This is a genomic window from Allosphingosinicella deserti (assembly GCF_003012735.1).
Classification (GTDB): Bacteria; Pseudomonadota; Alphaproteobacteria; order Sphingomonadales; family Sphingomonadaceae; genus Allosphingosinicella; species Allosphingosinicella deserti.
The window spans coordinates 114,401-228,297 of sequence record NZ_PXYI01000006.1; the positions used below are offsets into that span (position 1 = coordinate 114,401).

The following is a 113,897-nucleotide window of genomic DNA, read 5'->3' on the forward strand; positions in this document are numbered from 1 at the left end:
ACCAACGGAGACGGTGCGGGCGACCTGTCGATCTTGGTGGTGACGTCACCGGAATATCAGATCAGCGCCGCCGACTTCTGGTTTTGAGTGGAACCGGCGTGTTGCTGTTGCAGTCGCCGCTGCCCGAAGGGGAGCCGTCTCCGTCGATCGGCGGCGATTGCGAACGCAACGTCGCGTGGAATGCGGTGCCGTAGGCGACCGATGGCGAGGCAGCGTTTTGCCACTCGCATACGCCGGGGCCTCGCGGTCGCGACGCCAGATCATCAGCTCAACGCTGCGGATTTCGGCTTCCGATCGGACAGCGCTCGGCCGCGAAGGCGATCGTCTTCGGGCAAAAAGAAGGGGGCGGGCCGCATCGCGGCCCGCCCCCTCTTGCACCGCCTGAGACTCCTCAGGGAGAAATTTCGTGTTCTGCCCAATGGCCGAGGCGCATCTTGGCCTTCCTCGGCCCCTTCGATCGTCAGCGCGGCGGAAGGGCGGCGCCGAAGACGCCGTCCGAAGCATTTCCGCTGAGGGCATTGTCGGTGTAGGTGTTCACGACCGCGCTTGCCGAGGTGACGACGCCGATCGCGTTTCCGGTGATCGTCGAATCGGTGACCGCGACGACCGCTCGACTCCCCGATGCGGCAATTCCGTTGCCGCTATTGTTGGAGACGTTCACCCGAGTAAGGGTTCCACGCACATCGGCTGCCGTGGGAGGGCCATTGAACTGCACGCCGTTCGCATTCTGTTGCAGGTCGGTGTCTTCCAAGGTGAACCGAACGCCGGTCGAACCACTCCCGGACGTGTCTGCGCGGAAGCCGGCGCCGCTGTTATTGTGGATCCGCAGATGCCGTGCCGAAACCCGCGCAGAGCCGAGCCCGGTCGGCTGCACGAGGACGCCGTTATTGCCGTTGGTGATCGTCACGTTCTCGAGGTGCAGAACCGCTGCAGCCTGGGGCTGAAACGAAATCCCGTTGCCGCTCTTCTGATTCTGAATCATCACGTTCTCGACGACGAGCGATCGGCCCGAGATGAAGCGGATGCCGTTAAGGCCCGGTGTGGTGCCGGCGCCGTTGATCGACACACCACGAAGGATGACATCGACGGTCCCGGGCGTCGCCGTCGCCGAATCGTTGATGACGAAGCCGTTGATTCCTCCTGAATTGAGCACGCTGCCATAGGTGCCGGAGCAATCGATGGTGATAGATTTGGTGATGGTCAGCGTTCCAAACCCGCCCGGGCTGAGGCAGTCTATCTCTCCGCCGGCGGCCGTCTTCGAAATCGCGCCTGCGAAAGTCTTGCACGGTGCGGTTCGGCTGCACGGATTGACGTCGTCGCCGTCGATTCCCCCAGAAACCCAGGTTCGGGTCGCCTGGGCGGAAACCGGCGCCGCGAAGCCGAACGCGGCCACACCAGTTGCAGCAAGCAATGCAATTCGATTTCCCATTTTCATGCGATCATCCCCTTTTGTCCCCCTCTTAGGGAGAAAAGGACAATACTTCGATTCGGAGTAAAAGAATAGAGGAAGTGTATCCGCTGCCTTTGAGGCGCGCTAACTGTTAGCAGGGCACCCCTGCAGCGCTTTTTCACGAATTCTGGTCAGGCGCTCGCTGACCCGCTAAGACAGGTCGATGTCCGTCACCCACTCCCTCGACACCTCGACGAGCCGCGCCAATCCGGTGCCCAGCCCGATGAAGCGCCTCACCGTTCCCAAGCTCCAGGCGATGAAGGGCGGCGACCCGATCGTCATGCTCACCGCCTACACGGCACGGATGGCGCAGCTGCTCGATCCGCACAGCGACATCCTGCTCGTCGGCGACAGCCTCGGCCAGGTGATCTATGGCCTTCCGTCGACCGTACCGGTGACGATGGAAATGATGTGCGCGCACGGTGCGGCCGTGGTCCGCGGGTCGTGGCACGCGGTGGTTGCGGTCGACATGCCGTTCGGCTCCTATGAAGCCGGCCCGGAGCGCGCCTTCGACAGCGCCGCGCGGATCCTCAAGGAGACCGGCGCCGCCGCGGTGAAGCTCGAAGGCGGCGAAGCGATGGCGGAGACCGTCGCATTCCTGGTCGGCCGCGGCATCCCGGTGGTCGGCCATGTCGGCTTGACGCCGCAGGCGGTGAACGCGCTCGGCGGCTATGGTGCGCGCGGCCGCAGCGACGCGGAGGCGGCGAAGATCCTGGCCGATGCGCGCGCCATTGCCGACGCCGGCGCCTTTCTGCTCGTCGTCGAAGGGGTGATGGAATCGCTGGGCGCCGACATCACCCGCGCGGTGTCCTGCCCCACGATCGGCATCGGCGCATCGGCCGCGTGCGACGGACAGGTGCTGGTCACGGAGGACATGCTGGGCATGTTCGAGCGAACCCCGCGCTTCGTCAAACGCTACGAGGATCTCGCCGCGCGCATCGAGGGCGCCGCCGCCGGCTTCGCCGCGGAGGTGCGCGGTCGCGCCTTTCCCACCGAAGAGCAGCTGTACCGGCCCAAAACCTGAGAGGGCTTGCCGTTTCCGCCCCTCGCCCGGTAGAGGTGCGCCGGGGCAAAGTGCCGGCAGACATGTTCGTTCATCCTGAGTTTCGCTTCGCTGGACGATGAGGGCGCCGGCCCATTCGGAGAATTTAGTTGGCGATCAAGCCCACTGACAATGAAACCTTCTATCGTGAAGTCGACGAGGAACTGCGCCGCGACCAGATGCGCACCATCTGGGAACGCTACGGCAAGCTTGCGATCCTCGGGGTCGTGCTCATCCTTGCTGCGATTGCGGGCGTGATCTGGTGGAAGAACCAGCAGGAGGTGAAGGCCGGCAAGCAGGGCGAGGAGCTCGTCGCCGCTTTCGACGACATCGGCAAGCGCGACAAGAAAGCGGCGCTGCCGCGGCTCGACGCCTTGGCGAAGTCGGACAAGCCCGGCTACAAGGTCGCCGGCCTGCTGACCAAGGCCGATCTCGCGATCGAGGACAACAATCTCGATGGTGCGGCGCAGCTGCTGCAGCAGATCTCGAACGACCAGAGCCTGGACCCGGTCTATCGCGATCTCGCCCTCGTTCGGCTCACCCACGTCCAGTTCGACAAGCTTCAGCCCCAGGCGGTGGTCGATCGGCTGAAGGGCCACGCCGTCACCGGCAATCCGTGGTTCGGCAGCGCCGGCGAGATGGTCGCCATCTCCTATCTGAAACTCGGCAAGCAGAAAGAGGCGGGGCAGATCTTCGCCGCCATGGCCAAGGACAAGAAGGTGCCGGAATCGATCCGCTCCCGTGCCACGCAGATGGCCGGGTCGCTGGGCTTCGATGCCGTCGTCGAGCCGGCCGCCAAGCAGGAAGGTAATCAATGAAGCGCGTCATCCTCGCAATCGCCGCAGTGAGCCTCCTGAGCGGCTGCGGAGTCTTCGGCGGCAATGGCAAGAAGAAGACCACGCCGACGGTCGGCGAGCGAATCTCGGTCCTCTCGTCCGAAGCGGCGATCGAGGTCGATCCGAGCCTTGCCGGCGTCGGTGTCGTGCTGCCGCCGGCCGCGGCGAACGCCGACTGGGCGCAGCCCGGGGGCAACGCCGCCAAGTCGATGGCCCATGTCGCCCTCGCCGGCGCGCCGTCGCAGATCTGGCGCACCAGCATCGGCGAGGGCAGCGGCACCAAGGTCCAGCTCGCCGCCTCTCCGGTGGTCGCCGACGGCAAGGTGTTCACGATCGACACCCAGGCCGTAGTTCGCGCCATCGACGCCAATAGCGGCGGCGTTCTCTGGCAGTCCCAGGTTCGCGGTGAGGGCGCTCCGCAGAGCGCCTTGTTCGGCGGCGGCGTCAGCTTCGACAATGGCCGGCTCTACGCCACCAATGGCGCCGGCTATGCCGCCGCGCTCGATCCGGCCAACGGCGCCATCGCCTGGATGGTCCGACCCGGCGGCCCGCTCCGCGGCGCCCCGACCATCGCCAACGACAATGTCTATGTCGTGAGCCAGGACAACCAGCTTTACGCGCTCAACCCCGCCGACGGCGCCACCCGCTGGACCGGTTCCGCGGCGGCGGAAATCGCCGGCGTGTTCGGGGTCGGCGCGCCTGCCGCCGCGCAGGGCACGGTGGTTGCCGGCTTCTCGTCCGGCGAGCTCAACGCCTATCGTTACGAGAATGGCCGGACCTTGTGGCAGGACGCGCTGTCGCGAACCAGCATTTCGACCGCGGTGACCACCCTGTCCGACATCGACGCCGAGCCGGTGATCGATCAGGGCCGGGTCTATGCGATCGGCCAGGGCGGCCGCATGGTCGCGCTCGAGCTCGTCACCGGCCAGCGTATCTGGGAGATCAACGTCGCCGGCATCGCCACGCCGTGGGTCGCCGGCGAATGGGTCTATGTCGTCAACGATCAGGGGCAATTGCTCTGCATCGCCCGCGCGACCGGCCGAATCCGCTGGATCAGCCAGCTTCGCCAGTATCGCGACGTCAAGGACAAGAAGGGCCGGATCTCGTGGGCCGGTCCGGTGCTCGCCGGCGATCGCCTGATCCTCGCAAATTCGCAGGGCGAGATCGCCAACGTCTCGCCTTATGACGGAACGGTCCAGTCGACGGTGCCGACCGGAATGCCGGTGTCGTTGAGCCCGATCGTCGCCAACAGCACGCTCTACATCCTCCACGACAACGGCCAGCTCACCGCCTGGCGCTGAGCATGTCGCCCTTCCCCGCCGCGCCTCGGCGGGGAAGGGCTGTCGTCTGTTGACCCTGTCGCCGCGACGGGGCAGGGCAGGCCACTATGGCCAAATTGCCCACCATCGCGATCGTCGGCCGTCCCAACGTCGGCAAATCCACCTTGTTCAATCGTCTCGTCGGCAAGCGCCTGGCGCTCGTCGATGATCGTCCCGGCGTCACCCGCGATCGCCGCGAAGGCGATGCGAGCCTCCTCGGACTCGAATTCCGGGTCATCGACACGGCCGGCTACGAGGATGAGGATCCGGACACGCTGCCGGGCCGGATGCGGGCCCAGACCACGGCCGCCGTGCGCGAGGCCGACGCCGCCCTGTTCCTGATCGATGCAAGGGCGGGCGTCACGCCGCTCGACGAGGAAATCGGCCGCTGGCTTCGCTCCGAGACCACGCCGGTGATCCTCGCGGCCAACAAGGCCGAAGGACGGGCCGGCGAATCCGGCCTGCTTGAGGCCTGGTCGCTCGGTCTTGGCGAGCCGATTCCGATGAGCGCCGAGCATGGCGAGGGCGTCGTCGACCTGTTCGAGCATATCCGCCCCCATGTCGAGCGCGAGGAGGCGCGGGAGGAAGAGGAATATGCGGAGGACGAGAATGATCGCCCGCTCAAGCTCGCGATCGTCGGCCGCCCCAATGCCGGCAAATCGACCCTGATCAACCGGATCCTCGAGGAGGAGCGGCTGATCACTGGACCGGAGGCCGGGATCACCCGCGACTCGATTTCGATCGACTGGGAATGGCAGGCACCGGACGGTCGCTTGCGGCCGGTTCGGCTCATCGACACCGCCGGCATGCGCAAGCGCGCCAAGGTCCAAGACAAGCTCGAGAAACTGTCGGTCGCCGACGGCCGCCGCGCGGTCGAGTTCGCCGAAGTCATCGTGTTGCTGCTCGATGCGACCCTGGGTCTGGAGGCACAGGATCTCAGGATCGCCGATTACGTCCTCCAGGAAGGCCGCGCGCTGCTGATCGCGATCAACAAATGGGACGTCGCGGAGAATCACAGCCAGCTGTTCCAGGGCATCAGCGCGGCACTGCAGGACGGGCTTTCGCAGGCCCCCGGCGTGCCCTTGCTCTCGGTCTCGGCAATGACCGGCAAGGGCCTCGACCAGTTGCTCGAGGCGGCGTTCAAGGTCCGCGAAGTCTGGTCGCGGCGTGTCTCGACCGGGCAGCTCAACCGCTGGTTCGAAGCGGCGATCGAGCGCAACCCGCCGCCGGCGCCCGGTGGCAAGCGGATTAAGCTGCGCTACATCACGCAGGTCAACACCCGCCCGCCATCCTTCGTCATCTTCGGCAACCGGCTGGAGATGCTGCCGGACAGCTATTTGCGTTATCTGACCAACGGCATGCGCAAGGAGCTCGATTTCGGCGCGGTGCCGGTGCGGCTGCAGACCCGCACCTCCAAGAACCCGTTCAACAAGGACGGCTGACGGGCCGTCTGCGGGGCGACAACAGGCGGGAGCAGGGATCATGCATAGGCTTGTGCGCCTCTTCACCTGCGCTGCCCTGACCATCGCACCGGCCCCGGTCGATGCGCAGCCGCTCGAAACCCCGGATTCAGGTACGCCTGCGGCGTTCCAGGCGATGGTCGATCAGGTGCGGCGCGGGATGATGGCGCCCGGCCCGGTCGTCGAGCGATGGAAGGTCGGTGGTGCCGATCCGACAGCGGCGCTGGTCGCCAGGGGCGCCGACCGACACGTCATGCTGGTCGAGGACGAGAACGGCACGACCGTATCGTTCAGCACCGATGGCCGGATCGCCGATCTCGCCGCCCCCGCGTGGCGAGTCGTCGACACCTATGGCTCCCCAATCGCCTTTGCGGAGAATCCTACGGTCGGATTCAGTCCGGTCGGCACCCGGTTCGTGGTTGGGGCGCGCACCGCTGGGTGGCGCGAGAACGGCCTCGATTGCGGCAAGCAGCCGACCCATGCCATTCTCTACGAGCGGCGCGACGCGCCGGCGGACCAGACCGCCGATCAGGCGATGACCTTCTTCCGGATCACCATGCTGGCGATGGAAGGGCAGACGATCTGCAGCCGCGCCGTCGGTGACTCGCGGCGCGGCTGGCGGTTGACCTATCTGCTGCCCGACGGCCGCGAACTTCCGGCGTTCAACAAAAGCGAGACCCGCATGCGGATCGCGCCGGCGGGTCCGATCGATCGGCTGGTGGTCGGAACATCGCTTGCCGACATCGCCGTCGCCCCACCGGAAGGGTGAAGCGGGTCAGGCCGGCGCTTCGACGTGGCGGCGCATCGGCTGCAGCGCGCCGCGGGCGAGCGACCGCCAGGCCCATTCGAGCGGCCCGTAGCGGAAACGGTCGAGCCACGGCCTCGACCAGAGCAGCATCAGCGCCCAGGCGGGAATGATGACCAGCCACAATGCGGCCCGCCCGAAATGGCCGAACAGGCCGAAGCCGTAGCCGAAGAACAGGGTGGTCATCAGGATGCTGGTGCCGAGATAGTTGGTGAAGGCGGTCCGTCCCGCCGCCGCGATCCGCGCGACGAGAGCGCCGCGATGGCGCGTGGCGAGGATGATCAGGGCGGCGGTGGCGAGGATCATCGCGGGGCGCATCGGCACCGTCGCTGCGCCCCACAAGGCGAACAGGGTCGCGGCGTGGAAATCGGCGCGGATCATCAGCCAGGCGAGCAGGGCATAGACGGGGATGCCGAGGCCGAAGCCGATCGCCACGGTTCGTGCATAAGCATTCCGGGCCCAAGTGCCGCGCAGGAATCCGGTCTTGAGCGCCGCCATGCCGAACAGCATGTAGCCGATCGTTTCCCAGCTGAACAGGAACAGCCCCTTGGCCGGGGCGAAGAGCTGGACGGTCACGCGGTGCTCCAGGATCCCGGCATAGGAGCCGCGAAACAGCGCCAGCTCCTTGGCGATCTCGGCGCCGCCGGGCCGTCCGAAGTCGCGCTCGATATCCTGCCAGGCGGCCAGCGCTTCGGCCGAGCTGCCCGGCTTTGCGGCCTCGGCCTCGGCGATGAAGAAGCTTGCGCTGATCGCCGCGAAGAGCGCGAACTGGACGACGGCGAAGCCGACGCCCCACACGATCAGCGCCTGCGGGCTCTTCTGGTAGAAGAAGGCGGCGACCATACCGGCGACGGCGTAGCCGAACAGGATGTCGCCGTGCCAGATCAGGTAATAATGGAGGAGGCCGATCGCGCCGAGCCACAGCATCCGACGGTAATGGATGGCGGTTGCATTCTCGCCTTTTGCCTCCGCGCCCTCGATCACCAGCAGCATGCTGGCACCGAACAGCAGGGAGAACAGGCCGCGCATCTTCCCGTCGACGAAGATGAAGGCGAAGATCCACGCGGCGAGATCGGCGGTGGAGTTCGTTCCGTAGGCCGCCGGGTTCATATAGGCCTGGGTCGGCATCGCGAAATCGACGATGTTCATCGCCAGGATGCCCATCACGGCAATGCCGCGGACGATGTCCAGCGTCGCGATGCGCGCCGTGCCGGTGACAGTCATTCCGCATCCCCTGGTTCGCCCCGGGGAAGGTGTTAGCCCAGCCGCAGCCGCGCTGTCACCGCACGATCACTCCTGCGACGGCGCCGACTGGAGCTGGATGTAATTGGCGAGACCCATTTGCCGGATCATGTCGAACTGCCGCTCGAGATAATCGATATGCTCTTCCTCGTTGCCGAGAATCTCGGCGAACAAATCGCGGCTCACATAATCGCGGACCGACTCGCAATGCGCCACGGCTCCGCGCAGCTGCTCGACCGCTTCGATCTCGACCTCGAGATCGGCGCGCAGCGCCTCCTCGACATTCTCGCCGATCCGCAGGCGGCCCATCAGCTGAAAATTGGGCAGGCCGTCGAGGAACAGGATGCGTTCGGCGAGCCGGTCCGCATGCTTCATCTCGTCGATCGATTCGTGGCGTTCGAAGGCGGCGAGATGGGCGATGCCCCAATGGTCGAACAGCCGGTAGTGAAGCCAATATTGGTTCACCGCCGTGAGTTCGTTCTTGAGCGCCTCGTTGAGCAGCTCGATGACCCGTGCGTCGCCCTTCATGTCCGGCTCCCTTCGATCCTGAGGAGCCTTTCGGACGATGGGCGTGCAGCGTCAAGCCTTCGCGCGCATGCCACGCGACGGCCGGGGATCAGGCTGCGCTCTGCTCCGCGGCGATCACTTCGCGCGCGAATGTGAAGCATTGGCCGCAGCGAGGCTTGCGGCCGAAGCTCCGATACGCGCTGGTGGGGCACGATGCGCCTTCCCGCGCAGCCTTGCGCAGGTCGCATTCTCGAATCGCATTGCAGACACAGACGATCATGGAGATCGTCTTAGCCGATAATGCGACTAAGTCGCAATAGCTTAGATGTCCATTTTCCAGGGAAACGGACGGGCGGTCACGCGACCGTGAGTTCGCCGCCCATCAACGCCGGGAAAAAGGCTTCGTTGGTCTCACGCAGGCTCGCCAGCGACACATCGAGGCCGCCGTCCTCCGCAGTCAGCGAGTCGCCGCCGGTGGTGCCGACGAAGCTGATCGCAACTCCGGCCTCATGGGCGGCGTGCTGCAGCGCTTCGCCGTCGCGCGTGGTGACAAGGTAGCGGCCCTGGTCTTCGCCGAACAGAAAAGCATGCGGAGCGTCGTCGAACAATTCGGCGGTCAGCATCGCACCGATGCCGCCGGCCAGCGCCATCTCGGCAAGCGCGATCAGCAGCCCGCCGTCGGCAAGGTCGTGGACGGCACTCACCGCATCGACCCGGATCGCGCCTCGGACGAAGTCGCCATTCTTTCTCTCCACCGCCAGGTCGACCGGCGGCGGCGGGCCTTCCTCGCGGCCGGCAATTTCGCGCAGCCACAGCGATTGGCCGAGATGGCCCCTGGTCTCGCCGATCAGGTAGACGGCCTCGCCTTCGGCCTTGAACGCGATCGTCGCGGATTTGCGCCAGTCGGGAAGCAGACCGATGCCGCCGATCGCGGGGGTCGGCAGGATTGCCGAGCCGCTGCCGTCCTCGTTCTTGGTCTCGTTGTAGAGCGAGACGTTGCCCGAAACGATCGGGAAGTCGAGCGCCTCGCACGCTTCGGCCATGCCGTGGATGCAGCCGACGAACTGGCCCATGATCTCGGGCCGCTGCGGATTGCCGAAATTCATGCAGTCGGTGGTCGCCAGCGGAGTCGCGCCGACCGCGGTGAGGTTGCGCCAGCATTCGGCGATCGCCTGCTTGCCGCCTTCATAAGGGTCGGCATAGCAATAACGCGGAGTGACGTCGGTGGCGATCGCAAGCCCCTTGTCGGTGCCGTGGACCCGGACGACGGCGGCATCGCCGCCCGGCCGCTGGACGGTGTCGGCGCCGACCATGTGATCATATTGCTCCCAGATCCAGCGGCGGCTGGCGAGATCGGGCGATCCGATCAGGGTCAGCAGATCGGCGGCGAGACCCTTGCCGCTCGGCACGTCGCCGAGCGGTGCGGGCTTCGGCGTCTCGATCCAGGGGCGATCGTAGCAGGGGGCATCGTCAGCGAGCGGTGCCAGCGGGATGTCGGCGACGACCGCGCCGTTCCAGCGCAGGACGAGATGCCCCCCGTCCGGTCCAGCCTCGGTCACCCGGCCGATCACCGCAAAATCGAGCTCCCACTTGTGGAAGATCGCCTCGGCCTCGGCCTCGCGGCCGGGCTTCAGCACCATCAGCATGCGCTCCTGACTCTCGGAGAGCATCATCTCGTACGGGGTCATGCCCTCCTCGCGGCAGGGCACGCTGTTCATGTCGAGCTCGAGCCCGACGCCGCCCTTGGACGCCATCTCGACGGAGGAGGAGGTGAGGCCGGCCGCGCCCATGTCCTGGATTGCGACGATCGCGTCGGAGGACATCAGTTCGAGGCACGCCTCGATCAGCAGTTTCTCGGTGAAGGGATCGCCGACCTGTACGGTCGGGCGCTTCTCCTCGCTGTCTTCCGAGAAGTCGGCCGAGGCCATGGTTGCGCCATGGATGCCGTCGCGGCCGGTCTTGGAGCCGACATAGACGACCGGATTGCCGATGCCGGCCGCCGCCGAATAGAAGATCTTGTCGGTATCGGCGACCCCGACGGTCATCGCGTTGACCAGGATGTTGCCGTCATAAGCGCGGTGGAAGTTCACTTCGCCGCCGACCGTCGGGACGCCGACGCAATTGCCGTAGCCGCCGATGCCGGAGACGACGCCGGAGATCAGGTGCCGCATCTTGGGATGATCGGGCCGGCCGAAGCGCAGCGCATTCAGGTTGGCGACCGGCCGCGCACCCATCGTGAAGACGTCGCGCAGAATCCCGCCGACCCCGGTTGCAGCGCCCTGATAGGGTTCGATGTACGAGGGGTGGTTGTGGCTCTCCATCTTGAAGATCGCCGCCTGGCCGTCACCGATGTCGACCACGCCGGCATTCTCGCCCGGCCCCTGGATCACCCACGGCGCCGAGGTCGGCAGCTTTTTCAGGTGAAGCCGCGAGGATTTGTAGGAGCAATGTTCGGACCACATCACCGAAAAGATGCCGAGTTCGGTGATGTTCGGAGTCCGTCCCATCGCGTGCAGCACGCGCTCATATTCATCTGGGGACAGGCCGTGCTCGGCGACGATCTCGGGGGTGATGGATTCGCTCATGCACGGCCTCCTAAAGGTTCGTGCCCGATTTGTCGAAACCCTGCGTCGATGGTACAATGATCATGTTTTGTTCTCATCATGGAGGCAAGAATGCGCGTCGATCCCGTTCCCGCCGGCTATCACAGCCTCACGCCTCACCTCGTCGTTGCGGGAGCCGAGGCGGCTATCGCCTTCTATGCACAGGCTTTCGGGGCCGAGGAGGTGCTTCGGATGCCGATGGGCGATCGGATTGGCCATGCCGAGATGCGGATTGCCGACTCGATCTTCATGCTCGCCGACGAATTCCCGGAGATGGACATTGTCGGGCCGAAGACGCGCGGCGGCGCAACGTCGAGCCTGCTCATCTACACCGACGACGTGGATGCGCTGTTCGCCCGGGCGCTGGCCGCCGGCGCAACCGAGGAACGCGCACCCGTTGATGAATTTTGGGGCGACCGGCGCGGAACGATCGTCGATCCGTTCGGCCACCGCTGGTCGCTCGCGACCCATATCGAAGACGTGAGCGAGGCGGAAATGCAGCGCCGCATGGCGATGATGATGGGGCAGGCGGACTCGTAGGCCTGAACGGGCGACGCCGTGATCGGCAGCGTGGAGGATTTGCGGCTCGCACCAACCTGGGCAAAGAAAAAGGTGGAAGCGCGGTGCGCTTCCACCTTGTGGGCTGAGGTTCCGGCCGTTGAACGGCCGCCGCGACGCCCCGTTCGGAGCGGCCGCAAACCGTCGGTTAGGCCTTGCAGCTCTGGCTGCCCTTGCCGGGGGCGGTGAGCGTGACTTCCTTGGCGTTGTCGGACACCGACCAGCCTTCGCCGGTATAAGGGGGCTTGCCGCCTTCGGTGTTGAGCACGGTCGGAGCGCCGTCCTTCTCGGTGCGCGCGCGGGCGGTGTTGTTGGTGTAGAAGTCGACGTAGACGAGGCTGTTGTCCTTGCAGCGGAACGTGCGGCTGGCCTGGATCATCGGCGGCGCTTCGACCGGCGGCGCATTCTTCAGCGCTTCGGCCTGCGGATCGGCCGGCCCCGAGACGATCGTCTCCGGCTCGCTGTTGCACGCACCAAGCGTCAGGAATGCCGCGCAGGACACGGCGGCGAGGAAGGGGGTCTTGTTCATAGGTTTTTCTTCGCCACCTTATTCGGGTGCGTCAAGGTGAATTTGCAACGGCTTCGAGGCAGTATGAAAGCGAAGCGTCCAAGGTTCGGACAATTACGAGCCCGTACCGATACGACTTGCGATTGGTGTCGTTTTCCCTACCCTAAAAGGTCGCGAAGGTGAAGAACGGAGCCCAAATGCAGCGTGTCCGGATCGGACTGACGGGACTGGCCTTCGTGTTCGTCCTCGTGCTGCTCGGCGCGGTGTTCACCCGGCCAACCGCCGAAGAGCCGATCACGGCCAACAATCTCGAGCTGAACGCCGCCGCAGCTGCGCAGGGCGGCACCGGCAACGAAGCGGAGCCGACCGAGCCTCTGGCTGAACTCGGCGTCGCGCCCGGCAATGCGGATTCGAACAAGGCGGGAGCGGTTGCGCCGGCCGACAAGCGCTGACGCGGCCCGCTTGTGCGTCGTCTTCGGCCTTGCGGCCGGGCTGGCGCTGGTCGAGCTGCTCTTCGGAATCCTCCAACATTATCCGCAGGCGGCGCCGAGGGCCGAAGCGCTCGACGTCCTTGCCGTCCGGCCCTGGCTGCTCGTGCCGCTTGCGCTTGCCGCAGCCCGCCTGTCGCTGCCGTGGCGGATCGGCGGCTATTCCGCCTTCCTGCTGATCGCCGGACTGACGGAGAGTCTCTACGTCGTCCGAATGGGCAATCCGGATCCGTGGCCCGAAATGGTGCGCGGCTGGACCGCCGCGATCCTGCTCCTGGCGGCCGTCGACCTCGCCCTGCACCTCGCCCGCCGCACTCGCACCGGATGGGCCCCGATCGCACTCGGCGCGGCGATTCTGCTGCTGTTCGCGTTTCCGCCCGCGCTGGCGCCGTATCGTGCCATCGTCCTGGGCGGGGCGGCCGACCGGCCGGCGCAGACCCAACCTGATCTGCTCCTGATGACGGCGCTGCCGATCGTCTGGGGGGAGGGGGGCGCGTTCGATCCGCGATCGCAGCCTGCGCTCGCCTATCGTGCCTTGCAGGAGGAGTTCGCGATCCGGCCGATCGACTCGCTCGATGCTCGAACCCTGCGCGGAGCCGGGCTTCTGCTCCTCGCGCAGCCACGCTGGCTCGCGCCGGCGGAGCTGGTCGCGGTCGACGACTGGGTGCGGGCCGGCGGACGCATCCTGATCCTCACCGATCCGCAGCTGATATGGCCCACCGGTCTCCCGCTCGGCGACATCCGCCGTCCGCCGCCGGTAGGGCTGCTCAAGCCGCTGCTTGATCATTGGGGCGTGGCGCTCGACGGGCCCCAGGCGGGGGAGGTCGTCGTCGTCGACTCCGGTCGCCGCCTGGTTCTCGATCGCCCCGGCCGCTTCGCTGCGACTGGGGAGTCGTGCCGGGTGCTCGGTTCCTGGCGGGCGGAATGCCGATTGGGTGCAGGCCGGGCGACGCTGATCGCCGACGCCGATCTGCTCCGCGACGATCTCTGGGCCGCGGCCGGGGCCGATGGCGGTGCCATGCACCGGCGGCTGGCCGACAATCCCCTCGCCGTCGCCGATCTGCTGGACAGGCTTTCCGGCATCGATCGAGGCCGGGTTCGCGCGCCGGTCCACTGGGCAAACCCGACGATGTCGCCGCGCCGCGCACTTATCCTCGCAATTCTGCCTCTCCTCGCCGTGCTTGCGGTCGCTCTCGCCGCGTCCGGCTTGCTCCACCGCGGCCGCAGCGCCTAGCCACAGACTTATCCACAGCTTTACCAAATGAGGGACATGACGTAATCGAGCCGGAACAAACCACGAATCTCTACTGGTTTCCCTCTGTAGGGCATGAAATCCCCAAAAAAGGCATGAAATCCCCTTCCCTCGGGGGGGCGGGAATGTTATCCACTGTGCTCTAAAGTTTCGGGGCACTTCTCTGGTCGGCCGGCGGGCACGCGGAGCGCATGTATGCGCTTCCGCGGACAGGGGAGGTCCGCGTTTGTGGAGCGGGGCGCAAAAAAGGCGTGGAGATCGACGACTTCTTCCAGGGAAGCGCGCTCAACGCGGTGGATGCCAAGGGGCGTCTCTCCGTTCCCGCCTTTGTCCGCTCCGTCATCGAGCGCGGCTCCGACGCCCGTGCCGTCGTCATCGGTGCTCATGAAATCTCGCCGTGCCTGACGGCCTATGGCCGAAACTACGCCCGCAACCTGTACCGCGAGATGGAACGCCGCCGCCTGGCCGAAGAGGAGCGCGGCGGAACCCTCCAGGATCATTATGCCCGTGCCCGCCGCACGTTCGGCATGACCGAAGACGTTCCCTACGACACCAGCGGCCGCATCATCCTGCCCCCGATGATGCGGCGCAAAGGCGGGATCGAGGATCTTGCTTTGTTCGTCGGCGTCGGTGGAACGGTCGAGATCTGGAACCCGCGCGTCGCACTCGAGCAGGGCGATGCCGACCTGCGCGACATCGCCGCCTGGCGCCTCGAGGAAAAGGGGATCACGCCGTGAGCCCGGACACTGCCGCCCCGCATGTCCCGGTCCTGCTCGCGGAGGTGATCGCCGGTCTCGCCGTGCAAGAGGGCGAGACCCATGTCGACGGTACCTTCGGGGCCGGCGGCTATACGCGTGCCATCCTGGATAAAGGGGCCGCCCATGTCTTCGCCTTCGATCGCGATCCCGATGCGATCCGTGAAGGCGAAGGTCTGGCGGCTGCTTGCGGGGGGCGCCTGACGCTGGTGCCGGAGCGTTTTTCCCGGATGCGTCAGGCGCTTGCCGCCCGCGATGTCGAGGCGGTCGACGGCGTGACGCTGGATATCGGCGTGTCCTCGATGCAGCTCGATCGCGCCGAGCGCGGCTTCTCCTTTCAGTCCGACGGTCCGCTCGACATGCGCATGGAGCAGGATGGGGAAAGCGCCGCCGATTTTCTCAACAGCGCGCCCGAAGAGGCGATCGCCGATGTCCTCTACCGCTACGGCGAAGAACCCAAGTCGCGGCGGATCGCCCGCGCGATCGTCGCTGCGCGTCCGCTTGGGAGGACTACGGAGCTGGCTGAAATCGTGCGGAAATCTTGCGGGTGGCATCAGGGCATGAAGAAAGACCCTGCGACCCGCACCTTTCAGGCGGTTCGCATCCATCTGAACGAAGAGTTGAAGGAGTTGGAGGATGGCCTCGAGGCGGCCGAGCAAATGCTGAAACCCGGCGGACGCCTCGCTGTCGTGACCTTCCACAGTCTTGAGGATCGCGTGGTGAAGCGCTTCTTCAAGGAACGCAGCGGTGCAACGCCTGCCGGCTCACGGCATCTCCCCGAGCAGGTTTCGGGGCGGAAGGCGCCGAGTTTCGAGGCTGTGGCCAAGCCGGCGCGCGCCGGCGAGGCCGAACTGGCCGTCAATCCCCGCGCGCGTTCGGCCACCCTCCGGGTCGCGCGCCGCACCGCCGCTCCCGCCTGGAGCGGCCCGCATGAATCGCCGAGAACCGGCCAAGAAGGTATGCCCGCATGATCGTCAGGGGTTTCAAATCGGTGATCTGGGTCGCCACCGTCGGCGGCGCGGCCCTGTCCTGCTACATGGTGTCCCTGCAGGTCGCGACCGAGCGGGCCGATCTGGCCAAGGTGGAGCGGCAGATCGTCGCCGCCAAGCGGGATATCCGGTCGCTGCAGACGGAGCTCGGCACACGCGGACGCCTGTCGCAGCTCGAGCAGTGGAATGCCGAGGTGCTCGCGCTGTCCGCGCCGTCCTCGGCCCAGTTCCTGCAGGACGAAGTGAAGCTCGCCCGCTTCGAGAAGAAGGATCCCTCCTTCGAGGAGCGTAGCGCCGAGGTGCGGATGGCCGCCCTCAGCACCGGAGACGAAATCCCCGCGGTGGCCGCGCAGCCCCGCGTCGTCCGCGCGGTCGCGCCGAACGCGGCGCCGGGCATGCCCGCCGTGCACCAGGCCAGCTACACGCCGCGGACGGCAAGCCTGCAGACGCTTGCCGCCACGCCCAAGGCGGACGCGAAGCCGCAGCCCCATTCGAAACCGGCCGTCACGGCGAAGGCGGAAGCCGACGCGCCGAAGCCTGCTGACGTCAAGGCGCCGGCGAGGGCCGAGGCGAAGTCCGTCGTCAAGGCCGCCGATGCCAAGCCTGCACCGAAGGCGCCCGCCAAGGCGGCGCCGGCGCCCGCCAAGCTTGCCGCCGTCAAGGCCGATGCGAAACCGGGCGCCAAGCCGGCGGCGAAGGTGCCCGTCCTTGCCAAAGCCGACACCAAGGCGCCGGTGAAGCCCGCGGCGGAGAAGCCGCGCCCGTCGCGTCTCGACGGCAAGCTGACCGCCGAGATCCGTTCCGGCACCCACAAGGGCCAGGGGAGCGGCGGCAACTGATGGCGACGCTCGCAGCCGAAGTCGCGAAGTTCGGAGGGGCACCCGGTCGCCCCCAGGGCCTTGCGATCACCTATCAGAGGCTGATGCTGGTGATGCTGGTCTTTGCCGGCGTCACCTTGATGATCGTCGGGCGCCTGCTGTTCCTGCAGGTCTTCACCGATCGTGCAGGTTCGGCCCAGGCGATCAACCCGCTAGTGCCGCCGCGCGCCGATATCGTCGACCGCAACGGCGTGCCGCTGGCACGGACGATCGACGCCTGGTCGATCGCGATTCATCCCAACCGACTGATCAGCAATCCGTCCGAGCTTGCGCAGAAGCTCGCCGAGCTGATGCCCGAGAAGAGCGCCGCCGAGTACAAGGCGCTGCTGTCGTCGGGCAAGACCTTCGTCTACCTCAGCCGCCGGGCCGTGCCCGAGCTCGTCGCTGCGGTGAATGCCCTCGGAGAGCCGGCGATCGCGTTCGATCGGGAGCCGGAGCGTCTCTATCCGCAGACCGCGATGGCCGGGCACATCCTCGGCTGGACCGATCTCGAGGGCCACGGCGTGACCGGCATGGAAAAGGTGCTCGAAGGGCGCCTGACCGATCCGGCGACGCGCGCCGATCCGGTCTCGCTGTCGATCGACAGCCGCGTCCAGGCCGCGATGGAGAGCGAGCTTGGCGCGGCAGTGCTCAAGCACAGCGCGGAAGGCGGCACCGGGATCGTCCTCGACGTTCGTACCGGCGAAATCGTTGCGATGGCGTCGATGCCGACCTTCAATCCCAACGCCGCCGGCAAGTCCGATCCGAATGCGCTTTTCAATCGCGCGACGATGGGCGTCTACGAGCTCGGCTCCACCTTCAAGCCGATCACCGTCGCCGCGGCGATCGAGGCCGGCGTGATCAAGTCGGTGACGCAGCGTTATCCGTCGGGTGCGCCGGTCCAGATCGGCCGCTTCCGGATCAAGGACGATCACCCGATCGCCGGAAGCGCCAATATCGTCGAGACGCTCGTTCATTCGTCGAACATCGTCACCGCACAGATCGCCGATCAGATGGGCGTCCAGCGGATGCAGGCGGCGTTCCGTGCGCTCAGCTTCCACGAGCCGGCTTATGTCGAAATCGACAAGGGGCGGCCGCTCTTCCCGCGCGACTGGAGCCGCGCGACGGTGCTCACCAGCGGCTTCGGGCACGGCGTTGCAGTGTCGCCGCTGCATCTCGCCAGCGCGTATGCGGCGCTGGTCAATGGCGGTGTGTGGCGCCCGGCGACCCTGATGAAGGTGTCGAAGCCGAGCGCAGGCCGCCGCGTCTATTCGGAACAGACCAGCCTGACGATGCGCAAGCTGCTGCGCATGATCGTCCTCGCCGGCACCGGCCGCAAGGGCGAAGCGCCCGGCTACCGGGTCGGCGGCAAGACCGGCACGGCCGAAAAGACCGCGTCCGGCGGATACTCGCGAAAAGTGAACATCTCGACGTTCGCCGCCGTCTTCCCCATGGACAGCCCGCGCTACGTGGTGATTGCGATGCTCGATGCTCCCAAAGCCACCGCCGACACATTCGGATTCACCACGGCCGCCTGGACCGCCGCGCCGGTGGTGTCGAAGGTGATCTCGCGCACCGCTCCGCTGCTCGGGATCACTCCCGACGATACGCGTGATCTCGACGTCTCCGACATGATGGCCATGGTCGCAAAGAAGGAAAAATGATGCTGTTGGGTGCGCTGACCGGAACCGGTGACGAGACACGCGTCACCGGCTTCGCGATCGATCACCGCAAGATCGCCCCCGGCACCGTCTTCGGCGCCTTCCGCGGCTCGACCTTCAACGGCGAAGACTTCATTCCCCAGGCGATTGCCTCCGGTGCGGTCGCGGTGGTGGCACGGCCGGAGGTGGAGATCGAAGGCGCAGTGCATGTCGCCGCGGAGGATCCGCGACGCGCCTTCGCGCAGCTTGCGGCCAGATTCTTCGCGCCGTTTCCGGAAACGGTGGTCGCGGTCACCGGCACCAACGGCAAGACGTCCAACGTCGAACTGACTCGCCAGCTCTGGCGGATGCGCGGGCACCATGCCGCCTCGATCGGCACGCTCGGCGTCACCACCGCAGACGATCAGGTCACGACGGGCCTCACCACGCCCGACATCGTCACCTTTCTTTCGAACATGGCCGGGCTCGCCCGCGAAGGGGTTACCCACGCCGCGTTCGAAGCCTCCAGCCACGGGCTCTCCCAATATCGCACCGAGGGGCTGCCGGTCCGCGCGGCCGCCTTCACCAACTTCACCCGCGACCATCTCGATTATCACGGGACGATGGAGGCCTATTTCGAGGCCAAGATGCGGCTGTTCACCGAGGTCGTCGAGCCCGACGGCACCGCGATCGTGTGGATGGACGATCCCAAATCGGCCGAGGTGGTTCGCCGCTGCCGCGAGCGTGGCATCCGCCTGATCACCGTCGGCGCGACCGGCGAGACGCTGCGTCTCATCGAACGCACGCCGTCGCAGCTCGGCCAGATCCTGATCCTCGAAGCGGAGGGGCAGCGCCACACGGTCAATCTGCCGCTGATCGGTGCCTATCAGGCGGCCAACGCGCTGACCGCGGCCGGCCTGGTGCTCGCCACCGGCGGCGATCTTGCCCAGACCCTGGCCAATCTCGCGCGGGTCCAGCCGGTTCGCGGCCGCCTCGAGCGGGCCGTGATCAGCCGCGCCGGCGCCCCCGTCTATGTCGATTACGCCCATACGCCCGACGCGATCGAAGCCGCGATCGCTGCGCTTCGCCCCCATGCCAAGGGCCGCCTGATCATCGTCTTCGGCGCCGGCGGCGACCGCGACGTCGGCAAGCGTTCGCAAATGGGTGCGACGGCAGCGCGCCTCGCCGATCTCGTCATCGTCACCGACGACAATCCGCGCAGCGAGGATCCGGCCGCGATCCGCCGCAACGTGCTCGAAGGGGCGCCGCATGCGCGCGAGATCGGCGGCCGCCGCGCCGCCATCGCCGCCGCCATCGCCGAAGCGGGCGCCGGCGACATCGTGCTGCTCGCCGGCAAGGGGCACGAACAGGGGCAGATCGTCGGCGATCAGGTGCTTCCGTTCGACGACGTTCAGGTCGCACGGGAGTGCGCGGCATGACGGAAGCGCTATGGACCGCCGACGAGATTGCTGCCGCGACATCCGGCACCGCCACGGGTGATTTCGCCGCATCCGGAGTTGCCTTCGATTCGCGCGAAGTCGCGCCCGGCCACCTCTTCCTGGCGCTCAAGGGCGAGGCGACCGACGGACATCTGTTTCTCGACAGGGCGTTTGCCGCGGGGGCGGCCGGCGCGGTCGTGTCGCAGCCGATCGAGCAACCGCACGTGCTCGTCGCCGACACGACCGCCGCCCTGAACGATCTCGGCCGGGCCAGCCGCGCCCGCAGCGCTGCCCGAATCTGCGGCGTCACTGGCTCGGTCGGGAAAACGGGGACCAAGGAGGCGCTGTTCGCGGCGCTCGACCGGTCGGCGCCGGGAGAGGCGCACCGTTCGGTGAAAAGCTACAACAATCACACCGGCGTGCCGCTGTCGCTGGCCCGGATGCCGCGCGAGGCGCGCTTCGGCGTGTTCGAGATGGGCATGAACCATGCCGGCGAGCTCGCCGCCCTGACCCGGCTCGTCCGTCCCCACGTCGCGATCGTCACGGCGATCGCGCCCGCGCACCGAGAATTCTTCGCTTCGGACGAAGAGATCGCCGACGCGAAGGGCGAGATCTTCCAGGGATTGGAAGAGGGCGGCGTCGCCCTCGTCCCGTTCGACAGCGCGCATCGCGACCGGCTGATCGCCGCCGCGCGCCCGCATGCGGCGCGAATCCTGACCTTCGGCTTCGGTGACGGCGCCGACATCCGCGCCAAGGATGTGGTCGGCGCCCCCGGCGGCGGTTCGCTCGTCACCGCGATGCTGCCCGATGCGTCGCTGACCTTCACCATCGCCCAGCATGGCGAACATTGGGTGTCGAACGCCCTCGCCGTGCTCGGCGCCGTCGAGGCCCTCGGCGGCGACCTCGCCGCCGCCGGCCTTGCCTTTGCCGACATGCCGGGCTTGAAGGGCCGGGGCGAGCGCCACCGGGTCGCCGCGATCGGCGGCGAGGCGCTGCTGATCGATGAAAGCTACAATGCCAATCCGGTGTCGATGGCCGCAACGCTGAAGACGTTCGGTGCCGAAAAGGTCTCGGGCCGGCGGATCGCCGTCCTCGGCGCGATGCGGGAGCTCGGCGCCTCGAGCGAGGACTTCCACGTCGCTTTGGCCGAGCCGATCGTGGCGGCCAAGGTCGATCTCGCGATCCTCGTAGGTCCTGAAATGGCGCCGCTGGCAAAAGCACTTGGCCGGCAGATCAAAATGGCGCATGTGCCCGACGCCGCGTCGGCCATCGAGCTCGTTCAGGACGAGTTCGGGCCGGGTGACGCGATACTCGTCAAGGGCTCCAACTCGATCGGACTCGCCACGCTCGTCGAAGCGCTGGCGAGCGGGAAACGCTAATGCTCTACTGGATCGCCGAACAGCTTGGCTTTCCCGGGGTTCTGAACCTCATCCGCTATATCAGCTTCCGCGCGGGCGCCGCCACGGCGACCGCCTTGCTGATCGGCCTGATCATAGGGCCGAAATTCATCGGCTGGCTGCGCGTGCGCCAGGGCAAGGGGCAGCCGATCCGCACCGACGGACCGGAATCGCATCTCGCCAAGCGCGGCACGCCCACCATGGGCGGGCTGATGATCCTGACCTCGCTGACCTCGACGATGCTGCTGTGGATGGATTTTTCCAACCGCTATCTGTGGGCCTGCCTGTTCATCACCGTCGGCTTCGGGCTGATCGGCTTCCTCGACGATTACGACAAGGTCACCAAGCGCAGCCACAAGGGCGTGTCCGCAAAGGTGCGCCTGCTCGCCGAATTCGTCGTTGCGGGCATCGGCTGCGGGATCATCACCTGGGGCGTCGGCACCGAGCTCTACATTCCCTTTTACAACGGCCCGGTGATCGATCTCGGGCCCTTCTACGTCGTCTTCGCGGCGTTCGTGGTGGTTGCCTTCGGCAATGCGGTGAATCTCACCGACGGGCTTGATGGCCTTGCGACGATGCCGGTCATCATCGCCAGCCTCGCCTTCCTGCTCATCTCCTATCTGGTCGGCCACGCAATCTATTCGGCCTATCTCGGCATTCCGTTCGTGCAGGGCGCCGGCCATCTCACCATCCTCTGCTCGGCGATGGTCGGGGCGGGCCTCGCCTTCCTGTGGTTCAACGCGCCGCCGGCCGCCGTCTTCATGGGCGACACCGGCAGCCTCGCGCTCGGCGGCGCGCTCGGTGCGATCGCCGTCTGCACCCAGCATGAAATCGTGCTCGGCATCATTGGCGGCCTGTTCGTGGTCGAGGCGATGAGCGTGATCATCCAGGTCTTCTTCTACAAGCGCACCGGCAAGCGGGTGTTCAAGATGGCGCCGATCCACCACCATTTCGAACAGATGGGCTGGTCCGAGCCGACCGTCGTCATCCGATTTTGGATCATCAGCTTCGTCCTCGCCCTTGCCGGCCTGTCGACCCTGAAGCTCCGATGATCACCAGCGAGGCCTTTGCGGGCAAATCCTATGCCGTCTACGGCCTCGCCCGCTCGGGACGTGCGACCGTCGATGCCCTGCTCGCCAGCGGCGCCCAGGTCATGGCGTGGGACGAGAAGCCGGAGGCGCGGGAGATCGCGGCGGGCGCGCGGATCGCGGATCCGCTGGTCACCGCGCTTTACGGCTATTCCGGGATCGTCGTCTCGCCGGGCGTTCCGATCAACCGTCATCCGATCGCCGAGCGCTCCCGGCGCGCCGCAGTGCCGCTGGTCGGCGACATCGAATTGTTCGCGAAGGCGCGGGCAGGGCTCCCGCCGCACAAGGTGGTCGGCATCACCGGCACCAACGGCAAGTCGACCACGACCGCCCTGATCCATCACATCGTCGTCAGCGCCGGGCTTCCGGCGATGCTCGGCGGCAATATCGGGCTGCCGATCCTCGGTCAGGATCCGCTTCCCGGAGGTGGGGTCTATGTCCTCGAGCTCTCCTCCTATCAGATCGATCTGACCCACAGCCTCGACTGCGACGTCGCGATCCTGCTGAACATCACGCCGGACCATCTCGATCGCTACGACGGCATGGACGATTATGCCGCGTCGAAGGCGCGGCTGTTCGCCATGCAGACTCCCGAACACGCCGCGATCCTCGCCACGGAAGACGATTATACGCGGGCGATTGCCGGGCAGCTCGAGGGCCGCAAGATCCTCGTGTCGTCGGCCGACGTGAAGGACCAGTCGCTCTGGCCGGCACTGCAGGGGCCCCACAATGCCCAGAACGTGGCGGTCGCGGTGGCGGCGGCGCGGGAGCTCGGCATCGCCGACGACGTCATTGCGCGTGCGCTCGAAACCTATCCGGGCCTTCCCCACCGGATGGAGCGTGTCGCGGAAAAAGGGGGCATCCTGTTCGTCAACGATTCCAAGGCGACCAACCCGACATCCACCGCGCCGGCGCTCGGCGCCTATCCGGCAATCCACTGGATCCTCGGCGGCCTGCCCAAGTCCGACGATCTCGACGCCTGCCTGCCCTATCTCGATCATGTCCGCGCCGCCTACGCAATTGGCGACGCCGCGGACCAATTCGTTAAAATATTGTCTACAAAGGGTAAAAAGGTCGAGAACAGTGGCACGCTGGAACGTGCCGTTGCCAGCGCCGCGCAGCAGGCGGAGCCTGGAGAGGTCGTTCTCCTCTCTCCGGCCTGCGCGTCGTTCGATCAGTTCAAGGATTATGAGGCGCGGGGGGCAGCGTTCCGCGCGGCCGTGGAGGCACTGGCATGAGCGTGATGGGGCAAATCAAGGACAGGACGGCCAACCGGCTCGGCCGCTCCGACCGCAGTGCCGTCGGCCGCTGGTTCTGGGAGATCGACCGCATCCTGCTGTTCTTCGTGACCGTGCTGATCGCGATCGGCCTGATCGCCGTCGCCGCCGCGTCGCCGGCCGCCGGCCAGCGTTATTCGGGCGGCAGCGTCAGCTTCACCCCACTCCATTATTTCTATCGTCAGCTGGTCTGGATCGTGCTCGCGCTGCCGGTGATGATCGGAGTCTCGATGCTGCCCCGCGCCAAGGCGCGGCGCCTGTGCCTGATCGGCGCCGCCTTCTTCACCTTCCTGCTCTTCCTGGTCCCGATCATCGGCGCCGAGGTGAACGGCGCCCGCCGCTGGATCGGCATGGGATTCACCCAGTTCCAGCCGTCCGAATTCCTGAAGCCGCTCTATATCGTCTCGATCGCATGGCTGCTGTCGCTCAAGAACCAGGATGCCAGCCTGCCGATCGTCCCGCTCACCGGGATCATCACTGCGCTGATCGCCCTTTTGCTGATGCAGCAACCCAATTTCGGCGAGACGATCATCTTCGTCGCGGCCTGGGTGATGCTGCTCACCCTGTCCGGCGCGCCGCTGCGCTTCCTCGTCTTTCTCGGTGTCGCCGGCCTCGTCGGGATCGTGCTCGCTTACTTCTTCTACCCGGTGGCGACGATCCGCATCGACGCCTTCCTGTTCTCGGGCGCCGAGCACGACACCTATCAGACCGACAGCGCGCTCCGCACCCTCACCGCAGGCGGCCTGTTCGGCGCCGGGCCGGGCGCGGGCATGCGCAAGTTCCAGCTGCCCGAGCCGCATACCGACTACATCTTCTCGGTGATCGGCGAGGAATTCGGGATCATCGCCTGCCTGGCGATCGCGGTCATCTATCTGGTCATCGTCGCCCGCGTGCTGATCCGCCTGCTGCACGAGGAGGACCAGTTCGTCGTCCTTGCTGCCGCCGGCCTCGTCACCCAGTTCGGCCTGCAGGCGCTGATCAACATGGCGGTCAACGTTCAGCTCGCACCGTCGAAGGGCATGACCCTGCCGTTCATTTCCTACGGCGGTTCCTCGATGGTCGCGCTGTCGATCGGGATGGGGCTATTGCTCGCCTTCACGCGACGAAATCCCTATCTCCACCGCTCGCCCTATGTGGTGCGATGGAGCGGACGATGACCTTCTCACGCCATTACGTTCTGGCCGCCGGCGGTACCGGCGGCCACATGATTCCGGCGCACGCGCTGGCCGAGGAGCTGATCCGCCGCGGCCACCGGGTCGCGCTGGTCACCGACGATCGCGGTGCCCGCATTCCCGGCCTGTTCGACGGCGTCCAGGTCCACATCCTTCCCGCCGGGCGCCTCAGCGGCGGCCCGATCGGCTGGCTCAAGGCCGTGCGCAAGATCTTCCTCGGCCGCGCAATGGCGTTGCGCCTGTACGAGACCTTCCGGCCGTCGGCGGTGATCGGCTTCGGCGGCTATCCGGCCCTCCCGGCGTTGATGGCTGCCCAGCGAGATCGGATCCCGACCCTGGTCCACGAGCAGAATGCGGTGCTCGGACGGGTCAACCGGCTCGTCGCCGGCAAGGTCGACGCGATCGCCACGGCGTATCCGAATGTCGATCGGCTGGCCAAGGGCCATCAGGACAAGGTCCACCTGGTCGGCAATCCGGTCCGCGACGAAGTGCTGGCGCTGCGCGAGCAGCCTTATCCGGAGCTTGCCGAGGACGGCATCTTCCGGGTTCTCGTCACCGGGGGCAGCCAGGGCGCGTCGATCCTAAGCCGGGTCGTGCCCGAAGGGCTCGGCATGCTGCCCGAGCATTTCCGCCGCCGCCTGCAGGTGACGCAGCAATGCCGCGCCGAGGATATCGAGCAGGTGCGCGCCCGCTATGCCAGCCTCGGTATTCCCGCGGATCTCGCCACCTACATCACCGACATGCCGGACAAGCTGGCCTGGTCGCACCTGATCATCGCCCGCGCCGGCGCGTCGACCATTGCCGAGCTCACCGCCGCTGGTCGCCCGGCAATCCTGGTGCCGCTGCCCAGCGCCACCGACGATCACCAGACCGCCAATGCCCGCGAAATGGCGAAGGCCGGCGGCGCACGGATGATCGCTCAGAAGAGCTTCACTCCAATCGAACTCGCCAAGCAGATGCAGAAACTCGGCCTCGAGCCGGATGCGCTCGCCAACGCGGCCGCGCGCGCCCGCTCGGTCGGCCGACCCAATGCCGCGGGCGATCTCGCGGATTTGGTCGAGCGCACCGGTCGCGATCTCGGCACCGATCCTCTCCTTGCCAACGAGGCTGTCCTGACTCCCATCCCCAACGGTGCCTACGCATGAGAGGCGTCGGGACCGACATCGGCACCATCCACTTCGTCGGGATCGGCGGCATCGGCATGTCCGGCATCGCCGAGGTGATGCACATTCTCGGCTACAAGGTGCAGGGATCGGACGTCGCCGAAGGCTATGTCGTCGAAGGGCTGCGCAAGGCCGGAATTCCGGTAACGATCGGTCAGCATGCCGACAATCTCGGCGACGCCGCGGTGGTCGTCGTTTCGACCGCGATCCGCAAGGACAATCCCGAGCTCGTCTGCGCCTACGAACGGCGCATCCCGGTCGTCCGCCGCGCCGAGATGCTCGCCGAGCTGATGCGCCTCAAGCTCACCGTTGCCGTCGCCGGCACCCACGGCAAGACGACCACCACGTCGATGGTGGCGAGCCTGCTCGACGCGGGCGGAATCGATCCGACGGTGATCAACGGCGGCATCATAAATGCCTACGGCTCGAATGCGCGGCTCGGCAGCTCGGACTGGATGGTGGTCGAGGCCGATGAGAGCGACGGCAGCTTTTTGCGGCTCGACGGCACCATCGCGGTGGTCACCAACATCGATCCCGAGCATCTCGATCATTATGGCAGCTTCGACAAGGTCAAGGACGCCTTCGTCGAGTTCGTCGAGAACGTGCCTTTCTATGGCGCCGCTCTGCTCTGCGTCGATCATCCGGAAGTGCAGACGATCATGCCGCGCCTCCGCGACCGGCGGGTCGTGCCATACGGCTTCGCGGCCCAGGCGGACGTGCGCGGCGAGAATGTCCGGCCGGTCGCCGGCGGCAACGTCTTCGACGTTTCCATCCGCGATCGCGGCGGCGAGGTTCGCACCATCCGCGACATCGAACTGCCGATGCCCGGCCGCCACAATGTCCAGAATGCGCTTGCGGCGATCGGCGTCGCGGCCGAGCTCGGCATTCCCGACGAAACGATTGCCCGCGGTTTCGCCAAGTTTCACGGCGTCAAGCGCCGCTTCACCAAGGTCGGAGAGATCGAAGGCGCGACGATCATCGACGATTACGGCCATCATCCGGTGGAGATCCGGGCGGTGCTCGCCGCCGCTCGCGAAGGCGCGCAGGGGCGGGTGATCGCGGTCGTCCAGCCGCACCGCTTCACCCGGCTGCAGAATCTGATGGAGGAGTTCCGCACCGCGTTCAACGATGCGGACGTCGTCTATGTGACCCCGGTCTACGCCGCCGGCGAGGAGCCGATCGAGGGCGTCGACGCGGAAGCGCTGGTCGAGGGTCTGAAAGAGCGCGGCCACCGTTCGGTGAAGGCAGTCGCCGATCTCCAGGATCTCTGCCTGCAGCTTCGCGACATCGCCGCCGCCGGCGACATGGTGATCTGCCTGGGGGCCGGCGACATCACCAAATGGGCCGCCGCACTTGCCGACGGCATCGCCTGCGCGAGGCGCGACAAATGAGCGCCGAGACCCTCGACATGCCGGCGCTTGCCGGTGCGATCGAACCCGGCGGCTCGCTCGCCGATTTCATCTGGTTCCGCACGGGCGGGCCGGCCGAATGGCTGGTACGCCCGAAAGACGTCGACGATCTCGCCGCCTTCCTGCGGGCACTCGATCCGGCGGTGCCGGTGCTTCCCGTCGGCGTCGGCTCCAACCTGATCGTCCGCGACGGCGGCGTTCCCGGAGTCGTCGTGCGCCTGCCCAAGACCTTCGCCAAGGTCACGGTGGAGCCCGGCAACAGGGTCCGCGCCGGCGGCGGCGCGATGGGCATCACCGTCGCCTCCAAGGCGCGCGACGCCGGAATCGGCGGCCTCGAATTCCTCCGCGGTATCCCCGGAACCACCGGCGGCGCGGTGCGGATGAACGCCGGCGCTTATGGCCGCGACACCTCCGACATCCTGATCGAGGCGACGCTCGTCCTGCGTGACGGGCGGGTCGAGACCTGGGCGGCCGAGCGCCTCGGCTACACCTACCGCCACAGCGACGTGCCGGCCGGCGCGATCGTCGTCGAAGCCTTGTTCGAAGGCGTTCCAGGGGATTCGGCGGCGATCGGCGCGGAGATGGATCGGATCGCCGAGGAACGGGAAGCGAGTCAGCCGCTGCGCTCCCGCACCGGCGGCTCGACCTTCAAGAACCCGCCCGGCCGCAGGGCGTGGCAGCTGGTCGACGAGGCCGGCTGCCGCGGGCTCCGCATCGGCGATGCTCAAGTCTCTGAGAAGCACTGTAACTTTCTGCTCAATCTGGGAAGTGCGAGTGCCGCCGAGATCGAGGCGCTGGGCGAGGAGGTGCGCCGCCGCGTGCTCGCGCAGACCGGGGTGACCCTCGAATGGGAAATTCAACGCGTGGGAGTCGAAGCGTGACCGAGAAGCTGCACGTCGCAGTCCTGATGGGCGGCTGGTCCGCCGAGCGGCCGGTCTCGCTGATGAGCGGCGCCGGCGTCGCCGATGCGCTCGAAAGCCTCGGTCACCGCGTTACCCGTATCGACATGGGCAAGGATGTCGCGGCGAGGCTCGCCGAGGCGAAGCCGGACGTCGTCTTCAACGCCCTTCACGGCACGCCCGGGGAAGACGGGACCGTCCAGGGCATGATGGACCTGATGGGTCTGAGATACACCCATTCGGGGCTCGTCACCTCGGTGATCGCGATCGACAAGGAGCTTACCAAGCAGCAACTGGTGCCGAACGGCATCCGCATGCCCGGCGGCCATATCGTCGAGAGCGAAAGCCTGTTCGAGGGCGATCCGATGCCGCGGCCCTACGTCGTCAAGCCGGTCAACGAGGGCTCGTCGGTCGGCGTCGCGATCGTCACCGACAGCGGCAATTACGGCCAGCCGATCGCGCGCACCACGCCGGGCCCCTGGGCCGATTTCGACCGGCTGCTCGCCGAGCCGTTCATCAAGGGCCGGGAACTCACCGTTGCCGTGCTCGGCGAGGAGGCGCTCGCCGTTACCGAGCTGCTTCCGAAAACCGGATTCTACGATTTCGACGCAAAATATACCGACGGCCTCACCCAGCATGTCTGCCCGGCCGAAATCCCGGACGGTGTCCGTGACGCCGCGCTGGCGATGGCGCTCGAGGCGCATCGCCTGCTCGGCTGCAAGGGCTGCTCCCGTTCCGATTTCCGCTGGGACGAGGAACAGGGCGAAGCGGGCCTCTATCTGCTGGAGGTCAACACCCAGCCCGGAATGACCCCGCTCAGCCTCGTGCCCGAGCAGGCGAAATATCGCGGCATGTCCTATCCAACGCTGGTTCAGCGGATCGTCGACGAAGCCCTGGGCGCAGGAGGAATCGAGTGACGGCCAAGATCGCCCGCGGCGGCGCCGCACCCCGTCCTCGCGCCAAGGCCAAGCCCGCGCCGCGCGGCAAGAACGGCCGCAAGGCCGCCGCGCCGACGCCGCTTTCGGAGGCGGTGCGCCGGGTCAGCTGGTACATCCTGATCGGCATGGTGGTCGCGATCGTCATCGCCTTGCTGATGGTGTTCCGCATTCCCCACGTGATCGGGACCAGCGTCGGCGAGGCGGTCGGCGAAGCCGGGTTCGCGATGAAGCGGGTGGAGATCAAGGGCGCCCAGAAGGTGCCGCAACTCCAGATCTACAATATCGCCTTCGATCAGCCGACCACCGCGATGCCGCTGATCGACGTCGAGGCGACCCGCCAGCGCCTGCTCGGCTTCGGCTGGGTGCGCGACGCGCGCGTCTCGCGCCGCTTCCCCGACACGCTGGTCGTCGACATCGTCGAGCGCAAGCCCGCCGCGATCTGGCAGCACAATCAGCGTCTCGCCCTGATCGACATGGAAGGCGTCGTGCTGGAGCCGGTGCGGATGGACGCGATGCCCGATCTGCCGCTGGTGATCGGCCCCGCTGCCAATCTCCACGCCTCCGAACTCGGCCGGCTCGTCGATGCCGCGCCGCGGCTCCAGCCGATGATGGCCGGCGCCTCGTGGATCGGCGGCCGCCGCTGGGATATCCGCTTCCAGTCCGGCGAAATCCTGGCGCTCCCGGAAGGGGAGGAGGCCGGCAAGCGGGCGCTCGCCAATTTCGCGCGCATGGATCAGGCGACGCAGCTGCTCGGCCGCGGCTTCGTCCGGTTCGACATGCGTGTGCCCGGCAAGTTCATCGTTCGCGTGTCCAACGAGCCGGGCAGCAGCGTGCCCTCGATCGCGCCCGAAACCCCGCCCAAGGATGCGCCTGCCGAAACGCCGGGGACACCCGGCATCGATCCGGCGCAGACCATCTGATGAAACGCCCCACGCCCACCCCCGGCCGCAGGCTGGTCACCGCCCTCGACGTCGGCTCGTCCAAGGTCTCCGCGCTCATCGCCGAGCCCGGCGAGGCCGGCGAGCTGCGCATCCTCGGCACCGGCCAGCGGCAGAGCCAGGGCGTGCGCCGCGGCTTCATCGCCGACATGGAGCGCACCGAGGTTGCGATCCGGGAAGCGGTCGAGCAGGCCGAGCGGATCGCCGCCACCAATATCGAGGACGTGTTCGTCGGCTTCTCCGCCGGAGGCCTCGTCAGCTCGGTGGCCTCCGTGGAGCTGCAGATCGGCGGCCGCCGCGTCGAGCCGCAGGACATCGATCAGTTGCTCGGCGTCGGCCGCCAGTCGATCGATGCCGAGGGGCGGATGATCCTCCATGCGCTGCCCGCGCTCTACACGCTGGATGGTCTGCAGGGGGTCAAGAAGCCGCTCGGCCTCCATGCCGATCGCCTCGCGGTCGACATCCACGTCATCGCCGCCGAACCATCGCCGGTCCGCAACCTCGATCTCTGCGTCCGCTCCGCCCATCTCGGCGTGCAGGCGATCGTCGCCTCGCCCGTCGCGGCCGGAAAGGCCTGCCTCAGCGAGGAGGAGCGCGAGCTCGGCGTCGCCCTGGTCGAGCTCGGTGCCGGTGTCACCAACGTCTCCGTCTTTGCCGGCGGAATGCTGGTTGGTTTGAAGTCGCTCGGCGTCGGGGGCATGGACATCACCGACGATATCGCCGCCGCGTTCGGCACCCGCCGGGTCGAGGCCGAGCGGATGAAATGCTTCTACGGCTCGGCAACGACCAGCCCACGCGACAATCACGACATGATCGAGCTGAAGCCGATCGCCGGATCGGAGGAGGGCACCGAAGCCTCGCGCATCACCCGTGCCCAGCTCAACTCGGTGATCCGGGCGCGGCTCGAGCATCTCACCAACGAGATTGCGGCGGCGCTTAAGGAACTCGGATTCGGCGGGCCGTTCGGCCGTCAGGTGGTGCTGACCGGCGGCGGCTCGGAGCTCAAGGGTATCGCCGATTACGCCCAAGGGGTACTCGGGCGCGCGGTCCGGATCGGCCGCCCGAACCTGCGCGGTCTGCCCGAAGCGCATTCCGGACCGGCCTTCACGACCCTCGTCGGGCTCGCCCAGTTCGCCGCCTCCGACGAACTCGATCTGCGTGCTGCGGTCTCGCCGGAGATGAATGTCCAGAAACAGAACAGCGGCGGTATCGTTCAGCGCTTGATTACTGCCTTCAGGAGCGGCTTTTGAGACTTGACGGCGCATTTCCACGACAAAAAGCGACTCGCAGCCGCTTTTTTGCTCGCACGCGAGAATCGCTTCGTGCAAAAGGAGTTAACAGTGTTTGCCCAGCTGAATTGTGCATAGGGGGAGAGAGCAAATGAGCATCGACTTCATTCGTCCCGAAGTGGATGAATTGCGGCCCCGGATCAGTGTGATCGGTGTCGGAGGCGCCGGCGGAAACGCCGTTGCCAACATGATCGCGAACGACGTCCAGGGCGTCGATTTCATCGTCGCGAACACGGACGCGCAGGCGCTCAACGCGTCGCCTGCCGATCACCGCATCCAGCTTGGTCTGCGCATCACGCAGGGCCTCGGCGCCGGTTCGCGGCCCGAGATCGGCAAGGCTGCCGCCGAAGAGGCGATCCAGGAGATCGAGGAAGCGCTCGAAGGCGCGCATATGTGCTTCATCGCGGCCGGCATGGGCGGCGGCACCGGCACCGGCGCTGCGCCGGTGATCGCCAAGGTCGCGCGCGACAAGGGCGTGCTGACCGTGGGCGTGGTCACCAAGCCGTTCAGCTTCGAAGGCAATCGCCGCGGCCGCTCGGCCGAGGCCGGGATCAACGAGCTCCAGCAGCATGTCGACACGCTGATCGTCATCCCCAACCAGAATCTGTTCCGCATCGCCAATCCGAACACGACCTTCAAGGAAGCGTTCGCGATGGCCGACGAAGTGCTCCAGCAGGGCGTCCGCGGGATCACCGACCTGATGGTCATGCCGGGCCTGATCAATCTCGACTTCGCCGACGTTCGCTCCGTGATGGGCGAGATGGGCAAGGCGATGATGGGCACCGGCGAGGCGTCGGGCGACAACCGTGCGATCGAGGCCGCGGAAAAGGCGATCGCCAATCCGCTGCTCGACGGCGTGTCGATGCGCGGCGCGCGCGGCGTGATCATCTCGATCACCGGCGGCGAGGACATGCGCCTGATGGAAGTCGACGAAGCGGCCAGCCACATCAAGGAACTGGTCGATCCGGACGCCAACATCATCTGGGGATCGGCGTTCAACACCGAGCTCGACGGCAAGATCCGTGTCTCGGTGGTCGCCACCGGAATAGAGGCAGAAGCCGTGACTCAGGCCCCGCCCCAGCCGGCCAAGGTCTTCGCCTTCCCGGGCGCGAGCCGCGCATCGGAAGCCAAGGCCGGCCAGGCCCCGGCGCCCGAGGCCCAGGCTGCGCCGGCCGCCGAAGCTGCCGCCGAGACCCAGGCCCAGGCGTCGTCGGTACCCGAGCTCGATCTCGGTGCCGCGCAGGCTGACGAGCTCAGTCTCGACACGCCGGCGCCCGATGGCGGCGACGAACTGCTGCTCGACAGCGGCGCGATGATCGACGGCGAAGATGGCGGCCAGAGCTTCATCGACGAGAATGTCGCGAGCGGCCCGGAAAGCCGCGCGCCGAGCGGTTCACGCAGCTGGATCACGGGCGAGGAGCCGCAGAATGCGACGCCGCGTCCGGCCCGCGGGAACACCGGCGGCGGAACCTTGTTCGAGCGGATGTCGAACATCGCGCGCGGTGCCGACAAGGCCCAGGTCGAGGAAGAGCCCGCGCCGCGCCTGCGCCGCGACCCGCTCGATATTCCCCGCTTCCTTGGGCGGCAGAATAACCAGTAAGCCGGCGCCCCGTCTGGGAAAAGGCAGGGAATCGGAACGACTTATCGGCGCCGCAGGCTTCGGCTTGCGGCGCCTTTTCCTGTAAGTCGAAAAAGTTCCACCGCTTCGTCGTTTTCGTCACCCGGCTCGACGCAGCGCGATTGCGCCGACGCGGGCAGTCGGTTTTAACCGCGGCATGACGAAATCGAAGACGATCCGCGCCCGGTTCGGCCTTGCCTTCCTGGGAGCGGGCGCGATGTTCGCCGCCGCCCCGGGATGGGCTCAGATCGGCGCCGGCATGCAGGAAAGCCCTGCCGTCGCGTTGTCGCGCAACCTGAACAGTCTCGCCGCCAATCCGCGCAGCCTCGCGCCGCTGATGGGCGCCGGCCGCGCCGCGCTCGAGCTCGGCGATGCCCAGGCTGCGCTGACCTTCTTCGGACGCGCCGAGGAGATTGCGCCGCAGGACGGCCGGATCAAGATGTGGATCGGCGCTGCGCTGACTCATTTGCAGCAGCCTCAGGGCGCCCACAAATTCTTCGCCCAGGCACAGGCCCTTGGCGTGCCGGAAGCCGATCTTGCCGGGGAGCGCGGTCTTGCCTTCGACATCGGCGGCGATCCCCGCAGCGCCCAGCGCGATTACCGCCTCGCCCTCCAGGGCAAGCGCGATCCTGAGATCACACGCCGCCTTGCTCTGTCGCTCGCGATCAGCGGCGAGCGTGATCCCGCGCTGCGCCTGCTCGACGAACAGCTCCGCCTGCGCGATCACGATGCCGAACGCACCCGCATCTTCATTCTCGCGCTGACCGGGGATGCCAACAACGCGGTCAGCGCCATTCAGGCTTCGATGCCCGGCGGCCGCGGCAGCGCGATGGCGCCCTTCCTCCAGCGCCTCGCCATCCTCAACCCCGCCGAGCGCGCCGCCGCCGTGCATCTCGGCATTTTCCCGCAATCGGGACGCAGCGCCGGACCCGTTCCCAACGTGTATGCGGCCCGTAATCCGACCCCGGCGCCGAACAATTATGCGGCCGCCAATCCGGTCCAGGCCGGCGCGCCGGATACGCGCCAGCCCAGCCTTGGTCCGGTCGTCACCACACGGCGCGAAGACAAGGTCCAGACGGCCAGCGTCGCACCGCCACGGCTGAGCGCGCCGGCGCCGACCACCGCGGCGCGGCCGCGCCAGGAGCGGCCGAGCTGGTCGTTTACTGCCCGCAACCTCGCGCAGATGCCGGCACCGAAGCCGGCGAGCAGCGTGCCGCAACGCAGCGCCCCGCTTTCCGGCGACCTCGCCCCAGCCGTTCGCATCGCGTCCAATGCGCCCCAATCGGCTGCGCCCCAATCGGCTGCGCCCCAGTCGGCTGCGCCTCAGGCTGTTGCGCCGGCCGCCGCACCGCCTTCGACGTTCGCGGCGACCACGCCGCAGCCGCGCGGGCCCATGCCCAGTCAATTTGCCGCCGCGCTGCCCCCGAGCCCTCAGATTGGGGTTGCGGCCCAGCCCGTACCGACCCCGTTTGCGTCCGCGCTCCCCTCCAGCGTACCGTCCGCAACGCAGCCTGTTCCGTCGAATCCGGTCGCGGTGCAGCCGATGCTCTCGACGGGCGCACCGTCTCCGCACGGCGCGCAGCGGCCCGTCCAGGCGCCGGCTTCGCAGCCCGGATCAACGCAGATCGCCTCGTCTAGCGTTCAGCCGCCGCTTTCGTCGAGCACCGTGACGGCCCCGGCATCACAGCCCCCGATCCAGACAGCCGCGCGCGACGCGGCGCCGACGCCCGGCTTCTCGATCCTTCAGCCGGCCGCGTCGAGGCCGATGGAACTCGCTTCGGTCGCGATTCCGCAGACATCTCCCCAGCCATCTTCAATGTCTGCGCAGCAGGCTGCGCCGGATCCCGCGCCCTCGGAGGAGGCGATTTCCCGCTCCTCCCGCCTTGCCGACGTTGCCGCGACGATCGCCTCTTTGCCCAATCTGCCGTCGCCGGTCACCGAAGCGCCGAAGGCGTCTGCGCCGAAGCCTTCGCCCAAGGCGGCCGCGCCTGCCCCAAAGGCCGAGAAGCTCGCCTCGCTCACCAAGCCTGCCGCATTGAAGGACGACAAGGCCGGCAAGGCTCCGGCTGACAAGGCTCCGGCCGGAAAGGCTCCGGCAGCCAAGAGCGCCGCGGCCAAGAAGGGCGCTGAGCCGGCCGTCAAAAAGCCTGCGGCCGAGCCGGCGCGGGTCTGGGTGCAGGTCGCCGGCGGCGCCAACAAGACCACGCTGCCCAAGGAATATGATCGGCTGAAGGCCAAGGCGCCGAAGCTGCTCGCCACCCGCAGCGCATGGACGGCGCCGCTCAAAGCCACTAACCGCCTCCTCGTCGGACCCTTCAAGACCGAAAAGGAAGCGCAGGCATTCGTGAACGAGCTCTCCAAATCGAAGCTGAGCGGCTTCGCGTGGAGCAGCGCAGTGGGCGAGAAGGTCGAGAAGCTCTCGGCCAAGTGACCCCGCTTGCAGCTTGCGCCGCCGACCCCGCGGGGACGCGGGGCCGGCTCTACGGCGATTCCAGGGGCGGCACGCGCGGACCGCGCGACGCTTTCCAGCGCGATCGCGATCGGATCATCCACTCGGTCCCGTTCCGCCGGCTTCGTCACAAGACCCAGGTCTTCATCGCGCCCGACGGCGATCATTTCCGGGTCCGGCTGACCCACAGCCTCGAAGTCGCGCAGATCGGCCGCGTCATCGCACGTTCGCTGGGGCTCAATGAGGATCTTACCGAGGCCTTGTGCCTCGCCCATGATATCGGGCACCCCCCGTTCGGCCATTCGGGGGAGGACGCGCTGGAGGAGGCGCTTGCGGACGCCGGCGGCTTCGATCACAATGCCAACACCATCCGGGTGCTGACCACGCTCGAGACTCCTTACCCGCTCCACCCGGGACTCAATCTCACCTGGGAAACGCTGGAAGGGCTCGCCAAGCATAATGGCCCGGTCGCGCGCGCGAGCTGGGCCCTGGCGGACGCCAATGCCCGTTTCCCGCTCGATCTCACGACCTGGCCAAGCCTCGAGGCACAGATCGCGGCGATCGCCGACGACATCGCCTACGACAATCACGACATTGACGACGGCCTGCGCTCCGGCCTGTTCAGCCTCGAACAATTGCTGACGGTGCCGTTCGTCGCCCGCGCCTGGGATGCGGTGCGCGCCCGCTATCCGGGCATGCCCGAAGCACGGCTGCACGCCGAACTGGTGCGCGATCAGATCGGGCTGATGGTCAACGACGTGCTCGCCGAAACCCAGCGCCGCGTCGCCGCGGCGGGGGTGGAGAGCGTCGACGATGTTCGGGCCGCCGGCATCGCCCTGGCCGGTTTCTCCGCGGAGCTCGCCGCCGAAGAGCGGCAGCTCAAGACTTTCCTCTACGCCCACATGTACAATGCCCCGCAGGTCGCCGCGGTGCGCGTCGAGGCGCAGAAGATCGTTGCCGGATTGGCGGGCGCCTATGCCGCCGATCCCTCGCTGCTCCCGCCAGACTGGCGCCCAGCCGACGGCGATCCCGTCGCCACCCTGCGCGCCGTCGGCGATTTCATCGCCGGCATGACCGATCGCTACGCCATCCGCCAATATCGCGAATTGATCGGCCCGATCGCCCTTCCGGAGGGCTTTTAGGTGGGCTTGTGGTCAGACTGCGCCGCCTGACGCATCGAAGATCGCAGCAACTGGTTGATCGACTTGCGATGTGATAACATCTCCTGAGTCGCAGCGCCTGCGACGATGGGAGACATGCCATGACCGTCTCGTTTCGACTGCTTTCGCTGACTGCCGGCTTTCTCGGCGTCGCTCTGCCGATCGTGCTGCTGGGAAAGGTGACCGCGCCGCCCGAGGAGAAGGCGCCGGCAGCGGTCGTGTTGCCGAGTCTGGCATATGCGCCGGCCGTATCCGTGCCAGCAATGAGCGTGCGTCAGGGTGGTGCTCAGGACGTCCGCCACTTCCGCATGATCGCTGCCGAGATCGGCCTGCCCCGCCCGGACTCGCTGACCGCAGAGGGGCTCTTCGGAGAACATGATCTGACGATACCCGCCACCCGTCCGTGCGGGCAGCTCTTCTGCCTCGTCGCCGAGGCGATGCCGGCCGATTTTCCGAGCCGTTCCGGCGATCTCCTTTTCGCCGGTCTGGGTTTCGCCTCCAACGTCCCTGCAGAAACCTGGCGCCGGGAGCCGCTCAACCTCGTCGCTGTCGTGGACAAATCCGGTTCGATGGAGGGCGAACCGCTGGAACTCGTCCGCAAGAGCCTGCGCCAGATCGTCGGGCAGATGAGGACCGGGGACCGGCTCTCGATCGTGCTCTACGGCGATCGATCGCATGTATATCTCCCGTCCGCCGACGTCGGCAGCCGTCGCGAGGCGATTCTCACAGCGATCGATCGGATCGAGAGCTCGGGGTCGACCAACATGGAGGAGGGGCTGCGCGTCGGCTACGACACTGCGTTCGCGACGCGCGGAGACTTTGCTGGCGACACCCGGCTGATGCTCTTCACCGACGAGCAGCCGAACGTCGGCGCGACGGATGCGGACAGCTTCATCGGCATGGCGGAGGCGGCGTCGAGGCGTGGCGTCGGGCTCACCACGATCGGCGTCGGAGTTCAGTTCGACGCAGCGCTCGCGACCAAGGTGTCGAGCGTCCGCGGCGGCAATCTGTTCTTCGTCTCGAATGCCGAAGAGGTACGTTCGGTGTTTGTCGAGCAGCTCGATACGATGGTGAGCGAGCTCGCCCACGACGTCCGCATCACCGTGGTCCCGCGCACGGGCTATCGACTCACCGGCGGGTTCGGCGTGCCCGGCGGGCTGATGAACGAGGCACAAGATGGTGCGGTGACGATCACCGTCCCGACGGCCTTCTTCAGCACCAAAGGCGGCGGGATCTTCGTCACGCTGGGCCGATCCGCCGACCGCGCCCATCTGCCCGCCGCACGCCTCACGCCCGGCCTGTCTCTGGCCGATGTCGATTTACGCTACGTCTCCGCACGCACCGGCAGGTCAGGCGGCGACCGCATCTCGGTCGCAAACCCCCAAGTGCGGCCGAGCGCGCCGCTTCGCCTCGCGCACCTGCTCGTCGACGAATATTCGGTGCTGCACGACGCCTCCGTCGCCTTTCACATCTCCGGCAAGCCGAGGCAGGCCCATCTCCTCCTTGCCGCCCTGGCCGATCGGATCGACGCAAGCCGGCTTCCGGGCCTCGCTCCGGAACGAAAGCTGGTTGGCGAGATGCTTGCGCACGCGGCGTTCGCCTCCGGCTACGGCGGCGAGCAGCCGTCCCGGCGCAAACGCGCGCAACAGACGGCCGCACGCTAAGCTTCTTGCTCCGGCTGGCGTGCAGGCGTGTTCGGACGTACCCTGTCGACACGGCGGCAAGGCATGCCGGAGCCATGGAGGCGTTACGATTCCGACCCACATCCCAGGATCATTGCGATGCGCGTCGCGCTGATCGGTGCCACGGGGCTGGTTGGTGCGGCGCTGGGCGAATGTCTCGCCGCGACAGGCGATGACCTCCACCGACTGCAGCGGCGCGAGGGTGGCGGGGCAGGTCAGGTGCATGTCGCCGATCCCGGCGCATGGCCCGAGATCGTCTCGCGATTGCGTCCGGACGCGGCGATCTCCACTCTCGGCACGACGTTGAAGGTCGCCGGCTCCCGGGCCGCGTTTCACGCTGTCGACTTCGACATGGTCGTCGATTTCGCGCGCGCCGCGCGCGCGGCCGGTGCCACGCGGATGATCGCGGTCTCCTCGGTCGGCGCCGACGCGGGCGCATGCGCTTTCTACCTGCGCACCAAAGGCGAGATGGAGGCGGCGCTCACCGCGCTCGGCTTCGAGCGGCTCGACATTCTCCGGCCCGGCCTGCTGCGTGGGGACCGAAGGGGCGACCATCGGACCGGCGAGCGGATCGGCGCGATGCTGAGCCCGCTCCTGAACCTCCTCCTCCAGGGGTCGCTCGATCGCTTCCGCGCCATTGACGCGGAGGTGGTCGCCCAGGCGATCGCGAAGCTGCTGGCGCTTCAGGGCTCGGGCGCCCATATCCACCACAATCGCAAGATCCGGCGTCTCGCTGCCGCCTGAGCCCGCGCCTTCAAATCCGCACCCGCATCGTCTACAGCCGCGCACTCTTTGCCGTTGGAACTTGCCAGTGACCCTCTACGCCCGCTTTGCCGCGCATCTCGACGCGATCCTCGATGCTCTCGAAGCCGAAGGGCAGCTGCCCGGCGGCCTCGATCGCAAGGCCGTCGCGGTGGAGCCGCCGCGGGATGCGTCCCATGGCGATCTCGCCACCAACGCGGCGATGGTTCTCGCCAAGCGCGCCGGCACCAATCCGCGCGCGCTCGCCGGACTGATCGCGCCCAAGCTCGAGGCGCTCGACGAGGTCTCCGGCGTCGAAGTGGCAGGGCCCGGCTTCATCAACATCCGCCTCGTGCCCGAGATCTGGCAGGAAGAATTGCGCACAATCCTTTCCGAGGGCGAGGATTACGGCCGCTCGCAGCTCGGCGCCGGCACCCGGGTCAATGTCGAATATGTTTCGGCCAACCCGACCGGGCCGATGCACATGGGCCATTGCCGCGGCGCCGTCGTCGGCGACGCGCTCGCCAGCCTGCTCGAACATGCCGGCTATGCCGTCACCCGCGAATATTATGTCAACGATGCCGGCGGGCAGGTCGACGTGCTCGCCCGCTCGGCATGGCTGCGCTACCGCGAGGCACTCGGCGAGACGATCGAGATTCCGGAAGGCCTCTATCCCGGCGATTATTTGGTTCCGGTCGGACAGGCGTTCGCGGCCGAGTTCGGCGATCGCTACGTTGCGGCGCCGGAAGAGGAATGGCTGGCGCTGTTCCGCACGCGGACGGTGGCGGCGATGCTCGACATGATCCGCGCCGATCTCGCCCTGCTCGGAATCCATCACGACGTCTTCGCCTCCGAAGCCGAAGTGCAGGGATCGGGGGCGGCCGACCGCGTGCTCGAGACGCTGCGCGAGAAGGGCCTCATCTATCAGGGCGTGCTCGAAGCGCCGAAGGGCGAGACTTCCGAGGATTGGGAGCCGGTCGAGCTCACCCTGTTCCGCTCGACCCGGTTCGGCGACGATCAGGATCGGCCGATGAAGAAGTCGAGCGGCAGCTGGACCTATTTCGGGGCCGATGCCGCTTATCACCTGCAGAAGGCCGATGCCGCCGATCAGCTGATCAACATCTGGGGCGCCGACCATGCCGGCACGGTCAAGCGCGTCCAGGCGGCGGTGACCGCGCTCACCGACGGCCGCGTCGATCTCGACGTGAAGCTGGTCCAGATGGTGCGGCTGTTCCGCGCCGGCGAGCCGATCAAGATGTCGAAGCGGGCGGGCAATTTCGTGACCCTCGCCGACGTCGTGCGCGAAGTCGGCAAGGACGTGGTGCGCTTCATGATGCTCACCCGCCGCGCCGATGCGCCGCTCGATTTCGATTTCGCCAAGGTGGTCGAGGCGTCGAAGGACAATCCGGTCTTCTACGTCCAATATGCCCATGCGCGGGTGCGCTCGCTGCATCGCCGCGCGGCCGAAGCCGGCGTCGATCTCACCGGCACGCCCGATCTGTCGTTGCTGGACGACGAGGAACTGGCGCTGGTCAAGCTCGCCGCGCAATTCCCGCGGGTGGTCGAAAGCGCGGCGCAGGCGCACGAGCCGCACCGCATCGCTTTCTACCTTTCGGATCTCGCCGCCGCGCTGCACGCCCAGTGGAACAAGGGTAACGACGATCCGGCAAAGCGTTTCCTCTTGGTACAGAACGAAAAGCTCACCCGCGCCCGTCTGGAACTCGCCTCGGCGATCGGGCAGATTGTGCGCAACGGCCTTGCGATCATGGGTGTCGCCGCGGCCGAGGAGATGCAGTGATGACCGATGTCCGGGCCGGTGATGCGACGCCTTTCGAGGAAGACCGGCTTCCCTGGCTGGAAGCGGTCGAGGATGACGATCGCGGCGACGGTCCGTCGGCGCTCAAGATGATTGTCGGCGTGCTGATCGCCCTCGTTGGTATCGGCGCGATCGTCGGCGGGATCTTCTGGATGAATGGCCGCAATGCTCCGGCGAGCGGCGAGATCGAGCTGATCAAGGCACCGGAGGGGGCCTACAAGGTTCGCCCGGACGATCCCGGCGGGATGGCGGTCGAAGGGGAGGGGGACACCGCCTTCGCCGCGAGCGCCGGCCAGGATCCCAAGAGCAACATCAACACCGATGCCGTGCCGGAAAGCCCGGTCGGTTCGGGCGCACAGCCGCAGCCGAAAGCGTCGGGCGATGCCGGCCTGATCTCCGCACCGCCGCCGACCAACGTCCCGTCGACGAATGCGCCGGCCACGACCGGTACCCCGCCCGCTGCCGCCCCGGCGGGCCCCGGCGGCACGATCCAGCTCGGCGCCTTTTCGTCGCAAGCCAATGCGACCAGCGCGTGGAAGGCGCTGTCGGGCCGCTTCACCTATCTGGCGCCGCTCAGCCACAACGTGGTTCCGGTCTCGGCCGGCGGCAAGACCCTCTACCGTCTCCGCGCCAGCGGGCCCGGCGCGGCGAACATCTGCGGCCGGCTGCGCGTGGCCGGCGAGACCTGCGTGAATCTCTGACGTGCAGGCGGCGATCTACGGCCTTTCCGGCGAGCAGCTGACCGGCGACGAGCGGAGCTTCTTCCGCGACTGCGATCCGGTCGGCTACATATTGTTCAAGCGCAACATCGCGGATCGTGCGCAGCTGCTGGCGCTCACCGACGATCTGCGGTCGCTGCACGGCCGCGACGATCTGCCGATCCTGATCGATCAGGAAGGCGGCCGGGTCGCCCGCATGCGGCCGCCGGAATGGCCCGCTTTTCCGCCCGGGCAAGTGTTCGCCGAACTCTATGCGAAGGCGCCGATGACCGCGATCGAAGCGGTGCGCGCCAACTCCCAAGCGATCGCCGCCTTGCTGCGCGAGGTCGGGATCAACGTCGACGCTCTGCCGCTCCTCGATGTCCGGCGCGAGGGCGCGCACGACATCATCGGCGATCGCGCGCTCGGCAGCGAACCGATGCAGGTCGCGGCGCTCGGCCGCGCGGTGATCGACGGACTTCGCGCCGGCGGCGTCGTCGGCATCGTCAAGCACATCCCCGGCCACGGCCGCTCGATGTGCGACAGCCATGTCGAGCTGCCGGTCGTCGATGCCGCCGACGATGAGCTCGAGGTCGACATCGAGCCGTTCCGGACGCTCAGCGGCGCGCCGATGGGGATGACCGCCCATGTCGTCTACACGGCGTGGGACAGGGAACGGCCCGGCAGCCTGTCGCCGGTGGTGATCGGCGACATCATCCGCCGGCGGATCGGCTTCGACGGCCTGCTCATGTCCGACGATCTCGGCATGCATGCCTTGTCCGGCGATTTCGGCGCCCGTGCCGCCGGAGCGCTCGCCGCCGGCTGCGATCTTGCGCTCCATTGCTCCGGGGACATGGCCGAGATGGTCGCGATCGCCGGCGCGATCGGCGACATGCCGGAATTGTCGCGGCAGCGGCTGGACCGGGCAATGGCGACCATCGCCGGATTCACGGGCGGCGCCGATTATGCGAGCCTGGCGGAACGGCGGGACCAGCTGCTCGCTTCCGCCTGATCGAAAGGAACGTGGCATGCGAACGGCAGGGTGGCCGGGAAGGCAGATCCTCGCCGCCTTTCTGATCGCGTGCTTGCTGGGAATGCCCGCCTCCGCCCAGGAGCCGGCACCCGCCGATTGCGCCGCCGTCGCGGCCGAGCGCGACACGCTTCGCATCGAGCATGACTCGGTGAAGCAGGACATCGCCGACATCGCCACCGGCCGCTACGGCAAGCGCAAGAAGAAGCGGGTTTCGGGCGGGCAAGTTGCAAGCCGGACCGCCGGCACCGCCGCGAGCCTCCTCCTGCCGTTCCCATTCGGCCTCGCCGTGGGCGCCGCCGGTGCCGCCGCCACCGGCAAGAAGAAGGGCAAGGCGCCGGCAGAGCCGGAACCCGACGTCGACGCGATGATCGCGCGGCAGCAGGCGCTGGAGACGCGCCTTGCCGAACTCGCCGCCCTGGACTGTCCCTGACTCGACCCGCGGACTCGGGTCGTCCGCGCCCGGAAACGTATCGTCGCGGACCCCGCAACAGGCACGCGAGTGCAACGTTCATGGGCCAGGACTGAGAGAGACGGGTCCTGCAAACGGCGTCCCGGCGCGGGTCTTTCCTCCCCCCGCCGGGACGCCACTTCCGTTCAGCCGCCGACGCTCCTCACAACGCGCTCGACATATCCTTGAGCAGGGTTCGACCGACTTTCCGCGGTGCGCTAATCGCGGCCTCGATGAGAGCAATGCCCACCGCGCAATGCTCCGCAGCGGTTCCGCGCCGTTCGAGCGCGGCATCGAACCTTGGCGCGCCGAGCTTCGAGAGTGCCCGTGCGTCGGCAACGACACTGCCGGGGATGCGGTAGGTTCCGGTACGCCTCGGCGGAGCATTGCTGAGAGGACGAAGGAGAACCTCACGCACCAGTGCACGGCGCTCCTCCTCGATCTCGGGCGGAAAAACCTGGCCGGGCAAAGTGCCTTCCAGGAAGGCGTCACATTTGGCCGCATCCTCCTGCTGGAAGGTGCGCGCCCGATCCACTCGGAATTGCCAGAAACGGCGATGGATATCGTACTCACCTCCGCGAAGGCCGGCGCCCAAAGCATCGTTCAGCGTCTCGCGTACCGATCGTTCGAGATCCCAGGTGCGACGGTCACCGGCCCGCAGCGCGGTCCAACGCTGGACCAGAAGATCATGAAGCGGCTTGTTCCTCGTCTTCATCGCGCCGAGGGTGAGCTCGGGGCCCGCATAGTCGCTGAGCAGCGGAGGAAGGTCGTGCTCGGACGAGACGAGTCTGGTTCGTTCAAGGTCGAGAGCGGGCGCTTCCTTCAACTCGGACGGCTTGTCGGGATTAGTCAGCATCGCAGCTACGACCAGGATCATCCAGCCGAAGCCAACGAACCGGGCCACGCGGCTGTAGCCCGGGCGAAGCAGCGCCCAGGCGAACAAGTAGGGCATCAGGAAAATGCACAGGGCGATCAGCCAATCGCCCCGTCGCTCGACCGGCCAGAGACCGCGCTTCCAGATCCGGTCCTTCTCCCACTCCCGGAGTTTGCGGGCGAAGCCGTTCCCGGCGCCCTCCGCAACGAAGCGATCGCTCCAGAACTGGATGCTTTGCTGGTCCAGGGTCGCCAGCATGGTCGGATGCAGCGTCTGAAAGTAGGACAGGAGATATTCTACGCGGACGCTTTGGCGCCGGACCTGTCGTTCGCCGAGCTGCGTCGGCGGGGGAGCGCGCAATGCGTGCAGAATGGTCGCATATTCCGGAGATCCGGCGATCAGCCCCGCTTCGAAAATCGAATCCTCGCGCCGCTGGAGGATCCAGTCGATGATCGGCGGCCGCGAGATCTGGTTGCCGTCCTGTCCCCACCCGAAATGCGCGGCTGCGGGGTCGATCATCGGGTCGGAGAGTGGCGTTCCCCGCACGATCGTGTCGGCGAGGAAACCTTCCACCCATTGGGCGATGTCGATCCGTTCGAGCGCGGGATCGGCGAGGATTTCCGTCACGATCTGCTGAAGCTCGATCGGATCCGGACGAACATCGGGATCGAACAGCAGGCTTTCGATGCGCTGGAACGGTGCGGCCAGCAGCACCGGCTCGGGTGGAGCCTCCTCCGAAGTGTCAGGTGCGGCAGCAGGCTGCACCTCGGCGTCGGCGGCGGGTTCCAGATTCGGGTCCGCGTCCGGGGCCTCCCCATTGCCGACGCCCATGGCGGCCTCGGCGTCGGTGCGCGCGCCTGTCACGGCGAATTGCCGGTCGGGGTCTTGGGAAAGCGCCCGATCCCGCGCCGTGCGCAGGCGGATGAACGCGTCGGGATCCGCTTCGGGATCGATCGTCTTCAGCCGGCGTGCATAGGCCTTGCGGATCTCGCGATGGTCCGCGGTCGGCGCCAGACCGAGTTCGGTCCAATCCTCGCCGGTCACAGGAAGCGTTCCCCCTCGAGCGCATCCAGCTGCCGCTCGATCTCGTCCCGCGCCTCCTTGATCTGCTTGGGATCCTGCTTCTGGAGCACGCCTTCGAAGCCGATGATCATCTGGCCGATATGGTCGCGGCGTTCGCCGAGAAAGGCCTCGTAGCAACGCTCGGCCCGCGCGAGCGTCGCAGCGTTGGCCGCATCTTCCCGGGGATGGACTTTGAGTGCCGCGAGCACTTCGCGCCGCGCTGCAATCGCGGCGTCGTCCGGCGCGTCCGCATCGTCGCAGATGACGAGCTGCTTGCTCGCGCCCGTCTCGGGAATGGTAAGGTCGACCTCCAGCAGTCCGCTCACATCGTAGGAGAAGCGGCAGTCGATCCGCACGGTGCCCGCCGGGCGGGGCGGCACCGGGATGCTGAGCTGGCCGAGCTTCACATTCGCGTCGACCTGACGCGCCTCGCCCTGATAGACACCGAATTCCACGACCGGCTGGTTGTCCCGAACCGTCGAGAAGACGTGGACGCGGCTCGCCGGGATCACCGTGTTGCGCTCGATGATCGGGCAGAAGACACCGCTGTGCATCCGCCCGAGGCGATCGAACTCGACCGTATCGACGCCCAGGGTGAAGGGGCAGACGTCGGTGAGCCGGATCTCTTCGAGCGCGGAATCCCGGGCCTTGAGGCCTGCCTGGACGGCAGCGCCCATCGCCACCGCATGATCCGGATCGATCGACGCATTCGGGAAGCGCCCGAACATCCGCGTCACCGCCCGCCGGACGATCGGCATCCGGGTTGCGCCGCCGACGAGGATGACCTCGCTCAACTGCTCGGTGCGGATGCCGCTGTCGCGCATCGATCGAAGCACTGGTTCGCGCAGTCGCGCGATCAGTCCGGCGGCGGCCTCCGCGAACGCGTCGGCACGCACGTCTCGTCTGATCTCCCGACCTTTCCAGACCAGCGAGAAGGGCGCCGTGTCGGCCTCGGTCAGCCCGCGACGGGTGCGCTCGGCCGCCGCCCGCATGATCTCGCGCAATTCGCTGTTGCTGAGCGGAAGTGCATCCACACCCTTGAGCTGGCCGCGGACCAGCTCAACCATCACGTCGTTGAAATCCTCGCCGCCGAGCCGGTTGTCGCCCGCGGAGGCGCGCACCTCGATGATTCCGTCGAAGATCTCGACGATCGACACGTCGAACGTGCCGCCGCCGAGATCGAAGACCAGGAACGGCTCCTTGTCCTCGCGCTGGTGGATGCCGTGAGCGAGGGCGGCCGCCGTCGGCTCGTTGAGCAGCCGCTCGACCCTGAGGCCGGCAAGCTCGCCCGCGCGCCGGGTCGCCTTGCGCTGGCGATCGTTGAAATAAGCGGGGACGGTGATCACCGCGCTCTCGACCGGCTCTCCCAGATAGGCTTCGGCATCCGCCTTGAGGCTGCGCAGCACCAGCGCCGAAAGCTCCTCGGCCGAGAAGCGGGTCCGGCCGAGCATCACCGGCTTTTGCGCGCCCATCAGCCGCTTGAACGCCGTCGCGGTGAGCGCAGGATGAGTCGACTGGCGATCGCGCGCGGCGACGCCGACCAGGATCGTCCCGTCCTCCGTCATGCTGACCGCGGACGGCGTCAGCACGTCCCCCAGGCTATTGGGAATCAACGATGCGGCGCCGTCGCGCCAAATGGCCACGGCCGAATTGGTCGTGCCAAGATCGATACCGACAATCACGATCTTCTCCCCCAGGTCCGGGGAGCTTAGCCGCGACTCCTTCGCCGCGAAAAGAGGGGACGCAGCGTTCGTCCGCGATGTCCCGATTCGGGCATCGCGGCCGGCGTTGCTCCTCCCGCGTCGGCTGGAGCGGTGAACTTTTCACGACTTCGCGGCAAAGCGTGATGAAGGCCGATTAACCGCCCCGGCGCGATCGTCCCGAAAGCTGACAACGGACCTTCGGCGTGCGCTGCAACATTTGCGGAAAATGCCTCGAGAGCCATTGACCGGCCTCGCCCGACTGTCGCGTGATAACAGGTATTTAACCGTCTAAACACCTGTTTTCCCTGCATCTGGTCGCGGTCGCGCGGCTCGGGACAGGGGCTGGGGAGGGAGCATGGTTAACGATACCTTGCTGCAACAGTCGGGGAACTAACGTGTCGGGAGCCCTGTCACGCAATTGTCCAACGCTGTCGGATAGGGTTACAAGCGTGTAAACCAATTCCCTGGGGGCAAACGATGAATCAGTATTTCAGCCTGAAGCCGGCCGGCGATGCCGTCCCGCTGCCGGGCGGCCCCAACGAAGGGCTTGAGCAGCCCAAGCTTACGCCCAAGAGTCTCTCGCCCGGCTCGCGCCTGTTCGACCTCGGCCAGCTCGATGTTCGTTGGGACGGGGAGTCGGAAACGCTCTGGACGTGGATGACACCGGTCGACCGGCCCAATTTCAATCCGGCGATGCTTCGCGACTTCCAGCGTTGGCAGACCGAGATTCAGCGAGAGTTCGCCGGAGCCAATCCGGGGATCAAATATCTTGTGCTCGGCTCGCGTTTTCCGGGCGTGTTCAATCTCGGTGGCGATCTCGATCTCTTCGGTGGCTTCATTAGCCGCGGCGATCGTGCCGGACTTGTCAAATATGGCCGCGATTGCGTTGCGATTCTGCACAACAACATGCGGGCGCTCGATCTGCCGCTGGTTTCGATTGCGCTGGTCCAGGGCGATGCTCTCGGCGGCGGCTTTGAGGCGATGTTGTCGTTCAACGTCATCGTGGCCGAAAAGGGCGCCAAGTTCGGCCTGCCGGAGATCGCCTTCGGACTGTTCCCGGGCATGGGCGCGCATTGCCTGCTGGCCCGAAAGCTCGGCCTCGCAAGGGCGGAGCAGATGATGCTCTCCAACCGGCTCTACACCGCCGAGGAGATGTACGAGCTCGGCCTCGTCCACGTGCTCGCCGATCCCGGTTGCGGCGAGGAGGCCGTCCGGGCCTATATCGCCAGGAACGGCCGCAAGCAGAGCGGTCACCGCGGCATCTATCAGGCATCTGCCCTGGTCGACCCGATCACCCTCGACGAATTGCAGTCGGTGGTCGATGTCTGGGCCGACGCCGCTTTGTGCCTCACCCCGACCGACCTCAAGATGATGAAGCGCCTCGTCGGCGCCCAATCCCGCCTCGCCACCGTGTGATCGGGTTGGGACGTGGGAATTGCTCCCCGTCCCAACCCGCACCAGCCCCCGTTCGGGCTGAGGCTCTCCGAGCGAAGTCGTGGGGCCTGTCGAAGCCCTCGCATTCTTCTCCACGCCCCACCGTCATACCGGCGCAGGCCGGTATCCCGTCGAAGGCTCGCGCCGGTGCGTATGGCATGCACCGGTACGCTTCCGTCCTGAGATACCAGCCTGCGCCGGTATGACGGGAAGCGAGAGTGAAGGCCGGGGCGGCCGGGACGGCAAAGATCGCATAAATCCACGCACCCGTTCGGTCTGAGCCCGTCGAAACCTGCTCTTTGCTTCTCTGCCGCAGGTCAGGGGAGCTTCGACGCCCGCCCTTCAGGCGATCCGAAGCAACGCCTCGTTCGGCGACGACAGATCCTCGCGCAGCCAGGTCTGGCCCTGCGCCTGGGCGGTCAGCCGGCGCAGGATCGCGTCGCCGGGGGCCGGGCGGCCGATATAGAAGCCCTGGGCGGCGGTGCAGCGCGCACCCATCACATAGCCCAATTGAGTCTCGGTCTCGATTCCTTCGGCGACGATCTCCATGTCGAGCTCGTCGGCAAGGCCGACCAGCGCGTTGATGATCGCCCGCGCCTCCTTCGATCGGGTGACGTCGGCGATGAAGCTGGTGTCGATCTTGATCTTGTCGAAACGATAGCGCTTCAGATAGGCAAGCGACGAATAGCCGGTCCCGAAATCGTCGATCGACAGCTTGAGGCCGATCTTCTGGAATTCGCGGATCACCGAATTCGCCTGGACATTGTCCTCCAGCAGCACGCTCTCGGTGACTTCCAGCTCCAGTCGCTCCGCGGGAAGTCCGGTCGTGTACAGCGCCGACAGGATCATGTGCGACAGGTGGATGTCCTTGAGCAAGGCCGGGGACATGTTGACGGCGACGCTGACGTCGCCGGGCCATTGCGCGGCGGCCTCGCAGGCCTGGGCGAGCACCCAGTGGCTGATCGGCGTGATCAGGCCGGTGCTCTCGGCGATCGGGATGAACTTGGCCGGGCTGATCGGGCCGAGCTCCGGATGAGTCCAGCGCAGCAACGCTTCGCAGCAGGTGACCTTGCCGGATTTGAGGTTGATGATCGGCTGATAATGGACTTCCAGCTCCTCACGCTCGATCGCGCCGCGCAACGCCGCCTCGAGGTTGCGCAGCTCCATGAACTGGTGCTCCATCGATTCCTCGAACAGGTAGAAATCGTTCCGGCCGTTCTCCTTGGCATGATAGAGCGCCATGTCGGCATGCTGGAGCAGGACGTCGGCGTCGGTGCCGTGGTCCGGGCCGATCGCGCCGCCGACGGATCCGGTCACCTGCAGCGAAACGCCGTCGATGCTCATCGGCACCGACAGGCTGCGCATCACTTCCTTGGCCAGATCCTGCACGAACCGGGTCGATCGACCGCGGGCGAGCATGACGAATTCGTCGCCGCCGAAGCGGGCGACGGCGCCGCGCCCTTCCGCGATGGACGAAAGGTGCCGCGCCATCGTGCACAGCACCCGGTCGCCGGTCGGATGCCCGAGCGAATCGTTGATGTCCTTGAACTTGTCGAGGTCGACCCACAGAACTGCGAGCTTGTCGCCCGTGGCGATCGCGTCCGCGAGCTCGATCTCGAGCCGCTCCTGGAAGGCACCGCGATTCTCGAGGCCGGTCATGGTGTCGAACCGCGCCAGCCGCTCGAACCGCGCGGTCAGGCGCTTCTGCTCCTGGGTCGCGGTCATCGCCTTCAGCACCGCGGAATAGGTTTGCAGGGTGATGTCGATCATGCCGATCATGAACACGACGATGACGATGCCAAGCACGATCCGCAGCGGGTCGCCGCATGCGAACAGGCCGATGGCGAGGGGCCCGGAAGCGAGGGTGAGCTGACCGATGGCGATCGCCGGCCGGCCGGCATTGCGCCCGCAGATACCCGCCGCATAGCCGCTGGTGGTCACCGCCGCGAGCAGGTGGTGGAGTGCGTCGTCCGATCGCATCAGGGTGGTGAACGCCATGATGCCGAGCAGCAGCGCATAGGCGAAGGCGCCGAACTCGTAGACGACCTCGGATCGGGCGCTCTGCGCCGCACCGTCGGTCTGCTTCGGGTGCAGGAACACGGTGTGGATCATGCGCAGCGCGCCGGTCAGCGGCACGGCCACGGCGATGGCGCGAAGCCACGGGTCGCCCGTGTCGAACGCGATCGCCGCCGCAACCGCGGCCCCGCCGACGGCGCCGGTGCCGAGCGATGTCGACGAGGTGTACAGAGTGTCCACCAGCGCGCGACGAACCTCGTTTGCGACCGTCCGATCGATCTTCCCGATCTCGCGCAGCTTGCCGATCATTCCCGTCAAAAAAGCCTCCCGGTAAGGCGCTTCTGCCAAAAAGGTGTTTAATCCTTATTAAGGCTGCACCCCGCGTGGGAACGGAAAGCATTTGTGAAGCTTTGGCTGGCATGCGTAACGCCATGTCCCAGTTCACCCATCGCCTGATCGCCCGCGAATCCGCCCGCGTCGAGCTCGTCCTCACCTCCTGCACCGGTGCCCCCTGGCATCTCAGCGTCTCGCGCGGCGTCGAGCGCTTCATCGGCCGCTACCCGCGCATCGACGGCCTCGTCGCCGAAGGCGCCCTCCTCCAATTCCGTACCGCCGTCCCCCAGGGCTGACCTTCCGCGCGATCCCGGAGGGGCGCGGCGCCCGGGAGCTGCACGGAAAAGCCGGTGATTGCCGGCGTGGCTATTGTAAATGATCGAACGGACACGGAAACCCGAGCGCCGCCCGGCGTTGGGCGGCCATGATCCTTACCCCCACGCCCCCGATCCGCGCCGCCCTTTTCGATGTCGACGGCACGCTCGTCGACACCAACGATCTCCACGCCGCCGCCTGGCAGGAAGCCTTTCGCCACTTCGGCCAGGAAATCAGCCTCGAGGTCATCCGCGAGCAGATCGGCAAGGGCGGCGACAATCTGATCCCGACGCTGCTCGGCGACGTCTCCGACGATCGGCGGGAGTCGATCGAGGAATTCCGCGGCACCCTGTTCATGCAGCGCTATCTTGCCCGGGCGGTGCCGTTCCCGGGCGTGCGCGATCTGTTCGAACGCCTCGTCGCCGACGACGTGAAGATCGTCCTCGCCTCGTCGGCGGGTGGTGAGGAAGTCGCCCATCACCTCAGCCTGATCGGCTGCGAAGACCTGGTCTTCGCCACGACGAGCCGCGACGATGCGGAAAGCTCCAAGCCCTGTCCCGACATCTTTGCCGCCGCGCTCGGCAAGATCGCGCCGCTCGGCGCCGATCAGGCGGTGGTGATCGGCGACACGCCCTGGGACGCGATCGCGGCAGCCGGCGCCGGGGTGCGGATGATCGGCGTTCGCTCCGGCGGCTTCTCCGACGAATCGCTGACCGAGGCGGGCGCGTTCGCCCTGTTCGACGGCCCACGCGATCTGCTCGCCCGCTACGCCGACGGCCCGTTCGCCGCCTCTGCGTCCTCCTCTGTCCGTGCAGGTGCCGATGTCGACGCTTGAGGCCGCCGCCGAGCAGATCCTCGAGGCCGATGCACGTACCGTCGCGGCGGTCGAGCCGGTCAAGGATCATCCCCTATTCGAGCGGCTCGCCGATCTCGGCGATCAGCCGCAGCTGCGCATCCTCTGCGGCGGCGTGATCGCGCTCGGCGTCTTCCAGCGCGATCGCCGCCTCGTTCTCGCCGGAACCCGCATGCTCGCCGCGCATACGCTCGCCACCTGGGCCAAGGATTTCGTCAAGCACCGCATCGACCGCACCCGCCCGCGCTCGCTCGGCGATCCCGAAACCGATCACCGCCTCGCTCCCGGCCGCAGCCACGAGAAAGAGGAATCCAGCTTCCCTTCCGGCCACGCCGCCGGTGCCAGTGCCGTCGCCCGCGCGTTCGCGAGAGACTATCCCGAACACAAGGGCGCCGCCGCCGTCGCCGGCACGATCCTGTCGCTCGCCCAGATCCCCCGCTGCGCCCATTATCCGAGCGACGTCGGGGCCGGGGTGGCCATCGGCCTGGCGGCGGAAGCGCTGGTGGAAGGCGCGGTCAAGTTCGGCGGGCATGTACTCTCCTCCGACGCCCTCAAGAAAACGCCCCATCCCGGCTAGGAAGGGCAGGGGTTGGCCGCACCGCTGCCCTGCTGACATGCGGCCGCCAAACAGGCCGCCCTCTGGGCGAAACGCACCTCGTCCCACTGGCGCACGCCGCGGCGCTGTCCTACGTCCGGCCAGCTTCCAGCGCCCCAGGAGTCCCGTCTTGCGCCCATCCATCCTCGCTCTCCCGATCCTCGCGTACGCCGCCGCCTGCACGCCCGCCGCCGAACAGGCGCAGCCCCAAACCGCCGCCGCAACGCCGGCGCCGACGGTCGCGCCGATCCTCACCGGCGAGGACGCCCGGGATGCGTCCAGCTACGCCCGCCCCGCCGAGGCGCGGGTCACCCATGTCGCGCTCGATCTTGCCGCCGATTTCGCCGCCAGGCGCCTCTCGGGCACCGCCACCCTCGATGTCGCGGCGACCCGGGACGCGAAGCAGATCGTCCTTGATACGAAGGGCCTCGAGATCCGGACGGTCACCGACGATCGCGGCCGGGCGCTCCCGCACGCGCTCGGCGCCGCCGATGCCGACCGCGGCGCCCCGCTCACCGTCCAGCTCCAGGGTGCCCGCCAAATTCGGATCGCTTATGCGAGCGCGCCCGGCGCCGAGGCGCTGCAATGGCTGTCGCCCGCCCAGACCGCCGGCAAGGTCCATCCCTTCCTGTTCAGCCAGGGCCAGGCGATCCTCAACCGCACCTGGATCCCGACCCAGGACAGCCCCGGAATCCGCCAGACGTGGGAGGCGCGGATCGTCGTGCCGGAGCCCTTGAGCGCGGTGATGAGCGGCGAGCGGCTGACTCCCGAGGGCGAGCCGGCGGCGACAGGCACCCGCGCCTTCCGGTTCCGCATGGACAAGCCGGTCGCGCCCTATCTGATCGCGATCGCGGTCGGCGATTTGACCTTCCAGCCGCTCGGCCCGCGCACCGGAGTCTATGCCGAGCCGGCGACCCTGCCCGCCGCCGCGGCGGAGCTGGTCGATACCGAGAAGATGGTCGAGACCGCGGAAGGCCTGTACGGCCCCTATCGCTGGGGACGCTACGACATGATCGTGCTGCCGCCCGCTTTTCCCTACGGCGGGATGGAGAATCCGACCCTCACATTCCTCACGCCGACCTTCATCGCCGGTGACCGCAGCTTGAACGGCCTCGTCGCGCACGAACTCGCGCACAGCTGGTCCGGCAACCTCGTCACCAACGCCGTGTGGGCGGACAGCTGGCTGAACGAGGGCTTCACCTCCTATTTCGAGAACCGGATCATGGAGGCGCTCTACGGCCCCCGCCGCGCCGCGCAGGAGGCGTGGCTGTCGTGGGCCGACATGGAGAAGGCGCTGAAGGAGCTCGGTCCCGACGCGGCGGGAACGCGTCTGCACGACGACAGCGGCGCCGATTCGGGCGGCATCGTCTACGACAAGGGCGCGACCTTCCTGCGCACGCTCGAACGCAGCGTCGGCCGCGCCCGCTTCGACGCCTATCTCACCTCCTATTTCGATCGCCACGCCTTCCAGCCGATGACCTCGGCCCGCTTCCTCGCCGATCTGCGCGCCAATCTCGTCCGCGGCGATCAGGCGCTGGAGCGCAGCCTGCTGCTCGACCAATGGGTCTATCAGCCCGGCCTCCCCGCCAACGCCGCCCGGCCCGATGCGACCGCGTTCGCGCCGGTCGATTCCGCGGTCGCCGCGTTCAACGCCGGCGGCGCCGCAGCGCGTGTGCCCTATGGCGGCTGGACCACCGCCGAGCGCCTCCGCTTCCTGAACGCGCTGCCCCGAACGCTGCCGCAGCCCCGCCTCGCCGAGCTCGATCGCAATTTCAAGCTGTCGGACAGCGGCAATGCCGAAACCCTGTTCGCCTGGCTCCAGCTCGCCCTCGCCAACCGCTACGAACCGGCGGTGCCCGCCGCCGAGCGCTTCCTGCTCGCCATGGGCCGCCGCAAATTCGTCGCCCCGCTGTTCGAAACGCTGATGGGGCAGGGCGACTGGGGCCAGCCGATCGCCCGCCGGCTCTATGCCAGGGCACGCCCGATGTACCATGCGGTCACCACCAGCGCGGTCGACAAGGTGGTAAAATAGGGGGGCGTCCGGCTCTATCTCTCCCCCACTGCAACCCGTCATCCCAGCGAAAGCTGGGATCCCATGGCGAGTTCGCGCCCATGTGGATGAAGAGCCCTGTGTCTTTCCGCGCCGAGATCCCAGCTTCCGCTGGGATGACGAACGAAGGGAGAGCGGGCCGTGCGCCGCATGCCGGGGAGCGGGATACCGGCTTCCGCCGGGATGACCGGGGGAGGGGCAGTAGGATGGGCACGCAAGGCACAAGGCGGAGAAACCCCCGCCACGGTCCGCTCCCACGCCCGTAATCCACCCCGCCCCCCAACCACAATCCCTAGTTTCCATCCCCCCATCCGCACGCCCCACCGCCGCCCAACCGTTCGTCGCAAAAAAGCGACTCCCGGACCTTCGCCGCGCCCTTGATTTGCAAGCGAAAACCGCCTCCTTTCATCGCATCCGGGCACACGAAATCCGTGGATAACTCATTAAGGCTCTTGGCGGCGGATTCGAGATGCTTCACTAATGGTAGTGGCGCTGCCACGGGGGCGACGCTACAACTTGTATCACCGTGCGACGGTCACCATCTTGGTCCGGACACGGAAGAGCCTTGTCCTGTGGATATCGGGGACAAGATCGAACAAGCGCCGCGCCCCCTTCGCAAACGCGCTTTGTTTGGGCTATGGCCCGTAGAACGAATTGAGAACAAGGGGTTTGAGCGATGGATCTTAGCGGCAGCAGCGACGTCGGATCGGGCGACCTCAATCTGACCCTGGACGCGACCGAGACCAGGCCGGCCGCCAAGCCGGCTCTGTACGCGCTCGACGTGGATCGCAGCCGCGATGCCTTGCTCACCGAATTCGGCAAGGACACGTTGCGCGACCGCTATCTGCTGCCCGGCGAATCCTACCAGGATCTGTTCGTCCGGGTGTCCTCGGCTTATTCGGACGATCAGGCCCACGCCCAGCGCATGTACGATTACATGTCGCAGCTCTGGTTCATGCCGGCGACGCCCGTATTGTCCAACGGCGGCACCGGACGCGGCCTGCCGATCTCCTGCTATCTGAACAGCGTCGACGACAGCCTGGAAGGCATCGTCGGCACCTGGAACGAGAATGTCTGGCTGGCCAGCCGCGGCGGGGGCATCGGCACCTACTGGGGCAATGTCCGCGGCATCGGCGAGCCGGTCGGCCTCAACGGCAAGACGTCGGGCATCATTCCGTTCGTCCGGGTGATGGATTCGCTGACCCTCGCGATCAGCCAGGGCTCGCTGCGCCGCGGCTCGGCCGCCTGCTATCTCGACATCTCGCACCCGGAGATCGAGGAATTCCTCGAGATCCGCAAACCCTCGGGCGATTTCAACCGCAAGGCGCTCAATCTCCACCACGGCGTGCTGGTCACCGATGCGTTCATGGAAGCGGTCCGTGACGGCGCCGAATGGACTCTCCGCAGCCCCAAGGACGGTTCGGAGCGCGCCAAGGTCGACGCCCGTGCCCTGTTCCAGAAGCTGGTCGAGACCCGGCTGCAGACCGGCGAGCCCTACATCATCTTCATCGACAAGGTGAATTCGACGATGCCGCGCCATCAGCGCGATCTCGGACTCAAGGTGTCGACGTCGAACCTCTGTTCGGAAATCACCCTGCCGACCGGCATCGACCATCTCGGCAACGCCCGCACCGCGGTCTGCTGCCTGTCGTCGCTGAACCTCGAGACCTGGGACCAGTGGAACGGCGACAAGCGCTTCATCGAAGACGTGATGCGCTTCCTCGACAACGTGCTCAGCGACTATATCGAGCGTGCGCCGGACGAGATGGCGCGCGCCAAATATTCGGCGGCGCGGGAGCGTTCGGTCGGTCTCGGCGTGATGGGCTTCCACTCCTTCCTCCAGGCGCGCGGCATCCCGTTCGAAGGCGCGATGGCGAAATCGTGGAACATGCGCATCTTCCGCCACATCAGCGCGCAGGTGAACGAAGCCTCGATGATGCTGGCGCACGAGCGCGGGCCGTGCCCGGACGCCGCCGACATGGGCGTGATGGAGCGGTTCAGCTCGAAAATGGCGATCGCGCCGACCGCGTCGATCTCGATCATCGCCGGCGGCACCTCCGCCTGCATCGAGCCGATCCCGGCCAACATCTACACCCACAAGACGCTGTCCGGCTCCTTCTCGATCCGCAATCCGTATCTGGAAGAGCTCTTGAAGCAGAAATCCAAGAATTCGGAAGGCATCTGGTCGTCGATCCTTGAGCGCGGCGGCTCGGTCCAGCACCTCGATTTCCTCACGCCTGAGGAAAAGGACGTGTTCAAGACCAGCTTCGAGATCGACCAGCGCTGGCTGATCGAGCTCGCGGCCGATCGCACGCCCTATATCGACCAGGCGACCTCGCTGAACCTGTTCATCCCGGCCGACGTCGACAAATGGGATCTGCTGATGCTCCACTACCGTGCCTGGGAGCTCGGCGTGAAGTCGCTTTACTATCTCCGCTCCAAGTCGGTCCAGCGCGCCGGCTTCGCCGGCGGCGTCGAAGCCGACAACACGCCCGACCTCAAGCAGATCGAGCTGGCGGCGACGACGGACTATGACGAATGTTTGGCGTGCCAGTGATCTACTCCTCTCCCCTTCAGGGGAGAGGTTGGGAGAGGGGGAGTCGGTCGACCCTCCTTCGCCTCCCGACATGCGCCCCCAGTCTGCCCCTCTCCCTCACCCTCTCCCCTGAAGGGGAGAGGGGATCCACGCGCCCCACCGGCCGCGCCACCTTTTTCTGATCGGGAGTAAACCGATGTCCCTTCTCGAAGCCCGCAAGCAGTACAAGCCGTTCGAATACCCTTGGGCGTTCGAATTCTGGAAGCGCCAGCAGCAGCTGCACTGGCTGCCCGAGGAGGTGCCGCTCGGCGAGGATTGCCGTGACTGGGCGCAGAAGCTGACCGAGCATGAGCGCAACCTGCTCACCCAGATCTTCCGCTTCTTCACCCAGGCGGACATCGAGGTGCAGGATTGCTACCACGAGAAATACGGCCGGATCTTCAAGCCGGTCGAGGTCAAGATGATGCTCGCCGCTTTCTCCAACATGGAGACGGTGCACATCGCCGCCTACTCGCATCTGCTCGACACGATCGGCATGCCGGAGAGCGAATACGGCATGTTCCTTCAGTATAAGGAAATGAAGGACAAGCACGATTATCTCGCCACCTTCGGAGTCGACAGCGACGAGGATATCGCCAAGACGCTGGCCATGTTCGGCGGCTTCACCGAGGGGCTGCAGCTCTTCGCCAGCTTCGCGATGCTGATGAACTTCCCGCGCTTCAACAAGATGAAGGGCATGGGCCAGATCGTCTCCTGGTCGGTACGCGACGAGAGCCTGCACTGCGAAGGCATCATCAACCTGTTCCACGCCTTCACTAAGGAGCGCGATTGCCTGACCGCCGCGGTGAAGAAGGACATCCGCGACGTCTGCCACACCACCGTCGACCTGGAGGACGCGTTCATCGATCTCGCCTTCGAGCAGGGCCCGGTCCCCGGCATGACTCCGAAGGAGATCAAGCGCTACATCCGCTACATCGCCGACTGGCGCCTCAGCCAGTTGGGCCTGCGCCCGATCTTCATGATCGAGGAGCACCCGCTCCCCTGGCTCGCGCCTCTGCTGAACGGCGTCGAGCACGCCAATTTCTTCGAAACCCGCGCCACCGAATATTCCAAGGCCGCGACCCGCGGCAATTGGGGCGAAGTCTGGGACAATTTCGACCGAAGGAAGAGCGCCAAGGCGGCCAACGACGCGGTCATCGCCGCGGCCGAGCCGGTGGCGCAACCGGAGGGGGATATGTTCTCGCGGGCGGGGGTTGCGGCGGAGTAACGAGCCGTCAGCCCACACTTCTTGCATCAGCGGAAGGCCACGCACGAGCCTCACGAGAACAGCTTCAGGGGTTGACCGCTGAGCGAGAGTTCAGCGGTCCTTCGGAGTTGTGGCCTTAGACTCAGGTTTCCAGTCCGAACACCTGCGGGAGACGCAAACTTCAACTCGTGCCGTGGTCACGGTTTGCGAACGCAATGCTCCCGCGTGGCCAGCACCGCCTTCACGTCGGCATAGGCGACGCCCCACATCGGGTCCGCCTTGAACAGGATCAGACCGGCCGCAGAGCCAATCTCGGCTTCGGTAAGATCGCTGCACTCCCGCTCCTCCTCGCACCAGCGCAGCCGCTCGAGCCGTGCCAGCAAGGCGCCGGTCGGCATCTCCTCGAGAGTCCGCCGCGCGATCGGGGGGAGCACCCGATCCAATCCATGTCCTCGTTTCATCAATCACGATTATCAGGTCATACCAAGCATCGGGGTTCCGGTGGGTTCCGGTGACAGTGCATCGATTTCCCACTACAGGATACCGGTGAAACCCCGCTCGATATAATGGAACCTCAACGCGCCGCTTGAAAAAGCCGGCGTTGCGCAGCGTTGATCGAGCGCTCGTCCCAATCGACCTCCCTCCTGGTGACCGGCAGAATCTCTCTGCGATCGTCCCAATCGTAGAAGAACGTGCCGTGAATCCCTTGTGCGTCCCTCTTCAGGATCGGGCGTTCCCAGATCCGGGAGAGGATGTTCCCCGCTTCGCTCTCTCCCAGCCGCGTCACCACATCCTCGATCAGTGCCATGTCCTGATCGTCGGGAAAGATCGCGGCGAATTCCTCGTCGGTCGCCTGGAACAGGCTGAAGGTCGCATTGCGCGCGCCATTGATGATCTGGATGTTCCGCATGCATCCAGTCTGGCGTGTGCAGACTGAGTCCGCAACGGAAGTCGCGGGTTCCGGTGCTGGCAGGTTCCAGTGGGCGGGTTCCGGTGACGGGTTCCGGTGACAGGGTTCCGGTGACAGTGCACCGATTTCGAGCGATTCCACCTTGATCGGGGTTCCGGTGACAGTGCACCGATTCCGAGCGATTCCACCTTGATAGAGTTCCGGTGACAGTGCATCCATTCCTCGGCGAATTCCAGCTCCTCTCGTCAGGCCGGTGACCTACCTGAACCCGCGGGACAACAGGGATTCGGCTTTCGGCCGTGTCTCGGCGCGGAGTCTCCGCACCCGCTCACGCTTGTCTTGAATCGTGCGCATCAGCTATTTCCTGCATCAAGGAGGCCGCCGTGGCGCAATTCTCCGTACGCGATGCCAGGACCAATTTGTCGCGACTCATCTCCGCTGCGCTGAATGACGACGAGGTGGTCATCGCCCGCCGCGGCGTGCCGCTGGTGCGCCTGGTGCCGGTGACGCCGCGTGGCCGACGGCAGTTCGGCGCGCTTCGGGGAAAGATCGCGATCGATGCCCGTTTCGACGAACCGATAGGGGACCAACCCCTGTGATGCTCGTGATACTTCTATTGGCACAAGCCGCCCCGGCCGGGAGCGGACCTTGGGACCGGTACAAGCAAGAGACGCCCGCGCCTGAGCGGTTAGGGGCGGGGCCACACACTCTTGTCATTTCCGATGGTAAGGGGATGACTCGAATTGAGTACCGCACAGGCGCCGGATGTCAGCGCGCCCGCGATGTGCTGCGGCGGCAAGTCGAACCTCCTCGGGACAGCCCATACACGGCCCATGGACGGCCTACGGTGCAGGCGTTTTGCGTTCCTCGGGGCTAACCGCCTGCGCATTGCAGTGACAGAGTTTCGGCATTCGGCCGTCGCGCCGCGCTGGGACGAAGCCGAATTGCCACACGATGCCACGAAGAGACACGAAACACAAAGAAGAGGAAAGGGCTTCGCTGCGGCCCCGCTGCGTTATCGCGTTCTGCGCGCCTTCGCGCCTACCGGACTGCCCCTAAGCCATCCGCCGCCGTCGGAGGAGCGCGCGGGGCCATCGCGCCAGATTGCCGAACCATCCCGGGCTCGGGAGGCGCTCGCTAAGGCCGCGTCGCCCGCAGCCCCGCCGCGCGGATACCCGCTTCGGCACAGGCGATGTCGCTTTCGGTTGGCGAGCCGGACACGCCGATCGCGCCGAGCGGGCGGCCGTCCGCGGTGAAGACGGGGAGGCCGCCGCCGGCGGTGGCGATGCCGGGGGCGGTGGGGACGTTCCAGCGGGCGGTGTCGGCGCTGGGATAGCCGTAGGTCGCGGCCGAGCGGCTCTTCCACGAGGCGATGTCCGACACCGCCGTCGACGCCTCGTCCATCCGCGCGAAGGTGAGCAGGCGGCCCGCCTCGTCGTGCACGGCGATCGCGACCGACAGCTTGTTCTCCCTGGCGAACGCCAGGCAGCCGTCGCGCATCCTGGCGGCGCTGTCATAGGTCAGCACCGGCCGCGGAGCCTGCGCCGGCGCCGAGGTACCGAGCGCGGCAAGGCAGGCTGCAGCAACGAACGTCTTCATCTCTTCCCCTCCCAAGTCGGAGCGGCGAGTAAATGCCCTGCGGGCGCTTCGGGCAAGCGCTTGTGCGTCGCGCAGCCAGATCGCTGCTGCATTCGGACTGCTTTGGCATCACCAGATCTCGGGCAAGCAGTTGGGCGGTCGCGCCGGGATACTCATGCGATTGCGTTGCGCGACGCTTGTGCCAGAATGGTGGGAGGGGGCACATAATGGCGACGGCAGGCAGAGAAGCGACAGGACCAGCGCCGGCGCGTGCTGACGCAGCCTTGGCTCCGACGAGACGGTTCGCGACCCGCGACCTTCCCGAACATCGGCGAGACGAACTGATCCGGGAATTTTACGGACGGATCGGCATCGGCGTCGATATCGCGCCGATCGACGTGCCGCTCGATCTCGACATTTCGACACTGATCCTGCCGCAGGTCATGATGATCGCGGCAACCACGACGCCGCTGAGGTGGGATCGCCGCCCGGACCTGACCGCCGACGGCAATGACGACATCTGCATCACCTGGGCTGCGGGTGGCTATGCCTTCCGCCAGCGCGGTCGCAGCGATGTGGAAATCGCGCCCGGCGCCGCGTGCATCATCCCGGTCGACCGTCCCTGGAGCGCCGCAACGCTGGACGGATCCTGGAAAACGAACATCCAGATCGAACGGCGCCTGCTCCTGGAGCGGGTGCCAGGCCTCGAAGACGTCGCGCCGGATTGCATCGAGCGCCGCAGCCCCGAAGCCGCTTTGCTGTTCGATTATCAATGGTGCATCGCACGCCGGCCGATCACGGAAGCGATGGCGCCCAGGATCGCCGAGCACATCGCGGATCTCGTCGCACTCGCGCTGGGGGCCTCGCCGGATGCACGGCAGGCAGCCAGGGAAGGTGGCGTACGGGCGGCGCGGCTGCTCGCCCTTCAGCGCCATATCGCGGCCAATCTTCACCGCCCGATGCTTTGCGCGCGAAGTGCCGCACAGGCCCTGGGGATCAGCGAACGCTATGTTCGAAGCCTCCTCGCGGATGAGGAGACCACCTTTTCCGATTATGTATCCGATCGCCGGCTCGATGCGATCCGAAGCCGACTTCTGCAGCCGTCCCAAGCCGTCCTGCCGATCGCCGACATCGCGGCGGAGTTCGGCTTCTTCGAGCCATCCACCTTCTACCGCCGGTTCAAGGGGCGCTTCGGGGTGAGCCCTTCGGAGTTTCGCCGGGGATAATCGTCTGCCCTGTTCCGCCCGTGCACCATCCAGTGCCGCTGGTGCCACATCGCTAGGGCTGGAACGGCCCTATGCGGTCTCCGGATTGCGCAGGTGATCAGCGCCGCGCGACGAAGGGGATCCAATCATGACCAAGACCACGCGCGTGGCGCTCACCGCCGCTGCCTCGATCACCGCGCTTTCCTGGGCGGTTGCCGCGGCTGCGGACCCGACACCGCCGTGCAACGCGGGTGCCGGTGCCGGGAGCACGGAATGCGGCGCCAATTCGACGACCGGCGCCGCCGTCGAGGCAACCGCAGTGGGGGCGGGAAGCCAGGCGACCGGCGATGGCAGCACCGCCACCGGCAACGGCGCGGTCGCCTCTGCGCCCTCGGCGTTCGCCGGCGGCCAGGGCGCAATCGCCAATGGCCCGAGCGCCACGGCCATCGGCCTGGACAGCGCTGCGTCGGGTGGCCAGGCCACTGCTCTGGGCGCATTCAGCGAAGCAAGCGGCGACACTGCTACCGCGTTGGGCACCGGCAGTCAGGCTGCGGGTGACGGCAGCAGCGCCGTCGGCAACGACGCGGTGGGATCGGGCGTGTTCTCGAGTGCCTTCGGCAGCAACGCTGCCGCAACCGGTCTCGACAGCGTCGCCGTGGCGATGCTCTCCACGGCAAGCGGCGAGGGGGCGATCGCCATCGGTCGATCCACCGAAGCCGCCGCCGATTACGCGATCGGCATCGGGCGCAGCGCCGCGGCCAACGACACCGGCGCGATTGCAGTCGGCTATCTGGCGACCTCGTCCGGCGTGCGCTCGATGGCCGTCGGCTTCGAGGCCGGCGCCGCCGGCGACCAGTCCTCCGCTTTCGGAGCCTTCTCCGCGGCTTCGCAGCCCGACGCGACGGCTCTCGGCGCCGGGGCGCAGGCGACGGGCGTCGGCGGCACTGCCACGGGTCGTGCCGCGTCGGCGTCTGGAGGTTCGTCGAGCGCCTTCGGTATCAACGCGGCCGCATCGGGATCGAGCAGCCTCGCCATGGGCGTACAGGCAAGCGCGACCGGCGCGGGCGCGATCGCGAGCGGGGCCGATGCGCAAGCTTCGGGCGCGAACAGCATCGCTACGGGCCAGTCGAGCCGGGCGTTGAACAGCAGCGCCGTTGCCTACGGCAATTCTGCTTTTTCCGTGGGAGAAGGAAGCGTCGCCATATCCACATTTGCGCAAGCGACGGCCGATCTCAGCATCGCCATAGGCACGCAGAGCGGCGGGTACGGTTTATCGAGCATCGGGATCGGAGTCCTGGCTCAGGGATTGGGCGAAGAATCGGTTGCTCTCGGGGCCCTGGCGAGTGCAGGCGCCGACGGCAGCAGTGCGTTCGGCGCCAGAGCGCGCGCCGACGGCGTCAACGCGCTTGCCATCGGCATGGAGAGCCGATCGGAGGGGACTGCTGCGGTCGCGCTGGGCCGCGAGGCTCTGGCGACCGGCGAGCAGTCGACGGCGCTCGGAACCCAGTCCGTCGCCGTCGCGTCCGGCAGCGTCGGGATCGGCTACAATGCGGGCGCCAGCGGGAACTTCTCGGTGGCGATGGGCCAACAGAGCGCAGCAACAGGCGCCTCCTCGCTCGCGCTCGGCGCCGGTTCGACCGGAGGCGCCGCGGAAGCCACGGCCTTGGGCTGGTTTGCTAAGGCCAATGGGGTGCAGGCCGTCGCTTTGGGCGCCCAGAGCGAGGCGGCAGGTGCGCTCGGCACCGCGCTCGGCGCCAACAGCAGTGCGGCGGGCGAGCAGGCGACCGCTCTCGGCAGCGGCAGCGGCGCGCTCGGCGTGGGGAGCACCGCGATCGGCCGGCTGGCCGCGGCGTCCGCGGACGGCGCGGTTGCGCTGGGTCTCGACAGCCGAGCAGAGGGCGTGAACGCGGTTGCGCTCGGCACGAACGCGATCGCGGCACAAGATGGCTCCGTGGCGCTTGGCGCCGGCGCCACCACCACCGCCGTTCGACAGGTGGCGCTCGGCGGCACCGGCAGTTCGGTTCGCGTCGGCGACATCGCGGCGAGCAGCGCGGCGCAGGCCGGTACCCTCGGGGTGGCAACGGTGGATGCGTCGGGCACGCTGGGGCGCGATACCACGCTCTTCCCGGCGGTCGGTGCCTTGCAGGCGGGGCAGGCGACGCAGGCAAGTCAGATTGCGGCGATCCAGACCGTCAACACCAGCCAGAGCGGGCAGATCGCAGCCGTCGAGGCGGTCAACACCAGCCAGGCAACCCAGATCACCGCCCTGCAGCTCGGCTCGGCAAGCCAGGCCATGGCGATCAATGCGCTCCAGGCCGGGCAGGCTGCACTCAGCGGGCGCGTCGATACTCTGTTCGATCTGCGGGCGCTCGATCGCCGCGACATGCAGGAAGGGATCGCAGCCGCGGTGGCCATGGGGCAGGCACCCATGCCCTCTGCGGCGGGGCGGACGAGCTACGTGCTGAACGTATCGACCTTCCGCGGCGAGCAGGCGCTGGGCGGCTCGATCATGCACCGCCTCGATGGTGACTCTCCGGTCGGCATCGGAATTGGATTCTCGTTCGCCGGGCACAAGAACAACGCGTTCCGCGCCGGCATCGCGGGAGAGTTCTGAAGGCAGGCGATACGAAGCTCACCGTGCGGGGGGCTGCTCGCCTCGCACGGTGACCCGGATAACGTACCAGCGAGCGGCCTCGGCGGTATGTCGCGCCGACCGGCTCCTCCATGAGGGGAGGCGGACACCGCGGTCGACCCGTCGTCCATGCGCGCGAAGGTCAGCCGCCGTCCCGCCTCGCCGTGAACGGCGATCGCAACCGCGAGCTTGTGCTCCCGCGCGAACGCCAGGCGGTCGTCACGCATCCTGAGGGCGCTGTCATAGGTCGGCACCGGCCGCGAAACCTGCGCCGCCGCCACGGTCCGGAGGCTGCAGCAACGAACGTCTTCATCTCTTCCCTTCGGCTCTCCTCAGCCGAGTGAACCGTCGCCGCACCAAATGTGCGGCAATCCATTACGGAACCGTAACAACTTCGTTGGTCCCGAGGGCGCGCGCACGTTACGCCTCCGCCGGAGCTGCTCGGACCATTATTTGACCAGTATTAACTGGTGGCCCCGGCCCGGCAGGAGAGAGGACGTATCGGACGGTGGCGCTTCCCCGCTCCCCCGGTGTACGCTGGTCCGCCGCGAACCAGGAGACGATCGACATGGCCACCGGAGGATGCCTGTGCGGCGCCGTGCGCTACCGGATTACCGGTCCGCTGCGCGCAACCTCGCTCTGCCATTGCGAGTCCTGCCGCCGCGCCACCGGCGGCCCGTCGCTGGCCTGGGCGATCTTCGGCGAAGACGATGTCGAGATCACCTCCGGCACGCTCGCCGTCTACGAGAGCTCGCCCGGCGTCGAGCGCGGTTTCTGCGCGCGCTGCGGTACGTCGCTCAGCTATCGCCGCGCCAATCGCCCGGGCCTGTTCGACGTCACCACCGCCTCGCTCGACGATCCGGAAGCCTTCCCGCCCGACAAGGAAATCTGGATCGAGGAGCGTCTCTCCTTCGTCGCGCCCAACCCCGATCTGCCGCAACATGCCCAATTCAGCACGCCGTCCGCGCCGCCCGGCGCCGGCGTCCTGTGATCTGCCCGCGGTCGCAGGACCGGCCGCGTTAGTTCCTTGAAGGCTGAGAGTTGAGAGGGAGACCCGCTCCGCGCCGTCCACGAAGAATGGGGCGGCAGTGGAACGTTGCGGCAGCCGGCTGCCGCGGCCATGATCGAGAGCATGACCATCCGTTCTCTCGCTGACGCGGACGCGCGCCTTCGCGGCGCGGTGGACGCGGTGTACCGCGTGTTCGCACGACGTGCCCCCGCGCGCATCGATGGATGTCCATGCTGCATCGCAGGGCGCGACGTGGATGTCTTGCTCAGCAAGCCGTTGCCGTCGCTAAGCGGTCAGTAACTGTGGCCCTACGTCTCGGGCGTCTTCTTCACGGTGGGGAGCGAGGAGGACTTTCGATACCTGCTGCCGCGCATTCTCGAGATATCGGTCGACGATCCCGGAAACGCTAACGATCCCGAGATCGTGCTGGCCAAGATCGGCATGGCCAATTGGCATTCATGGTCCACCGGCGAGCGGGGGGTGATCGAGGCGTTCGTGGATGCCTGGTCTCATGCGGCGCTCGCGCAGGACCTGGAAGCCGCCGCCGAGGGCTGGATCGGTCAGGATGCCGAAAGCGTGCTCTGCGGCGCAGCGCGGGCAGGCTTCGATCTTGCGCCCTGGCTCGAGCAATTGCAGCGGCCCGAGGCGTCTGCAGTCCTTGCCGATCTAAAATCGCGCTACCCAAAACAGCTGTCGCCCTTCTGGGAAGACGCGCCCGAAGCGTCCGCGCGACTGGCAACGATCCTCGGAGCAACACAATAGTCCCGAGCAACTGCTGCCCGGCCTTGCTCGGAAAAGCGTGTTTCGCTTTCCGCCATCGCCGCTTACGCTCGCACCAAAGGAGCGCATTGGACGCTATGGCCCGCGGACGACCCCACACGAACCTGCCTCCGCCCTACCTCAAGCGGGTGTGGCTCGACGACGATGCGGTGCCCGATCGCGCTGTCTACCCATTCTGCCTGCCGCTGTTCCGCGACCGCGGCTTTGAACTCGCCTTCGATCGGCCGGTGACGATCATCGTCGGTGAGAACGGCACCGGCAAATCGACCCTGCTCGAAGGCATCGCCGTGGTCGCCGGCTTCGACGAGGGCGGCGGCGGGCCGGGCTACCGCACCATCGACAATGAGGGTGCGGTCGCGCGAGGCGGCGGCGATCTTGCCGCCGCGCTGAAGGCGAGCTGGCTGCCCAAGGTGGGGCAGGGCTGGTTCTTCAAGGCGGAGAGCTTCTTCTCGGTCGCCCGCTACCTCGACGATGCGGCGAGGGACGCCCTCAGCGCACCACCCGATTATCTCTCCCATTCCCACGGCGAAGGCTTCATGCGCTTCTTCGAGGAACGGTGCGAGCGCCCCGGCATCTTCCTGTTCGACGAGCCCGAGTCGGCGCTGTCGCTGACCCGGCAGTTCGAGTTCCTGAAGCTGCTCCGGCGCATCGATCGCAACGGCAAGACCCAGGTGATCATGGCCACCCACGCGCCGATCCTGATGGCGCTGCCCGATGCGCGCCTGCTCCGTCTCGGCAAATACGGGCTCGAGCCGGTCGCGTTCGAGGAGACCGATCATTACCGGCTGATGCGGGAATTCATCCTCGATTGGCGAAGCACGGTCGAGACAATGCTCGACGCGTGATCCGGATTCTGGGGATCGATTGCGTCGAGCATGCCCGGAGCGAACGCCGTAGCGCAAAGGATCCGGGGTGTTGGCGGCCGACATCCCAGCTCTCCTTTGCGTTTCGACAACGCGCCTTTTCGATCGATCTTGCGGCCTCGAAGGATCACCCCTCCTGCGCGTGCTCCGCGATCAGCCGGTTCACCTGGTCGAGCTGGTCGCGAACGGTCTCGGGCGTCTCGGTGAGCGGCCCGTCGCCGCGGTCGGACTCTTCTTCCGCCTCGAGCAAACGAAGCCGCTCCTCAAGCCGCGATCTCTCGTCCTGCAGCTTGGTGAGCGTGTCGTCCTGAAGGTCGTCGTGCATCGTGCATCCCTTGTACGCCGCGCGCCGTTCGACGCGCCTTGGTGGAAACATTGGGTTCGCAGGAGGTGCGGTGCGCAAGGAGCGACCTGCACCGAGCGAGCCCGATGCGGTCCGACATCGCGATCCGAAGGATCGCCAGAGGGGCCCGGCCCGCACATCCTGAACGGCATCGGCCTCGGGAAGGTTCCGGCGCTTCGGGTGCTGCCAGCCGATGATCCCGGCCGTCCGCCACGCCGCGGACGGGCATTCGGCCCCAGCAAGCTGCTTCGCCATCACCGGGAACGACCCGATCGTGCCGCATCTCCGATGGACTTTCCTGTGTGTTCATGCTACGTTCCGCCGCTCTTTCCTGGCCGCCACCTAGAAGCTTGTGCCGTGTCGTTGCGTCGCTTTGCTCTTTGACATGTGAAGCTCTGGATCGCGCGCCCGGCAGCCGTGACGCACGTGCAGGGCGCCGGGCGCTCAGATGCTGCGCTGCGTCACCTGTTTAACAGGCCCGATACAGGTGTCTTCGCTGCACGGCAGCACTCCAAACCCCCGGCTGTACTACCGTGCAGACGAACGCATAGCGGGAGACGCCCGCCCGGGTCCTCTCCAGACACAGCGTTCAAGCGCAACCGGTGACGCAGCGTCGGATGGGGTAGCCGTCGAACTCCAGGAGTCGCGCAACAGCCCGCCGCGCCCGCATGCCCGATGCAACGTCCGGCGCGGTCGGGTCGTTTCGCCTGCGGCAGCACGTCCGCCGATCAAGGAGAAGGAAGATGCGCAAGGTCTTGCTCGGGTCCGCAATCCTGTGTCTCGCGCTCGCGACCGTCGAGCAGGTGGAGGCGCAGGCCCGAGGGTTGCGCGGCGTCAGCGGCGGGGTTGGCGCTGCTGTGGGGCGGGGACCTGCCCCCGGGATCGGCCATGGACCCGGCCCCGGACGAACGGGGCTGGTGGACCGAGTGCAAGGCAGATGGCGCGGCGGCAGCCCGCATGGCGGCTGGAGCGGGACCGACTGGCGCCCCGGTCCACGCGGGAACGGCCTTCCGCTCGGCGGCAACGGACTCCCGGTCGGCGGCAACGGCATTCCGGTCGGCGGCGACTGGGCCGATCGCACGGGCCGCTGGGGCGGCTCCCCCGGCGGTGCCCGCTATGGGAACGCCGACCGCGGAGGATGGAATGGCGGATCGCATCGCGATTGGCAGGGCAGCGACCGCGGCGACCGCCCTCGTGGGGCGGAACATGGCCGCGGCCGGGAGGGTCGCGGGCGCTGGGATATTGGTGGCGGAGCCTATGCCGATGGGATCGGCATCGGCGACGGCTGGGCGTCGGCGGAGGCGAGCACGCGCACCGAAGCGCCGCCACAGGCCGGGACCGGCGCGACCTGGCGCAATCCCTGCCGCAGCTTCTGGTGGGACGGCTGGTCCTGGCGCTGCTGATGCGCGGGCGGCGGGCTAAGCGAGCCCGTCGCAGGCCGCGGCGGCTGGCGGACGCGAAGCGAGTAACCCCGCAGCCGTTGATCCGTCCCGCATCTTCCGGCGTCTCCCTTGCCGGCAAGCGTGCCTGCGGGAATTGCCGCAGTGCCCGGAAGGCTGTTACCGTGCCCGAAACGAGGCCGCTCCGGGGGAAGAATGCGCCGATCGCGCGATGATGTGTTCGAATGGCTGGACTCCGGCCGCGTCGTTGCGGGGCGTGAAGGCGAGGTGCTCCGCGTCGCCGGCATGCTTCCGACGCCGGCCGAATGGCGGGGCTTTCTCGGTCAGCTGACGCTGTGGCTCGGAACGATCGCACTCGCAGCGGCGGTCATCTTCTTCTTCGCCTTCAACTGGGACGATCTCGGGCGTTTCGCCAAGTTCGGCTTGGTCGAGGGGGCGATCGTCGCGGCTCTGATCGCAGCCTGGCGCGTCGACCTGGACGGCAGCGTCGGCAAGGCCGTGCTGCTGCTTCTCGCATTGCTCACCGGGGCGCTGCTGGCCCTCACCGGCCAGATCTATCAGACGGGCGCCGACACCTACGAATTGTTCGCCTGGTGGGCCGTGCTGATTTTGCCCTGGGTGCTGGCCGGCCGCTTCAGCCCGTTGTGGCTGTTCTGGCTCGCTCTGCTGAACCTCGCCACCTTCTTTTACTGCACTTTGTCCTGGGACGAGGAGCAGGTTTTGTGGGGGCTGTTCGCGCTCAACAGCGTCGCGCTCGTCGCCTGGGAAGCGGCGCACCGCGCGGGGATCTCCTGGTTGCAGGACGATTGGCCGCCGCGGCTGGCAGCGGTCGCCGGTGGGGTCATGGCGACGGCGCTGGCGATCTGGGCGATCGTCGACTCCGATCCCGCACGGGGAGTGGGGGCGATCGGCTACGCGGTCTGGCTCGCGTCGCTCTACGGGTGGTACCGCTATGTCCGGCCCGATCTGTTCATGCTCGCGGGCGGCGTGCTCAGCCTGGTGGTGGCGATCACGGTTTTCCTCGGCGAGCATCTGCTCGACAATGACAGTGCCGGCGGGTTCCTGTTCGTCGGCCTGGTCGTGATCGGCATGTCGGCCGGCGGAGCGATCTGGCTTAAATCGGTCGCGCGGGAGCAACGGGCATGAACGCTGCGGACCTCTGGGGCCGGCTGCGTGCCGAAGGCCTCGTCGAAGGGGAGATTCCGGTCGCGGACCGCCCGGCCTCGCCCTGGTTCGTGCGGGTGATGCTCGGCATCGCCGGCTGGATCGGCGCCTTCTTCCTGATCCTGTTCGTCGGCGCCGCCTTCGAATTCATCATGAAGAGCCCGGCCTTTGCGGTCGGCGCGGGCGCCGCCTGCTGCGCCGGCGCCTTCGCGCTGTTCCGCGGCTTCGACGGCAACGATTTCGCCGAGCAATTCGGCCTTGCCGTCAGCCTTGCCGGCCAGATCCTGATGATCATCGGCCTCGCCGATTATCTGGAGCCGGAGCAAGGCCCGTTCTACTTCCTGGTCGCCGCGCTGCAGGTGGTGCTCGCCGTGGCGGTGCCCAACTTCATCCACCGGGTGCTGGCCGCCAGCGGAGCCGCGATCGCGCTTGCGCTCGGGATCAACCAGCTCGGCCTGCCGGGTCTCTCCGCGCCTCTGCTCGCCGCGGGGCTCGCCTGGATCTGGCTGGAGCCCCGGCGCTGGGCCGCGAAGGGTCGCCTCTGGCGGCCGATCGGCTACGGGCTGGTGCTCGGCCTGCTGCTGATCGAGACCTTCCGCCTGGTGGGCGCAGCGCGCTGGTTTGGCCTCGCCGACCATGCGCCGGGCTGGATCCGGCTGCACGGCCCGCTGATCGGACGCTGCGCGATCGCCGCCTTGCTCGTCTGGGTCGCGATCGCCGAGACGAAGCGGGAAGGGTTCGCGCCGACCAGCCGGGTGGCGCTCGTCGCCGGCGGAGCCGCCTTGCTCTTCGGACTGCTCGCGCTTGGCGCACCCGGACTTGGCTCCGCGCTGCTGATCCTGCTGCTTGGCTTCGCCGCCGGCAACCGAATCCTGCTGGCGGTCGGCATCCTCAGCCTGCTCGGCTTCGTCGCCCATTTCTACTACAGCCTGCACCTCACCCTGCTCGAGAAATCGGGGCTGCTTGCGATCACCGGCCTGTGCCTGCTCGCCGCGCATGTCCTCCTGCGGCGCGGCGTCGCCGCATCCGGCACCGGGGAGACGGTCCATGTCTGAGTCGATGCGGCTGAGCCCTGCGGTGCGCAAGGCGATCGTCTTGCTCGCCGGCCTCCTCATGCTCGCGTTCGTCAATTTCGGCATCTTCCAGCGCGAGCAATTGGTCACCCACGGGCGCATCATCCTGCTGAAGCTCAGCCCCGTCGATCCGCGCTCGCTGCTGCAGGGCGATTATATGCGGCTGAACTTCGAGGCCGCGGACCAGGCCTTTCCCGCGCGCCGGCGCTTCGCAAACGACCAGCGTCGCGGCGACGGCCATATCGTCGTTGCGGTGGATGGGCACGGCGTCGGCCGCTTCCGCCGCATCGGCGACGGAGCGCCGCTCGCCCCGGGCGAAGTCGCGCTTCGCTACCGGATGCGGGGCGGACAGCCCCATTTCGGCACCAACGCCTATTTCTTCGAGGAAGGGCAGGCCGCGGCTTATGAGAAAGCGGCCTATGGCGAGTTCCGGGTCGGCGACGACGGTGAGGCGATCCTCACCGGCCTGCGGGACGCACGGGGCGTGCGGCTGGGCAGATCCCGTTGAGTCGAAGGGCACTTCAAAGAAGCACACCGAATGTTCTTCGGTGTCTGGTTGAGTGCATTCACACCATGGAAGGCCAGTGTCTCTGATGCGGATGGTCGTTGCATTCCTTGTTGCGCCGTTCCCGGCCGCGCTCGTGCAGGCGCTTGTCGTCGGCTTCTGGCCCAAGCCTGGCCAGGGTGTTTTCGAGAACCCAGCATCCATGTTCGTGGCCATCAGTCTGTTGTTCTATGCGTTCGAGATCGTGCTGGGCCTTCCATTGGCGCTGTTGCTGCGCAGACGCTTCTCGCCCAGCCTGCGTCTCTATGCCGTCGTGGGTTCGGCCGCAGCGGCTGCGCCTGTCGCCATCATGCTCGGCTTGACCGCCGTTCGGGGCGAGCTTGCATTGTATGGAGCCGTGTACCTCTTGGCGCTGTTCGGCCTCGGGGGGCTTACAGCTGGTGCCGTGTTCTGGCAGATCGCGCGCCCGGACCGGCGCCGGGGTGAGCGGGATCGTGCGTCCGAACTCGCCGGACGTTTCAGCTGATCGCGCAGTCCTCGCTGTCGTCGGGGCAACGAACAGCATAAGGTGTTTTCGACTGCATGCCCGGATCAGGCTGGAGCAGCTTGATCACAGATCATGCTGGTTCTTAGCGCCGGTAGCCTCTGGTCCGCAGATCATCCCCACCGCCGCGTCGGCGACCGCCTGCAGCTCCGCTTCGCTTGCGCCGCCGCGGGCACGGACCGCGAGGGTGTGGAGCATGCCGGTGGCGAGCTTGGCGTGCACGACGGGGTCGGTGCCGGGCGGGAGCTCGCGCGTTGCCGTCCTGAACTTGGCTTCGAACGCGCCGTCCAGCTGCTCAAAGGAGAGCGTCAGCACCGCCCGCACCTCGTTCTCCACCGCCGCCTCGGTCACAGCGGTGCCGACCAGGAAGCAGCCGCGGCCGACCGGATCGCCCCGCAGATAGAGCTGCACGGTGGCCGCATAGAGCCGCGCCAACAGCGGGCGGAGCGGGCCGGGCGCCGCGAGGGCGCGCTCCAGCGCACCGATCATATCGGCCCGGGTCCGCTCCAGCGTCGCGAGGTAGAGCGTGCGCTTGTCCCCGAATGCGCCGTAGAGGCTGGGACGGTTGAGCCCTGTCGCTGCGGCGAGATCGTCGAGCGACGTCGCAGCATAGCCGCTGCGCCAGAATGCGTCGCGCGCTTTCAGGAGCACCTCGTCACGATCGAAGGCCGGCGGACGCCCGCGACGGCGCGGCGGCTCATTCTGTACCATTTCGCAAAGAATCCTTGACGTGATCTATTTTGTACCGGATTGTATGAAAATCAACAAGGCGGAAGGAACATGCGATGGATCTCTATTTCTCCCCGCTGGCATGCTCGCTCGGTGCGCGCATCGCCCTCTACGAGGCCGGCGCCGAAGCAGGCTACCACCTCGTCGACGCCGCAACCAAGACGACGCAGGGACGCGACTATCGCCAGATCAATCCCAAGGGATTGGTGCCGGCGATCCGCACCGTCGACGGGGAGGTGCTGAGCGAAAATGCCGCGGTGCTCCAGTATATCGCCGATTGCTTCCCCAAGGCGAAGCTTGCGCCAGCCGCCGGTCCGGAGCGCTACCGTCTCCAGCAATGGCTGAGCTTCATTGCCACCGAACTCCACAAGGCAGTGTTCGCGCCCTTGCTCGGCCGGAACTCGAACGATGGCGCCCGCGACTATGCCCGCGCCCTTGCCGCCGAGCGCTTCGACTATCTGAACGCGGAGCTGTCGTCGCGGGACTATCTGCTCGGCACGTTCAGCGTCGCCGACGCCTATCTCGCCGCCGTGCTCAACTGGGCGCCCTACGTGAAGATCGATCTTGCCCAATGGCCGGACGTCGCGGCCTATCGCGACCGGCTTGCCGCACGGCCGAGCGTCGCTCGGGCGATGGCGGAGGAGATGGACCTCTACAGACAGGCGGCGTGACCTCGCCTGCGCCGCATCCCGCGTGGGCCCCGGGGAGCGGCGCACCGGACGACCAGGTGCCGCTTACTGGACGAGCCAGTAGATCAGGACGAAGCCGCCAAGAGCCAGGCCGAACAGCCACGTGCGGCGGTTGTCGCGAGCCTTCCCTTCCGGGCCGGTGAGGGCCTCGCTCCGGCCTGCGTTGAGACGCTCGAATGCTTCGGCGCTGTCCGGGTTGCGAATGACGTAGCTGCGCTGGATCGTGGTGAAGGCGGTGGTGCCGTCATCGCCGAAATCGAACGCACGCTGGACGCTGGAAAGGGCAGGGATGCGGCGGTGCGCCGTCCTTGCCGCGGCGGCGCGAAAGCACAGCAGCGAAACGAGCGCGAGGATCGCCGCGAAGGCGAAGAGCGGGCCGCCGCGCCCGGGATCGCGCAAAGCATCGGCGATTCCCTCCTTGATCAGGAACAGGGCGAAGGCGGCGGTCAGAAATCCGGGAAAGGCGAGTTCGGAAAAGACGATGCTCTTCAGCCGTTCGGCCGCCGTGATCGGCTGATGTTCGCTGCGATGCCGGCGGACGCAGTCCGCGCAGAACAGGGGATCGGCCCGGGCGATGCGATGCTGCCAGGGCCCGTCATTCTGATTGTTGAACATGAACACCTTGACGACCGGTAGCCGGTGGGTCGCCTGCGCTCCGCAATTGGGGCACAAGGGTGGGTAGGCCAGCGCCTCGATAGGGCCCGCGAGCAAGATGCGGTGTCCGCCGTTGCCGAGCCCCTCCGTCCCCAGTTCCGGTTGGATGACAGCCAACATGGCCCCCTTCTGCGCCTCCGCAGAAATGCTGTGGCGCCATGCCTTGTCACGCCTGGCGAACGGGACGGCAACCCGCTTCGTCGCGAACCGACAGCCGATGAGCAACCGTGCCGTGCCGGGAGCGGCGACGTTGCGCAATCTTGCCTAGCGGTCTCCCGCGCTCGTAAGGCGGGGCATGCAGCCGATCCGCCCGCTCGGGCCCGCCGATTTCGAAACCATCCAGCGCCATCGCGAGGCGATGTTCCGCGACAGCGGCCGGCCGGAGGCGGTGATCGCCGAACTCAAGGCGCCCTTCGCGGCCTGGCTTGCGCCGCGGCTCTCCGATGGCCGCTATTTCGGCTGGCTGGTCGAGGATGCGGGCTCCGTCGTGGCAGGTCTCGGCATGATGGAGATCGAATGGCCGCCCCACCCGTCGCACCCGACCAGTGACAAGAGGGGCTACATCCTCAACGTCTATGTCGAGCCGAGCCACCGTCGTCAGGGCTTGGCCAAACGCCTGATGGACGCGGCGATGGCGGAGGCGAAAACGCGCGGGCTCGAATATATCGTTCTCCACGCCACCGAGCAGGGCCGCCCGCTCTACACCTCTCTCGGCTGGGCCTCCTCGCGCGAAATGGCGATCAGCGTTCCGAAAAGCTGAGAGGGCATCTCTCTCTTCTCTTTCTCTCTCGGGGTTCCACACCCGGCCCGCCCTACGACAGGCCGGTACACCAACGGCCCGCGATACCCTCGGCTCGTCATACCCCCGGCTCGTCATACCGGCGAAGGCGGGTATCTCAGGTCGAGTTAGCACGAGGGGGGAAGCGACCGGCGCTCTTGTCTGCACGGCAGCGGCCGCGCATGACGATCAAGGATGAGCAATCCCCGACGGGCGCCGTCGCTGCACCTTGAACCCGGGTGAGCCGCAACCCTATCTGGTTTGGAGAGGCCACGTCCTCCCCCGCATAGGGTTCAGGTCCGGGACGGCCCGGCAGCTTTGCAAGGAGGCTGTCGTGGCCTGGTTTCTGTTGATCGTCGCCGGATTGCTCGAAATCGTCTGGGCTTCCGCGATGAAGCTTTCGGACGGGTTCAGCCGGCTTGGTCCGTCTTTGGTGACCGCCGCGGCGATGTTGGCGAGCTTCGGCCTGCTCGCGCTCGCCATGCGGTCGCTCCCGCTCGGCACCGCTTACACGGTCTGGACCGGTATCGGTGCAGTCGGCGCCTTCGCCGTCGGCATTGTCTGGATGGGCGAAGCGGCAAGTCCGATGCGGCTCCTCGCCGCCGGGCTGATCATTTCCGGCCTGGTGCTGATGAAGCTTTCGGCGGGATGAGCGGCCGCGGCCTCACTTGGGCCGCGGCTTCAGATCGCTCGACGCGATGTGCCATTTGCGCTGCTCGGCGGTGGATCCGTCCACGTCGTTGACCCGGCGCAGGGTAACGGGCCCGTTCATGTGGACTTCGGCGCCGCTCTTCAGCCGCCCGTAAACCACCACCGGAACCTCGACGTAGAGCGATCCGGCGGCGCCTTCGATGCTGCCCGGTGCCCCGATCTGGGCGTGATATTCGGAATATTTGCCGAAGCTCGCGGCAAAGGCCTCGCGGCTCATCCCGCTTGCCCTGCCTCCGTCCGACCAGAGCCGCCACGCATCGCCATATTTGCCGCCTTCGAGCAAGGCGAAATAGGTCTGTACGACGTTGGCCGCGCCCTGCGCGCTGGTTGCGGCGAAGGAGGCCTCCGAGACCGGGGTGCGATCGTCCGGAAGCCCGCCGGGCGTGCCGGGCGCCGGGGGTTGGACCGGGGGAAGGGCGGCGAGATTCGCCTCCGCAACGTAGTTGCCGCTGTCGTCCGCAGGGGGTTCGCGGGAGGCGGCGGCGTCACCGGGCGTGTCCGAGGTCTGGACGTTCGCAGCATCGTTGGAAAGCTGATTGCCGACGGAGGCGCCATCTTGCGAGCAGCCGGCGAGAGTCAGGGCGGCGAGCCCTGCCAGGAAATCATTACGCATGAGGCATGAACGAGGCTGCCTTGTGCGGGTTCCTGCATTGGTGGCGGTATGTCGTGCCCGCACGGCGGTTCAACGCCGACGGTCCGCCCCGCAGCGGCAGAGATCCCGGCGAGCGAAGCTCCCGGCGAATTCGGCCGCAAGAGACGGGGTGCCGTTCTCCGCGGGATGAACGAAAGCGCCGGCGATCAGGGAGACCGAGCATGCCAAGTTCGAATGCCGATGCCGCCGAGACAGGCGTGAACCTCCGAGGCCGGACGGAGCATACGACCCGCGCGCAACCGAGCGGGACTGCCTCCGCCCCGATTGCAGCACGGCTCTTAGCGCTCGACTGGAACCGTATCGCGCGGGATCTCGACGGTCAGGGCTGGGCCACCACCGGTCCGCTGCTCACCCCCGAGGAATGCGAACGGCTCGCCGCCCTCTACGATTCGGATGCGCCCTTCCGAAGCCGGGTCGTGATGGCGCGGCACGGCTTCGGGCAGGGGGAATATCGATATTTCGCCTATCCGCTGCCGGACACGGTCGCGGCGCTCCGCAGGCATCTTTATGCCCGTCTGGTGCCGACCGCGGAGAGCTGGCGCGAACGCCTCGGCCAGGCCGGCACGGACGCCTATCCGGCGGATCACGAGGACTATCTCGGCCGTTGCCACGCCGCGGGCCAGATGCGGCCGACGCCTTTGCTGCTGCGCTACGGGCCCGGCGATTACAATTGCCTGCATCAGGATCTCTACGGCGAGCTCGCCTTTCCGCTCCAGGCCGCTTTCCTGCTCTCCGAGCCCGGCCGCGGGTTCGAGGGCGGCGAGTTCGTGCTGACCGAGCAGCGCCCGCGGATGCAGTCGCGAGTCCACGTCGTGCCGCTGCAGCAGGGAGAGGCGGCGATCTTCGCGGTCAACCAGCGTCCTGTTCAAGGCGCAAGGGGCAGCTACCGCGTCATCATGCGACACGGCGTCAGCCCGCTGCGCGCGGGGCGGCGCCATACGCTCGGCATCATCTTCCACGACGCCGCCTGAGCCTGCGGTCACCGCCCGTTGCTCGAACGGAGTCTCTGGTCCATCCATCGGCCGGAGGGAGAGGCATCATCAAGCAGTCAGAGGCAGAGGCATTCGCCGCGACCTGGATCGCCGACTGGAACCGGCGCGATCTCGACGCGATCCTCGGTCATTATACCGAGGATATTCGATTCCACTCGCCCTTTGCGCGCGCGCTGATCGGGGACGGCCTCGTCGTCGGCAGGGCAGCGCTCCGGGCCTATTGGACCGAAGGCCTGAAGCGGCGGCCGGCCCTGCGGCTCGAATTGATCGACCTGTTCATAGGCGACAGCGCGCTGGCCCTGCATTTCCGCGACGAGACCGGGCGGCGGACGGTGGAGACGATGATCTTCGATGCGCAGGGGAAGGTGATGCTCTCGACCGGATGCTATCGCAGCTGAGCTCTGGAAAGGGTGCGCGGATCGGAAGACGAGCCACGCTCGTTACACCGCCATGCCGTCGACGATCATCCGCCGGTTCGACTATCGCGAGGACAGCGGCGAGCTCGACGTGCTGTTTACCACCGGCCGCCGCTACGTCTATCGCGACGTGCCGCCCGAAGCCGCCGCGGCCTTCCGCGCCGCCTTCGCCAAAGGACGTCACTTCAACGCTCATATTCGCGGCCGCTATGCGTATGAGCAGCGGCCAGTCAGCGACGCTGCGTGATTCGGTTCACCATGTTGGGAGCTTGACAGCTTCGCAAGGGCATCGCTCTTGCGCACGTCCCTTCCTATCGATCAGAAGCGCAACCGCCTAACTAGCTGACCCGTCCTGCGGGCTTGGCGGTGATCTTCCGATGTGTGGCTTTGGAACGCGAACCGACGGGATCATGTGAGCAGGTAGAGATCGCTGTCCGGGTCGCCACGGTGACCTCGTTCGGCGAGCCTGAAGCCGGCTGCGGTCAGCAAGGCGATCGACCGGTCGTTCCTTGGATCGACGGTGGCGCGCACCGGGGAGATAACGCGGCTTTCGGCGAACCGAAGCAGGGACTCCAGCAATTCGCGCCCGAGGCCCTGTCCCCACCGGTCGGCGGCAAGACCGTAGATCAGCTCCTCGCTCCCGTCGCCTGGCCGCGCAAATCCTGCCCAGCCGATCAGCCGGCCGCTCGCATTCTCGACCACCGCGCCGGTTCCGAATCCGAAAGAGGCCAAATTCTCGTTGGAGCGCGCGACCCACAATCGGGCAACATCCTGGCTCAGCGGCAGCCCTTCATCGACGAATTGGTGAACCAGCGGATCGGCGAACAGGGTCACGAGCGGCTCAACGTCTTCCGGGCGGAAGGGACGGATCGTCAGATGAGCGGTCTTCAACGCGGATCCGTACAGCATTCTCTTACTTCCCCGTGCAGACGTACGGATCTTCTTGTTCCTGCCGGGTCTGCTGGGCAATGCCGCGCAGGCTCGCTTCGTCCCGGAGAATGGCCCCGTCATGCCGACGCCCGAAACTGCGCTCACCATCATCGACATGCAGCAATGCATGGCCGATCCCGCCACGCCGCCGCGCAATAATCCGGATGCGGAAGCGAACATCGCACGCCTGCTCGCGACCTGGCGCGCGGCGCTGCGTCCGATCGTCCATGTCCGCCACATCTCGCGCGATCCGGCATCGGGCTTTCGTCCGGGCCAGCCGGGCGTGCTTTTCCAGGATGCGTTTCTGCCGGCGGCCGGAGAGCATGTCGTCGACAAGCATGTCACCGATGCCTTTGCGGGTTCCGGCCTCGAGCGGTTCCTGCGTGTCCGCTCGATCGGCAGTCTGGTCGTCGTCGGGGTCGCTACCAACTACTCGGTGGAGGCAACGGTACGCGCGGCCGCTTGCCTCGGTTTCTCCGTGACCCTGGTGTCGGACGCCTGTTTCACCTTCGATCGCCCCGATCTCGACGGACGGCCCCGGCGCGCCGACGACATTCACCGCGTTTCGCTCGCCAACCTCGCCGGTGAATATGCGACGGTTTGCACGGCGGAGGAGGTCCTCGCCGGCTGAGCGAGGCGGCGACCGTTTCTAGCCCCGCCGATCCGTGCGATACCGGCACCTTGCAAGCGGGGGGAAGCCGATGAGACGGGGGCGCGACTTGGTTGCTATCGCGGGCGCGGCATTGCTGGGTGCTGTGGTGGTGAGCGCTACGGCCGCCGGGCAGTCGGTGGAGAAGGCCGACCCGCCCGGCGTCGCCAAACCTCTGGGAGGCTACAGCCACGTTGCGAGCGTTCCGCCGGGCGCGCGCATGCTCTATGTCGCAGGCCAGATCGGCAACCGCCCGGACGGCACGCTCCCGGACAGTGTCGAGGACCAGATCGTGCAGGCCTATGAGAATGTCCGGATCATCCTTGCGTCGCAGGGCGCGCGGCCCGATCATATCGTCAAGGTCACGGTTTATGCCGTGGCGCGGCCGACCGACATGGCCCGGTTGCGGGCCCATCGCGCGATGATGTTCAAGGGCATGGCGCCACCGCCCAGCACCTGGGTCTATGTCAGCGGGCTCGCCCGGCCCGAACATCTCGTCGAGGTCGAGGCGATCGCCGCGGTGCCGGTGCGGTAGGTTCCTCGATCATATGCGCAGTGTCATTGCGGGCGCTGCGGCAGGCCGTCCGCGATGTCGTAGTAATCGCCCTTGTCCGCGGCGAAGATGTGCATCTCGATATGGGTCCGGGTCGGCGTGTCGAATGCCCCCATCGCGACCGCGATCACGTCCTTGGCGATCGGCTTCCAGAACAGGCTGGCGCCGCAGGTGGCGCAGAAGCCCCGCTTCACGCCTTCGGACGATTGGAACCAGGTGACGTTCTCGGAGCCCTCGAGCCCTAGGTCGGCTTCCTTGAGGTCGGTCGAGGCCCAGTAATGACCGGATGTCTTGCGGCACTGGCTGCAATGGCAAGCGTCGGGCGCCTTCAACTGCCCCTCGATCTCGAACCTCACGGCCCCGCAAAGGCATGATCCCCTGTGTATCGCGTCGCGCATCTTAGTCCTGACTCTAGGTCGTAACGTTCCCGCCGCGGATCTTCCACGCCGCGCGCTCAGCCGCAACCCCTTCGCCCTCCTGCGCTCCTCCGCCCTCCTGCGCCGACGCGACTACGCAGAACGCCGATGAAGGGCGTTAACGGGCTCCTGATCCTTCAGTGACACAGGTCGGATGGGAGGTTTCGGAGGTGGTGACGCTGCAACGCGAATTCGATCGGCAAAGAGTTGGGAGGACGATCCGCCGTGGCGGCATGGGCCGTCTGCGCACGCGCATGCGTGTCACCGCGCGCCACGCGGCGAGGTTCGGCATCGAGATCGTTCTCCTCGGTCTCATGGTCGCCACCGTCTGCCTGGTGATCTGGCAGGATTCCCTGCTTCGGCGCACGCTGGTGATCGACCCGGTCAATACGCGCGGCTTCGTCGGCCATGTCTACGGCGACAAGGATCTCGACGGAAATTCGGAGGGACAGCTCGATCCTGCAAGGCCGCTGGCCTGGTCGTGCATCCTGCGGACCGCCTATGAATATCCCTTCTGCGGGTTCGAAATCCTGTTCGATCCCGACAGATTTGCGCGTGGGTATGATTTCTCGCACGGCGGCACGATCACCATCGACCTCAACTACCAGGGGCCCGGGGATCGGCTGCGTATTCACCTCAAGAATCACGATCCGCGCTACAGCCTCCCGGGTAAGAACGAGAGCAACAAGTTCAACCGGGTCGAATTCCCGGTCCGTCAGGGATTCCAGCGGATCGAGTTGCCGCTCGACCAGTTCGCCGTTGCCGATTGGTGGGTGAACGGCAATCGCATCACGCCCGAGCTTGCCAGTCCGCAGTTCGACAATGTCGTGTCCGTCGATCTGCAGACGGGAAGTGCCCCCGGTGCGGGTCCGCATCGCTTCCGCGTCGATCGGATCACGTTGGAGGGCGCGCTGATCTCACCGGCGCACTTCCATCTCATTCTGCTCGTCGGCTGGCTGCTGCTGATCACTGCCGTCTCGGCGCGGCGCATCGCGCGCCTGAAGAGCGATCTCGCCTACCAGCGGCAGCTCGAGCACGAAGCGGTGCGCAGGGCGGCCGAAGCGGTGGCCGCGGTGGCCGAGCGCGAGGCCGCCCAGTGCCTCGCCGAGGAGAGTCGACTGCGGGCGGAGCGCGGCGCCGCCCGCGTCCAGCGCGTGCTCGAAAATACCAGCGACTGCGTGTTCTCTGTGGACAGCGATTGGTGCTTCACGTTCCTCAACGACAAGGCGCGCGAGCAGCTTGGCGCCAGTGCCGAGATCGGGACCTCGTTGCTCGATCTCTTCTCGAGCGATCAGCGCCAGGCGTTCAGCCATTGCTTCCTCCAGGCGCTGGCGCATCGCCGCCCGGCATCGCGCGAAATCCACTTTCCGCCGCGCAATGCCTGGTACGAAATGTGCGTGGTTCCCGAAGACGATGGACTTACCGTGTTCTTCCGGGAGATCACGGCGCGCAAGGCGACTGAGGAGCAGGCGCGCTGGCTGGCCACGCACGACAGCCTGACCGGGCTTCCGAACCGGCGTCTGTTCCAGGACCGTGTCGATGCGCTCGCCGGCGAGGGGAAGTCCGCGTTCGCCTTGCTGATGATCGACATGGACGATTTCAAGCAGGTCAATGACACGTTGGGCCATGACGCCGGCGACGCGCTGCTCTGCGAATTCGCCGAGCGGCTGCGGAGCGCGGTGCGTCCCGGGGATCTCGTGGCCCGGCTCGGCGGTGACGAATTCGCGATCATCCTCACCGGCGTCGCGAGCGGGTCGGCGGTCGAGCAGGCTTCCGCACGGTTGTTCGAGCGCCTGCGAGCACCGCATGTGCATGCGGGCGCCGTCCTGGATTTGAAGGCGAGCATCGGCGCAAGCCTGTTCCCGACCGATGGACGCAGCCGCGCGGAACTGCTGAAACATGCCGACATCGCCGTGTACGCGGCCAAGGCCGACGGCCGCGGCAATCTGAAGCTGTTCGAGCCGGAAATGCGATCCGCCATGCAGAGCCGGATGTCGATGGTCTCGCTCGCCCGAGACGCGCTCGCCGCCGATCGGATCGAGCCCTGGTATCAGCCCAAGGTCGATCTCAAGACCGGCCGGGTGATCGGCTTCGAGGCCTTGCTGCGCTGGCGCGATGCCGGCGGGCGCGTCCACGGCCCCGACACGATCGTGGCCGCCTTCGATGACCCCGCCGTTGCCGGCGCGATCAGCGAGAGGATCATCGACAGCGTCGTCACCGACATCTGCCGCTTCCGCGCGGCCGACCTGCCCTTCGGCCACGTCGCGATCAACGCGTCGGCGGCCGAGTTCCGCTGCGGCCGGTTCGCCGATCGCCTGCTCGGCCGGCTTGCCGCCGCGGCGATCGCGCCCGAACTCGTGCAGATCGAAGTGACCGAGACCGTGTTCCTCGGCCGCGGCGCAAATGCAGTCGAACAGACGCTGGCGCGGCTGAGCCAAGCGGGGGTGCGGATCGCGCTCGACGATTTCGGGACCGGCTACGCCTCGCTGTCGCATCTCAAGCAATTCCCGGTCGACATCCTCAAGATCGACCGTTCCTTCGTACGCGACGTCGCCACCAGCGAAAATGCGGCGGCGATCGTCTCGGCGGTGGTCAATCTGGGCAGGAGCCTGGACATGGACGTCGTGGCCGAAGGCATCGAGACGGTGGAGCAAGGGAGCTGGCTGATGGCGATGGGGTGCGCGCTGGGGCAGGGCTTCCTCTACTCCCGTGCCGTTCCGGCCGACGCCGTCCGCGCACTGCTGCTGGCCCTCCCGGCGCGGCAGCAAGCGGCCTGATCGCACCGAGGACCGCCGCCGCAAGCGACGAACGCCGCCTCGGCAGCGATATGGCACAAAGCGGGTAGGAACGACCGCGCATCCGACCTGTTCTTTCGTGGACGATCTCCGGCGCCGCCGAGCGGCGCCTTCGTGCAGGAAAGGAATGCCGCATGGCAGAAGATAGCAAGGCCGACGTGTGGGCGATCATCGCCGATCAGCGCATCGCGATGCTGACCGTCGAGGAAGACGGCAAGCTCACCAGCCGTCCGATGGGCAGCATTGCCCGTCCCGAGGAGAACCGCATCTATTTCGTTACCCGCCTGGATTCCAAGGTCGGCGAGATCGGTGGCTCGGCCCCGGTAAATCTCGGCTATTCCGACACCCACAAGAACACCTATCTGTCCATTTCGGGCACCGCCCGGACCAGCCAGGACCGCGAGAAATTGCGCGAGCTCTGGTCGATGTGGGTCGAGGCCTGGCTGCCGCAGGGGCCCAACGGCGAGGATGTCGCGCTGATCACGATCGAGCCTGAAGATGCCAAGCTGTGGGATTCGACGAGCAGCAACCTCATCTACACCGGCAAGGTGCTGAAAGCAGTCGCCACCCAGACGCCGCCCGACGGCGGACGTGTCGAGGAAGTCGACATGGGCGGCGCTGGACAGAGCGGCGGCTTCATCGGCAGCGGCGCTCGGCCCGACGCGCAAACCGCGCGCGATTACGACAAGGCGATGCGTCAGGGCAGCGACGAGCTCGAGGCGCCGAGCATGGGTGGCCCGACCGCCTGAGGAGAAACAGGATGGCGCCGCGCCTCAAGTCCGTCCGCGATCAGACCATCGTCATTACCGGTGGGTCGAGCGGCAACGGTCTGGCGACCGCCCGCGCGGCGGTCGCGCGGGGCGCGGCGGTCGTGATTGCAGCGCGGAACCGCGAGGCGCTGGAGACGATCCGGGACGATCTCGGTGCGGGCGGCGGCCGGGTTGCGATCTGTGCCGCCGACGTGGCGATCGAGGCGGAAGTCGAGCGGATCGCCGCCACTGCGATCGAGGTGTTCGGCGGCTTCGATTCCTGGGTGAATTGCGCGGCCGCAGCGACCTACGGCTCCGTCGAGCAAGTTCCGATCGACGATCAGCGCCGAGTCTTCGAGGTCAATTATTTCGGGTTGCTCAAGGGCTCGCTCGTCGCGCTCGCCCACTTCCGTGAACGCGGTGGCGGGGCGATCATCAACGTCGGATCGGTGCTGTCCGATCGGGCGATGATCTTCCAGGGTCCCTACTCGGCATCCAAACATGCGGTGCAGGCGGTGACCGACGCTTTGCGCATGGAACTGGAGCGGGAAGGCGCACCGGTATCGGTGACGTTGATCAAGCCGGGATCGATCGCGACGCCCTATCCCGAACATGCCCGCAGCTACATGGATGCGCCTCCGCGTCTGCCGCCGATGCTCTACGATCCGGCGCTGGTCGCCGATGCGATCCTTCATGCCTGCGAGGTGCCGCGCCGCCAGCTCTATGTCGGCGGGAGCGGCTATCTGATTTCGCTGATGGGCCGCGCCGCACCGCGCATGACCGACTTTGCGATGGAGGCGCTTGGCGTCTCCGCCCAGCAGAAGCCCGGCGATCCCGGCGACCCCGCCAAGCGGGACAATCTCTACGAGCCGCGGGCGGACGGAGAGGTCCATGGCGCGCAGGACGTCCATGTCCGCCGCACCAGCCTATTTCTCGAAGCGCAGAAGAGCCCGTTCCGGCTGCCCTTCGCGGCGGCGGCGGCGGGGATCGAGCTGATCGGAGCCGTCGCCGAGCGCATGTCGGCGCGGCGAAGCGGCCACGCCGCCGACACGACCATCCAGGAGACGAGAATGACCCGCTTTGCCGATCGCTTCATCGACGCGTTGCGCCACCTCGAGGAGGGCGGCGAGACCGGGACGATCGTCGGCCTGTTCGCCGACGGTGCCGAAATCTCCAATCCGCTGGTCAAACACGAGGCGGGCGGGCAGGACGCCGCCGAGCGCTTCTGGAGCAGCTATCGCGGTGCGTTCACACAAATCCGGTCCGAATTTCGAAAGGTCGTCGACGTCGACGGCAGCGCCTTCCTCGAATGGGTGAGCAGCGGTACCTCCGCCAAGGGCGTCCCGTTCCGCTATGGCGGCGTCAGCGTGATCGAACATGACGGCGAACGGATCAGCAGCTTCCGAACCTATTTCGATACGGCGCAGGTCGGCGGCTGAGCCATTAAGGCGCCCCCGTGTCGCCAAGAAACGGGGGCGCCACGCGCCAGGCACGTGACACCATGATGGTGCGTGCCGTCGAGTGCGGCAATCTGGCCGAAAGGCCGTGTCTTACGCGCTCCTGGCTTCCGGTTCGGTGATGAACCGCCGCAGCTTGGGGGCGATCCGCTGCTCGAGGCGGTCGATTACCTCGTAAACCACGGGCACCAGCACCAGCGACAATGCGGTCGAGCTGATCAGTCCGCCGATCACCGCCACTGCCATCGGTTGACGGAAGGCAGAGCCTTCGCCGAGGCCGATCGCGGTCGGCAGCATCCCGGCGGCCATCGCGAAGGTGGTCATGATGATCGGGCGGGCACGCTCGTGGCAGGCATGGACGATCGCATCGCGGCGGCTGGCGCCCTCACGCTCGCGCTCAATCGCGAACTCGACCAGCAGGATCGAGTTCTTGGCGGCGAGACCCATCAGCATCAGGATGCCGATCAGCACCGGCAGGGTGAGGTCGAGCCCGACCAGCAGCAGGGCCAGGAAGGCGCCGCCGATCGACAGCGGCAGGGCCGAGAGGATGATCAGCGGCTTGAGGAAGCTGCGGAACAGCAGGATCATGACCGCAAGGATCATGAACACGCCGGCCGCCATTGCCGCGCCAAAGCCGAGGAACAGTTCCTGCATCTGCTCGACGTCTCCCGTCGGCGTGATGCTCACGCCCGGCGGGAGATTCTGGAGTACCGGCAATTTGTCGACGGCGTCGGTCGCCTGGCCGAGCGTGATGCCGAGTGGAATGTCGGCCTGAACGGCGGCACGGCGCTCGCGGTTGAAGCGGTCGATCCGGCCGAGGCCTGGCTGAAAGCCGATGTCCGCGACCGCGCCGAGCGTCGTCGTCCCGCCGGATGCGGTCGGCACCTGCATCGCCTCGATCGTGCCGAGCTGCTGCCGTGCCTCGAGCGGGATCCGGACGCGGATCGGCAAGCGGCGCTCGCCCTCGGTGAACATCGCGACGTTGGCATCCATCTCGCCGATCGTCGCCACCCGCGCGGCGGACGCGATGGTCTGAGCGCTGACGCCGAGCCGCGCCGCTTCCGCAAGCCGCGGACGAATGACGAGCTCGGGCCCTGGCGGCGGGGTCGCCGGACGAGGGTCGGCGACCTGGGGGATGCCGCGCATTTCCCGCTCCAGCTGCAGCAGCGTGCGTTCGAGCAGCGGCCCGTTCTCGCCGGAGAGGACGATCTCCAGATCGGGGCGTCCCCATTCGCCCTGGGTGACCACGCGCGCGTCCGGTATCCGGCGCAGCGACGGGCGGATCTGGGTCTGGAAGGCCTCGGTGGTCACGTCCGCATCCTCCTTGAGGATCACGGTGATCGTCGCCCGGCGCAGGTCGGCGCCGCTCGCCGCATTGGTGCTGGCACCGGTTTGCGAAAACACCCGGGCGACCGCCGGATTGGAGCGCATCAGCCGCGTGGTCGCCTCGACGATCCGCTCCATGTCGGCCTGGGTCGCCCCGGGCGCCGCCTGCGCCTCGAGGAAGATGTAGCCGGGATTGCTCGGCGGCATGAAGCCGGCCGGGATCAATCCCGCAAGCATGATCGAACCGGCGAAGAAGAGGCCGCCGAGCAGAACCGAGAACTTGTGATGGTTGAGCGCCCAGCCGAGGCTCCTGGCATAGAAGGGCCGCATTGGGCGCTCCTCGTGCGCCTTGCGGCTCGGCTTCAGGAAGTAGGCGGCGAGCAGAGGTGTGAGCAGGCGCGCAACCAGCAGGGAGCAGAGCACGGCAGCCGCAACGGTGAGGCCGAATTCCTTGAAGAACTGGCCCACGGTTCCGCCGAGGAACGAGACCGGCGTGAACACGACGACGATCGCCATCGTCGTCGCGATCACCGCCAGACCGATCGCGTCGGCACCTTCGAGCGCGGCCTGATAAGGACTCTGGCCGCGCTCGATCCGCTTTTCGATATTCTCGATCTCGACGATCGCATCGTCGACGAGGATCCCGATCACCAGAGTGAGCGAGAGCAGGGTTACGACGTTCAGGGTGAAGCCGCACAGCCACATCGCCACGAAAGTCGGCAGCAGGGACAGCGGCATCGCGAGCGCGGCGATCACCGTCGAACGCCATTCGCGCAGGAACAGGAAAACGATCAGCGCAGCCAGCACCATGCCTTCGACGAGGACGTGAACGGTCGCGGTGAAGCTCTCGCGAGTCTCGGTCACCGTCGAGACGATCAGATCGATGGTGACGCCCGGATGCGCCGCGCGCAGGCGATCGAGTGCGGCGAGCACCTGGTCCTCGACGGCGACGTCGCTGGCCGCCGGGCTCTTCATTACCTGGAACGCGATCACCGGCCTGTCGTCGAGACGGGCGAAACCCTGTTCTTCCCCGGCGCCGGCGCCGATCGACGCGACGTCGCCGAGGAGGACGACCCGGCCGGCCACCGGAATCTCGACGCGCCGGATCTGGTCGATCGATTCGGCGGCCCCGAGCACGCGGATATTCTGCTGCTGCCCGCCGACCCGCGCCTGTCCACCGCCGGTGTCGACGAGCGATACGCGAAGCGCCTCGTTAATCTGGGCGGCGGTGGCTCCGTAGGCCGACATCCGACCGGGATCGAGGACGACATTGATCTCTCGATCGACACCGCCGACCCGGGCAACCTGTGCGACGCCGGGCCGCGCCATCAGCTCGCGCGCGATCGTGTCCTCGACGAACCAGCTGAGCTCGGTTTCGCTCATCCCCTTGGCCGAAACTGCATAAGTGAGGATCGGTGCGGCATCGATTTCGAGGCGTCGGACGATCGGCTCTTCGATCTCGCGCGGCAGCTCGCTGCGGATTTCGTCGATCGCACGCTGGACGTCATCGGTGGCGCGCTGGGGATCGTCGCCGACCTCGAACTCGATCGTGGTCAGCGATGTGCTCTGGGTGATCGTGGAGGTGACGTTGTCCACCCCGGAGACGCTGGTCACCGCGTCCTCGATCAGCCGGGTCACCTGGGTTTCCAGCTCCTGCGGCGCGGCGCCTTCCTGGATCACCGAGACCTGAACCACCGGGAAGGAGACGTCGGGGAATTGCTTCACCGGCAGGAACAGATAGGCGGCAATTCCGGCGATGCTGAGACCCACGAACAGCACGATCACCGGGATCGGGTTCCGGATCGCCCAGGAAGAGATTCCGGCGACGCCGTGATGCTCGGTCATCGGCCGGCGCCCCCCGCGCCGGTCGCACCCGCGGCACCCGCCACAGGGCCGCCGGTCTGACCCGATTGGCCGCTTGCTCCGGCTTGCGGGGGTGTCAGGGCGCTCCCGCCGCCGCGGGTCGCCGCCGGAGCATTCTGCGCGTTTGCGGGCCGCGCCGGCGCGCTCGGAGCGGAAGCGCCGCCGGTGCTGGCGCGAGCGGTGCCGCGCACCGGCCGTACCTGCTCGCCTTCAAGCACGAAGGCACCGCCGCCGAGCAGCACAATGGTGCCGACCGGCGGACCCGAGACGATCTCGACCCAGCCACCGGCACGGCGTCCGGTGCGGACGGGCATGCGATGGGCACGGTTGCCGGCTCGGAGGACCATCACCGACACGCCTTCGGCATCGAACCGGAGCGCGTCCTCGGGCAGCGCCGGCGTCTGGCTGATCGCACCGTTGAAATTGGCGCGGCCGAAGCCGCCAACGCGGAGAACGGGCCGGGCCGGCAGGGCGATCAGCACGGCGCCGAGCCGCGACTGTCCGTTCACCTCGGCAGAAAGAGTACGGACGTTGCCGGTCACCGTCTCCCCGCTCGGCAACTCGACCTGGGCGGGCTGGCCGACCCGGATGGTGCCGAGCTCTGTCTCCGGCACATCGGCCTGGAGCTCGACGAGGCCGCTGCGCGCGATTCGGAACATCGGAGTTCCTCCGACCGCAGCGATGTCGCCCGGGCGCACCGTGCGCTCGAGGATACGCCCGGAAACCGGCGCGTTGATGGTCAGGCGGCCGAGCCGGGTGCGGAGTTCGGCAATCTGCGCTTGCGCGGCGCGAACCTGCGCCGCCGCCGTCGTCGCCGCGGTTCGGCGCTGCTCGATCTGCTCGGTCGCGACCACGCCTTCGCGGTCGAGCCCGGCGACACGCGCCGCCTCGCGACCGGCTTGCGCGGCCTGCGCGCGCTGCTGGGCGAGATTGGCCTGCAGCTCGGCAATCTGGGCTTGGAGCAGGGTCGGATCCATGCGCACCAGCGGCTGGCCGGCCCGGACGAAATCGCCTTCCTCGGCAAGCACCTGAGTGACCCGGTAGCCGCCGACCTCGGCCCCGACCGCCGCTTCTTCGCGCGCCACCAGCACGCCGGACGCGGTGATCCCGCCGAGCAGGGGGCGAAGCTCGATCCGGGTGACGCTCACGTCCCGCAATGTGCTTTCCGCCTTGGGCGCGGCATCGTCGTCGCTGCCGCACGCGGCCAGGGCCAGGCAAATTGCGATCGCGGTCGCGCGCAAAATCTCTCTCCTCATCGTCATCGGCTTCGCACCGGCTGCGGTTCGGGCGACCAGCCGCCGCCAAAGGCCCGGAAAGTCTGGACGCTTCGGCGCAGCGCCTGGGCGTGGGCCCCGGCCGCCGCCGATCGGACGCTGCGCCAGGCGCGTTCGGCGTCGAGCACCGTCGTCAGATTGTCGATGCCGAGTTGGTAGCGTCGCTGCGCTGCGTCGTAGGCGACGCGGGCGCGCGCCTCGCCGGCGCTCAGCACGCCGAAGCGGTTGCGATCGGCCTCGAGCAGGGTCAGCGCCTGATCGGCCTCGGAATAAGCGGTCTGGACGGCGCGTTCGTAGGCGAGCACCGCCTGCTCGGCACGCGCGCCGGAGGCACGCAGTTCGGCCAGCAGCCGACTCCGATCAAGCACCGGCAGGCTCAGGCCGATGCCGAACGCCCAGAAAGCCGTGGTGCTTTCGAAGGTGCCGCGCTGCAGGCCGAGACCAAGGCCGGGGCGAAGCGAGATGCGGGGAAACAGCTCGAGTTCCGCTGTGGTCAAATTGCCTGCCGCGGACTCGATCCGCGCTTCCGCTTCGCGCACATCCGGCCGGCGGACGAGAAGGTCGCCGGGAATCAGGGCAGGGGGCGCCGGGATCGGGCCGAGCACCGGCGCGACCGGCACCGTGTCGAGATCGGCACCGGCATTGCCGGTAAGCAGCAGGATCGAACGCCGCAGCGTCCTCAGCTGCGCATCGAGGTCGCGAAGCTGGGCCGAGGCCTGGGCGACGTCTGCCTCGACCCGCGCCGCATCGGCCGTCGGGGCAAGTCCGCGCTCGCCCTGGATGCGAGCGACGCGGAGCAGATCCTCCTGGATTCGCAAGGTCGCGCGCGCATCCTCAAGCTGGACGGCAAGCGCGCGGGCCTGGAACAACGTGTCGGCTATCTCCGCGGTCACCGCCACCCGCGACGCCTCCGCATTGAACCGCGCGGCAGCGAAATCGCCTTCCGCCGTGCGCCTGGCGGCGCCACGACGTCCGAGGAAATCGAGCTCGTAGCTGACGTTGAAATCGAGGTTGGCGGTGCCGCTGAGCCCGCTCGGCGTCAGCGAGAAGCCGGACGGAATGCCCGGTATGTCGACGCCCTGCTGCCCGCCGAGATCCTCGGTCTGGCGGACTTCGCCGCTGCCCTCGATATTTCCTTGCGGCCCAAGCTGCGCCAGCGAGGCCGAGCGAAGACCGCGCGCTTCCTCGAGGCGGGCGAGCGCGGTGCGGGTGTCGAAGCCCTTGGCCAGCGCCTGGTCGACGAGGGCGGCAAGCTGCGGATCGTCATAGGCGGTCCACCAGCGGTCGAGCGGGATGGTCGCGCCCGCGACGGTTGCGGCGTCGAACACCTGCGGCAGCCGCACCTCCGGAGGGCGCGGAGTCCGTCCGGTCGTGCAGCCCGCGATGAGCGCCACCGCCAGCAGCAGCGGAACGCAGCGCACAGCGGACGCCGGGCCCCCCGGCACGACGCGAGTCTCGGCAACTTCTTTCCCCCCGATGACGTTGGATCCGCCGGAGGCGGGCGCATCGGACATGGTCGAACCCTAACTTATGATATACCATGTATCATAAGTAGGCCGGATGGCCGGCGCAAGCAGCTTGTTGGGAGCGGGTCTGAGTGGTCGACGCCAGGATTGGAAAGACACGCGCGGCACTGGCCGCGGCCATGCTCGAATTGATCGCGGAGCGGGACTTTTCGGCGATCACTGTGGCCGACATCGTCGCCAAGGCGGACGTCGGCTACGCGACCTTCTTCCGCCACTATCAGGACAAGGAAGGCTTGCTGTTCGACGCCGCCGACCGGCTGATCGACGAGCTCCTGCCGACGATGTTGCCGGCCTTGCGGGACGAGGACACGCGCAGCGCCTCGATCGCGCTCTGCCGTTTCATCAACGATCGCAAGGCGATCTGCCGCGCCTTGTTCGCCGGCGGCGCCGAACCGCAGGTGCGGCGCATCCTCACCGAACGATCGATGGCTCGTGCCGAGACCACCGGTCTGCCCGACCCGCCCGGTCTGCCGTTCCGGCTCGCAATCACCCATTCCGTCCGCGCGACGCTCGGCATCCTCGCCTGGTGGTTCGACGAGGCGCCGGACATGGATTGCGAGGAGGTCGGCGCGATCATCGACCGTCTGGTGATCGCGCCGGTCCGAAAGGGCTGACCCTGTCCGGATCGCCTCGTTGCGGGACGGGCCTCCACGCAAAGGTTTGATGCGCAGGCATCCTCGACTATGAGCGCCCCGTTGCAACCCGTGCGCGACGCGTGCCTGCAGGGAAAAGGTTGAGATGCTGAGCTACTTCAAGGGCGCGTTCCTGTTCACGATCGTCTGCCTCGGGCTTGCCGTCTGGCTCGGCTGGGAGACGACGGGGAGCGTCGTCGGCACGGCCGGCCTGCTCTGGATCGTGATCGTCCTCAGTATCCTTGAAGTCTCGCTGTCGTTCGACAATGCGGTCGTCAATGCTTCCGTGCTGAAGGAAATGTCGCCGGTGTGGCGGCAGCGATTCCTCACCTGGGGTATCGCCATTGCAGTGTTCGGCATGCGGATCGTGTTCCCGCTGCTGATCGTCGCCATCGCCGCCCGTCTGGGGCCGATCGAGGCGCTGAAGCTCGCGGCCGGCAACCCCGCCGAATATGAGCGCATCATCACGAGTGCCCATGTCGGAATCGCCGGCTTCGGCGGCGCGTTCCTGGCGATGGTCGGCCTCAAATTCTTCTTCGATCGGGACAAGGACATTCACTGGATCGGCCTGATCGAACGCCGCCTGGCAAGTCTCGCCTCGGTACATGCGATCGAAATCGGCGTCGTCCTGCTGAGCCTTTACGGCGTGTCGAAGCTGCTGCCGAGCGAGGGCGAGGCGCTGACCTTCATCGTCGCCGGCATCTTCGGCATCCTCGCCCACCTCGCCGTCGAAGCGGTCAATTCACTGCTCGAGCCGGACGCGCATGCGATTGCCGGCGGTGCCGCCCGATCGGGCCTGGCCGGCTTCCTGTACCTGAACCTGCTCGACTCCGCTTTCTCGTTCGACGGCGTGATCGGTGCGTTCGCTCTGTCGAACAACATCTTCGTGATCGCGCTCGGCCTCGGCATCGGCGCGATGTTCGTCCGCTCGATGACGATCATGCTCGTCGACAAGGGCACGCTCGCCCATTACCGCTATCTCGAGCATGGCGCCTTCTGGGCGATCATCGCACTTGCCGTGGTGATGCTGCTGTCGGCGCGCTTCCATATTCCCGAAGTGATCACCGGCGTGGTCGGCGCCGTCTTCATCGGCCTCTCGCTTTACGGATCGGCGCGCTACAATCGCCGTCATCCCTCAGACCCGGTTTTCGGGACGCTCGACGATTGCAGCCCGGTCCGCCCGGACGGCAGCGAACTCAAATCCTGACGGCGGCGAAGGACAAAGAATGAACCGCGGACGTTTGCTCCTCGTCGAGGACGACAAGGCCCTGTCAGAGCTGCTCCTGTTCAACTTCCGCAAGGAAGGGTTCGAGGTCGAGCATACGACGGATGGCGACGAGGCGCTGATGCTCGCCGAGGAGCGGGCCCCGGACGTCGTCATTCTCGACTGGATGATAGAAGGGGTGCCGGGGATCGAGGTCTGCCGACGCCTACGGCGGCGCGAGGGCACGGCCAACGTGCCGATCATCATGCTGACCGCCCGGGGCGAGGAGACGGACCGGATCCGCGGTCTCGAAACCGGCGCCGACGATTATGTCACCAAGCCGTTCAGCCCGCGCGAGCTGATCGCCCGGGTTGGCGCCGTGCTCCGGCGCGTTCGCCCAGCGCTTGCCGGCGGCTCTTTGAGCTTCGCCGACCTCGAAATGGATGTCTCGGCGCACAAGGTTCGCCGCGGCGGTCGTACCGTGGCGCTCGGGCCGACGGAGTTCCGGCTGCTTCGGCACTTCATGGAGCATCCGGGCCGGGTCTTCTCGCGCGAGCGGCTGCTCGACTCGGTGTGGTCGCACGATGCCGACATCGAGGTGCGCACGGTGGACGTCCACATCCGCCGCCTGCGCAAGGCGCTGAACGAGGGCGGCGAGAAGGACGTGATTCGGACGGTGCGGTCGGCGGGCTATTCGCTCGACGAGGCGGAGAGCGACTGACGCTCTACGATTTGAATGTCGGCAGCGCGGGCATGCCGTTGTCGGCATCGGCGATATAGGGCGCCGCAGCCCCGGTGATCCCGGTTGCGGCGATCGCCCGTTTCACCCGGCCCTCGCAGCGGTCCCGCAATTCGAGTGCGACCGCCATGGCCGGTACCCGCACCGTCACGGCGACTCCGATCCTCCGACGATCCTTGGTGAGGTGCTTGCCGACGACGAGCGTGCCGGTCAGATCCATCTTCATGTCGACTTCGGTGACCAGCAGGTTCGCTTCGCGGCACTCGTTGCGCATTACGCTCGCGCATTGCCGCATCAGCGCCCCGACCTGGTAGGTTGCCGGCACGTCCAGGGTCGCGATCACGACGATGCGCAACGTGAGCATCTGCGATTGCGGAATGGGACGATAGAACACGCGAGCCTCCTGCCGAGCGGTCACCAGCTTGGCGCGGCGATGGTTAAGGAACCGCAAATGTCAGCCGAAAGCATCGCCTGCGTCACGTGAATTTCGCCGGCGCGTGCGGAGCCCTGGATGCCGCACCCTTGAGAATTCGGCGGAACTTCGGGCAGTCCAGGTGGCTCGGCGCCGGGCATGCCGCCGCGTGGCGAAGGCCGTCGCGCAGAATTGCCAAACGGCGGATGGTCTCGTCGAGCGAGTCGGCCTTGGCGGTCAGCATGGCGCGATCGATCCGCGGCGTTCCGTCCGCCGCGAACATGCTGCCGATCTCGTCGAGCGAGAAGCCGGCGGCGCGGCCGAGCGCGATCAGCGCCAGCCGTTCGAGCACGCCGGGATCGAACAGCCGCTTCAGTCCCCGCCGCCCGATGGACGCGACCAGCCCCTTCTCCTCATAATAACGCAGCGTCGAAGCAGGGCACGCTGGAGCGCTTCGCAACCTCGGATATGTCCAGATCCCGCACCCTATTGACCTCAAGTCGGCTTGAAGTGGCAGAATGCCCGTTCCGCAATCCGCAGACAAGGTATGGAGACGAAGAATGGCCGAACCGCGAAGCGTCGAGAACGAACAGGCCGCGCTCTGGAACGGCACCGCCGGTCAGGCCTGGGTCGCCTTGCAGGACCTCCTCGACCGCTTGTTCAAGCCGATCGAGGAGGATCTTGCACAGGCCCTCCGAGAAGCGCCCGCACGTTCGGTGCTCGACGTCGGCTGCGGGACCGGCGCGACGACGATCGCGATGGCAGGCGTGCTCGGCGCCGGTCGCCGGTGCACCGGCATCGATATTTCGGCACCGATGCTCGAATTGGCGCGGGCGCGCGCTGCGCATGCGGGCGTCGACGCCGCCTTCATCCGTGCCGATGCGCAGAGCCACGCGTTCGATGCGGCTGCATATGATCGGATCGTGTCCCGGTTTGGCGTGATGTTCTTCGGCGATCCGGTGCGCGCCTTTGCGAACTTGCGCGATGCCGCGCGCCCAAATGCCGAGCTCCGGATGTACGCCTGGCGCAGTCCGGAGGACAATCCGTTCATGACCACTGCGGAGCGCGCCGCGGCACCCTTCCTACCGGCGCTGCCGGCGCGAGATCCGGAGGCACCGGGGCAGTTCGGCTTTGCCGACCCGGATCGGGTGCGGGCCATCCTGGAACAAGGCGGCTGGGGCGACATGGACATCCAGCCGATCGACTTTGACCTGACGATGCCGAAGACGGACCTTGTTCGCTACTTCACCCAGCTCGGCCCGATCGCGCGCCTGCTGCCGACCGTCGAGGACGCAGTTCGTGCCCGGACCCTCGACGCCGTCCGGGCCGCATTCGAGCCGTTCGTCGCGGGAGAAGAGGTGCGTTTCGTGGCGGCGTGCTGGCGGATCAGCGGCCGAAAGCGAAGCGTCGCCTGAGCGAGCCGAACAGCAAGGCCGCTTCCTGCTCGGCGCCAGGCGGGCGGCCCGACGCCAGCCAGAGCAGGAAGAGCGACGACGCGTAGACTCCGGCCCCGATCGCCACTTGGATCAGGAGATCGGGGAAGGGGTGCCCGGTCTCGACGACGAGCAGCCGCATCAGCACGAACGCCATGGCGGCGGCGGCGAGCAAGGGGCGGAGCAGGTTTGCGGCAAGGCTGATTGCGCTGGTCTTGGCATCGATGGCGAGCAGAAGGATGCCGACGGTGAGCATCGTCGCGTTGACGCCAAGCGCGGCGATCGCGACCGCTTCGGGACTGCGGAAGAGATAGGCTGCGGTGCCGACGCCGAGCGCAGAAAGGAGGGCGCCGGCAATGTTGAGCAGCGCCGCCCGCCGCGCCTGGCCCGAGGCCTGGAAGACGGAGCCGACCATCAACGACACCGCCTGCACGCCGGTGTACAAGGCGATGATCCGCATCAGCGGCGTCGCAGGCAGCCATTTGGCGCCGAGCAGGACCGCGATCGTATCCGGCGCGGTCGCAACCAGGCCGGCGGCGAGCGGCGCCACTACCGTCGCATAAGCACCGATCACGGTCGCGACGCCGGCGCTGCCCTTGGCGTCGCCGCGGGCGACGGTGACGAAGGTCACCCGGTTAAGGGCCGTGGCGATTTCCTGGGTAAAGATGCTCGAAAGGTCCTTGGATACCGAATAGAGGCCGATCGTTGCCGGCATCGCGAAGCGGCCGAGCACCAGCCGCTCGATCTGCGCTTGCACCCATTCGGAGAAGGTGCTCACGAACATCCACAGCGACACGCCGAGGATCTCGACCCGTCGGGCGAGGCTGAACCGCGGCCGGTACGGATGGGCGATGTAGGTGCCGATCATCCAGAAAATGGATTGTGCCACCATTCCGATCACCAGCGCCCAGTAATTGCGCAGCACGAACGCGGCGATCAGCGACACCACCAGAGAAGCGACGCGGACTCCGAGCCGCATCGCCATGTCGCGGCCGAAGGTCATGTCGCGTTCGAAGTCGACGATGCCGATGTTGGAAACGGCAAGCGCAACCATGCGCAGCGACATCACCCAGAGGATGCCGGTCACCGCGGGGATCCGGTAGAAGCTCGCCGCCAGCGGCGCGATGGCGAGCATCGCGATCGCCAGAACCAGGAACAGGATGAGCTGGATCGTCCAGGCGGTGTCGTAATAGGAGCGGTCGGGATCCGGCACACGGAGCAGGGCCTGTCGCAGGCCGATCCATCCGAACAGTTCGACGAACGCCGCCGCCGAGAGGGCGATTGCGACCACGCCGAAATCGCTCGGCTGCAGCAGCCGCGCGAGCGTCACCACCGAGATGAGGCCGATCGCGCGCACGCCCCATTGCATCGCCACGGCGAGAAAGGCGGAACGATAGAGCGTGGCGCGGCCGATGGTCATGCCGCCGCCGCCCTTGTTGCGATCAGGCTGTCGCGATACCGGGTGAGGGTGGTGAACTCGCCGCCGAGCACGTCGCGGAAATGGAGCAGGACCTGCTCGATGCGGGCGACGAAGTCGCGTAGGTCGGCCCCGCTCTGGACGTAAGGGGTGTGGCCTGGGGCGAGGCTCGGCGAGTGGTAGGTCAGGGTGAAGAACCGCCGGCCCGATCCGACCATCGCATCAAGCAACCGGCATTGTTCGGCGGCGGAAACGCCTTCCGGAGACAGACGCGACCGCGCCAGCAGTCCGCTGCGGGCGAGGAGCCCTGGCACGCGCAGCCTTCCGGCACGCGGGCTGTTCAGCACCCGCTGGAATTTTGGTCCCGCATGGGCCAGCAGGCCGAAGAAGCCGCTGGTCAGCGGCACTTCGAGCAGCTTCTGCGCGTCGTCGAGCCAAAAGGGCTGATCGGGCGTGTTGCGGTAATCGGGCCCGCCGTCTTCGGCGAAGTTCATCCACGGGACGTAGGAGCAATCGATCGCATAGCCGAGCTCGGCCAGCACCGTGGCGGTGTTCTTGCCGAAACCGTAGCGGCCCGCCTTGAACACGGTCGGACGGCGACCGAAGGCGCTCTCGATCGTCTCCGTCAAGGTCACGATCTTGGCGCGCTCGAGCGCTGCCGGCAGATTGCAATGATAGGAATTGCGCCGGGTAACCTCTTCCTCGTGCGGCGGCGAGACCCAGGGGTGGAGATGGGTGCCGATCTCGGCACGCCCGGTCCGCTGAAGTCCCGTAAGGAAATCGACTGCCCGGGGGTCGGTCGCCACCGGATGATCGATCACATAGGTCGGCACCATGCCGAGCGGATCGTAGACCTCATGGATGAGGGCCTGCGCAGGAATGCTGCTGGTCGCACGATTTTCGCGTGCGAACGGCTTCGTCCAGTCGAACTCCTCTTCCGTGTCGACGACGATCGCGAGCTGCGGCCTGGTCATCGCGCGGCTCCGCGAATACCGGCGACCAGCCTGTCCACGGCTTCGTCGATCTCGCCATAAACACGGGCGAATGCCTCGGGCCCGTGGCCGTAGGGATCGCCGATCTCGGCGCGGCCGGTGAGATCGGGGAGGCGGAGCAGGTTGATGTCGCCATTGAGGCCGAGACGGTGGAGCTCGTCGACATTGCGATCGTCGAACACGATCACGGCGCCGGCGGCGCGGGCCTGCTCGACGTCCAGGAAGCGCGAGCGATGGCCTGCGAGATCAGTTCCCAGGGCGCGCGCTGCCGAGATCGCCTGGTCCGGCGAGCGCCGCCCTTCGAGCCCGATCGTCCCGGCGGAGACGATGTCGAGATCAAGCCGCGCGGCGGTCGCCTTGGCGCGCAGCCTCTGCTCGGCGAACGGGCTGCGGCAGATATTGCCGTGGCACAACATGACGATGGCGCGCCGACCCTCGTGTCCGCGGGCATGGAGCCGGCGCAGCGCCGCCCTCGCCCGCCGCCGACGGCGCGACGCCGACGTCAGGCGCTTGGCGAGTGCGGCGAAGATGGTTCGCGCCATTTGTCCGCGCTGGCGATGCCACGGCGCCGGATCGTCGGCCGCATGGCTGTCGAATTTGCGGCCGAACGGAAGCGCGAGCGCAAGCCGCCCCAGGCCGACCGCAGCCCTTCCGATCTTGCCTGCGGAAGATGTCGCCGCCGAGGCCGTGCGCAGCACCCGATAATATTCGCCGCCGAGATCGCGCAGGACGAGGCCGATGCGAATATCGGCGCCCGGCTCGGCCGCGCCAGCGACGTAAAGGGCGGCAGCGGCGGCCGGGAAATCGGCGCCTGAGGCGACGGCGAGGGGGAGGGAGCCCCAGAACCGGCAATTCACCTCGAGCAGGATGAAGCGGCCGCTTTCCGGCGCCCGCCGGAACTCGAACATGGCGACGCCGTGCAGCGCCGTTGCCTTCGCCAGCGCGGCAACAGCCTCCATCAATCTCGCATCGAGCGGCTCACCGATGCGCGAAGAACTGCCGCCCGTTTCTGACGCTTCGGCGAGGCGGCAGTGCTGGAAGGCAAGCACGATCGCGCCGCGATCGGCCAGCACCGACACACCGACGCCTTCGCCCCTGAAGAAGCCTTCGACGAGCCAGGTGCTGCGATCCCGGATCTCCGCGAGGGTCTCACGCAGCTGAGGGACGTCATGAACGATCCGGACCGAGTCCTTCGCGCCGGCCTGTCCGAGCGTGTAGGAACTGCGCGGCTTCAGGGCGAGCGGGAGACCGAAGCGCTCTTCGAGGCTCTGGGCATCGTCACGGTCATCGAGCGGCTTGCCGGGGGCGATCGGCACCCCGAGCGACGCGGCCAGGCGCCGCGTTTCCGCCTTGTCGAAGAAGGTCGCCATTGCCTCTTCATTGGGCAGGGCAAGCGCCGGTCCGGCGAACGAGGCGGCGTGGCGCTGCAGCGGGATCAGGCCGCGATCGTCGCAGGGTATGACGAGATTATAGTTCTGCAGCCCGATCAGATCCTGCAGCCGCGCCACCCATCGATCCGCGGAGAGCGAATAAGGCGGCAGCCGATGGATTTCGCGGATGTACCGAGAGGCGAGAGCCGCGGAGGAGAAATCATAAGGCGCGGCATCGACCTCCCAGCCGGCGCGCCCGAGCGAGCGGACGATGGCGAGGAACGACCGCGTGTCGTCGCCGATGACGAGTGCGCGCATGATCAGGGCCGCCCCAATCGAGGCGCGCAGGTTCGACGCAACTTCACTCACTCCCGGCTTCGATGCCGCGCCGGCCTAACCCTCCCGTGGTATACATCCTCTAAAGATTTGCCGGTTAAGAGCAGGGTCGTGCCGCTCTTCTCGATCCTTCTCGCCACGCGCGACCGCCCCGTTCTCTTCGGGGAGGCACTCGCGTCGGTGCTTGCCCAGCATTTCGAGGATTTCGAAATCGTCGTCGTCGACGACGGCAGCGATCCGGCCCATCTGCGGGACTATGATTCGGCGCTCGCCGCGGCCGCGGCGCGGCCCGTGACGCTTCGCCATCAGCGTCTGGTTCGCCGCCCGAACGGCCACGGCCAGAGCTATTCGTTGAACGTCGCCGCCGCCTGTGCAACCGGCGAGTATCTGGCGATCCTCGACGACGACGACGTCTGGACCGATCCCGATCATCTCGCCCGCGCCGCACGATCGATCGCCGGGGCGCCGCGAACCGAGCTCTACATGGCCAATCAGCGCGCATATCGGCTGGGCGAAGCCGTCAGCGAGGATCTTTGGCTTTCCCAGCTTGCCGGGCGCCTTGGCGACCGGGACTCGGATGCGGAGGGCAGCTGGCGCCTTACCCTCGACGATCTGATGGCGGTCGAAGGCTTCTGCCACCTCAACTGCCTGATCGTGCGCCGAAGCCTGTGGGAAAAGGTCGGCGGGATGGATGAGGCGATACGCTGGGAATGCGACCGCGACGTCTACATCCGCCTGATCGACGCTGCGACCGGGCCGATGCTGCACCATCCTGCGATCGTCTCCCGCCACAACATTCCCGATCCGAGCAAATCCGCCAACATGACGACGGCCCTATCGCTGGCGGCGAAGCGCCTCCAGCAGCTCCGGGTTGCCGACAAGACCGCCCTGTTCGCGCGTCATCCGGCAGTGAGGCGGGCCGGGCGCCGGCACCGCACCTGGACCTTGCAGAAGCTTGCGCAGGAATTGGCCGACGCTGGCGATTTCCCCGCTGCCGCCCATTATGCGCGCGCCGCCGTCGCGGACAGTCTCTCGCCGGCCTTCGCCGCCAAGGCCGCAATCTATTCGCTGAAGGCACTGGCCGGGCGGTAGAGCGGCATCCCCGGCTCTCTCTCTCTCTCTCTCTCTCTCTCTCTCTCTCTTCCTTCCTTCCTTCCTTCCTTCCCCGTCATACCGGCGAAGGCCGGTATCTCAGCGCGCTACGGGCGTCGGCGTTCTTCACCCGCGGGATACCCGGCCAGCGCGGTATGACGTTCAGTGGCGAGTTGGACGGTTCATTTGTAACCGTTTCCATCGCTTCCTCCTCCTCCCTTGCGTGGTGACAGCGTTGTCACATACAGACCCAGACGAACCGGTTGTCGAAGGCCATCCGCACGAGGAGCCACGACTGCGCCGGCCACGGGGATGACTGAGGAACTGCCATGAAGATTTCCGCTAACGTGCGCCCGGCACAGGGCCAGGCCTGGACTCGCGCGCTGGCGCTGGCGCTGCTGCTCGGCACTGCCGCCTGCACCGCGGCGACGACGGAGAGCGGCGTGGAAACGGCTCCGGCAGCGCCGTCCGCCCCCGCGGATGCGCCGGCGCAGCAAAGCGCGTCCGCGGATCACGTCCGCTGGCCGAGCGTGAAGAGCGGAGTCGCCCGCGATCCGGCTGTGGAAGCGCGGGTCGAGAAGATCCTCGCTGGAATGAGCGTGGAAGAGAAGGTCGCCCAGACCATCCAGCCGGACATCGCCTCGGTCACTCCCGCGGACATGCGGCGCTACAAATTCGGATCGATCCTAAACGGCGGAAATTCGGCACCGGGCAACAACGAGACCGCACCGGCCCGGGAGTGGCTGGCGCTCGCCGATGCCTTCTGGGACGCCGCGATGAGCGCTGAGTGGGCCGGCGAGAAGATCCCGCCGATCTGGGGCTCGGACGCCGTTCACGGCCACACCAACGTGGTCGGCGCGACGATCTTCCCGCACAATATCGGTCTCGGGGCGATGCGGAATCCGGATGTCATCCAGAAGATCGGCGAGGTCACCGCCGCCGAAATGGCGCTGACCGGTATCGACTGGGATTTCTCGCCGACGCTCGCAGTGGTTCGCGACGATCGCTGGGGCCGCTCCTACGAAGGCTTCTCGGAGGATCCGGAGATCGTGCGCTCCTACGCCGGCCGCATGGTCGAGGGCCTGCAGGGCCGCCCCGGCACGCCGGGTTTCCTCGGTGCCGGCAAGGTGATCTCGTCGGCCAAGCATTTCGTCGGCGACGGCGGCACTTCGGCCGGCAAGGACCAGGGCGACAACCCATCCACGCCCGAGGAATTGCGCGACATTCACGGCGCCGGCTACCCGCCGGCGATCGAGGCCGGGGTGCAGGCGATCATGGCGTCCTTCTCCTCCGTGCGCGGCGAGAAGACGACCGGGGACCGCGATCTGCTCACCGTCGCCTTGAAGGAAGATATGAATTTCGACGGCTTCGTCGTCGGTGACTGGAACGCGCACGGCCAGGTGCCGGGCTGCTCCAACACCTCCTGCTCGGCGGCGATGAATGCCGGGCTCGACATGTACATGGCGCCGGACAGCTGGCGCGGCCTCTATGATTCGACCCTTGCCCAGGTGCGCTCCGGCGAGATCGCGCAGGCCCGTCTCGACGAAGCGGTGCGCCGCATCCTGCGTGTCAAGATCCGCGCCGGCATGTTCGAGAAACCCAAGCCATCGGCGCGCCCGATGGCCGGCGAGTTCAATCGCCTCGGCTCCCCCGAGCATCGCGCCGTAGCCCGGCAGGCGGTGCGGGAATCGCTGGTGCTGCTGAAGAACCAGAACAAGCTGCTGCCGCTGTCGCCCAAGCGTAACGTCCTGGTGGCCGGCGATGGTGCCGACAACATCGCCAAGCAGTCGGGCGGCTGGACGATCACCTGGCAGGGCACCGGGATCAGCAACAAGGATTTCCCGAACGGCCAATCGATCTTCGGCGGCATCGCCGAGACGGTGAAGGCGGCCGGCGGCACCGCCACTCTGAGCACGGACGGCAGCTACAAGAGCAAGCCCGATGCAGCGATCGTGGTGTTCGGCGAAGAGCCCTATGCCGAGTTCGTCGGCGATCGCCCGACGATCGAATACAGCCCCGCCGACAAGAAGGATCTGGAGCTTCTCCAGAAGCTCAAGAAGGCGGGCATTCCGGTGGTCGCGGTGTTCCTTTCGGGTCGGCCTATGTGGGTCAATCCGGAGATCAACGCCTCCGATGCGTTCGTCGCGGCGTTCCTGCCGGGTTCCGAGGGCGGCGGTGTCGCCGACGTCCTGTTCGCCGATGCCGCCGGCAAGCCGCGCAACGACTTCAAGGGCAAGCTTTCGTATTCCTGGCCGAAGCGCGTCGACCAGTCCCCGCTGAACCGCGGCGATACCAATTACGACCCGCTCTTCGCCTATGGCTTCGGCCTCACTTATGCCGATGCCGGCAATCTGGCACCGCTTTCGGAGGAGCGACCGGCAGGTGCCCGCACCGGTGCCGACGGCGTGCTGTTCGGCCGCGGTACGGTGCCCGGCGGCTGGACGCTCGGCCTTCGGGACGAGGGTGGCCCGGCCTCGCCGGTTGCCGGCAATGCCGGCGCGACCGGCACCGGCCGGCTCCGCGTCGCCGGCGTCGACCGCCGCGCGCAGGAAGATGCCCGCCGCTTCACCTGGAGCGGACAGGGTTGGGCCGCCGCCCAGATCCTTGCCGCGCAGCCGATCGACTTGACGCGCGAGGCCAATGGCGAACTCAGCCTGATCCTCGATTACCGCGTCGACGCGGCGCCGAGCGCGCCCGTGACGATCGGCATGGACAATGCCACTCTCCCGATCGGCGGCCTGCTCCGGGCCGCGCCCGTCGGGCAGTGGGCCAGCGTCGCGATCCCGCTGCGCTGCTTCGCGACCGCTGGAGTCGACATGAGCCGGATCGCCATTCCGTTCTCGTTTGCCACCGCCGGACGGCTGACTCTCTCGATTTCCGACGTCCGTGTCGCCAGCGCCGCCGGCCCGCAGGGACGCTGCGGGCAGGAGTAAGGTTCGACCCCGATCCGGAGCACGCAGGGTGCCGCGGAATTGACCCTTAAGGGGAGGTGCCGGTTGCCGGTGCCTCTCGATCCTGTAGAACGAAACGAAACAGGCCAGGGGGATGAGTGGGAAGAAATTCGATCGTCGGTAAGCGGGCCGCCTTTTCCTGGAACGGCGGCCAAGCGGTGAGCAACGGTGTCCCGTTACCGACGCCGATGTGCGTTTCGGCGGCACTGATCGCCGTTGGCAAACGCCAGCTTTGCGGATCCAGTCTTAGCGTGCCTGAGGCGGGAACCGCCTGATGGCACGCACCACGATCGACGATGTTGCTGCCGCCGCCGGCGTGTCGATCAAGACGGTGTCGCGCGTGCTGAACGACGAGCCGGGGGTGCGCACCGAAACCCGCGGCCGGGTGCGCGAGGCGATTGCCAGTCTCAGCTATCGCCCGAGCCTGCCGGCGCGCAGCCTTGCCGGCAAGCGCTCGAACCTCATCGGTCTCGTCTACGACAATCCCAGCGCCAATTATGTGTTCGACGTCCAGAGCGGCGCGATGGCACGGTGCCGCGATGCCCATCTCCGCCTGTTCATCCAGTCGTGCAACGATCTCGGCGGCGAAACCGTCGAGGAGGTGCTGGCGATGATCGACCAGACCCATGTCGACGGCCTCGTCGTTACGCCGCCGCTTTCGTCCGACGCGGCGTTGATCTCGGCGCTTGAGGAACGGCGGCTGCCCTTCGTCCGACTTGCGCCCGACGATACCAGCCGCGGTGGCCCCTGCGTGATCATGGACGACGAGGCGGCGGCCCACGACATGACCGAGCATCTGCTCGATCTCGGCCACCGCCGGATCGGCTTCGTCGCGGGCCACCCCGAACATCCGTCGAGCCGGCTTCGCCGCCAGGGCTACCAGGCCGCGCTCGACGCGGCCGGTGTCGGCGAGAACCAGCCGATCGAGCAGGGTTTCAACGACACGGCGTCCGGTTACGAGGCTGGCCGGCGCCTGCTCTCGGCAAGCAAGCGGCCGACGGCGATCTTCGCCTCGAACGACGACATGGCGGCGGGGGTCGTTCAGGCCGCGCACGAGCTCGGCATCGACGTGCCGCGCCAGCTGTCGGTCGCCGGCTTCGACGACAGCCAGATCGCGGCGATCGTCTGGCCGGCGCTTACCACGATCCGCCAGCCGGCCTATGAGATGGCCTTCGCCGCTGCCGGCCTGCTGATCGATCTCGTCCGGGATCGGCCTGCACCGGCAGTCACTGAACTTGCTTATACGTTGGTCCAGAGAGGATCGACGGCGGAGGCACCTTGATACGAGTTGGTTTGATCGGCCGCGGTATGGCCGGCACTGTTTTCCATGCACCGTTGATCCGCGCAGTCCCCGAATTCGAGCTGGCAGCCATTGCAGGTTCGGCCGAGGCGGCGGCGTTGATCGCCGACCCCGCCATCGATGTCGTCGTGATCGCGACTCCCAACCGGAGCCATTATCCGCTCGCCGAAACCGCCTTGCGTGCCGGCAAGCATGTCGTCGTCGACAAGCCGCTGACCGTGACCTCGGCCGAGGCAGTGGGGCTGATCGCGCTTGCCGCGGAGCAGAAACGAATGCTCACCGTCTTCCAGAATCGCCGCTGGGACGGCGATTATCTGACGGTGAAGGACGCAGTGCGCAGCGGCCGGCTCGGCGAGATCGCCTTGTTCGAAGCGCATTGGGATCGCTTCCGACCGGCGATCAAGCCGGGCTGGCGCGAGACGCCGGCAGAGGGCGCCGGGCTGTTCTTCGATCTTGGCGCGCATTTGATCGATCAGGCGCTGCAGCTGTTCGGAACGCCGGAAGCGCTCACCGCGGACATCGGCGCGCAGCGATCAGACGCCGAGGTCGACGATTATTTCCGGCTGACGCTTCATTACGGGCGGCTGCGCGTCAATCTGTCGGCGGCAACCCTGATCGCCGCGCCGCGGCCGCGCTTCGCCGTTTACGGCACCGGCGGCGCGCTGGTGAAATACGGCCTCGACCCGCAGGAAGCAGCCCTCAAGGCGGGCATCGATCCTCGGTCACCCGGCTTCGGCGAAGAGGGTCCGGACCTCTACGCGACCTTCACCGGTGCTGACGGGGCAGAGGAACGGATACCGGCGCAGCCCGGGCGCTACGTCGCATTCTACGAGCAGGTTGCCGCCGCCCTGTGCGACGGTTCGCCGGTGCCGGTCGAGCCGGCGGACGCACGCGCGGCGCTTCGGATCATCGAATTGGCGCGGGAGAGCGCGCGGGAGCGGCGCCGCATCGCGATCTGAGCTCGAAGGGGGCCGTCCGACTCAGCGAACGGCCCCTTCGGCGCCTCAGGCGGCTGGCCGCCAGCTCGCCGGAAGAATGCGCTCCGGGATCTGCACGGTCACGGTCTCCTTGACGTCACGGGAGGAGGTGCCGAGCATCACCTTGTACTGGCCGCCGGCGATCTTCCACTGCTTGCCGGCTTCGTCCCAGGTGGCGAGCAGGCGGGGATCCACGCTGACCGAGACCATCGTGTCGGCGCCCGGCGCCAGATCGACCTTCTTGAAGCCGGCGAGGCGCTGCGGTGCTTCCCAGCCGCCGGCGACCGGCGCGACGTAGAGCTGGGGCACGTCCATGCCCTGGCGCTTGCCGTCGTTCTTGACCCGGAAGCTGACCGTCAGATCGCCGCTTGCCGCGTCAGCCTGCAGGCGGCCATAGTCGAAGTCCGTGTAGGACAGGCCGTGGCCGAACGGGAAGAGCGGCTCGAGACCGTTCTTGTCGAACCATTTGTAGCCGATCGCCGCGCCTTCCGAATAGTCGATCGCGAACATCTCGTTCTGGGCGAGGCCGGTGCCGGGGCGAACCTGCCTCGGCAGCTGAGTCTCGTCGCGCGGGAAGGTGACGGGGAGCTTGCCCGAGGGATTGACCTTGCCGAACAGCAGGTTGGCGATGGCGTCGCCGCCGGCCGTGCCCGGGTACCAGGCCTCTAGGATGCCGGCGACGCGGTCCGCCCAGGGCATCAGCACCGGACCGCCGGTCTCGAGAATCGCCACCGTCTTCGGATTGGCCGCGGCGACCGCCGAGACCAGCGCATCCTGGTTGTCGGGCAGGGTCATCGAGGCGTCGATCGATTCGCTGGCCCACTGGGTGACGAACACCAGGGCGACGTCCGCCTCCGCGGCGGCACGTGCGGCCGCCGCCGGATCGCGGCCGTCGACGAATGTCACCTGCGCGTTCGGCGCCTGAGCGCGGATCGCGGCGAGCGGCGCGTTGGGATAGTAGACGACCGGCCCCGGCCAGGTCTTGGGCTCGAGATCCGGCACCGCATTTCCACCCGCCGGATAAGTCTGCGAGGAGCCGCCGCCCGACAGCACGCCGCGATCGGCATAGCCGCCGATGACGACGATCTTTTTGGTGTCGGCCTTGAGCGGCAGGATTCGCCCTCCATTCTTGAGCAGCACTGCGCCCTGTTCGGCATCGGCACGGGTGACCGCCGCATGGGCGGCGAGATCGATCGGCTCTTCCTTCACCGGATGGTCGACGACCCCGTTGTCGAACATCGCGTAGAGGATCCGGCCGGCCATTTCAGTAAGACGGCGCTCCGACACCTCGCCGTTGCGGACGGCATCCCGCAGCGGCTTGTCGAAATAGGGCGCCTTGTCGAACGGATGGCCCGATTGCTGGTCGAGGCCGGTATTCGCCGCCTGCACCGTGCTGTGGGTCGCGCCCCAGTCGGACATCACGAAGCCCTTCCAGCCCCAATCGTTGCGCAGCACGTCGGTGAGCAGCCACGGATTTTCGCAGGCGTAGAGGCCGTTGACCCGGTTGTAGGCGCACATCACCGATCCGGGATCGGACTTCTCGATGGCGATCTGAAATGCGAGCAGGTCGGACATCCGCGCCGCGGTCGGATCGATCCGCGCATCATGATAGTCGCGTCCGGTCTCGAGATCGTTGATCGCATAATGCTTCACGGTCGATATGATGTTGTTCGACTGAATGCCCGCGATCTGGGCTCCCACCATGATCCCGGCGAGCAGGGGATCCTCACCGCCATATTCGAAATTGCGTCCGTTGCGCGGATCGCGGACGAGGTTCACGCCGCCCGCAAGCATGACGTTGAATCCGGATTGGCGTGCCTCGCGGCCGATCATCGCGCCGCCCTGAAAGGCGAGATCCGGGTTCCAGGTCGCGGCCGTGGCCATGCCAGAGGGGAGAGCGGTGCGTTCGCGCTTGGTCGGCGCACTGCCCTGGGTGGCGACGCCGATGCCGGCGTCGGTCTGCCATTGCGGGGGGATGCCGAGGCGCGGGATCCCCGGCACGTAGCCGGCCGATCCGTAGCGCACTTCCTTGGGCGCCTTATACTTCTTGGGTTCGAAATCCGTGCCGAAATAGCCGAAGACGAGCCGCAACTTCTCCTCGCGCGTCATCTTTGCGAGCACCGCTTCGGTGCGCTGCTCCGGCGTCAGCGCGGTGTTCATCCACGGCCGGTTGGCCGCGGGCGCGGCGAGGCCGGTTGCGCTCGTCGAGAGCGCGAGCATCGATGCGGCGAGGGCGAAGGCGATGACGCTCTTCTTCATTCAGGATTTCCCCTTTTCGTGTGTTGTGACACCGCCGCCGAGCCTCGGCGAAAAAATGCCTGGGCTCGGCGGCGGCGAGCGGCTTGACTTTAGTGGGTTCCCGCGCCGATTGGTAGCGCTACCACAAGACTGCGATGCGAGGGAGAGGCATGGAACAGACATTCTCGGCGGCAATGCTGCCGACGGACCTGGAGTCCGCTGTGCTGGCCGGGCGCCTGATGCTCGAGGACGGACCGACTCCGATCCTGATTCGTGGCGGCGAGGTGTTCGACGTTTCGCAAGCCGCGCCGACCGTGTCGGACCTGTTCGACCGCGCCGATCCGGCGGCAACCGAAGGCCGCCGCCTGTTTCCGCTCGAGGAACTGATCGACCGAGTCGCGGCATCCGAGCCGGGAGCCTATCTGCTCTCGCCGATCGACCTGCAGGTGGTGAAGGCTGCGGGCGTCACCTTCGCCGTCTCCGCCGTCGAGCGCGTCATCGAGGAGCGGGCGCGCGGCGACTCGGATCGCGCAGCCGGCATCCGCGAAGGGCTGGAAGCCCGGATCGGCGGCGGCATCCGCTCCGTCGTCCCGGGCTCCGAAGATGCGATGCGTCTCAAGGCCGCCTTGATCGAGGACGGCATGTGGTCGCAATATCTCGAGGTGGCGATCGGCCCCGACGCCGAGATCTTCACCAAGTCGCCGGTGCTTTCGACCGTCGGCTGGGGCGGCGAGATCGGCGTGCGGTCCGATTCGACCTGGAACAATCCCGAGCCGGAGGTCGTGCTGGTCGCCGACAAGAACGGGCGTGCCGTCGGTGCGACGCTCGGTAACGACGTCAATCTGCGCGATTTCGAGGGACGAAGCGCCCTGCTGCTCAGCAAGGCGAAGGACAATAATGCGTCCTGCTCGATCGGACCGTTCGTCCGCCTGTTCGATGCTTCGTTCACGATGGACGACGTCCGCAATGCCGTGGTCGAACTGGTCGTCGAGGGCCGGGACAATTTTCGCCTCGAAGGCGTCAGCACGATGCGCGAGATCAGCCGCGATCCCGAAGAATTGATCCGACAGGCGCAGAGCGAGCATCATTATCCGGATGGCTTCACCCTGTTCCTCGGAACCCTGTTTGCGCCCGTCCAGGACCGCGACGAGCCCGGCCGCGGCTTTACCCACAAAATGGGCGATCTCGTCCGCATCTCGACACCGAAGCTCGGCGCCTTGCTCAACCGGGTGACGACATCGAAGGCGGCGCCGCCCTGGACGTTCGGAGTGCGCGCGCTGATGCGCAATCTCGCGTCGCGCGGCCTCACCGGCGGCGGCCAATCGGCCGCCTGACTTTACGAAACGACAGAACAGACGATCGGGGAGGAGCAGTGACCCAAGGTAGCGATATGCGCGCAAATTACCCCAGCTTGAGGGGCAAGCGCGTTCTTATCACCGGCGGCGGATCCGGCATCGGCGCCGGCATCGTCGAGGGCTTTGCGCGGCAGGGGGCGGACGTCACCTTCTTCGACATCGCCGAGGAGGACAGCCGCGCGATCGCCGCGCAATTCGGCGCCCGTTTCGAGCGGGTGGACATCACCGACATCACGTCAGTGCAGTCGACTATCGCCCGATTGATCGCGGAGGGCGGCAGCTTCGACGTGCTCGTCAACAACGCCGCGAACGACGATCGCCACACGGTCGACGAGGTCACCGAGGAATATTGGGACAATCGCTTCAACGTCAATCTGAAGCATCTCTTCTTCGCGGCCCAATCGGTCATCCCGGGCATGCGCGAGAAGAAAGGCGGAGCGATCGTCAATCTCGGATCGATTTCCTGGCATCTCGGGCTGCCCGAACTGACCCTGTACCAGACGGCGAAGGCGGCCATCGAAGGGCTGACCCGATCGCTCGCGCGCGAGCTCGGCGAAGACGGCATCCGAGTCACCTGCGTCGTACCGGGCAACGTGCGGACTCCGCGCCAGCTCAAATGGTATACGCCGGAGGGTGAGCAGGAGATCGTCGATGCGCAATGTCTTAAAGGCCGCCTAGTGCCGGAAGACGTGGCGGCCCTGGTGATGTTCCTCGCCTCCGATGATGCGCGGCTGATTACCGGCCACGAATATTTCGTCGACGCCGGGTGGCGCTGAGATGAGCGGGCTCGAGGAGCTGCGGCCGGAAGCGGTCTGGAGCGCCGGCGCGGAGCTCGGCGAGGGCCCGGTGTGGGTCGAGCGCGATCGGGCCCTGTGGTTCGTCGACATCAAGCGGCAGAAGATCCACCGCTTCGATCCGGCGTCCGGCGACAAGACGAGCTGGGACGCGCCGGAGCAGATCGGCTTCCTGCTGCCGGCCCAAACCGGCGGTTTCGTCGCCGGCATGCAGAGCGGCCTCCACCGGTTCGATGAAGCGACCGGTGCTTTCTCGAAGATCGTTGACGTCGAGGCGCATCTGCCGGGCAACCGGATCAACGACGGCACCGTCGATCCTTCGGGCCGGCTGTGGTTCGGAACCATGGACAATCACGAAGAATCGCCGACGGGCTGCTTCTATCGCTTCGAGGGCGGGCAGCATGTCCAGGCCGAACTGCCGAAGATCACCATCACCAATGGGCCCGTTCACTCGCCCGATGGGCGGACGCTCTACCATGTCGACACCCTCGCCCAGACCATCCAGGCTTGCGATGTCGCCGAGGATGGGACGCTCGGCCCGTCGCGGCCGTTCGTGCGCATTCCCGAAGGCGAAGGCTTTCCGGACGGGCCGACCGTGGATTCCGAAGGCTGCGTCTGGGTCGGTCTCTATTTCGGCTGGGAGGCGCGGCGTTATTCGCCCGCCGGCGAGCTGATCGGCCGCGTCCGCTTTCCGACGTCCAATATCACCAAGGTCGCGTTCGGCGGACCGGACCTCAAGACCCTGTTCGCCACTTCGGCGCAGCAGGGCCTCAAGCCCGAGGCGCTTGCCGAGCAGCCGGAGGCGGGCAGCCTGTTCGCCGTTCGGCTCGACATCGCCGGACTTCCCGGATCGCTCATCGCCCTCTGACCCGGCCGGAGGCCATGATGATCAGACGCCTTGCTTCGCTCCTTCTTGCCGGCGCGGCGATGCCGGCTGCGGTGCTTGCCGCGCCGGTGCTGGACCCGGTCTTCTCGGATCACGCCGTGCTCCAGCGGGACAAGCCGATCCTCCTCTGGGGGCGTGCGGATCCGGGAGAGAAGGTCACCGTCACGATCGGCAGTGCGCGTGGCACGGCAACGGCCGACCGCAGCGGCGCCTGGCGCGCAGAGCTTCCGAAGATGGCCGCCGGCGGGCCGTACACGCTCAGCGCCGCCGGCAAGGGCACCACAGCGAGCGCATCCGACATCCTGATCGGCGACGTCTGGCTTTGCTCGGGCCAATCCAACATGGAATATCCGCTGGAGCGCACGCTCGCCTCGGGCACCGAGATCGCCAACGGCGAAGACCCGCAGCTCCGCCTGATGACGGTGTCGCGGCGCACCGCGCTGGCGCCGATGGCGCAATTCGGAAATCCGATCGGCTGGTCGGTCGCGACCAAACAGAGCCTGCCCGGATTCTCGGCCGCATGCTTCTTCATGGCCAAGGATCTGCGGGCATCGGAGAACGTGCCGATCGGCGCAATTCATTCGAGCTGGGGCGGCACCCAGATCGCGCCGTGGATCGATCTCGAGAGCGCGCAGCCGTTCGAAAAGTCAAATGCCGGCCTGCTGGCGCTGTTCCAGCGCGATCCGCTCGAAGCCAATCGCCGCTTCGGCGAGCGCTGGACGTCATGGTGGACGGAGCGGGTCGGCAACGCGCCGTGGCGCGATTCCTCGCTGTTGTCGTGGAAGCCGATGCCGTCCGTGTCTTACTGGGAGAGCTGGGGCGACACTGCGCTCCGCAATCATGACGGGCTCGTCTGGGCGCGCCGCAAGGTCGCGCTTACCGCCGAGGAAGCGAAGAAGGGCGCCGTCCTCTCGCTGGGCGTCGTCGACGATGCCGATCAGACCTTCGTCAACGGAGTCGCCATCGGCAACAGCTTCGGCTGGAACTTGAAGCGCCGCTACGAATTGCCGGCGCGCCTGCTCAAGGCGGGCGAGAACGAAATCCTGATCGCAATCTCGGACAGCTGGGGCTTCGGCGGCTTTCAGGGACCGGCCGAGTTGCTCAGCCTCGCCATTCAGGGGGGCGAGACCAAAGCACTCGGAAGCGACTGGGACTATGCGCTGTCTCCTGCAGGCGTCGTCGATCCGCCGCGGCCGCCCTGGGACAGCAATGCCGGGGCCTCGCTCATCTACAATGCGATGATCGCCCCGCTCGGGCCGCTCGGCCTCAAGGGCGCGGCCTGGTACCAGGGCGAGAGCGACGTCGCCAACAACAAGCCTTACGCCGACAAGCTTGGCGCGCTGATGGCGAGCTGGCGCAAGCAGTTCCGCGACCCGCAATTGCCGTTCCTGGTCGTCAGCCTCGCCAATTACGGGCCGCCGCAGCCCACGCCGCGTGCGAGCGGCTGGGCCGAGCTGCGCGAGCAGCAGCGCGTCGGAGTCGAGCGCGACCGCCACGCGGCTCTCGTGGTCGCGATGGACCTTGGCGAGCGGCAGGACATTCACCCCGCCAACAAGCAGGAAGTCGGCCGCCGGCTTGCGCGCGCAGCCCGGAACGTCGCGTACGGCAAGCCGGAACCCGTCGGTCCCGCCGCCGCTGCGGCGGAGCGAGGCGCCAACGGCATCCTCGTCGTATTCACCGGGGTCACCGGCAGGCTGGTCCCGTGGAGCGGTACGCGTGCCCTCGCCTTCGAACTGTGCGGCGACACCCAGGAGAGCTGCCGTTTCGCCGAGGCTGTGCCGGAGGGCGCGAACGTGCGGATCACGGACGACGGCAAGCCTGCCACCCGTGTCCGCTACGGCTGGGCCGACACGCCGATCACCAACCTTTACGACGAGGCGAGCCTCCCGCCGGGTCCGTTCGAGCTGCCGATCCGCTGACGCCGGGCGCCGCGTTCGATCGTTCCCCGGATCGCTGGCGCCGCGCCGGTCCTGCGCTCGCCTCCGAGTGAGGCGACGACCGCGGGCTTCCTCGCCCGCCTCTTCGGCTTTTCCGCCATTGCCGTCGCCCGCCATGCGCGCCTACACCGCGCGCATGGCGGATTGCATCTACACGAGTGACGGGCAGCCGCAGGGCTTCAGGTTGAGCGGTCACATCTACGCTCTCGACGGCAAACCGATCGGGCGGGTGTTCGCGGAAAAGGCTTACCGGCTCGACGGCACCTATGTCGGGGCGGTCGTCAACAACATGGTGGTGGATAAACCGAACGTCTCGCGGCGGAGCATGCCGGCAGCGCCGCCACCCGCACCCGCCGTCCCGCCGCACGGCCTGGCCTCGCGCCGACCGGTTTGCGAAAGCTTTCCCGACTGCTTCGATCTGTTGCTGGACAAGGCTCCCGACCCCGCCTGAGCCTGTCGCCCCGTGCGGGTCAGTGCGCGTTGCGCTCGAACTGCTCTTGTCGCGCCATGCTTTCGTCGGCCTGATCGCGGCCACGTGCTTCGGCTGCGGCCTTCCCGTGCTCCTGCTTGACCGATTCGTTGCGATCCTGCTCGGCGACGAAGCGCTCCATTGCACCGGGCTTGGGCTGAGGCGGCGTGTCGTCGGAACATGCGCCCAGCAGCGCCAGGGCGAGCAGAAGAGTCG

103 protein-coding genes (2 of these 103 running past the window's edge) are annotated in these 113,897 nt (G+C 67.2%); 75 read left to right on the top strand and 28 right to left on the bottom strand.

Features of this window, described 5'->3' with window-relative positions:
• Nucleotides 1–87, top strand: partial view of a calcium-binding protein gene (locus C7I55_RS18070; RefSeq protein WP_106514425.1) — the 3' end only. 3,441 nt of this gene lie to the left of the window's left edge; the window shows 87 of its 3,528 coding nt (coding positions 3,442–3,528); its start codon lies beyond the left edge, outside the window; its stop codon occupies nt 85–87.
• A gap of 373 nt (nt 88–460) precedes the next feature.
• Here the strand turns inward: C7I55_RS18070 and C7I55_RS18075 are convergent, their stop codons facing one another.
• Nucleotides 461–1,435, bottom strand: a complete 975-nt coding sequence (locus C7I55_RS18075) for a right-handed parallel beta-helix repeat-containing protein (RefSeq protein WP_106514426.1) — start codon at nt 1,433–1,435, stop codon at nt 461–463.
• A 178-nt stretch (nt 1,436–1,613) separates the two neighbouring features.
• On the opposite strand from C7I55_RS18075, the gene panB reads away from it, so the two are divergent.
• The 5 genes from panB to C7I55_RS18100 all read left to right on the top strand — a co-directional run bounded on the left by panB (nt 1,614) and on the right by C7I55_RS18100 (nt 6,876).
• Nucleotides 1,614–2,474, top strand: a complete 861-nt coding sequence (gene panB, locus C7I55_RS18080) for a 3-methyl-2-oxobutanoate hydroxymethyltransferase (RefSeq protein WP_106514427.1) — start codon at nt 1,614–1,616, stop codon at nt 2,472–2,474.
• 128 nt (nt 2,475–2,602) lie between these two features.
• Nucleotides 2,603–3,310: a tetratricopeptide repeat protein gene (locus C7I55_RS18085; protein WP_106514428.1), complete on the top strand. Its 708-nt coding sequence runs from the start codon at nt 2,603–2,605 to the stop codon at nt 3,308–3,310.
• A complete protein-coding gene (locus C7I55_RS18090) occupies nt 3,307–4,629 on the top strand; it encodes an outer membrane protein assembly factor BamB family protein (protein WP_106514429.1) in 1,323 nt (440 codons plus the stop codon). Before C7I55_RS18085 ends, C7I55_RS18090 begins: the two co-directional genes overlap by 4 nt.
• 86 nt (nt 4,630–4,715) lie before the next feature.
• Nucleotides 4,716–6,089, top strand: a complete 1,374-nt coding sequence (gene der / locus C7I55_RS18095; RefSeq protein ID WP_106514430.1) for a ribosome biogenesis GTPase Der — start codon at nt 4,716–4,718, stop codon at nt 6,087–6,089.
• Between the two features lie 40 nt (nt 6,090–6,129).
• Complete coding sequence (locus C7I55_RS18100) at nt 6,130–6,876, top strand: hypothetical protein (protein WP_146151064.1); 747 nt, start codon at nt 6,130–6,132, stop codon at nt 6,874–6,876.
• Between the two features lie 6 nt (nt 6,877–6,882).
• On the opposite strand, the gene C7I55_RS18105 is transcribed toward C7I55_RS18100, so the two are convergent.
• The 4 genes from C7I55_RS18105 to purL all read right to left on the bottom strand — a co-directional run bounded on the left by C7I55_RS18105 (nt 6,883) and on the right by purL (nt 11,246).
• Nucleotides 6,883–8,136 (bottom strand): DUF418 domain-containing protein, encoded by a 1,254-nt coding sequence (locus C7I55_RS18105; protein WP_106514432.1) that lies wholly within the window; start codon nt 8,134–8,136, stop codon nt 6,883–6,885.
• A 66-nt stretch (nt 8,137–8,202) separates the two neighbouring features.
• Nucleotides 8,203–8,682, bottom strand: a complete 480-nt coding sequence (bfr, locus tag C7I55_RS18110) for a bacterioferritin (protein WP_106514433.1) — start codon at nt 8,680–8,682, stop codon at nt 8,203–8,205.
• 88 nt (nt 8,683–8,770) lie between these two features.
• Entirely contained in the window at nt 8,771–8,941 is a 171-nt protein-coding gene (locus C7I55_RS28975) for a (2Fe-2S)-binding protein (RefSeq protein ID WP_106514434.1), read from the bottom strand.
• Between the two features lie 76 nt (nt 8,942–9,017).
• Nucleotides 9,018–11,246: a phosphoribosylformylglycinamidine synthase subunit PurL gene (gene purL / locus C7I55_RS18120; protein WP_106514435.1), complete on the bottom strand. Its 2,229-nt coding sequence runs from the start codon at nt 11,244–11,246 to the stop codon at nt 9,018–9,020.
• A 90-nt stretch (nt 11,247–11,336) separates the two neighbouring features.
• On the opposite strand from purL, the gene C7I55_RS18125 reads away from it, so the two are divergent.
• Nucleotides 11,337–11,804 (top strand): VOC family protein, encoded by a 468-nt coding sequence (locus C7I55_RS18125; RefSeq protein WP_106514436.1) that lies wholly within the window; start codon nt 11,337–11,339, stop codon nt 11,802–11,804.
• 166 nt (nt 11,805–11,970) lie between these two features.
• Here the strand turns inward: C7I55_RS18125 and C7I55_RS18130 are convergent, their stop codons facing one another.
• On the bottom strand, nt 11,971–12,351 hold the full coding sequence (locus C7I55_RS18130; RefSeq protein WP_106514437.1) for a hypothetical protein: 381 nt from the start codon (nt 12,349–12,351) through the stop codon (nt 11,971–11,973).
• Nucleotides 12,352–12,527: 176 nt separating this feature from the next.
• Between C7I55_RS18130 and C7I55_RS18135 the strand changes: the two genes are divergently transcribed.
• From C7I55_RS18135 to C7I55_RS18260, 26 genes are all read left to right on the top strand, one after another.
• A complete protein-coding gene (locus C7I55_RS18135) occupies nt 12,528–12,782 on the top strand; it encodes a hypothetical protein (RefSeq protein ID WP_106514438.1) in 255 nt (84 codons plus the stop codon).
• Nucleotides 12,760–14,052 (top strand): hypothetical protein, encoded by a 1,293-nt coding sequence (locus C7I55_RS18140; RefSeq protein WP_106514439.1) that lies wholly within the window; start codon nt 12,760–12,762, stop codon nt 14,050–14,052. Before C7I55_RS18135 ends, C7I55_RS18140 begins: the two co-directional genes overlap by 23 nt.
• Before the next feature lie 269 nt (nt 14,053–14,321).
• Nucleotides 14,322–14,807: a division/cell wall cluster transcriptional repressor MraZ gene (locus tag C7I55_RS28560; RefSeq protein WP_199192898.1), complete on the top strand. Its 486-nt coding sequence runs from the start codon at nt 14,322–14,324 to the stop codon at nt 14,805–14,807.
• Nucleotides 14,804–15,796 (top strand): 16S rRNA (cytosine(1402)-N(4))-methyltransferase RsmH, encoded by a 993-nt coding sequence (gene rsmH, locus C7I55_RS18145; RefSeq protein WP_199192900.1) that lies wholly within the window; start codon nt 14,804–14,806, stop codon nt 15,794–15,796. Before C7I55_RS28560 ends, rsmH begins: the two co-directional genes overlap by 4 nt.
• The gene (locus C7I55_RS28220) at nt 15,793–16,653 is read left to right on the top strand and encodes a hypothetical protein (protein WP_158266486.1); all 861 of its coding nucleotides are present in this window, start codon (nt 15,793–15,795) and stop codon (nt 16,651–16,653) included. The genes rsmH and C7I55_RS28220 overlap by 4 nt, the downstream gene beginning before the upstream one ends.
• On the top strand, nt 16,653–18,335 hold the full coding sequence (locus C7I55_RS18160) for a peptidoglycan D,D-transpeptidase FtsI family protein (RefSeq protein WP_106514441.1): 1,683 nt from the start codon (nt 16,653–16,655) through the stop codon (nt 18,333–18,335). Before C7I55_RS28220 ends, C7I55_RS18160 begins: the two co-directional genes overlap by 1 nt.
• Nucleotides 18,335–19,750, top strand: coding sequence for a UDP-N-acetylmuramoyl-L-alanyl-D-glutamate--2,6-diaminopimelate ligase (locus tag C7I55_RS18165; protein ID WP_106514442.1), 1,416 nt, complete (start codon nt 18,335–18,337; stop codon nt 19,748–19,750). The genes C7I55_RS18160 and C7I55_RS18165 overlap by 1 nt, the downstream gene beginning before the upstream one ends.
• Complete coding sequence (locus C7I55_RS18170) at nt 19,747–21,129, top strand: UDP-N-acetylmuramoyl-tripeptide--D-alanyl-D-alanine ligase (RefSeq protein ID WP_106514443.1); 1,383 nt, start codon at nt 19,747–19,749, stop codon at nt 21,127–21,129. Before C7I55_RS18165 ends, C7I55_RS18170 begins: the two co-directional genes overlap by 4 nt.
• Nucleotides 21,129–22,199 carry a phospho-N-acetylmuramoyl-pentapeptide-transferase gene (gene mraY, locus C7I55_RS18175; protein ID WP_106514444.1) on the top strand — a complete coding sequence of 357 codons (1,071 nt, stop codon included), beginning with the start codon at nt 21,129–21,131 and terminating at the stop codon, nt 22,197–22,199. Before C7I55_RS18170 ends, mraY begins: the two co-directional genes overlap by 1 nt.
• Entirely contained in the window at nt 22,196–23,473 is a 1,278-nt protein-coding gene (gene murD, locus C7I55_RS18180; protein ID WP_106514445.1) for a UDP-N-acetylmuramoyl-L-alanine--D-glutamate ligase, read from the top strand. The genes mraY and murD overlap by 4 nt, the downstream gene beginning before the upstream one ends.
• Nucleotides 23,470–24,669 (top strand): FtsW/RodA/SpoVE family cell cycle protein, encoded by a 1,200-nt coding sequence (locus C7I55_RS18185; RefSeq protein ID WP_106514446.1) that lies wholly within the window; start codon nt 23,470–23,472, stop codon nt 24,667–24,669. Before murD ends, C7I55_RS18185 begins: the two co-directional genes overlap by 4 nt.
• Nucleotides 24,666–25,829, top strand: coding sequence for an undecaprenyldiphospho-muramoylpentapeptide beta-N-acetylglucosaminyltransferase (gene murG, locus C7I55_RS18190; RefSeq protein WP_106514447.1), 1,164 nt, complete (start codon nt 24,666–24,668; stop codon nt 25,827–25,829). Before C7I55_RS18185 ends, murG begins: the two co-directional genes overlap by 4 nt.
• Entirely contained in the window at nt 25,826–27,238 is a 1,413-nt protein-coding gene (gene murC, locus C7I55_RS18195; RefSeq protein WP_106514448.1) for a UDP-N-acetylmuramate--L-alanine ligase, read from the top strand. Before murG ends, murC begins: the two co-directional genes overlap by 4 nt.
• Nucleotides 27,235–28,137 (top strand): UDP-N-acetylmuramate dehydrogenase, encoded by a 903-nt coding sequence (gene murB, locus C7I55_RS18200; protein ID WP_199192902.1) that lies wholly within the window; start codon nt 27,235–27,237, stop codon nt 28,135–28,137. The genes murC and murB overlap by 4 nt, the downstream gene beginning before the upstream one ends.
• A gap of 26 nt (nt 28,138–28,163) precedes the next feature.
• Complete coding sequence (locus C7I55_RS18205) at nt 28,164–29,072, top strand: D-alanine--D-alanine ligase (RefSeq protein WP_233222309.1); 909 nt, start codon at nt 28,164–28,166, stop codon at nt 29,070–29,072.
• Entirely contained in the window at nt 29,069–30,013 is a 945-nt protein-coding gene (locus tag C7I55_RS18210) for a cell division protein FtsQ/DivIB (RefSeq protein ID WP_233222283.1), read from the top strand. Before C7I55_RS18205 ends, C7I55_RS18210 begins: the two co-directional genes overlap by 4 nt.
• Entirely contained in the window at nt 30,013–31,281 is a 1,269-nt protein-coding gene (ftsA, locus tag C7I55_RS18215; RefSeq protein WP_106514450.1) for a cell division protein FtsA, read from the top strand. Before C7I55_RS18210 ends, ftsA begins: the two co-directional genes overlap by 1 nt.
• Nucleotides 31,282–31,411: 130 nt before the next feature.
• Entirely contained in the window at nt 31,412–32,920 is a 1,509-nt protein-coding gene (ftsZ, locus tag C7I55_RS18220) for a cell division protein FtsZ (protein WP_106514451.1), read from the top strand.
• 175 nt (nt 32,921–33,095) lie between these two features.
• Nucleotides 33,096–35,369 carry an SPOR domain-containing protein gene (locus tag C7I55_RS18225; RefSeq protein ID WP_106514452.1) on the top strand — a complete coding sequence of 758 codons (2,274 nt, stop codon included), beginning with the start codon at nt 33,096–33,098 and terminating at the stop codon, nt 35,367–35,369.
• The gene (locus C7I55_RS18230; protein WP_106514453.1) at nt 35,366–36,529 is read left to right on the top strand and encodes a deoxyguanosinetriphosphate triphosphohydrolase; all 1,164 of its coding nucleotides are present in this window, start codon (nt 35,366–35,368) and stop codon (nt 36,527–36,529) included. Before C7I55_RS18225 ends, C7I55_RS18230 begins: the two co-directional genes overlap by 4 nt.
• Before the next feature lie 119 nt (nt 36,530–36,648).
• A complete protein-coding gene (locus tag C7I55_RS18235) occupies nt 36,649–38,211 on the top strand; it encodes a vWA domain-containing protein (RefSeq protein WP_106514454.1) in 1,563 nt (520 codons plus the stop codon).
• 117 nt (nt 38,212–38,328) lie between these two features.
• Nucleotides 38,329–38,973, top strand: coding sequence for an NAD-dependent epimerase/dehydratase family protein (locus tag C7I55_RS18240; RefSeq protein ID WP_106514455.1), 645 nt, complete (start codon nt 38,329–38,331; stop codon nt 38,971–38,973).
• A 67-nt stretch (nt 38,974–39,040) separates the two neighbouring features.
• Nucleotides 39,041–40,768: an arginine--tRNA ligase gene (argS, locus tag C7I55_RS18245; RefSeq protein ID WP_106514456.1), complete on the top strand. Its 1,728-nt coding sequence runs from the start codon at nt 39,041–39,043 to the stop codon at nt 40,766–40,768.
• Nucleotides 40,768–41,487: an SPOR domain-containing protein gene (locus C7I55_RS18250; RefSeq protein WP_106514457.1), complete on the top strand. Its 720-nt coding sequence runs from the start codon at nt 40,768–40,770 to the stop codon at nt 41,485–41,487. The genes argS and C7I55_RS18250 overlap by 1 nt, the downstream gene beginning before the upstream one ends.
• Nucleotide 41,488: 1 nt before the next feature.
• Entirely contained in the window at nt 41,489–42,496 is a 1,008-nt protein-coding gene (gene nagZ / locus C7I55_RS18255) for a beta-N-acetylhexosaminidase (protein ID WP_106514458.1), read from the top strand.
• Nucleotides 42,497–42,512: 16 nt separating this feature from the next.
• A complete protein-coding gene (locus C7I55_RS18260; protein ID WP_106514459.1) occupies nt 42,513–42,947 on the top strand; it encodes a hypothetical protein in 435 nt (144 codons plus the stop codon).
• A gap of 181 nt (nt 42,948–43,128) precedes the next feature.
• Here the strand turns inward: C7I55_RS18260 and C7I55_RS18265 are convergent, their stop codons facing one another.
• Together C7I55_RS18265 and C7I55_RS18270 are read right to left on the bottom strand one after the other, a co-directional pair.
• Nucleotides 43,129–44,883, bottom strand: a complete 1,755-nt coding sequence (locus C7I55_RS18265) for a J domain-containing protein (protein WP_106514460.1) — start codon at nt 44,881–44,883, stop codon at nt 43,129–43,131.
• Nucleotides 44,880–46,583 carry an Hsp70 family protein gene (locus C7I55_RS18270; protein WP_106514461.1) on the bottom strand — a complete coding sequence of 568 codons (1,704 nt, stop codon included), beginning with the start codon at nt 46,581–46,583 and terminating at the stop codon, nt 44,880–44,882. Before C7I55_RS18270 ends, C7I55_RS18265 begins: the two co-directional genes overlap by 4 nt.
• Nucleotides 46,584–47,081: 498 nt before the next feature.
• On the opposite strand from C7I55_RS18270, the gene C7I55_RS18275 reads away from it, so the two are divergent.
• Nucleotides 47,082–48,020: a crotonase/enoyl-CoA hydratase family protein gene (locus C7I55_RS18275; RefSeq protein ID WP_106514462.1), complete on the top strand. Its 939-nt coding sequence runs from the start codon at nt 47,082–47,084 to the stop codon at nt 48,018–48,020.
• Nucleotides 48,021–48,380: 360 nt separating this feature from the next.
• Here the strand turns inward: C7I55_RS18275 and C7I55_RS18280 are convergent, their stop codons facing one another.
• On the bottom strand, nt 48,381–50,363 hold the full coding sequence (locus C7I55_RS18280) for a putative bifunctional diguanylate cyclase/phosphodiesterase (RefSeq protein ID WP_106514463.1): 1,983 nt from the start codon (nt 50,361–50,363) through the stop codon (nt 48,381–48,383).
• Between the two features lie 110 nt (nt 50,364–50,473).
• On the opposite strand from C7I55_RS18280, the gene C7I55_RS18285 reads away from it, so the two are divergent.
• From C7I55_RS18285 to C7I55_RS18310, 6 genes are all read left to right on the top strand, one after another.
• Nucleotides 50,474–50,683, top strand: a complete 210-nt coding sequence (locus C7I55_RS18285; protein ID WP_233222284.1) for a hypothetical protein — start codon at nt 50,474–50,476, stop codon at nt 50,681–50,683.
• A 128-nt stretch (nt 50,684–50,811) separates the two neighbouring features.
• Nucleotides 50,812–51,537: an HAD family hydrolase gene (locus C7I55_RS18290; protein ID WP_199192903.1), complete on the top strand. Its 726-nt coding sequence runs from the start codon at nt 50,812–50,814 to the stop codon at nt 51,535–51,537.
• Nucleotides 51,524–52,132, top strand: coding sequence for a phosphatase PAP2 family protein (locus C7I55_RS18295; protein ID WP_106514464.1), 609 nt, complete (start codon nt 51,524–51,526; stop codon nt 52,130–52,132). The genes C7I55_RS18290 and C7I55_RS18295 overlap by 14 nt, the downstream gene beginning before the upstream one ends.
• 148 nt (nt 52,133–52,280) lie before the next feature.
• Nucleotides 52,281–54,182 (top strand): M1 family metallopeptidase, encoded by a 1,902-nt coding sequence (locus C7I55_RS18300; protein WP_233222285.1) that lies wholly within the window; start codon nt 52,281–52,283, stop codon nt 54,180–54,182.
• Nucleotides 54,183–54,876: 694 nt separating this feature from the next.
• Nucleotides 54,877–56,757 carry a ribonucleoside-diphosphate reductase subunit alpha gene (locus C7I55_RS18305; protein WP_106514466.1) on the top strand — a complete coding sequence of 627 codons (1,881 nt, stop codon included), beginning with the start codon at nt 54,877–54,879 and terminating at the stop codon, nt 56,755–56,757.
• A 175-nt stretch (nt 56,758–56,932) separates the two neighbouring features.
• Entirely contained in the window at nt 56,933–58,003 is a 1,071-nt protein-coding gene (locus tag C7I55_RS18310; protein WP_106514467.1) for a ribonucleotide-diphosphate reductase subunit beta, read from the top strand.
• 176 nt (nt 58,004–58,179) lie between these two features.
• Here C7I55_RS18310 and C7I55_RS18315 read toward each other — a convergent pair whose 3' ends face one another.
• Both C7I55_RS18315 and C7I55_RS18320 read right to left on the bottom strand, forming a co-directional pair.
• On the bottom strand, nt 58,180–58,416 hold the full coding sequence (locus C7I55_RS18315; protein WP_146151067.1) for a hypothetical protein: 237 nt from the start codon (nt 58,414–58,416) through the stop codon (nt 58,180–58,182).
• A gap of 140 nt (nt 58,417–58,556) precedes the next feature.
• Nucleotides 58,557–58,892, bottom strand: coding sequence for a hypothetical protein (locus C7I55_RS18320; protein ID WP_106514469.1), 336 nt, complete (start codon nt 58,890–58,892; stop codon nt 58,557–58,559).
• A gap of 383 nt (nt 58,893–59,275) precedes the next feature.
• Here C7I55_RS18320 and C7I55_RS18325 point away from each other — a divergent pair, with 383 nt between their 5' ends.
• On the top strand, nt 59,276–59,491 hold the full coding sequence (locus C7I55_RS18325) for a type II toxin-antitoxin system Phd/YefM family antitoxin (protein WP_106514470.1): 216 nt from the start codon (nt 59,276–59,278) through the stop codon (nt 59,489–59,491).
• Between the two features lie 538 nt (nt 59,492–60,029).
• Here the strand turns inward: C7I55_RS18325 and C7I55_RS18330 are convergent.
• Nucleotides 60,030–60,491, bottom strand: a complete 462-nt coding sequence (locus C7I55_RS18330) for a GlcG/HbpS family heme-binding protein (RefSeq protein WP_106514471.1) — start codon at nt 60,489–60,491, stop codon at nt 60,030–60,032.
• A gap of 263 nt (nt 60,492–60,754) precedes the next feature.
• On the opposite strand from C7I55_RS18330, the gene C7I55_RS18335 reads away from it, so the two are divergent.
• The 5 genes from C7I55_RS18335 to C7I55_RS18360 all read left to right on the top strand — a co-directional run bounded on the left by C7I55_RS18335 (nt 60,755) and on the right by C7I55_RS18360 (nt 66,941).
• A complete protein-coding gene (locus tag C7I55_RS18335; protein WP_158266487.1) occupies nt 60,755–61,696 on the top strand; it encodes a helix-turn-helix transcriptional regulator in 942 nt (313 codons plus the stop codon).
• 127 nt (nt 61,697–61,823) lie between these two features.
• Entirely contained in the window at nt 61,824–64,289 is a 2,466-nt protein-coding gene (locus C7I55_RS18340; RefSeq protein ID WP_106514473.1) for a hypothetical protein, read from the top strand.
• Nucleotides 64,290–64,815: 526 nt separating this feature from the next.
• Nucleotides 64,816–65,298: a GFA family protein gene (locus C7I55_RS18345; RefSeq protein WP_233222286.1), complete on the top strand. Its 483-nt coding sequence runs from the start codon at nt 64,816–64,818 to the stop codon at nt 65,296–65,298.
• 441 nt (nt 65,299–65,739) lie between these two features.
• Nucleotides 65,740–66,078 (top strand): hypothetical protein, encoded by a 339-nt coding sequence (locus C7I55_RS18355; RefSeq protein ID WP_146151068.1) that lies wholly within the window; start codon nt 65,740–65,742, stop codon nt 66,076–66,078.
• Nucleotides 66,079–66,173: 95 nt separating this feature from the next.
• Entirely contained in the window at nt 66,174–66,941 is a 768-nt protein-coding gene (locus tag C7I55_RS18360; protein ID WP_106514477.1) for an AAA family ATPase, read from the top strand.
• Between the two features lie 145 nt (nt 66,942–67,086).
• On the opposite strand, the gene C7I55_RS18365 is transcribed toward C7I55_RS18360, so the two are convergent.
• Entirely contained in the window at nt 67,087–67,284 is a 198-nt protein-coding gene (locus C7I55_RS18365; protein WP_106514478.1) for a hypothetical protein, read from the bottom strand.
• 761 nt (nt 67,285–68,045) lie between these two features.
• Between C7I55_RS18365 and C7I55_RS18370 the strand changes: the two genes are divergently transcribed.
• From C7I55_RS18370 to C7I55_RS18390, 5 genes are all read left to right on the top strand, one after another.
• Complete coding sequence (locus tag C7I55_RS18370; RefSeq protein ID WP_106514479.1) at nt 68,046–68,705, top strand: hypothetical protein; 660 nt, start codon at nt 68,046–68,048, stop codon at nt 68,703–68,705.
• Nucleotides 68,706–68,897: 192 nt separating this feature from the next.
• Nucleotides 68,898–69,848: a DUF2157 domain-containing protein gene (locus C7I55_RS18375; RefSeq protein ID WP_106514480.1), complete on the top strand. Its 951-nt coding sequence runs from the start codon at nt 68,898–68,900 to the stop codon at nt 69,846–69,848.
• Nucleotides 69,845–70,921, top strand: coding sequence for a DUF4401 domain-containing protein (locus C7I55_RS18380; protein ID WP_106514481.1), 1,077 nt, complete (start codon nt 69,845–69,847; stop codon nt 70,919–70,921). Before C7I55_RS18375 ends, C7I55_RS18380 begins: the two co-directional genes overlap by 4 nt.
• Nucleotides 70,914–71,447 carry a GDYXXLXY domain-containing protein gene (locus C7I55_RS18385; protein ID WP_199192905.1) on the top strand — a complete coding sequence of 178 codons (534 nt, stop codon included), beginning with the start codon at nt 70,914–70,916 and terminating at the stop codon, nt 71,445–71,447. Before C7I55_RS18380 ends, C7I55_RS18385 begins: the two co-directional genes overlap by 8 nt.
• A gap of 76 nt (nt 71,448–71,523) precedes the next feature.
• Nucleotides 71,524–71,970, top strand: a complete 447-nt coding sequence (locus C7I55_RS18390) for a hypothetical protein (protein ID WP_158266488.1) — start codon at nt 71,524–71,526, stop codon at nt 71,968–71,970.
• Between the two features lie 84 nt (nt 71,971–72,054).
• On the opposite strand, the gene C7I55_RS18395 is transcribed toward C7I55_RS18390, so the two are convergent.
• Nucleotides 72,055–72,699 (bottom strand): TetR/AcrR family transcriptional regulator, encoded by a 645-nt coding sequence (locus C7I55_RS18395; RefSeq protein ID WP_106514483.1) that lies wholly within the window; start codon nt 72,697–72,699, stop codon nt 72,055–72,057.
• Between the two features lie 74 nt (nt 72,700–72,773).
• On the opposite strand from C7I55_RS18395, the gene C7I55_RS18400 reads away from it, so the two are divergent.
• Entirely contained in the window at nt 72,774–73,388 is a 615-nt protein-coding gene (locus C7I55_RS18400; protein WP_106514484.1) for a glutathione binding-like protein, read from the top strand.
• Nucleotides 73,389–73,451: 63 nt separating this feature from the next.
• Here C7I55_RS18400 and C7I55_RS18405 read toward each other — a convergent pair whose 3' ends face one another.
• The gene (locus tag C7I55_RS18405) at nt 73,452–74,180 is read right to left on the bottom strand and encodes a hypothetical protein (RefSeq protein ID WP_146151069.1); all 729 of its coding nucleotides are present in this window, start codon (nt 74,178–74,180) and stop codon (nt 73,452–73,454) included.
• A 175-nt stretch (nt 74,181–74,355) separates the two neighbouring features.
• Here C7I55_RS18405 and C7I55_RS18410 point away from each other — a divergent pair, with 175 nt between their 5' ends.
• Both C7I55_RS18410 and sugE read left to right on the top strand, forming a co-directional pair.
• The gene (locus C7I55_RS18410; protein ID WP_106514486.1) at nt 74,356–74,820 is read left to right on the top strand and encodes a GNAT family N-acetyltransferase; all 465 of its coding nucleotides are present in this window, start codon (nt 74,356–74,358) and stop codon (nt 74,818–74,820) included.
• 352 nt (nt 74,821–75,172) lie between these two features.
• On the top strand, nt 75,173–75,490 hold the full coding sequence (sugE, locus tag C7I55_RS18415) for a quaternary ammonium compound efflux SMR transporter SugE (RefSeq protein WP_106514487.1): 318 nt from the start codon (nt 75,173–75,175) through the stop codon (nt 75,488–75,490).
• A gap of 12 nt (nt 75,491–75,502) precedes the next feature.
• On the opposite strand, the gene C7I55_RS18420 is transcribed toward sugE, so the two are convergent.
• A complete protein-coding gene (locus C7I55_RS18420; RefSeq protein WP_106514488.1) occupies nt 75,503–76,162 on the bottom strand; it encodes a hypothetical protein in 660 nt (219 codons plus the stop codon).
• A gap of 200 nt (nt 76,163–76,362) precedes the next feature.
• Between C7I55_RS18420 and C7I55_RS18425 the strand changes: the two genes are divergently transcribed.
• The 3 genes from C7I55_RS18425 to C7I55_RS18435 all read left to right on the top strand — a co-directional run bounded on the left by C7I55_RS18425 (nt 76,363) and on the right by C7I55_RS18435 (nt 77,856).
• Nucleotides 76,363–77,172: a 2OG-Fe(II) oxygenase gene (locus tag C7I55_RS18425; protein WP_106514489.1), complete on the top strand. Its 810-nt coding sequence runs from the start codon at nt 76,363–76,365 to the stop codon at nt 77,170–77,172.
• A gap of 107 nt (nt 77,173–77,279) precedes the next feature.
• On the top strand, nt 77,280–77,591 hold the full coding sequence (locus C7I55_RS18430) for a YybH family protein (protein WP_269845224.1): 312 nt from the start codon (nt 77,280–77,282) through the stop codon (nt 77,589–77,591).
• 52 nt (nt 77,592–77,643) lie between these two features.
• Complete coding sequence (locus tag C7I55_RS18435; protein WP_106514490.1) at nt 77,644–77,856, top strand: KTSC domain-containing protein; 213 nt, start codon at nt 77,644–77,646, stop codon at nt 77,854–77,856.
• A 161-nt stretch (nt 77,857–78,017) separates the two neighbouring features.
• Here C7I55_RS18435 and C7I55_RS18440 read toward each other — a convergent pair whose 3' ends face one another.
• The gene (locus C7I55_RS18440) at nt 78,018–78,500 is read right to left on the bottom strand and encodes a GNAT family N-acetyltransferase (protein ID WP_158266489.1); all 483 of its coding nucleotides are present in this window, start codon (nt 78,498–78,500) and stop codon (nt 78,018–78,020) included.
• 52 nt (nt 78,501–78,552) lie between these two features.
• On the opposite strand from C7I55_RS18440, the gene C7I55_RS18445 reads away from it, so the two are divergent.
• Entirely contained in the window at nt 78,553–79,170 is a 618-nt protein-coding gene (locus C7I55_RS18445; RefSeq protein ID WP_199192907.1) for a cysteine hydrolase family protein, read from the top strand.
• Nucleotides 79,171–79,258: 88 nt separating this feature from the next.
• Nucleotides 79,259–79,723, top strand: a complete 465-nt coding sequence (locus C7I55_RS18450; protein WP_158266490.1) for a RidA family protein — start codon at nt 79,259–79,261, stop codon at nt 79,721–79,723.
• 23 nt (nt 79,724–79,746) lie between these two features.
• Here the strand turns inward: C7I55_RS18450 and C7I55_RS18455 are convergent, their stop codons facing one another.
• On the bottom strand, nt 79,747–80,139 hold the full coding sequence (locus C7I55_RS18455) for a GFA family protein (RefSeq protein WP_456297920.1): 393 nt from the start codon (nt 80,137–80,139) through the stop codon (nt 79,747–79,749).
• 188 nt (nt 80,140–80,327) lie between these two features.
• On the opposite strand from C7I55_RS18455, the gene C7I55_RS18460 reads away from it, so the two are divergent.
• The 3 genes from C7I55_RS18460 (at nt 80,328) to C7I55_RS18470 (ending at nt 85,140) form a co-directional block, all read left to right on the top strand.
• Nucleotides 80,328–82,934, top strand: a complete 2,607-nt coding sequence (locus C7I55_RS18460) for a putative bifunctional diguanylate cyclase/phosphodiesterase (RefSeq protein WP_158266491.1) — start codon at nt 80,328–80,330, stop codon at nt 82,932–82,934.
• Between the two features lie 152 nt (nt 82,935–83,086).
• Complete coding sequence (locus C7I55_RS18465; protein WP_106514493.1) at nt 83,087–83,701, top strand: pyridoxamine 5'-phosphate oxidase family protein; 615 nt, start codon at nt 83,087–83,089, stop codon at nt 83,699–83,701.
• Nucleotides 83,702–83,712: 11 nt separating this feature from the next.
• Nucleotides 83,713–85,140, top strand: coding sequence for an SDR family oxidoreductase (locus tag C7I55_RS18470; RefSeq protein WP_158266492.1), 1,428 nt, complete (start codon nt 83,713–83,715; stop codon nt 85,138–85,140).
• 111 nt (nt 85,141–85,251) lie between these two features.
• Here the strand turns inward: C7I55_RS18470 and C7I55_RS18475 are convergent, their stop codons facing one another.
• From C7I55_RS18475 to C7I55_RS18485, 3 genes are read right to left on the bottom strand one after another with little or no spacing between them, the layout of a single operon-like run.
• Nucleotides 85,252–88,329: an efflux RND transporter permease subunit gene (locus C7I55_RS18475; protein WP_106514494.1), complete on the bottom strand. Its 3,078-nt coding sequence runs from the start codon at nt 88,327–88,329 to the stop codon at nt 85,252–85,254.
• On the bottom strand, nt 88,326–89,603 hold the full coding sequence (locus tag C7I55_RS18480) for an efflux RND transporter periplasmic adaptor subunit (RefSeq protein ID WP_106514495.1): 1,278 nt from the start codon (nt 89,601–89,603) through the stop codon (nt 88,326–88,328). The genes C7I55_RS18475 and C7I55_RS18480 overlap by 4 nt, the downstream gene beginning before the upstream one ends.
• Nucleotides 89,604–89,605: 2 nt before the next feature.
• Nucleotides 89,606–91,135 carry an efflux transporter outer membrane subunit gene (locus C7I55_RS18485; RefSeq protein WP_106514496.1) on the bottom strand — a complete coding sequence of 510 codons (1,530 nt, stop codon included), beginning with the start codon at nt 91,133–91,135 and terminating at the stop codon, nt 89,606–89,608.
• A gap of 83 nt (nt 91,136–91,218) precedes the next feature.
• Between C7I55_RS18485 and C7I55_RS18490 the strand changes: the two genes are divergently transcribed.
• The 3 genes from C7I55_RS18490 to phoB all read left to right on the top strand — a co-directional run bounded on the left by C7I55_RS18490 (nt 91,219) and on the right by phoB (nt 93,704).
• The gene (locus tag C7I55_RS18490) at nt 91,219–91,761 is read left to right on the top strand and encodes a TetR/AcrR family transcriptional regulator (protein ID WP_146151071.1); all 543 of its coding nucleotides are present in this window, start codon (nt 91,219–91,221) and stop codon (nt 91,759–91,761) included.
• Between the two features lie 124 nt (nt 91,762–91,885).
• Nucleotides 91,886–92,986, top strand: coding sequence for a DUF475 domain-containing protein (locus C7I55_RS18495; RefSeq protein WP_106514498.1), 1,101 nt, complete (start codon nt 91,886–91,888; stop codon nt 92,984–92,986).
• Between the two features lie 19 nt (nt 92,987–93,005).
• Nucleotides 93,006–93,704, top strand: a complete 699-nt coding sequence (gene phoB, locus C7I55_RS18500) for a phosphate regulon transcriptional regulator PhoB (RefSeq protein ID WP_106514499.1) — start codon at nt 93,006–93,008, stop codon at nt 93,702–93,704.
• Between the two features lie 4 nt (nt 93,705–93,708).
• Here phoB and C7I55_RS18505 read toward each other — a convergent pair whose 3' ends face one another.
• Together C7I55_RS18505 and C7I55_RS18510 are read right to left on the bottom strand one after the other, a co-directional pair.
• Nucleotides 93,709–94,116, bottom strand: coding sequence for a hypothetical protein (locus C7I55_RS18505; protein ID WP_106514500.1), 408 nt, complete (start codon nt 94,114–94,116; stop codon nt 93,709–93,711).
• 82 nt (nt 94,117–94,198) lie between these two features.
• Nucleotides 94,199–94,594, bottom strand: coding sequence for a helix-turn-helix domain-containing protein (locus C7I55_RS18510; RefSeq protein WP_233222288.1), 396 nt, complete (start codon nt 94,592–94,594; stop codon nt 94,199–94,201).
• Between the two features lie 100 nt (nt 94,595–94,694).
• Here C7I55_RS18510 and C7I55_RS18515 point away from each other — a divergent pair, with 100 nt between their 5' ends.
• Nucleotides 94,695–95,549: a class I SAM-dependent methyltransferase gene (locus C7I55_RS18515; protein ID WP_106514501.1), complete on the top strand. Its 855-nt coding sequence runs from the start codon at nt 94,695–94,697 to the stop codon at nt 95,547–95,549.
• Here the strand turns inward: C7I55_RS18515 and C7I55_RS18520 are convergent.
• Genes C7I55_RS18520 through C7I55_RS18530 form a run of 3 tightly spaced genes read right to left on the bottom strand, consistent with a single transcriptional unit; the run spans nt 95,521 to nt 99,715 of the window.
• Nucleotides 95,521–96,987 carry an oligosaccharide flippase family protein gene (locus C7I55_RS18520; protein ID WP_106514502.1) on the bottom strand — a complete coding sequence of 489 codons (1,467 nt, stop codon included), beginning with the start codon at nt 96,985–96,987 and terminating at the stop codon, nt 95,521–95,523. The genes C7I55_RS18515 and C7I55_RS18520 overlap by 29 nt on opposite strands.
• Nucleotides 96,984–97,958 (bottom strand): polysaccharide deacetylase family protein, encoded by a 975-nt coding sequence (locus C7I55_RS18525; protein ID WP_106514503.1) that lies wholly within the window; start codon nt 97,956–97,958, stop codon nt 96,984–96,986. Before C7I55_RS18525 ends, C7I55_RS18520 begins: the two co-directional genes overlap by 4 nt.
• Nucleotides 97,955–99,715: an arsenate reductase/protein-tyrosine-phosphatase family protein gene (locus C7I55_RS18530; RefSeq protein WP_158266493.1), complete on the bottom strand. Its 1,761-nt coding sequence runs from the start codon at nt 99,713–99,715 to the stop codon at nt 97,955–97,957. The genes C7I55_RS18525 and C7I55_RS18530 overlap by 4 nt, the downstream gene beginning before the upstream one ends.
• Before the next feature lie 78 nt (nt 99,716–99,793).
• On the opposite strand from C7I55_RS18530, the gene C7I55_RS18535 reads away from it, so the two are divergent.
• The 4 genes from C7I55_RS18535 (at nt 99,794) to C7I55_RS18550 (ending at nt 105,984) form a co-directional block, all read left to right on the top strand.
• A complete protein-coding gene (locus tag C7I55_RS18535; protein WP_158266494.1) occupies nt 99,794–100,774 on the top strand; it encodes a glycosyltransferase family 2 protein in 981 nt (326 codons plus the stop codon).
• 329 nt (nt 100,775–101,103) lie between these two features.
• On the top strand, nt 101,104–103,707 hold the full coding sequence (locus tag C7I55_RS18540) for a glycoside hydrolase family 3 protein (RefSeq protein ID WP_106514506.1): 2,604 nt from the start codon (nt 101,104–101,106) through the stop codon (nt 103,705–103,707).
• 292 nt (nt 103,708–103,999) lie between these two features.
• Nucleotides 104,000–105,007 (top strand): LacI family DNA-binding transcriptional regulator, encoded by a 1,008-nt coding sequence (locus tag C7I55_RS18545; RefSeq protein WP_199192910.1) that lies wholly within the window; start codon nt 104,000–104,002, stop codon nt 105,005–105,007.
• An 11-nt stretch (nt 105,008–105,018) separates the two neighbouring features.
• The gene (locus C7I55_RS18550) at nt 105,019–105,984 is read left to right on the top strand and encodes a Gfo/Idh/MocA family oxidoreductase (protein WP_269845225.1); all 966 of its coding nucleotides are present in this window, start codon (nt 105,019–105,021) and stop codon (nt 105,982–105,984) included.
• Nucleotides 105,985–106,029: 45 nt separating this feature from the next.
• Here the strand turns inward: C7I55_RS18550 and C7I55_RS18555 are convergent, their stop codons facing one another.
• Nucleotides 106,030–108,261 carry a beta-glucosidase family protein gene (locus tag C7I55_RS18555; RefSeq protein ID WP_106514508.1) on the bottom strand — a complete coding sequence of 744 codons (2,232 nt, stop codon included), beginning with the start codon at nt 108,259–108,261 and terminating at the stop codon, nt 106,030–106,032.
• Between the two features lie 149 nt (nt 108,262–108,410).
• On the opposite strand from C7I55_RS18555, the gene C7I55_RS18560 reads away from it, so the two are divergent.
• The 5 genes from C7I55_RS18560 to C7I55_RS18580 all read left to right on the top strand — a co-directional run bounded on the left by C7I55_RS18560 (nt 108,411) and on the right by C7I55_RS18580 (nt 113,663).
• On the top strand, nt 108,411–109,574 hold the full coding sequence (locus C7I55_RS18560) for a fumarylacetoacetate hydrolase family protein (RefSeq protein WP_106514509.1): 1,164 nt from the start codon (nt 108,411–108,413) through the stop codon (nt 109,572–109,574).
• A gap of 56 nt (nt 109,575–109,630) precedes the next feature.
• Nucleotides 109,631–110,371, top strand: coding sequence for an SDR family NAD(P)-dependent oxidoreductase (locus tag C7I55_RS18565; protein ID WP_106514510.1), 741 nt, complete (start codon nt 109,631–109,633; stop codon nt 110,369–110,371).
• Between the two features lies 1 nt (nt 110,372).
• Nucleotides 110,373–111,257 (top strand): SMP-30/gluconolactonase/LRE family protein, encoded by an 885-nt coding sequence (locus C7I55_RS18570; RefSeq protein ID WP_106514511.1) that lies wholly within the window; start codon nt 110,373–110,375, stop codon nt 111,255–111,257.
• A gap of 17 nt (nt 111,258–111,274) precedes the next feature.
• Nucleotides 111,275–113,194: a sialate O-acetylesterase gene (locus C7I55_RS18575; RefSeq protein ID WP_146151073.1), complete on the top strand. Its 1,920-nt coding sequence runs from the start codon at nt 111,275–111,277 to the stop codon at nt 113,192–113,194.
• A gap of 133 nt (nt 113,195–113,327) precedes the next feature.
• Nucleotides 113,328–113,663: a 4-fold beta flower protein gene (locus C7I55_RS18580; protein ID WP_106514513.1), complete on the top strand. Its 336-nt coding sequence runs from the start codon at nt 113,328–113,330 to the stop codon at nt 113,661–113,663.
• A gap of 19 nt (nt 113,664–113,682) precedes the next feature.
• On the opposite strand, the gene C7I55_RS18585 is transcribed toward C7I55_RS18580, so the two are convergent.
• Nucleotides 113,683–113,897: the 3' portion of a hypothetical protein gene (locus C7I55_RS18585; protein WP_106514514.1), read on the bottom strand. 16 nt of this gene lie beyond the right edge of the window; 215 of the gene's 231 nt are visible here — the last part of the coding sequence; its start codon lies off the right edge, out of view; it ends in the stop codon at nt 113,683–113,685.

Excerpts from the sequence above, each read along its gene's own strand:
- murD (WP_106514445.1), top strand. The coding sequence starts at position 22,196 with ATGATCACCAGCGAGGCCTTTGCGGGCAAATCCTATGCCGTCTACGGC.
- C7I55_RS18225 (WP_106514452.1), top strand. The coding sequence starts at position 33,096 with ATGACGAAATCGAAGACGATCCGCGCCCGGTTCGGCCTTGCCTTCCTG.
- murB (WP_199192902.1), top strand. The coding sequence starts at position 27,235 with ATGAGCGCCGAGACCCTCGACATGCCGGCGCTTGCCGGTGCGATCGAA.
- C7I55_RS18290 (WP_199192903.1), top strand. The coding sequence starts at position 50,812 with ATGATCCTTACCCCCACGCCCCCGATCCGCGCCGCCCTTTTCGATGTC.
- C7I55_RS18165 (WP_106514442.1), top strand. The coding sequence starts at position 18,335 with ATGCTGTTGGGTGCGCTGACCGGAACCGGTGACGAGACACGCGTCACC.
- C7I55_RS18465 (WP_106514493.1), top strand. The coding sequence starts at position 83,087 with ATGGCAGAAGATAGCAAGGCCGACGTGTGGGCGATCATCGCCGATCAG.
- C7I55_RS18560 (WP_106514509.1), top strand. The coding sequence starts at position 108,411 with ATGGAACAGACATTCTCGGCGGCAATGCTGCCGACGGACCTGGAGTCC.
- panB (WP_106514427.1), top strand. The coding sequence starts at position 1,614 with ATGTCCGTCACCCACTCCCTCGACACCTCGACGAGCCGCGCCAATCCG.
- murC (WP_106514448.1), top strand. The coding sequence starts at position 25,826 with ATGAGAGGCGTCGGGACCGACATCGGCACCATCCACTTCGTCGGGATC.
- C7I55_RS28220 (WP_158266486.1), top strand. The coding sequence starts at position 15,793 with ATGATCGTCAGGGGTTTCAAATCGGTGATCTGGGTCGCCACCGTCGGC.
- C7I55_RS18170 (WP_106514443.1), top strand. The coding sequence starts at position 19,747 with ATGACGGAAGCGCTATGGACCGCCGACGAGATTGCTGCCGCGACATCC.
- C7I55_RS18240 (WP_106514455.1), top strand. The coding sequence starts at position 38,329 with ATGCGCGTCGCGCTGATCGGTGCCACGGGGCTGGTTGGTGCGGCGCTG.
- C7I55_RS18475 (WP_106514494.1), bottom strand. The coding sequence starts at position 88,329 with ATGACCGAGCATCACGGCGTCGCCGGAATCTCTTCCTGGGCGATCCGG.
- C7I55_RS18515 (WP_106514501.1), top strand. The coding sequence starts at position 94,695 with ATGGCCGAACCGCGAAGCGTCGAGAACGAACAGGCCGCGCTCTGGAAC.
- C7I55_RS18295 (WP_106514464.1), top strand. The coding sequence starts at position 51,524 with ATGTCGACGCTTGAGGCCGCCGCCGAGCAGATCCTCGAGGCCGATGCA.
- C7I55_RS18320 (WP_106514469.1), bottom strand. The coding sequence starts at position 58,892 with ATGCGGAACATCCAGATCATCAATGGCGCGCGCAATGCGACCTTCAGC.
- C7I55_RS18575 (WP_146151073.1), top strand. The coding sequence starts at position 111,275 with ATGATCAGACGCCTTGCTTCGCTCCTTCTTGCCGGCGCGGCGATGCCG.
- C7I55_RS18435 (WP_106514490.1), top strand. The coding sequence starts at position 77,644 with ATGCCGTCGACGATCATCCGCCGGTTCGACTATCGCGAGGACAGCGGC.
- phoB (WP_106514499.1), top strand. The coding sequence starts at position 93,006 with ATGAACCGCGGACGTTTGCTCCTCGTCGAGGACGACAAGGCCCTGTCA.
- C7I55_RS18130 (WP_106514437.1), bottom strand. The coding sequence starts at position 12,351 with ATGAACAAGACCCCCTTCCTCGCCGCCGTGTCCTGCGCGGCATTCCTG.
- C7I55_RS18555 (WP_106514508.1), bottom strand. The coding sequence starts at position 108,261 with ATGAAGAAGAGCGTCATCGCCTTCGCCCTCGCCGCATCGATGCTCGCG.
- mraY (WP_106514444.1), top strand. The coding sequence starts at position 21,129 with ATGCTCTACTGGATCGCCGAACAGCTTGGCTTTCCCGGGGTTCTGAAC.
- C7I55_RS18485 (WP_106514496.1), bottom strand. The coding sequence starts at position 91,135 with ATGTCCGATGCGCCCGCCTCCGGCGGATCCAACGTCATCGGGGGGAAA.
- C7I55_RS18260 (WP_106514459.1), top strand. The coding sequence starts at position 42,513 with ATGCGAACGGCAGGGTGGCCGGGAAGGCAGATCCTCGCCGCCTTTCTG.
- ftsZ (WP_106514451.1), top strand. The coding sequence starts at position 31,412 with ATGAGCATCGACTTCATTCGTCCCGAAGTGGATGAATTGCGGCCCCGG.
- C7I55_RS18375 (WP_106514480.1), top strand. The coding sequence starts at position 68,898 with ATGCGCCGATCGCGCGATGATGTGTTCGAATGGCTGGACTCCGGCCGC.
- C7I55_RS18470 (WP_158266492.1), top strand. The coding sequence starts at position 83,713 with ATGGCGCCGCGCCTCAAGTCCGTCCGCGATCAGACCATCGTCATTACC.
- C7I55_RS18405 (WP_146151069.1), bottom strand. The coding sequence starts at position 74,180 with ATGTTGGCTGTCATCCAACCGGAACTGGGGACGGAGGGGCTCGGCAAC.
- C7I55_RS18360 (WP_106514477.1), top strand. The coding sequence starts at position 66,174 with ATGGCCCGCGGACGACCCCACACGAACCTGCCTCCGCCCTACCTCAAG.
- C7I55_RS18570 (WP_106514511.1), top strand. The coding sequence starts at position 110,373 with ATGAGCGGGCTCGAGGAGCTGCGGCCGGAAGCGGTCTGGAGCGCCGGC.
- C7I55_RS28975 (WP_106514434.1), bottom strand. The coding sequence starts at position 8,941 with ATGATCGTCTGTGTCTGCAATGCGATTCGAGAATGCGACCTGCGCAAG.
- C7I55_RS18330 (WP_106514471.1), bottom strand. The coding sequence starts at position 60,491 with ATGAAGACGTTCGTTGCTGCAGCCTGCCTTGCCGCGCTCGGTACCTCG.
- C7I55_RS18105 (WP_106514432.1), bottom strand. The coding sequence starts at position 8,136 with ATGACTGTCACCGGCACGGCGCGCATCGCGACGCTGGACATCGTCCGC.
- C7I55_RS18400 (WP_106514484.1), top strand. The coding sequence starts at position 72,774 with ATGGATCTCTATTTCTCCCCGCTGGCATGCTCGCTCGGTGCGCGCATC.
- C7I55_RS18420 (WP_106514488.1), bottom strand. The coding sequence starts at position 76,162 with ATGCGTAATGATTTCCTGGCAGGGCTCGCCGCCCTGACTCTCGCCGGC.
- C7I55_RS18455 (WP_456297920.1), bottom strand. The coding sequence starts at position 80,139 with ATGCGCGACGCGATACACAGGGGATCATGCCTTTGCGGGGCCGTGAGG.
- C7I55_RS18075 (WP_106514426.1), bottom strand. The coding sequence starts at position 1,435 with ATGAAAATGGGAAATCGAATTGCATTGCTTGCTGCAACTGGTGTGGCC.
- C7I55_RS18480 (WP_106514495.1), bottom strand. The coding sequence starts at position 89,603 with ATGAGGAGAGAGATTTTGCGCGCGACCGCGATCGCAATTTGCCTGGCC.
- C7I55_RS18495 (WP_106514498.1), top strand. The coding sequence starts at position 91,886 with ATGCTGAGCTACTTCAAGGGCGCGTTCCTGTTCACGATCGTCTGCCTC.
- C7I55_RS18565 (WP_106514510.1), top strand. The coding sequence starts at position 109,631 with ATGCGCGCAAATTACCCCAGCTTGAGGGGCAAGCGCGTTCTTATCACC.
- C7I55_RS18410 (WP_106514486.1), top strand. The coding sequence starts at position 74,356 with ATGCAGCCGATCCGCCCGCTCGGGCCCGCCGATTTCGAAACCATCCAG.
- murG (WP_106514447.1), top strand. The coding sequence starts at position 24,666 with ATGACCTTCTCACGCCATTACGTTCTGGCCGCCGGCGGTACCGGCGGC.
- C7I55_RS18160 (WP_106514441.1), top strand. The coding sequence starts at position 16,653 with ATGGCGACGCTCGCAGCCGAAGTCGCGAAGTTCGGAGGGGCACCCGGT.
- C7I55_RS18125 (WP_106514436.1), top strand. The coding sequence starts at position 11,337 with ATGCGCGTCGATCCCGTTCCCGCCGGCTATCACAGCCTCACGCCTCAC.
- C7I55_RS18425 (WP_106514489.1), top strand. The coding sequence starts at position 76,363 with ATGCCAAGTTCGAATGCCGATGCCGCCGAGACAGGCGTGAACCTCCGA.
- C7I55_RS18340 (WP_106514473.1), top strand. The coding sequence starts at position 61,824 with ATGACCAAGACCACGCGCGTGGCGCTCACCGCCGCTGCCTCGATCACC.
- C7I55_RS18090 (WP_106514429.1), top strand. The coding sequence starts at position 3,307 with ATGAAGCGCGTCATCCTCGCAATCGCCGCAGTGAGCCTCCTGAGCGGC.
- C7I55_RS18285 (WP_233222284.1), top strand. The coding sequence starts at position 50,474 with ATGCGTAACGCCATGTCCCAGTTCACCCATCGCCTGATCGCCCGCGAA.
- C7I55_RS18525 (WP_106514503.1), bottom strand. The coding sequence starts at position 97,958 with ATGACCAGGCCGCAGCTCGCGATCGTCGTCGACACGGAAGAGGAGTTC.
- C7I55_RS18135 (WP_106514438.1), top strand. The coding sequence starts at position 12,528 with ATGCAGCGTGTCCGGATCGGACTGACGGGACTGGCCTTCGTGTTCGTC.
- purL (WP_106514435.1), bottom strand. The coding sequence starts at position 11,246 with ATGAGCGAATCCATCACCCCCGAGATCGTCGCCGAGCACGGCCTGTCC.
- der (WP_106514430.1), top strand. The coding sequence starts at position 4,716 with ATGGCCAAATTGCCCACCATCGCGATCGTCGGCCGTCCCAACGTCGGC.
- C7I55_RS18380 (WP_106514481.1), top strand. The coding sequence starts at position 69,845 with ATGAACGCTGCGGACCTCTGGGGCCGGCTGCGTGCCGAAGGCCTCGTC.
- C7I55_RS18370 (WP_106514479.1), top strand. The coding sequence starts at position 68,046 with ATGCGCAAGGTCTTGCTCGGGTCCGCAATCCTGTGTCTCGCGCTCGCG.
- C7I55_RS18365 (WP_106514478.1), bottom strand. The coding sequence starts at position 67,284 with ATGCACGACGACCTTCAGGACGACACGCTCACCAAGCTGCAGGACGAG.
- C7I55_RS18395 (WP_106514483.1), bottom strand. The coding sequence starts at position 72,699 with ATGGTACAGAATGAGCCGCCGCGCCGTCGCGGGCGTCCGCCGGCCTTC.
- C7I55_RS18545 (WP_199192910.1), top strand. The coding sequence starts at position 104,000 with ATGGCACGCACCACGATCGACGATGTTGCTGCCGCCGCCGGCGTGTCG.
- C7I55_RS18185 (WP_106514446.1), top strand. The coding sequence starts at position 23,470 with ATGAGCGTGATGGGGCAAATCAAGGACAGGACGGCCAACCGGCTCGGC.
- C7I55_RS18540 (WP_106514506.1), top strand. The coding sequence starts at position 101,104 with ATGAAGATTTCCGCTAACGTGCGCCCGGCACAGGGCCAGGCCTGGACT.
- C7I55_RS18250 (WP_106514457.1), top strand. The coding sequence starts at position 40,768 with ATGACCGATGTCCGGGCCGGTGATGCGACGCCTTTCGAGGAAGACCGG.
- C7I55_RS18580 (WP_106514513.1), top strand. The coding sequence starts at position 113,328 with ATGCGCGCCTACACCGCGCGCATGGCGGATTGCATCTACACGAGTGAC.
- C7I55_RS18280 (WP_106514463.1), bottom strand. The coding sequence starts at position 50,363 with ATGATCGGCAAGCTGCGCGAGATCGGGAAGATCGATCGGACGGTCGCA.
- C7I55_RS18275 (WP_106514462.1), top strand. The coding sequence starts at position 47,082 with ATGAATCAGTATTTCAGCCTGAAGCCGGCCGGCGATGCCGTCCCGCTG.
- C7I55_RS18310 (WP_106514467.1), top strand. The coding sequence starts at position 56,933 with ATGTCCCTTCTCGAAGCCCGCAAGCAGTACAAGCCGTTCGAATACCCT.
- C7I55_RS18520 (WP_106514502.1), bottom strand. The coding sequence starts at position 96,987 with ATGACCATCGGCCGCGCCACGCTCTATCGTTCCGCCTTTCTCGCCGTG.
- C7I55_RS18235 (WP_106514454.1), top strand. The coding sequence starts at position 36,649 with ATGACCGTCTCGTTTCGACTGCTTTCGCTGACTGCCGGCTTTCTCGGC.
- C7I55_RS18385 (WP_199192905.1), top strand. The coding sequence starts at position 70,914 with ATGTCTGAGTCGATGCGGCTGAGCCCTGCGGTGCGCAAGGCGATCGTC.
- C7I55_RS18205 (WP_233222309.1), top strand. The coding sequence starts at position 28,164 with ATGGGCGGCTGGTCCGCCGAGCGGCCGGTCTCGCTGATGAGCGGCGCC.
- C7I55_RS18305 (WP_106514466.1), top strand. The coding sequence starts at position 54,877 with ATGGATCTTAGCGGCAGCAGCGACGTCGGATCGGGCGACCTCAATCTG.
- bfr (WP_106514433.1), bottom strand. The coding sequence starts at position 8,682 with ATGAAGGGCGACGCACGGGTCATCGAGCTGCTCAACGAGGCGCTCAAG.
- C7I55_RS18100 (WP_146151064.1), top strand. The coding sequence starts at position 6,130 with ATGCATAGGCTTGTGCGCCTCTTCACCTGCGCTGCCCTGACCATCGCA.
- ftsA (WP_106514450.1), top strand. The coding sequence starts at position 30,013 with ATGAAACGCCCCACGCCCACCCCCGGCCGCAGGCTGGTCACCGCCCTC.